The 115,343-nt window shown below is 64.4% G+C and carries 75 protein-coding genes and 2 tRNA genes (1 of these 77 running past the window's edge); 54 read left to right on the forward strand and 23 right to left on the reverse strand.

Annotation, left to right across the window (positions count from 1 at the left end; genetic code table 11):
- Nucleotides 1–169 precede the first annotated feature (169 nt).
- On the forward strand, nucleotides 170–481 hold the full coding sequence (locus tag DSM100688_RS03775; RefSeq protein WP_420837473.1) for a DUF3039 domain-containing protein: 312 nt from the start codon (nucleotides 170–172) through the stop codon (nucleotides 479–481).
- 230 nt (nucleotides 482–711) lie between these two features.
- Here DSM100688_RS03775 and DSM100688_RS03780 read toward each other — a convergent pair whose 3' ends face one another.
- A complete protein-coding gene (locus DSM100688_RS03780; protein ID WP_152357825.1) occupies nucleotides 712–2,031 on the reverse strand; it encodes a nicotinate phosphoribosyltransferase in 1,320 nt (439 codons plus the stop codon).
- Nucleotides 2,032–2,193: 162 nt separating this feature from the next.
- On the opposite strand from DSM100688_RS03780, the gene DSM100688_RS03785 reads away from it, so the two are divergent.
- The 5 genes from DSM100688_RS03785 (at nucleotide 2,194) to DSM100688_RS03805 (ending at nucleotide 7,434) form a co-directional block, all read left to right on the forward strand.
- Entirely contained in the window at nucleotides 2,194–2,820 is a 627-nt protein-coding gene (locus DSM100688_RS03785) for a Pr6Pr family membrane protein (RefSeq protein ID WP_152357826.1), read from the forward strand.
- 101 nt (nucleotides 2,821–2,921) lie between these two features.
- Nucleotides 2,922–3,686, forward strand: coding sequence for a ribonuclease PH (gene rph / locus DSM100688_RS03790; RefSeq protein WP_152357827.1), 765 nt, complete (start codon nucleotides 2,922–2,924; stop codon nucleotides 3,684–3,686).
- 106 nt (nucleotides 3,687–3,792) lie between these two features.
- Nucleotides 3,793–4,518 carry a non-canonical purine NTP pyrophosphatase gene (locus DSM100688_RS03795; protein WP_152357828.1) on the forward strand — a complete coding sequence of 242 codons (726 nt, stop codon included), beginning with the start codon at nucleotides 3,793–3,795 and terminating at the stop codon, nucleotides 4,516–4,518.
- Nucleotides 4,519–4,826: 308 nt separating this feature from the next.
- Nucleotides 4,827–6,098 carry an aminoacyltransferase gene (locus DSM100688_RS03800; protein WP_152357829.1) on the forward strand — a complete coding sequence of 424 codons (1,272 nt, stop codon included), beginning with the start codon at nucleotides 4,827–4,829 and terminating at the stop codon, nucleotides 6,096–6,098.
- A gap of 64 nt (nucleotides 6,099–6,162) precedes the next feature.
- A complete protein-coding gene (locus DSM100688_RS03805) occupies nucleotides 6,163–7,434 on the forward strand; it encodes an aminoacyltransferase (RefSeq protein WP_152357830.1) in 1,272 nt (423 codons plus the stop codon).
- Between the two features lie 94 nt (nucleotides 7,435–7,528).
- Here the strand turns inward: DSM100688_RS03805 and DSM100688_RS03810 are convergent, their stop codons facing one another.
- The 3 genes from DSM100688_RS03810 to DSM100688_RS03820 all read right to left on the reverse strand — a co-directional run bounded on the left by DSM100688_RS03810 (nucleotide 7,529) and on the right by DSM100688_RS03820 (nucleotide 8,913).
- On the reverse strand, nucleotides 7,529–8,530 hold the full coding sequence (locus tag DSM100688_RS03810) for an AEC family transporter (protein WP_152357831.1): 1,002 nt from the start codon (nucleotides 8,528–8,530) through the stop codon (nucleotides 7,529–7,531).
- An 80-nt stretch (nucleotides 8,531–8,610) separates the two neighbouring features.
- Nucleotides 8,611–8,691 (reverse strand) — tRNA-Leu (locus DSM100688_RS03815).
- Nucleotides 8,692–8,837: 146 nt separating this feature from the next.
- A tRNA-Thr gene (locus DSM100688_RS03820) sits at nucleotides 8,838–8,913 on the reverse strand.
- Between the two features lie 328 nt (nucleotides 8,914–9,241).
- On the opposite strand from DSM100688_RS03820, the gene pgi reads away from it, so the two are divergent.
- From pgi to DSM100688_RS12045, 13 genes are all read left to right on the forward strand, one after another.
- Nucleotides 9,242–10,942: a glucose-6-phosphate isomerase gene (pgi, locus tag DSM100688_RS03825; protein ID WP_152357832.1), complete on the forward strand. Its 1,701-nt coding sequence runs from the start codon at nucleotides 9,242–9,244 to the stop codon at nucleotides 10,940–10,942.
- 510 nt (nucleotides 10,943–11,452) lie between these two features.
- Nucleotides 11,453–12,355 (forward strand): DUF362 domain-containing protein, encoded by a 903-nt coding sequence (locus DSM100688_RS03830; RefSeq protein WP_152357833.1) that lies wholly within the window; start codon nucleotides 11,453–11,455, stop codon nucleotides 12,353–12,355.
- A gap of 93 nt (nucleotides 12,356–12,448) precedes the next feature.
- The gene (locus DSM100688_RS03835; RefSeq protein WP_152357834.1) at nucleotides 12,449–13,051 is read left to right on the forward strand and encodes an ECF transporter S component; all 603 of its coding nucleotides are present in this window, start codon (nucleotides 12,449–12,451) and stop codon (nucleotides 13,049–13,051) included.
- A 68-nt stretch (nucleotides 13,052–13,119) separates the two neighbouring features.
- Nucleotides 13,120–13,581, forward strand: coding sequence for a DUF1893 domain-containing protein (locus DSM100688_RS03840; RefSeq protein WP_163146807.1), 462 nt, complete (start codon nucleotides 13,120–13,122; stop codon nucleotides 13,579–13,581).
- Between the two features lie 375 nt (nucleotides 13,582–13,956).
- Nucleotides 13,957–14,322: a 50S ribosomal protein L19 gene (gene rplS / locus DSM100688_RS03845; protein WP_152357836.1), complete on the forward strand. Its 366-nt coding sequence runs from the start codon at nucleotides 13,957–13,959 to the stop codon at nucleotides 14,320–14,322.
- Nucleotides 14,323–14,572: 250 nt separating this feature from the next.
- The gene (lepB, locus tag DSM100688_RS03850; RefSeq protein ID WP_420837474.1) at nucleotides 14,573–15,328 is read left to right on the forward strand and encodes a signal peptidase I; all 756 of its coding nucleotides are present in this window, start codon (nucleotides 14,573–14,575) and stop codon (nucleotides 15,326–15,328) included.
- 195 nt (nucleotides 15,329–15,523) lie between these two features.
- Nucleotides 15,524–16,216, forward strand: a complete 693-nt coding sequence (locus tag DSM100688_RS03855) for a ribonuclease HII (protein ID WP_152357838.1) — start codon at nucleotides 15,524–15,526, stop codon at nucleotides 16,214–16,216.
- Nucleotides 16,217–16,540: 324 nt separating this feature from the next.
- Complete coding sequence (locus tag DSM100688_RS03860; protein WP_420837475.1) at nucleotides 16,541–17,620, forward strand: LacI family DNA-binding transcriptional regulator; 1,080 nt, start codon at nucleotides 16,541–16,543, stop codon at nucleotides 17,618–17,620.
- Between the two features lie 956 nt (nucleotides 17,621–18,576).
- The gene (locus DSM100688_RS03865) at nucleotides 18,577–20,214 is read left to right on the forward strand and encodes a xylulokinase (protein ID WP_152357840.1); all 1,638 of its coding nucleotides are present in this window, start codon (nucleotides 18,577–18,579) and stop codon (nucleotides 20,212–20,214) included.
- 60 nt (nucleotides 20,215–20,274) lie between these two features.
- Nucleotides 20,275–20,967 (forward strand): L-ribulose-5-phosphate 4-epimerase, encoded by a 693-nt coding sequence (locus tag DSM100688_RS03870; RefSeq protein ID WP_033494540.1) that lies wholly within the window; start codon nucleotides 20,275–20,277, stop codon nucleotides 20,965–20,967.
- Between the two features lie 153 nt (nucleotides 20,968–21,120).
- Nucleotides 21,121–22,638, forward strand: a complete 1,518-nt coding sequence (gene araA, locus DSM100688_RS03875; protein ID WP_152357841.1) for an L-arabinose isomerase — start codon at nucleotides 21,121–21,123, stop codon at nucleotides 22,636–22,638.
- Between the two features lie 324 nt (nucleotides 22,639–22,962).
- Complete coding sequence (locus DSM100688_RS03880) at nucleotides 22,963–23,625, forward strand: TetR/AcrR family transcriptional regulator (protein WP_152357842.1); 663 nt, start codon at nucleotides 22,963–22,965, stop codon at nucleotides 23,623–23,625.
- 226 nt (nucleotides 23,626–23,851) lie between these two features.
- On the forward strand, nucleotides 23,852–26,317 hold the full coding sequence (locus tag DSM100688_RS12045) for a beta-galactosidase (RefSeq protein ID WP_276607805.1): 2,466 nt from the start codon (nucleotides 23,852–23,854) through the stop codon (nucleotides 26,315–26,317).
- 167 nt (nucleotides 26,318–26,484) lie between these two features.
- On the opposite strand, the gene DSM100688_RS03895 is transcribed toward DSM100688_RS12045, so the two are convergent.
- Complete coding sequence (locus DSM100688_RS03895; RefSeq protein WP_152357843.1) at nucleotides 26,485–27,720, reverse strand: sensor histidine kinase; 1,236 nt, start codon at nucleotides 27,718–27,720, stop codon at nucleotides 26,485–26,487.
- Between the two features lie 5 nt (nucleotides 27,721–27,725).
- Nucleotides 27,726–28,496 carry a response regulator transcription factor gene (locus DSM100688_RS03900; RefSeq protein ID WP_152357844.1) on the reverse strand — a complete coding sequence of 257 codons (771 nt, stop codon included), beginning with the start codon at nucleotides 28,494–28,496 and terminating at the stop codon, nucleotides 27,726–27,728.
- Nucleotides 28,497–28,689: 193 nt separating this feature from the next.
- Here DSM100688_RS03900 and DSM100688_RS03905 point away from each other — a divergent pair, with 193 nt between their 5' ends.
- Together DSM100688_RS03905 and DSM100688_RS03910 are read left to right on the forward strand one after the other, a co-directional pair.
- Entirely contained in the window at nucleotides 28,690–29,568 is an 879-nt protein-coding gene (locus DSM100688_RS03905) for an FxLYD domain-containing protein (protein WP_152357845.1), read from the forward strand.
- Between the two features lie 168 nt (nucleotides 29,569–29,736).
- A complete protein-coding gene (locus DSM100688_RS03910) occupies nucleotides 29,737–30,621 on the forward strand; it encodes a hypothetical protein (protein WP_152357846.1) in 885 nt (294 codons plus the stop codon).
- 247 nt (nucleotides 30,622–30,868) lie between these two features.
- On the opposite strand, the gene DSM100688_RS03915 is transcribed toward DSM100688_RS03910, so the two are convergent.
- Both DSM100688_RS03915 and DSM100688_RS03920 read right to left on the reverse strand, forming a co-directional pair.
- Entirely contained in the window at nucleotides 30,869–32,689 is a 1,821-nt protein-coding gene (locus DSM100688_RS03915; RefSeq protein ID WP_152357847.1) for an AMP-dependent synthetase/ligase, read from the reverse strand.
- Nucleotides 32,690–33,033: 344 nt separating this feature from the next.
- Nucleotides 33,034–33,300 (reverse strand): hypothetical protein, encoded by a 267-nt coding sequence (locus DSM100688_RS03920; protein ID WP_152357848.1) that lies wholly within the window; start codon nucleotides 33,298–33,300, stop codon nucleotides 33,034–33,036.
- A gap of 221 nt (nucleotides 33,301–33,521) precedes the next feature.
- On the opposite strand from DSM100688_RS03920, the gene DSM100688_RS03925 reads away from it, so the two are divergent.
- Nucleotides 33,522–35,123 carry a sugar porter family MFS transporter gene (locus DSM100688_RS03925; RefSeq protein WP_152357849.1) on the forward strand — a complete coding sequence of 534 codons (1,602 nt, stop codon included), beginning with the start codon at nucleotides 33,522–33,524 and terminating at the stop codon, nucleotides 35,121–35,123.
- Nucleotides 35,124–35,591: 468 nt separating this feature from the next.
- On the opposite strand, the gene DSM100688_RS03930 is transcribed toward DSM100688_RS03925, so the two are convergent.
- A complete protein-coding gene (locus DSM100688_RS03930; protein ID WP_152357850.1) occupies nucleotides 35,592–39,383 on the reverse strand; it encodes a thiol reductant ABC exporter subunit CydD/CydC in 3,792 nt (1,263 codons plus the stop codon).
- Between the two features lie 839 nt (nucleotides 39,384–40,222).
- Nucleotides 40,223–41,401: an AraC family transcriptional regulator gene (locus DSM100688_RS03935; RefSeq protein WP_152357851.1), complete on the reverse strand. Its 1,179-nt coding sequence runs from the start codon at nucleotides 41,399–41,401 to the stop codon at nucleotides 40,223–40,225.
- Nucleotides 41,402–41,418: 17 nt separating this feature from the next.
- On the opposite strand from DSM100688_RS03935, the gene DSM100688_RS03940 reads away from it, so the two are divergent.
- The 5 genes from DSM100688_RS03940 (at nucleotide 41,419) to DSM100688_RS03960 (ending at nucleotide 48,392) form a co-directional block, all read left to right on the forward strand.
- Entirely contained in the window at nucleotides 41,419–42,741 is a 1,323-nt protein-coding gene (locus DSM100688_RS03940) for an ABC transporter substrate-binding protein (RefSeq protein WP_152357852.1), read from the forward strand.
- A gap of 137 nt (nucleotides 42,742–42,878) precedes the next feature.
- Nucleotides 42,879–43,811, forward strand: a complete 933-nt coding sequence (locus DSM100688_RS03945) for a carbohydrate ABC transporter permease (protein WP_152357853.1) — start codon at nucleotides 42,879–42,881, stop codon at nucleotides 43,809–43,811.
- Nucleotides 43,808–44,797: a carbohydrate ABC transporter permease gene (locus DSM100688_RS03950; RefSeq protein WP_152357854.1), complete on the forward strand. Its 990-nt coding sequence runs from the start codon at nucleotides 43,808–43,810 to the stop codon at nucleotides 44,795–44,797. Before DSM100688_RS03945 ends, DSM100688_RS03950 begins: the two co-directional genes overlap by 4 nt.
- 360 nt (nucleotides 44,798–45,157) lie before the next feature.
- A complete protein-coding gene (locus tag DSM100688_RS03955) occupies nucleotides 45,158–47,311 on the forward strand; it encodes a beta-galactosidase (protein WP_152357855.1) in 2,154 nt (717 codons plus the stop codon).
- A gap of 28 nt (nucleotides 47,312–47,339) precedes the next feature.
- Entirely contained in the window at nucleotides 47,340–48,392 is a 1,053-nt protein-coding gene (locus DSM100688_RS03960; protein WP_152357856.1) for a LacI family DNA-binding transcriptional regulator, read from the forward strand.
- A gap of 335 nt (nucleotides 48,393–48,727) precedes the next feature.
- Here the strand turns inward: DSM100688_RS03960 and purD are convergent, their stop codons facing one another.
- The 4 genes from purD to DSM100688_RS03980 form a co-directional block, all read right to left on the reverse strand.
- A complete protein-coding gene (gene purD, locus DSM100688_RS03965) occupies nucleotides 48,728–49,999 on the reverse strand; it encodes a phosphoribosylamine--glycine ligase (RefSeq protein WP_152357857.1) in 1,272 nt (423 codons plus the stop codon).
- A 171-nt stretch (nucleotides 50,000–50,170) separates the two neighbouring features.
- A complete protein-coding gene (gene purM, locus DSM100688_RS03970; protein ID WP_152357858.1) occupies nucleotides 50,171–51,208 on the reverse strand; it encodes a phosphoribosylformylglycinamidine cyclo-ligase in 1,038 nt (345 codons plus the stop codon).
- 63 nt (nucleotides 51,209–51,271) lie between these two features.
- Nucleotides 51,272–52,786, reverse strand: coding sequence for an amidophosphoribosyltransferase (purF, locus tag DSM100688_RS03975; protein ID WP_152357859.1), 1,515 nt, complete (start codon nucleotides 52,784–52,786; stop codon nucleotides 51,272–51,274).
- Nucleotides 52,787–52,885: 99 nt separating this feature from the next.
- Nucleotides 52,886–54,154, reverse strand: coding sequence for a substrate-binding domain-containing protein (locus DSM100688_RS03980; RefSeq protein ID WP_163146806.1), 1,269 nt, complete (start codon nucleotides 54,152–54,154; stop codon nucleotides 52,886–52,888).
- 217 nt (nucleotides 54,155–54,371) lie between these two features.
- On the opposite strand from DSM100688_RS03980, the gene DSM100688_RS03985 reads away from it, so the two are divergent.
- From DSM100688_RS03985 to DSM100688_RS04005, 5 genes are all read left to right on the forward strand, one after another.
- On the forward strand, nucleotides 54,372–55,364 hold the full coding sequence (locus DSM100688_RS03985) for a LacI family DNA-binding transcriptional regulator (protein WP_163146805.1): 993 nt from the start codon (nucleotides 54,372–54,374) through the stop codon (nucleotides 55,362–55,364).
- Between the two features lie 270 nt (nucleotides 55,365–55,634).
- A complete protein-coding gene (locus tag DSM100688_RS03990; protein WP_152357862.1) occupies nucleotides 55,635–56,987 on the forward strand; it encodes an ABC transporter substrate-binding protein in 1,353 nt (450 codons plus the stop codon).
- 164 nt (nucleotides 56,988–57,151) lie between these two features.
- A complete protein-coding gene (locus DSM100688_RS03995; protein ID WP_152357863.1) occupies nucleotides 57,152–58,093 on the forward strand; it encodes a carbohydrate ABC transporter permease in 942 nt (313 codons plus the stop codon).
- Between the two features lies 1 nt (nucleotide 58,094).
- Nucleotides 58,095–58,997 carry a carbohydrate ABC transporter permease gene (locus DSM100688_RS04000; protein WP_152357864.1) on the forward strand — a complete coding sequence of 301 codons (903 nt, stop codon included), beginning with the start codon at nucleotides 58,095–58,097 and terminating at the stop codon, nucleotides 58,995–58,997.
- A 357-nt stretch (nucleotides 58,998–59,354) separates the two neighbouring features.
- Nucleotides 59,355–60,347 (forward strand): hypothetical protein, encoded by a 993-nt coding sequence (locus tag DSM100688_RS04005; RefSeq protein ID WP_152357865.1) that lies wholly within the window; start codon nucleotides 59,355–59,357, stop codon nucleotides 60,345–60,347.
- Nucleotides 60,348–60,406: 59 nt separating this feature from the next.
- Here the strand turns inward: DSM100688_RS04005 and DSM100688_RS04010 are convergent, their stop codons facing one another.
- Both DSM100688_RS04010 and DSM100688_RS04015 read right to left on the reverse strand, forming a co-directional pair.
- Entirely contained in the window at nucleotides 60,407–61,633 is a 1,227-nt protein-coding gene (locus DSM100688_RS04010) for a glycosyltransferase family 2 protein (RefSeq protein WP_152357866.1), read from the reverse strand.
- Nucleotides 61,633–63,183 carry an AI-2E family transporter gene (locus tag DSM100688_RS04015; protein WP_152357867.1) on the reverse strand — a complete coding sequence of 517 codons (1,551 nt, stop codon included), beginning with the start codon at nucleotides 63,181–63,183 and terminating at the stop codon, nucleotides 61,633–61,635. Before DSM100688_RS04015 ends, DSM100688_RS04010 begins: the two co-directional genes overlap by 1 nt.
- A 115-nt stretch (nucleotides 63,184–63,298) precedes the next feature.
- Here DSM100688_RS04015 and DSM100688_RS04020 point away from each other — a divergent pair, with 115 nt between their 5' ends.
- The 11 genes from DSM100688_RS04020 (at nucleotide 63,299) to DSM100688_RS04070 (ending at nucleotide 76,488) form a co-directional block, all read left to right on the forward strand.
- Entirely contained in the window at nucleotides 63,299–64,222 is a 924-nt protein-coding gene (locus DSM100688_RS04020; protein WP_152357868.1) for a glycosyltransferase family 2 protein, read from the forward strand.
- Nucleotides 64,223–64,681: 459 nt separating this feature from the next.
- Nucleotides 64,682–65,596, forward strand: coding sequence for an ABC transporter ATP-binding protein (locus DSM100688_RS04025; RefSeq protein ID WP_152357869.1), 915 nt, complete (start codon nucleotides 64,682–64,684; stop codon nucleotides 65,594–65,596).
- Nucleotides 65,593–67,263 (forward strand): ABC transporter permease, encoded by a 1,671-nt coding sequence (locus DSM100688_RS04030; protein ID WP_152357870.1) that lies wholly within the window; start codon nucleotides 65,593–65,595, stop codon nucleotides 67,261–67,263. The genes DSM100688_RS04025 and DSM100688_RS04030 overlap by 4 nt, the downstream gene beginning before the upstream one ends.
- A 170-nt stretch (nucleotides 67,264–67,433) precedes the next feature.
- The gene (locus DSM100688_RS04035) at nucleotides 67,434–68,885 is read left to right on the forward strand and encodes a D-alanyl-D-alanine carboxypeptidase/D-alanyl-D-alanine-endopeptidase (protein WP_152357871.1); all 1,452 of its coding nucleotides are present in this window, start codon (nucleotides 67,434–67,436) and stop codon (nucleotides 68,883–68,885) included.
- 25 nt (nucleotides 68,886–68,910) lie between these two features.
- On the forward strand, nucleotides 68,911–70,008 hold the full coding sequence (gene tilS, locus DSM100688_RS04040; protein WP_152357872.1) for a tRNA lysidine(34) synthetase TilS: 1,098 nt from the start codon (nucleotides 68,911–68,913) through the stop codon (nucleotides 70,006–70,008).
- Nucleotides 69,983–70,546, forward strand: a complete 564-nt coding sequence (hpt, locus tag DSM100688_RS04045) for a hypoxanthine phosphoribosyltransferase (protein ID WP_152357873.1) — start codon at nucleotides 69,983–69,985, stop codon at nucleotides 70,544–70,546. The genes tilS and hpt overlap by 26 nt, the downstream gene beginning before the upstream one ends.
- Complete coding sequence (gene ftsH, locus DSM100688_RS04050; RefSeq protein WP_152357874.1) at nucleotides 70,543–72,606, forward strand: ATP-dependent zinc metalloprotease FtsH; 2,064 nt, start codon at nucleotides 70,543–70,545, stop codon at nucleotides 72,604–72,606. The genes hpt and ftsH overlap by 4 nt, the downstream gene beginning before the upstream one ends.
- 94 nt (nucleotides 72,607–72,700) lie before the next feature.
- Nucleotides 72,701–73,270: a GTP cyclohydrolase I FolE gene (gene folE, locus DSM100688_RS04055; protein WP_152357875.1), complete on the forward strand. Its 570-nt coding sequence runs from the start codon at nucleotides 72,701–72,703 to the stop codon at nucleotides 73,268–73,270.
- Nucleotides 73,271–73,322: 52 nt separating this feature from the next.
- Nucleotides 73,323–74,207 carry a dihydropteroate synthase gene (gene folP, locus DSM100688_RS04060; RefSeq protein ID WP_152357876.1) on the forward strand — a complete coding sequence of 295 codons (885 nt, stop codon included), beginning with the start codon at nucleotides 73,323–73,325 and terminating at the stop codon, nucleotides 74,205–74,207.
- Nucleotides 74,208–74,275: 68 nt separating this feature from the next.
- Nucleotides 74,276–75,952: a 2-amino-4-hydroxy-6-hydroxymethyldihydropteridine diphosphokinase gene (folK, locus tag DSM100688_RS04065; protein WP_152357917.1), complete on the forward strand. Its 1,677-nt coding sequence runs from the start codon at nucleotides 74,276–74,278 to the stop codon at nucleotides 75,950–75,952.
- Nucleotides 75,949–76,488, forward strand: a complete 540-nt coding sequence (locus DSM100688_RS04070; protein ID WP_152357877.1) for a DUF3180 domain-containing protein — start codon at nucleotides 75,949–75,951, stop codon at nucleotides 76,486–76,488. The genes folK and DSM100688_RS04070 overlap by 4 nt, the downstream gene beginning before the upstream one ends.
- Before the next feature lie 212 nt (nucleotides 76,489–76,700).
- Here the strand turns inward: DSM100688_RS04070 and DSM100688_RS04075 are convergent, their stop codons facing one another.
- A complete protein-coding gene (locus DSM100688_RS04075) occupies nucleotides 76,701–77,645 on the reverse strand; it encodes an acyl-CoA thioesterase (RefSeq protein WP_152357878.1) in 945 nt (314 codons plus the stop codon).
- A gap of 544 nt (nucleotides 77,646–78,189) precedes the next feature.
- Here DSM100688_RS04075 and DSM100688_RS04080 point away from each other — a divergent pair.
- The 4 genes from DSM100688_RS04080 to DSM100688_RS04095 all read left to right on the forward strand — a co-directional run bounded on the left by DSM100688_RS04080 (nucleotide 78,190) and on the right by DSM100688_RS04095 (nucleotide 83,867).
- Nucleotides 78,190–80,421 carry an LTA synthase family protein gene (locus DSM100688_RS04080; protein WP_152357879.1) on the forward strand — a complete coding sequence of 744 codons (2,232 nt, stop codon included), beginning with the start codon at nucleotides 78,190–78,192 and terminating at the stop codon, nucleotides 80,419–80,421.
- Nucleotides 80,422–80,620: 199 nt separating this feature from the next.
- Nucleotides 80,621–81,505, forward strand: coding sequence for an aldo/keto reductase (locus DSM100688_RS04085; protein ID WP_152357880.1), 885 nt, complete (start codon nucleotides 80,621–80,623; stop codon nucleotides 81,503–81,505).
- Complete coding sequence (locus DSM100688_RS04090) at nucleotides 81,498–82,301, forward strand: HNH endonuclease family protein (RefSeq protein WP_152357881.1); 804 nt, start codon at nucleotides 81,498–81,500, stop codon at nucleotides 82,299–82,301. Before DSM100688_RS04085 ends, DSM100688_RS04090 begins: the two co-directional genes overlap by 8 nt.
- Before the next feature lie 249 nt (nucleotides 82,302–82,550).
- A complete protein-coding gene (locus DSM100688_RS04095) occupies nucleotides 82,551–83,867 on the forward strand; it encodes an Nramp family divalent metal transporter (protein WP_152357918.1) in 1,317 nt (438 codons plus the stop codon).
- A 251-nt stretch (nucleotides 83,868–84,118) separates the two neighbouring features.
- Here the strand turns inward: DSM100688_RS04095 and DSM100688_RS04100 are convergent, their stop codons facing one another.
- Nucleotides 84,119–85,837, reverse strand: coding sequence for an MDR family MFS transporter (locus DSM100688_RS04100; RefSeq protein ID WP_152357882.1), 1,719 nt, complete (start codon nucleotides 85,835–85,837; stop codon nucleotides 84,119–84,121).
- A 362-nt stretch (nucleotides 85,838–86,199) separates the two neighbouring features.
- On the opposite strand from DSM100688_RS04100, the gene DSM100688_RS04105 reads away from it, so the two are divergent.
- The 3 genes from DSM100688_RS04105 (at nucleotide 86,200) to DSM100688_RS04115 (ending at nucleotide 95,792) form a co-directional block, all read left to right on the forward strand.
- A complete protein-coding gene (locus DSM100688_RS04105) occupies nucleotides 86,200–87,759 on the forward strand; it encodes a sugar transferase (protein ID WP_240811836.1) in 1,560 nt (519 codons plus the stop codon).
- A gap of 267 nt (nucleotides 87,760–88,026) precedes the next feature.
- Nucleotides 88,027–91,575, forward strand: coding sequence for a DNA-directed RNA polymerase subunit beta (gene rpoB, locus DSM100688_RS04110; RefSeq protein WP_152357919.1), 3,549 nt, complete (start codon nucleotides 88,027–88,029; stop codon nucleotides 91,573–91,575).
- 176 nt (nucleotides 91,576–91,751) lie between these two features.
- Nucleotides 91,752–95,792, forward strand: coding sequence for a DNA-directed RNA polymerase subunit beta' (locus DSM100688_RS04115; protein WP_152357884.1), 4,041 nt, complete (start codon nucleotides 91,752–91,754; stop codon nucleotides 95,790–95,792).
- 284 nt (nucleotides 95,793–96,076) lie between these two features.
- On the opposite strand, the gene DSM100688_RS11895 is transcribed toward DSM100688_RS04115, so the two are convergent.
- The 5 genes from DSM100688_RS11895 to DSM100688_RS04140 all read right to left on the reverse strand — a co-directional run bounded on the left by DSM100688_RS11895 (nucleotide 96,077) and on the right by DSM100688_RS04140 (nucleotide 108,494).
- Nucleotides 96,077–98,695: a transglutaminase-like domain-containing protein gene (locus DSM100688_RS11895; RefSeq protein ID WP_152357885.1), complete on the reverse strand. Its 2,619-nt coding sequence runs from the start codon at nucleotides 98,693–98,695 to the stop codon at nucleotides 96,077–96,079.
- A complete protein-coding gene (locus DSM100688_RS04125; protein ID WP_205730646.1) occupies nucleotides 98,686–99,555 on the reverse strand; it encodes a DUF58 domain-containing protein in 870 nt (289 codons plus the stop codon). The genes DSM100688_RS11895 and DSM100688_RS04125 overlap by 10 nt, the downstream gene beginning before the upstream one ends.
- 427 nt (nucleotides 99,556–99,982) lie before the next feature.
- Nucleotides 99,983–101,185: an AAA family ATPase gene (locus tag DSM100688_RS04130; protein WP_152357887.1), complete on the reverse strand. Its 1,203-nt coding sequence runs from the start codon at nucleotides 101,183–101,185 to the stop codon at nucleotides 99,983–99,985.
- Nucleotides 101,182–107,277, reverse strand: coding sequence for an Ig-like domain-containing protein (locus DSM100688_RS04135; protein WP_152357888.1), 6,096 nt, complete (start codon nucleotides 107,275–107,277; stop codon nucleotides 101,182–101,184). Before DSM100688_RS04135 ends, DSM100688_RS04130 begins: the two co-directional genes overlap by 4 nt.
- Nucleotides 107,278–107,354: 77 nt before the next feature.
- Nucleotides 107,355–108,494, reverse strand: a complete 1,140-nt coding sequence (locus DSM100688_RS04140) for a serine/threonine-protein kinase (protein ID WP_152357889.1) — start codon at nucleotides 108,492–108,494, stop codon at nucleotides 107,355–107,357.
- A 262-nt stretch (nucleotides 108,495–108,756) separates the two neighbouring features.
- Here DSM100688_RS04140 and DSM100688_RS04145 point away from each other — a divergent pair, with 262 nt between their 5' ends.
- From DSM100688_RS04145 to DSM100688_RS04160, 4 genes are all read left to right on the forward strand, one after another.
- Entirely contained in the window at nucleotides 108,757–111,108 is a 2,352-nt protein-coding gene (locus DSM100688_RS04145; protein ID WP_152357890.1) for a glycoside hydrolase family 3 N-terminal domain-containing protein, read from the forward strand.
- Nucleotides 111,109–111,374: 266 nt separating this feature from the next.
- Nucleotides 111,375–111,914: a MarR family winged helix-turn-helix transcriptional regulator gene (locus DSM100688_RS04150; RefSeq protein WP_152357891.1), complete on the forward strand. Its 540-nt coding sequence runs from the start codon at nucleotides 111,375–111,377 to the stop codon at nucleotides 111,912–111,914.
- Nucleotides 111,911–113,812 (forward strand): ABC transporter ATP-binding protein, encoded by a 1,902-nt coding sequence (locus DSM100688_RS04155; protein WP_152357892.1) that lies wholly within the window; start codon nucleotides 111,911–111,913, stop codon nucleotides 113,810–113,812. The genes DSM100688_RS04150 and DSM100688_RS04155 overlap by 4 nt, the downstream gene beginning before the upstream one ends.
- A protein-coding gene (locus tag DSM100688_RS04160) for an ABC transporter ATP-binding protein (RefSeq protein WP_152357893.1) crosses the window boundary here: on the forward strand, nucleotides 113,809–115,343 show its 5' portion. 484 nt of this gene lie beyond the right edge of the window; only the first 1,535 of its 2,019 coding nucleotides appear in the window; its start codon is at nucleotides 113,809–113,811; its stop codon lies off the right edge, out of view. The genes DSM100688_RS04155 and DSM100688_RS04160 overlap by 4 nt, the downstream gene beginning before the upstream one ends.

Raw genomic sequence — 115,343 nt, forward strand, 5'->3', positions numbered from 1 at the left:
GCGCGTATGGCACGTCGCGCTCCTCTTCTCCAACGGACATCCAGCCGATTTCGTTGCCCGAATCGGCTGGATGTCCGTTGGAAAAGATAAGAGGGATGTCCGTCGCGAGAGACGACGGCGATTATGATGGGTGGTGATTATTGGCTACGAGGATGGAGCTGCAATGCGTATGTTGGTGCCGACCATGACGGATGATGTGCGGGATCTGGCCGACCCGGTGTCGCCGCTGTCCACGCCGGACCCGGGTCCCGGCACGGCGGTGCTGGAGCGCCCGGAGACCAAGGAGCAGATTCAGCGTGACGACGGGGGCGACGCGGACCGGTACGCGCACTACGTGTCGAAGGACCGCATCGCCGAGTCGCGGCTGACCGGCCGGCCGGTGGTGGCGTTGTGCGGCAAGGTGTGGGTGCCGAAGCACGACCCGTCGAAGTACCCGGTCTGCCCCGACTGCAAGCGCATCTACGAGGAGATGATGCACTGACCCGCGTACCTGTCTCCCCATGGTCCTCCCCGTGATTCATGATGCGGGGCTTTCTCTCTTCTCTGACGGACATACAGCCGATTCCGGTAGGGTGATCGGCTGTATGTCCGTTGGCGTATCAGGGCCCTTCGTCGTACGAGATGCGCCCAAAACGCCGCGTGGCGGAAATCGCTTGCTGACGACTGCGTCAGCAAGCGATTTCCGCCACGCACAACGAGGACAGTGTCCTTTCAGAGCACCGTGGTCTCGGTCGGAATCACCGGCTCACCCTTCATGAGCGACTGCGCGGTGATCGGCAGCTCGGCCAATGCCTGCGCACGGTACTCGTGCGCGGCCATGATCGCGTCATGACCCTGATACTGTGGATCGATCTCGCCGTGATCGACGTAATCGACCAGCAGATCCTTCCAGCCGTCCTGCGGCACGTACTTGGCCAGCGCGTCCTCCGAACCGGAGATCACGTGTTCGCAGTCGGCGAGATTGTACTCGTACGAACGGTAAGCGAGCTTGCGTCCCGGAATCGACGCCTTGTCCTTCGACTTCTTGGCCACCGGCTGCATCGTGCCGTCCGCGTTCTCGCGTTCGGTGAGCTTGTACACCATCGCACACGTCGGCGCGCCCGAACCGGTCACGAGCATCGTGCCCACGCCGTACGAATCCACCGGCGCGGTCTGCAACGCGGCCAGCGCATACTCGTCGAGATCGTTCGTCACCGTGATCTTCGTGTTCGTCGCGCCCAGCGCGTCCAGCTGGTTGCGCACGCGCTGCGCCAGCGAGGCGAGGTCGCCCGAATCGATGCGGATGCCGCCCAGCTGAGGGCCGGCCACCTCGACCGCGGTCTTCACGGCCTCCTCGATGTTGTATGTGTCCACGAGCAGCGTCGTGTTCTTGCCGAGCGCCGCGATCTGCGAGGCGAACGCGTCGCGCTCCGAATCGTGCACGAGCGTGAAGCAGTGCGCGGCCGTGCCGATCGCCTTCAGTCCGTACATCTGCGCGGCGAGCAGGTTCGCCGTGCCCTTGAAGCCGCCGATCACCGCGGCGCGCGCGGCGGCCACCGCGGCCCACTCGTTCGTGCGTCGCCCGCCCATGTCCATGCACGGGCGGTCCTTCGCGGCCGACACCATGCGCGACGCGGCCGAGGCGACCGCCGAATCATAGTTCAGGATCGACAGCACGAGCGTCTCGAGCAGCGTGCACTCGCCGAACGTGCCTTCGACCTGCAGGATCGGCGAGTTCGGGAAGAACATCTCGCCCTCGCGGTAGCCCTTGATCGAACCGGAGAAGTGGTAGTTTTCGAGCCACTTGATGGTCTCCGGGCTCACGACCTTGCGGTCGGACAGGAATTTCAGGTCCTCGTCGTCGAGATGGAAGCGCTCGAGCGCGTCGAGGATGCGCCCGGTGCCGGCCGTCACGCCATAGCGGCGGCCTTCCGGCAGATGCCGCGTGTACACCTCGAACACGCACTTGCGGTTGGCGGTGCCGTCGCGCAGGGTCGCGTCGAGCATCGTGTATTCGTACATGTCGGTCATCAGGGCCGGTGAATAATCCATGGAATCTCCCTCGTTTCGGTTGCGTACCAGACTACTCCGCCGTACGGCGGACGGCCAACCGACGTCCAATAATAGTCTGTATGACTATATGTCATGCCGCGCGTTCCGCGACGGCCGCGGGCGACGACGTACGCGACATGACGTCCGCGTAGACTGTCGTCCATGAGATTCATCGCGGGACTATGGCGGCTGGCGATCGCCGCGCTCTGCTTCGTCGGCACGTACGAGGCCTGGCAGCGGCCGGAACTGTGGGTGTACTTCACGTTCCAGACCGGCTTCGTGCTCGGATTCACGATGCTGTGGGCCGCCGCGGCGAGCCTGGTCAAGGGCGTGCAGCCGCCGGCGTGGATCAAGGGCGCGGTCACCGTGTACGCGATCATCACCGCGCTCGTCGCGTTCCTGCTCATGCCGCCTGACGACCCGAACTACGTGCCGCAGGTGCTCGGCGTCATGACCAACACCATGCTGCACCGGATCGCGCCGATCATGGCCGTCGTCGACTTCATCCTGTTCGACGCGCACCGCCGCTACCGCTGGCACTACATCTTCAGCTGGCTGTTGTACGTGCCGCTGTGGCTCGCGTTCATCCTGATCCGAGCGACGCTGTGGCCGCATTCCGGGCCGGCCGCCGGCGGCAACCCGTACCCGTACACGTTCATCGACCCGGTCGCGCTCGGCTGGCAGCAGTTCGGCATCAACTGCGCACAGCTGGCCGGCGGATTCATCGTGCTCGCGTTCATCGTGTTCGTCATCGACCGGATCGAGCCGGCCAGGCCGCTGCTCGGGTGAGGGCGGCGTCCGGCCGTCGTGCGACCGATCGGACCGGCGGCCCAGGGCGGCGTCTGGCGGCCGAGCCAGCTTCGCCGCCGGCTAGTGCTAGGTTGGGCAGCATGGCTCAGATCAAAGATTTGCTTGGAAACAACACCGTGATCCGCGCGGACGGCCGCGCCGTCGACGAACTGCGTCCGGTGCGCATCACCCGCCACTTCACCGACGTGCCGGAAGGCTCCGTGCTCATCGAATGCGGCAACACGCGCGTCATGTGCACCGCGACGTTCACCGCCGGCGTGCCGCGCTGGCGCAAGGATTCCGGACTCGGCTGGGTGACCGCCGAATACTCGATGCTGCCGCGCGCGACGGCCGAACGCACCGACCGCGAGTCCGTCAAGGGCAAGATCGGCGGCCGTACGCACGAGATCAGCCGACTCATCGGCCGCTGCCTGCGCGGCGTGGTCGACATGAAGGCGCTCGGCGAGAACATGGTGCAGATCGACTGCGACGTGTTGCAGGCCGACGGCGGCACCCGCACCGCGTCGGTCACCGGCGCGTACGTCGCGCTCGTCGACGCGATGCACTGGGCCGAGAAGAACCAGCACATCAAGTCGGCCGACCGCGTGCTCAAGGACGTCGTGTCCGCCGTGTCCGTCGGCGTGATCAACGGCACACCGATGCTCGACCTGCCGTACATCGAGGACAGCCAGGCCATGACCGACATGAACGTCGCGATGACCGGCTCCGGCACGTTCATCGAGATCCAGGGCACCGCCGAGCACCGCCCGTTCAGCCGTACGGAGCTCAACACGCTGCTCGACCTCGCCGAAAAGGGCAACAAGGAACTGCAGGCCGCGCAGCGCGCCGCGCTCGCGCTCGACTGATCCGGCCACCCTTCCCGTATCGCCCGACCAACTGACCTCGGCCACCCGATCCTGGCCACCCGACCTTGACCACCCGACCTTGACCACCCGACCATAGAGAGGCACCATGAAGCTCATCGTCGCCACGCACAACGAAGGCAAGCTCGTCGAAATCCGCCGCATCCTTGAAGAGGGACTTGGCGAGGACGCCGCGCGTATCGACCTCGTCTCCGCCGGCAGCCTGCACCTGCCCGACCCGGTCGAAACCGGCGTCACGTTCCAGGAGAACGCGCTGCTCAAGGCGCGCGACGTGGCCAGCCGCACCGGCTGCCCGGCCATCGCCGACGACTCCGGACTCATCGTGGACGTGATGGGTAACGCGCCCGGCATCCTGTCCGCGCGCTGGGCCGGCCATCACGGCGACGACGCGGCCAACAACGCGCTGCTGCTCGCCCAGATCGCCGACATTCCGGATGACCGGCGCACCGCGCGGTTCCGTTGCGCCGCCGCGCTCGTCGTACCGGCGGCTCGTCCGGAAGGCGCTGCTGCTGCGGACTGTACCGGCGCGGATATCGCCGGTACCGACAACGCCGCCACCGCCGCGATTGCGTCGGAGACCGTCGAGATCGGCGAAATGCCGGGCGTCATCATCCGTGCGCCGCGCGGCGCCAACGGATTCGGCTACGACCCGCTGTTCGTCCCCGACGACCAGCCGGCCCGCGCCGCGACCGACGGCGAGGACGGCACGCTCACCAGCGCCGAACTCACGCCGGCCGAAAAGAACGCGATCTCGCATCGCGGCAAGGCGCTGCGCGCGCTCGTGCCGGCCATCGAACGGCTGGTGCGGGAGTAGGCGGCGGCCGCGGTGCGGCAGGCGTCGACGGAATCCGCATGCGCCGAGATGCGTGGGTTTCCCTGGGATGCCCACGCAAGGTCGTGTGCGTAGGTGGGTTTCCTTGGGATACCCACGCAAAGCCACACGCGTGAGCGCCCGTGCACCTGGAGCGCCCGTGCACCTGTGAAGAGCCTGTCGTGCTCGTGCCGTCGCCGGCCGCGCCCCGCGCCCCCGGTGCTATCATCGGCTAGGCAATTCGTGCGGACGCCGTACGCGATACCGTCGGCGCGAACATGACACAGACATTGGAAGGACAGACAGGCCCAATGCGCTCATTCACTCTCGCAACCTTGTCCGCAGATGAGTTCGATGCGTTCTCCGCGACCCACCCGCAGGGCAATTTCCAGCAGACCTCGGCCATGGGTCGTCTGCGCGCCAAGCAGGGCGTCGAGGTCGAATACCTTGCGGTCAAGGAAAACGGCGCGACCGTCGCGGCCGCGCTGTTCGAAACGCATCGCTCGCGCCTGTCCACCTTCGCCGCCGTCCACGACGGTCCGCTGGTCGACTTCCATGACAACGATCTGCTGTCGTTCTTCATGACGCAACTCAAGGCGCACGCCAAGGCGAAAGGTGCGGCGCAGCTCGAGATCACGCCGGAGACGCCGTACCGCATCCGCGATTCGTTCGGCAAGGAGCTGCCGGACGATCAGGGCGGCGCGCCCGACGACCGTTCCGTGAAGGGGCTCCAGAGCCTCGGCTTCGAGCATTCCGGATTCACCACCGGCTACACCGCGGTGCCTCGCTGGCGGTATCTCAAGGACCTGCACGGCATCGCGAACGAGAAGGCGCTGCTGGAGTCCTACGCGAAGAACACCCGCCGCAATGTGAAGATCGCCCGCAACAGCGCGGTGAGGGTCGAGAAGATCAGCCGCGAACAGCTCCCGGTGTTCCACCACATCTGCGAGCTGAGCTGCGAGAAGCAGGGATTTGCCAATCGCCCGTTGCACTATTTCGAGGACATTTACGACGCGTTCGGCGACAGCGCCGAATTCCTCGTCGCCACGATCGACATGCAGGAGTACCTCACGTCGTGGGAGACCAAGCGTGACGGCTTCCTCAAGGACATCGATAAACTGGAGCGCTCGCTGGAGACCACCAAGTACCCGGATACCGTCAACAAGAAGATCGCCACGGCACGGGCCACCTACGAGGCGTCGCTCAAACGCATCGAGAAGGCGCACGAATACATCGACCGCGACGGTACGTCGGTGCCAGTGGCGGCCGGCCTGTTCATCTGGCACCGTAGGGAGTGCGTGTACCTGTTCTCCGGCAGCGACGAGACGTACGCGAAGTTCTACGCGCCCACGGCCATCCAGCATCACGTGATGATGCAGTGCCTGGAACGCGACGTGCCCCGCTACAATTTCTACGGCATCGACGGCGTGTTCGACGATCCGGACGATCCGGGCCGCGGTGTGCTGGAGTTCAAGCAGGGTTTCGACGGCTACGTCGAGGAGATGACGGGCGAATTCATCCTGCCGGTGCGGCCGTTGGTCTACCGTCTCAAGCAGACGGTGCGTCGTATGCTGCGTCGTTGATGGCAGTGGCGATGTCGATGATAGTGATGACCGGGAGTGTGTCGGAAGTACAGGAAGGACGAGAATGACGGTTCACGAGAACGGTTCCGGACTGCGGTGGGAGCCGATCGACGGCGACGAGATGGACGCGTTCTGCGCGCGCTTCCCGCAGGGCAATTTCCAGCAGACCACGGCTATGGCGGCTTTGGTGACCGGCCGCGGTCACGAGGTCGATTACGTGGGCGTTCGCCGCGGCGACGAGATCGTCGCGGCCGCGGAGATCGTGTACACGGAAGGCAAGTTCGGTCCTGAGGGATCGATCTGGATCGGTCCGTTGTGCGATCCGCATGATACGGATGCGCTGCGTGTGCTGACCGAGGGCGTGCGTGGATCGGCGCACGCGCACAAGGCGATCAGTGTGACGGCATGGCCGTCCGACGTCTACTGCCGCCGCGATTCCGACGGCGAACCGGTGTCGGCCAACGACGATGCCGCGCTCGCGAACTATGCCGCGCTCGGATGGCGGCATGCGGGGTTCACCCGCGGCTATGGCGCCGTGGTGAACCGTTGGGTGTACGTCAAGGATCTCACCGGCATCGCCGACGAGAAGGCGCTGCTGAAGTCGTACGACAAGCGCACCCAGTGGAGCGTCAAACGTGCCGCGTCGATGGGCGTGCACGTGCGCGAACTGACCGACGACGAGCTCGGCGTGTTCGCCGCGATCGAGCGGCAGACCGCCGAACGGCGCAGTTTCGCGCCGCGTGACGAGCAGTACTTCCGCCAGTTCAAGCAGGCGTTCGGCGACAAGGCGCATTTCATGGTCGCCGAGATCCATATCGCCGAATACGTCGCCGACATGCAGGCCAAACGGGAGACGCTGCAGCGTAAGGTCGACCAGTTGCAGGCGAAGTACGACGAGCATCCGACCACGAAGACGGAGCGTCAGCTGGGGGAGGAGTCGCGTAATCTCGCGGCCGCCGACAAGCGTCTGACCGAGGCCGCGGAGTTCGCTAAGGACGGCGACGTGCTGCCCGCGGCGGCCTCGCTGTTCGTTGAACACCCGCAGGAATTCGTGTATCTGTTCTCCGGCAGCGTGGAGCGGTACAAGCCGTTCTACGCGTCGGCGCTCATCCAGCATTGGGCGATGAGCCGGTGCCTGGAGCTGGGCATCACCCGATACAACTTCTACGGCATCTCCGGCGTCTTCGATGATCCGAACGACGAGGGACGCGGCGTGCTCGAATTCAAACAGGGCTTCAATGGCTACGTCGAGGAGCTGCTCGGCGAGTTCACCCTGCCGGTCGATCCGGTGCGCTACGGCGTCAAATCCCTCGCCCACAAGCTGCTCGGTCGCTGACGGGCGTACTGGTCCCGCCTTCAACTTCAACGGACATACAGCCGATTTCGGTAGGGGAATCGGCTGTATGTCCGTCAGGAAGAGCAAGAGAAGCTCACGCCGGCAGCAGGAAGTTCGCCCCGGTCATCAGACAGATCGCGATGATCGCCGACGCGGCCAGCGTGAACCCAGCGAGCTTCGCGTTGCCGAGCACCTTGTCGGTGAACAGCGTCGAGAACACGGCGGTCGGCGCGAGCGTAAGCATCACCGCGGCCTTGCGCACCTCGGCGTCGAACGGCAGGACGAACCATGCGGCGCACGCGAACAGCAGTCCCATCGGCAACCGCCATCCGAGCACACGCAGCACGTCACGCACGTCCTTGCCGGTCTTCGGCAGATCCATCAGCATGCCCACCATGAACACCGAACAGAACGAGTTCGCGTCGGCCACCGGCTGCAGCAGCGTCGGCACCACGCCCGGAATCTTCACATCGAACAGCATGACCACGATCATGAGCATGTAGATGTCGAACGGAATCGACGTGAGGAATCCCTTGGCGATCGCGCGCAGCTTCGCGCGTCGGGCCATGCGCCGCGCGTCGCGGTCGGTCGGCCGCACGTACGGCACGGTCGGCGCGTCGCCCGCGTCCTGCTCGGTGAGCGGCCGATCCATGTCGATATGCAGCAGCGACGTGGTCATCACGTTCGTGCCGGCCGTCACCATGATCGAATTGCCGACGTCGAACATCGCCGCCGTAATCAGCGCGGACGGTCCCATGAACGCCTGCAGCACCGGGAAACAGAAGTTGCCCACGTTGAAACCGCACGCGTTGAGCATGAGAAACGCGCGGTCGGCTACCGGCTTGCGTCGCGTGGCGAGGTAGACGAGCGGCAGCGGCAGCATCGCACACAGAAAACCGAACGCGGACACCAGCAGCATGCTGATATGGTGCGGATTCGTGGCGAACGACACGATCACGGACGCGGGCAGCGTGAAGTTGAACACGACGACCTGCATGACACGGTAGTCGCGCGGCTTGAACAGGCCGGCGCGTTTGACCGCGTACGCGGCGAAGATGATGATCAGGAACGCGATGGGCTTGAGAATAGCGGACATGGCTGCGTGGTTCCTCTCCCGTGTTCGACCTGACCCGGCCCGATCGTCGGTCGGCGCACGGCCGCAAGGGAGTCGGGGAGTGCGCGCGATGGGACTCGAACCCACACGTACAAGACACAGGAACCTAAATCCTGCGCGTCTACCAATTCCGCCACGCGCGCGCAAAGTGACAATCTAGCATGAGCCCTGCCTTATGGCGCGCGCCGTGTCCGTTGGCGCTCGCTGGACGGTCGGCGGTCGGTTGTTGGTTGGCCAGCGGTTGGTTGGCGAAAAAACAAAACCCCGAACCGAGCGGGGTTCGGGGTGATGGAGCCACTTGACAGAATCGAACTGTCGACCTGCTCATTACGAGTGAGCCGCTCTACCGACTGAGCTAAAGTGGCTTGTTGCCCGGATCGCATTCGCTTTCCGCGCACAAGTAGGTTAGTGTACCGGACGATACGGACGATGGCAAATCGGCGGGTGTGTTCGTCGTGTCGCAGGTGCGTAGGGCGGCTGCGACGGACGTCGTATTGCGAACGTTTGCTTCGTGCTGTTCGCCTGTGGTTTCCATATGTTCACCGATACGTTGTCGCGACGTTATTTTGTGTAGTTATGTCTGCTTTTGTGAGTATCTTGTTCAGTGAAGTAAACGATACGGTTCCGCCGTCGGCCGACGGCCGGTGACGGCACCGTGCCGCTTCGCAAGTGATGATGAAAGGACCAATACCTATGGCCATCAATCCTCCTATCGACGCCACGAAGACCCCGGCGTGGGTCGCGCTGCAGAAGCACTACGACGAGCTGCAGGCCGAAGGCATCAGCCTCAAGAAGTGGTTCGCCGAAGACTCCGATCGTGTCAAGGAGCTGAGCTTCGACGCCGGCGACCTGCACTTCGATCTGTCCAAGAACCTCATCAAGCCGGAGACCCTGCGCCTGTTCACCTTCCTCGCCGACGAGGTCAAGCTGGGCGACCGCATCAAGGCCATGTACTCCGGCGTCCACATCAACAACACCGAGGACCGCGCCGTGCTGCACACCGCGCTGCGCCGCCCGGTCGAGGACGAGGGCAAGTACATCGTCGACGGCCAGGACACCGTCAAGGATGTGCGCGAGGTGCTCGACCGCATCTACAAGTTCGCCGATGACGTGCGTTCCGGCAAGTGGACCGGCATCACCGGCCGCAAGATCGAGACCGTCGTCAACATCGGCATCGGCGGCTCCGACCTGGGCCCCGTCATGGTGTACGAGGCGCTCAAGCCGTACGCGGACGCCGGCATCTCCGCCCGCTACATCTCCAACATCGACCCGAACGACCTGGCCGAGAAGACCAAGGGCCTCGACCCGGAGACCACCCTGTTCATCATCGTCTCCAAGACCTTCACCACGCTGGAGACCCTGACCAACGCCCGTGAGGCCCGCACCTGGCTGCTCGAGCAGCTGGTCGCCAACGGTGCCATCGCCGATGGCGACGAGGCCGCCCGCGCCGAAGCCATCAAGAAGCACTTCGTGGCCGTCTCCACCAACCTGGAGAAGGTCGAGGAGTTCGGCATCGACCCGAACAACGCGTTCGGCTTCTGGAACTGGGTCGGCGGCCGCTACTCCGTCGACTCCGCCGTCGGCACCTCTCTCGCCGTGGTCTTCGGCCCGGCCCGCTTCGAGGAGTTCCTGCACGGCTTCCACGAGATCGACGAGTACTTCGCCAACACCCCGTTCGAGAAGAACGTCGTCGTGCTGCTCGGCATGCTCAACGTCTGGTACCGCAACTTCTTCAAGGCCGCCTCGCACGCCGTGCTGCCGTACGACCAGTACCTGCACCGCTTCCCGGCGTACCTGCAGCAGCTGACCATGGAGTCCAACGGCAAGTCCGTGCGTTGGGACGGCACCCCGGTCACCACTGAGACCGGCGAGATCTTCTGGGGCGAGCCGGGCACCAACGGCCAGCATGCCTTCTACCAGCTGATCCACCAGGGCACCCAGCTCATCCCGGCCGACTTCATCGCGTTCGTGAACACCCCGAACCCGACCAAGGACGGCGACCAGGACGTGCACGAGCTGTTCCTCGGCAACTACCTCGCGCAGACCAAGGCGCTCGCGTTCGGCAAGACCGCCGACGAGGTCCGTGCCGAAGGCACCCCGGAGGAGATCGTCCCGGCCCGCGTGTTCACCGGCAACCGCCCGACCACCTCGATCTTCGGCGTCGCGCTGACCCCGTTCTCGCTCGGCGAGCTCATCGCCCTGTACGAGCACATCACCTTCGTCGAAGGCACCGTGTGGGGTCTGGACTCCTACGACCAGTGGGGCGTCGAGCTCGGCAAGCAGCTGGCCAAGCAGATCACCCCGGCGATCTCCAAGGACGACGAGGCCCTGGCCGCGCAGGACGCGTCCACTCAGGCGCTCATCAAGTTCTACCGCGCCAACCGCGAGTTCTGATTCGCCGCGCTCGGGCGGTGCTGGTCGGTTTGCGAACCGCGCGATGCTGTCCGGTGAACGGTCCGGCGACTGTTCGCTCGCGGTCGCGAGTGCTGATCCGCTGATGCGGAGCTGAGCTGAGGCTCCTCTCCATCCGGTATTCCGGTGTGGAGGGGAGCCTCAGTTTTTTCGCCCCGATTGGTCGGCTCCGGTATGCGTTCCCGAATTTCCTGCACTGACGGGGTCTCAGTGCGGGAAATTCGGGAGCATGGGGCTGATTTCCCGAAATTGTTGCACTGAGTCGTATTCAGTGCAGGAAATTCGGGACGAAGCCAGTGATTTCCCGAATTACCTGCGCTCCCGCTGCGCTGCGGCGGTATCGCTCCTCATGGTTTTGTCGCCACACGGTGATGGAGAGCGCAACGGAGGGCGCGGCGAGGAATACGACGGAGAGCGCAACGGAGCCGATCGCCGGTAACGCGGGCTGAGTATCCTTAGGTCTGGGAGTAATCAATGTAGCAAGGAGGCAGCATGGTAACGACCTACCAGACCGATTATCCGATGGCGGCCAAGGTCTACTTCACGCGCGATATCAGCCCCGCCGGACTGATGCGGGTTTACGAGGCGCTAAACGCCCGCCCGCAGGGCAAGGTCGCGGTCAAGCTCAGCTCCGGCGAAGGCGGCAACAAGCACTACCTGCAGCCGGCGCTCATCAAGGACCTCGTGCACGAGCTCGACGGCACGATCGTCGAATGCAACACCGCGTATCCGGGCACGCGCGACACGAGCGAACACCACTGGCAGACCATCCGCGAGCACGGTTTCACCGACATCGCGCCGTGCGACATCCAGGACGAGGACGGCGAGATCACGATCCCGGTCGAAGGCGGCACGCGCATCACCGGCGACATCGTCGGCTCACACTTCCCGAATTACGACTACTACGCCGTGCTCTCGCATTTCAAGGGGCATGTGATGGGCGGCTTCGGCGGCGCGCTCAAGAACATCTCGATCGGCATGGCGTCGTCGAACGGCAAGCGCCGGCTGCATTCGGGCGGCGACAAGATCCTCGCCAACCCGTTCCGCGGCGAGCAGGACGCGTTCCTTGAGGCGATGGCCGAGGCCGCGACCGCCGTGTTCAACGCGCTCAAGGGCAACATGCTGTTCATCAACGTGATGAATAACCTCTCGGTCGACTGCGACTGCGACGGCAACCCGCATGCGCCGTGCATGCACGACATCGGCATCTTCTCATCGCTTGACCCGGTGGCCGTCGACCAGGCGTGCGTCGACCGGATCTACACATCCGACGAGGACAACTCGGCCATGATCGAACGCATCGAGTCGCGCCACGGCATCCACACCATCGAACACGCGGTCGAGATGGGCCTCGGCAGTCGCGAATACCAGCTCATCGATCTGGATCAGCGCTGACGACAGCCGTCGCCGGCCGGATCGTCGCGCATCGTCTTGCATCGTCGCGCATCATTCCGCATCGTCATTCGTATCGTCAAAGGAGAAGCTGTTATGCAATCAACTCGGACTACTGAAACCGCACAAACCCGCGCCGTCGCGGCCGCACTGCCGTCGGTGAAGTTCCAGACCGCCGCCGCGATCATCGCCGTGGTCGCCGCCGTCGCCCTGCCGCAGGTGTTCCATGTCGCGGGCGCGGCGCTCGGACTCGGCACGATGGTCGGTCAGACCTTGTTGCCGATGCATCTGCCGGTGCTGTTGGTGGGTTTGTTGGCCGGTCCGTTCGCGGGGCTGGCGACCGGTGCGCTCGCGCCGATCGTGAGTTTCCTGCTGACCGGCATGCCGATGGCTCCGATGGTGCCGTTCATGGTGATCGAACTCGCGTCCTACGGCCTGTTCGCGGGACTTCTGCGTGGCGTGCGTCTGCCGGCTGCCGTGCCGTCGCCGCTCGGCTGGCTCGTTCGGTTGGTCGGCGCGCAGGTCGCGGGGCGCGTGATCGATGCGCTCGCGATCGCCGTGGCGGTGTCGCTGCTCGGCAACACGACGATGACCGTCGCGTCGGTGGGCGCCGCGGTGGTGACCGGTCTGCCCGGACTCGTGTTGCAGTGGGTGCTTGTACCGGTGATCATGACCGTGGTGGATCGTCGTCGCGACTGACAGCCGTATGACGGATGTCGTGATGGCCCCTCGTTTCCGCGAGGGGCCATCGCATGAAAGGAGACGTGATGACCGATTCGTCTGCTGCCACCGATCTCGACCGTGCGAAGGCCGTGCTGCTGGATGATGACTCGCTTGGCTGCGTGGCCTGCCGTACCGATGATGAGGACGGGCGAACGACGACGCTGACCGGTACGGGACGCGGTGTGCGTCCGCTGCTGCAATGGCTGGCAGCCGGGCGGTCACTTGCCGGATCCTCGGCCGCCGACCGTGTGGTCGGCAAGGGTGCGGCGCTGCTGTACGCGCGGCTCGGGGCGCGTACCGTCTACGCGCAGACCATGAGCGAGGCCGGATTGGCGGCGCTGCGGGCAAACGGTATCGCGGCGAGCTATGGCACGCTGGTGCCGCGTATCCTCAACCGTGCCCGCACCGGCCTGTGCCCGATCGAGCGGTCCGTCGCCACCATCGACGATCCGACCGCCGCGGAATCCGCTATCCGCGCCGCCGTCGCCGAACTCATGCGCCGCTGAATCGGATCGTGCCGGTATCGGTGGTCGGTTATTCGCCGGTTATCCACGCTGAGATGGCTCTCAGCGTGGATAACCGGCGAATAGTGCGTCCTCGACCATGCTGTCGGGATGCTGCGGTACATTGAGTGATTGCTGTGTCGAGAGGCAGGTCGCCGCATAAGCCGGTCTCTCCGAGGGTCCAGCCGGACGGCCGCGCGTCAAGCGCCGAGGCCAGTCTTCCGGCGGATTGACAGGCTTCCCGAGGGCAAACCCGAAGGAGAAACGATTCGGTCGCCGATCGCTGGCGGACAGGCGCGCAACAGCGCCCGCAACCGCGCAACACGCGAGGGCAGACCCTGATTGTGGCTGATATGCGGCAGCGACTAAGGAATGAACATGGCTAACGCTATTGACGCTTTCGACGCCAAGCACATGAAGCCGGCCGAGGAGATCCCGGCCTTCCGTCCCGGCGACACCGTCGACGTGAACGTGAAGATCAAGGAAGGCAACAACTCCCGTATCCAGACCTTCACCGGCGTGGTGATCGCCCGTCACGGTGCTGGTGTGCACGAGACCTTCATCGTCCGCAAGATCAGCTTCGGCACTGGTGTGGAGCGCCGTTTCCCGGTGCACTCCCCGTCCATCGACTCCATCAAGCTGGTGCGTCGTGGCCGCGTGCGTCGCGCGAAGCTGTACTACCTGCGCGCCCTGCGTGGTAAGGCCGCTCGTATCGCCGAGCGTCGCGACAACTCCGCCAAGTGAGCGTGGTGAGTTTCGCCTAACGCGTACTGCAGCCCGGACCGTACGGTTCCGGGCTGTTTGCGTATTCGTCCCGTATGATGGGACCTCAGAGCATTGATGTCCGTCGCCGGCATGGCGTGTCGCCGGGGCCACCGGGACTCGCCGAGGTGAGACTCGCCGAGGCGAGACCGGCGCTATGGACGGATGACCGGAAACCGGACCGGGCAAGGAGTGGCATATGCAGTCGAATGACGAGGACCGGCACACGCTGATGGTGGCCGACCATGGGATCAACCCCGATCCGTTGCCGGCGCAGTCCGGCGGTTTCGCGGATGCCGGCGGTTTCGCGGACGCCGGCGGTTTCGCGGACGCCGGCGGTTCCGCGGCGAAGCGTCGCCGGCCGGCGCAGTCCGAACAGTCCGGTGGCTGGCGCGACTTCCTGATCTGGTGCGGCGTGCCGGTGATCGTCATCCTGCTGGTGCGCGTCCTGCTCATCGGCTGCTACGTCATCCCCACCGGTTCGATGAAAAGCACGATCGAACCCGGCGACCGTGTCGTCACCACGAAACTCACGCCGAAGATCTTCGACCTCCAGCGTGGCGACATCATCGTCTTCCACGATCCCGCGAACTGGCTGTCGGCCGAAAGCAGCAGCGGTCTCGGCGGCGACTATCTCATCAAACGACTGATCGGCCTGCCGGGCGATGTCGTCGAATGCGACGGCGCCGGCCAGCCGATCAAGGTCAACGGCGTGGCGATCGACGAAAGCGCGTATCTCAACGATGGCGTCGCGCCGAGCTCGTTCCCGTTCCGCGTCGAGGTCACCGAGGGGCACCTGTTCGTGATGGGCGACAACCGCGACCGTTCCGCCGATTCCCGATATCATCCCGACGACGGCGCGCACGGCCTTGTGCCGGTGAGTGACGTGGTCGGCGTGGCGTTCGCGCGCTATTGGCCGCTCAGCCGCATCGCACCGCTCAGCGGGCATCACGAGGTGTTCGCCGCGGTGCCGGACGCGGACCGGTGATCGTTGCGGCCGGCCTGATGCTGTGTCGGCCGGCGTACTGGCTGATGTCGACTGTTGACGGTGACATTGACTGTTGACGGTGACGTACTGACTACAGCGTATTGACTGTTGACATGGTGACCGTGACATAGTGACTGACTGGTGCGACGCGCCGGTGTGCGATTCGCGGTACTGGCTGACGGGACGGAGTGACCGATGGCGATTCAGGAGATTCCCACGCTCACGGTGGAACGTGATCTGGCCGCACAGGGCTACGATCTGATCGTCGGATTCGACGAGGTGGGCCGCGGATCGCTCGCCGGTCCGGTGATGGTCGGCGCGGCGGCGGTATGGTCGCGTGATCTGGACGATCTGACCGTGCCGGACGGCGTGGCCGATTCCAAAATGCTCACCGGACATCGTCGCGAGGCGATCTTCGAGCCGCTCAAGGCGTGGTGCGCGGCGTGGGCCGTCGGCGCGGCCAGCAACACGGAGATCGACGACTGGGGCATCTCGTATGCGCTGGGCGTCGCGGCCCTGCGCGCGCTCGACGACGTCGAACGGTCGCTGGATCTGCGGGGCACGGCGATGTCCGTCGGCGGTATCCTCGACGGTCCCAACGACTACATCACCAAGGCGCTCGGCACGTTCGACGCGCCGGCCGTCCCTGCACCCGCGCACATCGTCACCAAAGTCAAGGGCGACCGTCACTGCGCCACGGTCGCGACCGCCGCCGTCATCGCGAAGGTCACGCGTGACCGGCTCATGACCGAGATCGCCGAGTCGGATCCGCGATACGCGCCGTACGAATGGGCGCATAACAAGGGCTACGGTTCCGCCGCGCACCGCGCCGCCATTGTCGAATACGGCCCGTCCGACCTGCATCGCGTCAGCTGGAAGCTCACCTGACGCGACCGTCCGGCCATCTCCCGCGTCGGTGATCGTGTCAGTGACCGACACGGTGACCGTTCCGGATCTTTGTCGTCCTTATTCCTATCTTCTTAACGGACATACAGCCGATTTTGCCCCGGTAATCGGCTGTATGTCCGTTAAGGGGGCGAAAAGCGACCGTTCATGTATTCCGTAACACAAGAAAAATCAAGATTGTTAGCGCTCTCACCGTGTTGCGCCCGGTAACACGGTATGCTGAACAACAGCAATGCGGCACAGCGGCACATCATGCGGGAGGTTTGACGTATGGGAAGCAATCGGAGCGCCGGCAAACGACCGTCCATGTTCGAAGTGGCCAAACTGGCCGGCGTCAGTCACCAGACCGTCTCGCGCGTCATCAACAACTCGCCGGACGTGTCCGACGCGACGCGCGCCAAGGTGCAGGCCGCCATCAAGCAGCTCGACTACCACCCGAGCAACTCCGCGCGCGCCCTCGCCTCGCGCCGGTCGCGCACCATTGGCCTGATCGCCGGCGGCATGCGCTTCTTCGGCCCGATCTCGGCCATCTCGTCCATCGAGACGGTCGCGCGCCAGCACGGCCTGTTCATGTCGGTGATGATGGTGCATGAGGCGCTGTGCACGCAGCGCGAATTCGAGGAACTATGCGGCACGTTCAACGAGCAGAACGTCGACGCGTTCATCTTCCTGACCCCGACCGACGTAATGTTCGAGGCGGCGTGCCGCACGCAGGTCAGCCAGCCGCGCGTGTTCGTCACGTCCACGCACGGCGCGCTCGGCATGAGCGAGGGGCTGCGGCTGATCCGTTCGCGCAACCACGGCAGGGTGTCGATGGTCGGCATCGACCAGTGGGGTGCGATGGCGGAGATCGTGCGACTACTGGGGGAGTACGGGCATCGCCGCGCGCTGTATTTCGCGGGACCGTCCGAATGGCGGGACGCCTCGACGCGACTGGATGCGTGGGTGAAGCTGACGCGCGCGAAGGCGATCAGCTCGGTCACGGTGCGGTGCGAGACGTGGGATTCGGCCGAGGCGTACGGGCGGATGAACCATCTGTTGGATTCGATCGGCCAGTCGGGCGGCGCGCTGCCGTCCGTGGTGGTGTGCGCGAACGACAGTCAGGCGGTCGGCGTGGCGCGTGCGTTGCACGAACATGACGTGCGGATTCCTCAGGACGTGAGTCTGGTCGGTTTCGATGACATGCCGGCGATGGACAATATGTATCCGCCACTGACGACCGTGCGGCCCGATTTTGAACAGCTGGGCTCCGTGGCCATGCGCGAGGTGCTGCATCTGCTGGGGGAGGGTGACGAGGTCGCGTTCGCCGCGTCGTCGCACGGCGTCGGGCTGATCCCGGCGAAGGTGATCAACCGGTCCTCGCTCGGGCCGACCACGCGCCGGTAGCGCGTGCGGCCGGCGGGATTGCGGTGCTGTATTGCGTGTCCGCCGTCGTGCTGTGTATCCGCCGTGGTGCTGTGTATCCGTCGTCGTGCCGCTTGATGATTTCGGTGGTTGCACCGTGTGTCCCCCGCCGTGACGTATTCCCCTCAACGGGCATCCAGCCGATTCGGGGTATCTGATCGGCTGTATGTCCGTTAAGAAGTGGGACTTGTCTGTTACTCGTTTGCATGCTCTGCTGTGCTTGTTCGACGGACATCCAGCCGATGTACACGGCTGTATCGGCTGTATGTCCGTTGGGGGATACGGAAACTGGCGTTTGATCGGTCATGTGTTGGTGTCTACGCTTGTCACGTCTGCGCTGTGGTCATCTTTTCTCACGGACATCCAGCCGATTGAGGTAGTCATATCGACTGTATGTCCGTTGAGGTGGGGCGAAGCTTGTGGTGGGGTGGATTCCCATTTCCCTTTACGTACATACAGCCGATTGGGCAGTGGTTTTCGGCTGTATGTCCGTTGGAGAGAGGGTGACCTTGTTCTTGGGAATTGGATGATGTCTCATTAGGTCAACGGACATACAGTCGATTGGTGTGGTCATATCGGCTGTATGTCCGTGAGGGATGGGGTGGTCTTGTTCCTGGAAGTTGGATGATGTTTCGTTTTCCCAACGTACATACAGCCGATCGGAAGGTGGTTTTCGGCTGTATGTACGTTGGGGGAGAAGAGCGTCCGTTGGGGGAGAAGGACGTCTATTGATGGGGAGTGGGATGTTTGCTGAGGGTAGGACGTCTGTTGGGGGGGGGCTAAGGCGCTATAGACGGCGGTTATGGCGGGGTATCGATTTGAGACACGACGGGGTTGTGGTTTGTCGCGACTCACGATACAATCGTGAGCGTTAACAGTGAGCGCTAACAATTCCCCGATGAGGCGGATTCGGCGCTGGGTACAAGGAGATCGAAAGTATGGCAATTAACGACACAGACCAGGTCGCGACCATCGCCGAAAAGATCCGTGCGGGCAAGACCTCGCTGGGCATCGAATTCGGCTCCACGCGCATCAAGGCCGTGCTGATCGACGACACGTACGCCACCATCGCATCCGGCGACTACAGCTGGGCCAGCCATCTGGAAAACGGCCTGTGGAGCTACTCGCTCGAGGAGATCTGGAAGGGCCTGCAGAGCGCCTACGCCGCCATGGCCAACGACGTGCACACCGCCTACGGCGAACAGCTCACCAAGGTCGGCCACATCGGCTTCTCCGCGATGATGCACGGCTACCTCGCCTTCGACAAGGACGGCGAACTGCTCGTGCCGTTCCGCACCTGGCAGAACACCAACACGCACGAGGCCCACGAAAAGCTGTCCGAGCTGTTCCAGTACAACATCCCCGAACGCTGGTCCATCGCGCACCTGTATCAGGCCGTGCTCAACAAGGAGGAGCACGTCTCCAAGGTCGCGTACTTCACCACCCTGGCCGGCTACGTCCACTGGAAGCTCACCGGCAAGAAGGTCCTCGGCGTCGGCGACGCCTCCGGCATGTTCCCGATCGACCCGACCACCCACACCTACGAGACCGCGTTCATCAAGCAGTTCGACGCGCTGCCCGAAGTCGCCGCCCAGCCGTGGAAGCTCGAGGACCTGCTGCCGACCCCGCTCGTCGCGGGCACCCCGGCCGGCGAACTCACCGAGGCCGGCGCGCTGCTGCTCGACCCGACCGGCACCCTCAAGCCCGGCATCGTGCTCGCCCCGCCGGAAGGCGACGCGGGCACCGGCATGGTCGCCACCAACTCCGTGCGCGTGCGCACCGGCAATGTCTCCGCCGGCACCTCGATCTTCGCGATGGTCGTCCTCGAACACAAGCTCGAGCGCCTGCACCCGGAAGTCGACCTCGTCACCACTCCGGCCGGCGACCTCGCTGGCATGAGCCACGCCAACAACTTCACCTCCGACCTCAACGCATGGGTCGGCCTGTTCGGTCAGTTCGCCGAGGCGCTCGGCACGCCGGTCGACGCGGGCACGCTGTACGGCACCCTGTTCCGCACCGCGATCTCCGACGACGCCGACCGTAACTGCGGCGGCCTCATCAACTACCCGTTCCGTTCAGGCGAGTTCCTCGCCGGCCTCGAAGAGGGCCGTCCGCTGTTCGCCCGCAACCCGGAAGCCCACATGAACCTCGCGAACTTCATGCGCGCCCAGCTGTTCAGCGCGTTCAGCCCGGTCAAGATCGGCATGGACGTGATGACCAAGGACGAGCACGTGCAGATCGACTCGCTCGTCGGCCACGGCGGCATCTTCGCCACCCCGCAGGTTGCGCAGAAGATCCTCGCCGCCGCGTTCAACACGCCGATCAAGGTCATGACCACCGCCGCGGAAGGCGGTGCCTGGGGCATGGCCGTGCTCGCCGACTACCTGTGGCACGCGAACGACGACCGTACCAACCTCGCCGACTATCTCGACGGCCGCGTGTTCAAGGACGCGACGTCCGTCACCGAAGTCCCGGACGCCCGCGACGTCGTCGGCTTCGAGGACTTCTTCGCCCGCTTCACCAAGGGACTGCCGATCGAGCACGCCGCCGTCGCCGCGATCCCGCTGGAAGACTAGCCCGCGTCGTCCCTCCAGATTTCATCACGTCAATCAAGCAATACCGAAAGGAACAAACCAATGGCAACTCTCGCTGATTACGGTCCGGAAGTCCGCGCCGAAGTCAAGCAGGTGCGCGAAGTCGTCGCCACCCTGCACGAGCAGCTCATCAAGTGGAACCTCGTCGTGTGGACCGCCGGCAACGTCTCCCAGCGTCTGCACACCGCCGACCTCATGGTCATCAAGCCGTCCGGCGTGCGTTACGAATACCTGACCCCGGGCTCCATGGTCGTGTGCGACCTCGACGGCAACGTCGTCGACGGCACCGAGGCCCCGTCCTCCGACACCGCGTCCCACGCGTACATCTACCGCCACATGCCGAACGTCTACGGCGTCGTGCACACCCACTCCACCTACGCCACCGCGTGGGCCGCCACCGGTCAGAACATCCCGTGCGGCCTGACCATGATGGGCGACGAGTTCGGCGGCCCGGTGCCGGTCGGCCCGTTCCGCCTCATCGGCTCCGAGGCCATCGGCGAGGGCGTCGTCGAGACGCTCAAGAAGTACCCGAAGTCCCCGGCCGTCCTCATGCAGAACCACGGTCCGTTCACCATCGGCAAGGACGCGGAGGCCGCCGTCAAGGCCGCCGCCATGACCGAGGAAGTCGCGCACACCATGTGGGCCGCCAAGCAGCTCGGCGACATCATCGAGATCCCGCAGGCCGACATCGACAAGCTGAACGACCGCTACCAGAACGTCTACGGTCAGCACTGACGTGATGGAGTGTCCGCTGCGTTACGGAAGACTCGACGTACCTTCGTACGCCTTCGCCTTCCGCGTCTTGCGGACACACGCATCACGTCACCGCTGACTTCGCCAGCACTGATCAAGTAATTTTTTTCACAAAGAAGTACAAAGGAGCCTGATATGGCATTCGAAAACCCCTTCGAGGGCAAGGAAATCTGGTTCGGCGTCGGCTCGCAGGACCTCTACGGTGAGGAGGCGCTCCGTCAGGTCGCCATCCACTCCGCCGAAATGGTCGACTACCTGAACAACACCGGCAAGATCCCGGCGAAGATCGTCCTCAAGCCGACCCTGAAGTCCTCCGACGGCGTCAAGCAGTTCATGGTCGAGGCCTCCGCCAACCCGAACGTCATCGGCGTCATCACCTGGTGCCACACCTTCTCCCCGGCCAAGATGTGGATCCGCGGCCTCGAAGTGCTGACCAAGCCGCTGCTGCAGCTGGCCACCCAGCACCACAAGGAGATCCCGTGGGAGACCATCGACATGGACTTCATGAACCTGAACCAGGCCGCCCACGGCGACCGTGAGTTCGGCTACATCGTCTCCCGTCTCGGCATCAAGCGCAAGATCGTCGTCGGCCACTACACCGACCCGGAGGTCGCCGAGAAGGTCGGCACCTGGGCCCGCGCCTGCGCCGGCTGGGACGCCTCCAACAACATGAAGGTCATGCGCTGGGGCGACAACATGCGCAACGTCGCCGTCACCGAAGGCGACAAGACCGAAGCCGAGCGCGTGTTCGGCGCCTCCATCAACACCTGGGCCGTCAACGAGCTCGTCGCCGCGTACGACAAGGTCAAGGACGATCAGGTCAAGGCCATCATCGAGGACTACAAGGCCAAGTACGACGTCGATCCGGCCCTGCTCGACGCCAAGTACGACTCCCTGTACATCGCCGCCAAGGAAGAGGCCGCGATGGTCAACATGATGCGCGAGAACGGCTGCACCGCCGGCGTCGACAACTTCGAGGACCTCGGCGCCCTGCCGCAGCTGCCGGGCGTCGGCCCGCAGCGCTTCCCGTCCGAGTATGGCTGGGGCTTCTCCGCCGAAGGCGATTGGAAGACCGCCGTGCTCGTGCGCATCGGCGCCGTGATGGGCTACGGCCTGCCCGGTGGCGCCTCCCTCATGGAGGACTACTCCTACAACTTCACCGAGGGCGACGAGCTTGACATGGGCTCCCACATGCTCGAGGTCTCCCCGTCCATCGGCACCATCGCCAAGCCGAAGCTGGAGATCCACCCGCTCGGCATCGGCGGCAAGGCCGATCCGGTGCGTCTGGTCTTCTCCGGCGCCCCGAAGAAGGACGCGGTCGTCGTCTCCATGTCCGACGTGCGCGAGCGCTTCCGCCTGCTCATGGACGTGGTCGACGTCGTCGAGCCGCAGGGCTCCCTCAAGGAGCTGCCGTGCGCCCGCGCCGTCTGGAAGCCGCAGCCGAGTCTGAAGACCGCCGTCCAGTGCTGGATCACCGCCGGCGGCTCGCACCACACCTGCATGACCACCTCCGTCGGTCGTGAGGCGTGGGAGGACTTCGCCCGCATCGCCGGCGTCGAACTCGCCGTCATCGACGAGAACACCAACGCCCGCCAGTTTGAGAAGGAACTGGAGCTGAGCGAGATGGTCCATCGTCTCGACAACCGTCATTAATGACTCCGTCACTGATTCATAATCGGTGCTTGATAAGGCCGTTCGACACGTATGTGCCGGGCGGCCTTTCTTCATACTGAGAGGCAGATTGTGCGTTGCGCAGAGGTCTTTCTCCACACTGAGAGGCAGTGTCTTATGCCGATCCGATGGATTCACACCCCCTTTCGTATCGTTTCCGGCGCATTCTGGCTGACGTTTCGTCGAGAGCTGCCTCTCAGTGTGGAGAAAGACCCTTGTACGGGACGAAATCTGCCTCTCGGTTTGTGAAAAGCGCGATGATGTCGGACCACGCGGAAAGGATGAGTCCTCGTTACACTGGCGGATATGACGAACACGGCAGCGACACGGACGGCAGGAAACGGCGGCGGGACCAAGCGGGTGCGCAAGACGCCCGACGAGCGACGGCGCGAGATCGTCAATGCGGCGGTGCGGTTGATCGGCGAGAAGGGATACTACGGTACGTCGCTGCGTGAGATCGCGGATGCGGTGGGCATGAGCCAGCCCGGTCTGCTGCACTATGTCGGCACCAAGGAGGGGTTGCTGTCGATGCTCGTCACCGATGCGTATGACGCGACCGGCACCCCCGACGACTTCATGAAGACCGGGCTGCCCGGCAGCGATCCGCACGGCATGCTGTTCCCCGCGTACCTGCGCTATCTCGTGCGCCATAACGCGCAACGCGTCGAGCTCATGCGCCTGTACATGGTGCTGGAGACCGAGGCGTTCAGCCCCGATCACCCGCTGCATGACTATTTCGAACGCCGGCCGGATTCGACGTGGGAATACTACAGCGGATATACGTGGCGGATTCCGCCGCAGATGGGGGAGTGGCACGAGTCGATGCGACCGGTGGTACGCCAGTGCATCGAGGCGATGGACGGCGTGCAGCTGCGGTTCATGCGCCGCCCGCCGATCGATCTGTATGACGAGTGGCTGGTGTTCGAGCGGATGATCTTCCCATCTCCGATCTGGGACCGGTATCGCTGAGCGTTCGCGGTTCGTCGGGCGCGTTCGTTGGCTATTCGGTGAGCGTTTGATGGCGTGTGTTGCGCGGTGTCGCGCGTGTTCCGGTTGCGTATGGTTGCGTTATCGATATACTGGATGTTATCTAATGATTATTAGATATGATAATTGATGTACTTGCAGAGTTGATGAACATCGTGGTTCGGCGGCGTGGAGGAACGCCTGCCGGACGCATCGCAAAGGAGCAGACGTGGGCAAGCGGACCGTGGATCGTTTCCTGTTCGGGGCGGCCTATTACGACGAATACATGCCGAAGGACCTCGATCGCATCGACACCGACATGGCGATGATGAACCATATCGGCATCAACGTCATCCGCATCGCGGAGTCGACGTGGAGCACCTGCGAGCCGCAGCCGGGCGTCTTCGACTTCTCACATGTCGACCGTGCGTTAGATAGCGCGCATCGCCACGGCATCAATGTCATCGTCGGCACGCCCACCTACGCCGTGCCGACCTGGCTCGTGCGGATGCACCCCGACGTGCTCGCCGTCACCCCGGACGGCCCCGGCAAATACGGCCCGCGGCAGATCATGGACATCGTCAACGGATCGTACCGCTACTACGCCGAGCGCGTCATTCGCAGGCTCATCGCGCACGTCGCCGACTATCCGGCCGTCATCGGCTATCAGGTCGACAACGAAACCAAGTACTACGACTGCGTCAGCCAGGACATGCAGACGCTGTTCGTCAAGTACCTGCGCGGCAAATTCCACGGCGATCTCGACATGCTCAACGCGCACTTCGGCCTCGACTACTGGTCGAACCGCATCAACGCGTGGGAGGATTTCCCCGACGTCGCCAACACGATCAACCAGTCGCTGCGCGGCGAATTCGACCGCTTCCGCCGCGCGCAGGTCACCGAATTCCTCGACTGGCAGGCGTCGATCGTACGCGAATACGCGCGCGACGACCAGTTCGTCACACAGAACTTCGACTTCGGCTGGAAGGACGGTTCGTATGGCGTCCAGCCGGCCGTCGACCATTTCACGGCCGCGCGCACGCTCGACATCGCCGGCTGCGATATCTACCATCCGACCCAGGACGACCTGACCGGCAAGGAGATCGCGTTCGGCGGCGACCTCACTCGTTCACTCAAGGACGGCGCTAACTACCTGGTGTTAGAAACCGAGGCGCAGGGCAACCACGGCTGGCTGCCGTTCCCCGGGCAGATGCGGCTGCAGGCCTACTCGCACCTCGCGTCCGGCGCGGACATGGTCGAATACTGGCACTGGCATTCGATCCACAACTCGTTCGAAACGTATTGGAAGGGCCTGCTTTCGCATGATCTCGAGCCGAACCCGACCTACGAGGAGGCGGGCGTGTTCGGTCGCGAGATCGCGCGGCCCGAGATCGGCGAACGTTTGCTGCATCTGCGCAAACGCAACCGCGTCGCGATCATGGTGTCGAACGAGGCGCTGAGCGCGCTTGAGGGATTCCATATCGGCACCGGCAACAAGTGGGGCAACGGCACCGCCGACTACAACGACGTGGTGCGGCGCATCTACGACGCGCTGTTCGAGCTCAACGTCGAATGCGATGTCCTGCCGGCCGACGCGCCGGCCGAACGGCTGGCATCGTATGCGGTGATCGTGACGCCCGCGCTGTACTGCGCGTCCGACGAGACGATCACGCGACTGCGCGAGTACGTGGCGAACGGTGGCCACCTGATCTCGACGCTGCGTTCGTTCGTCGCCGACGAGGAGACGACCGTATGGCACGATCGCGCGCCGCACCGGCTGACCGACGTATTCGGCATGAGCTACAACCAGTTCACGCCGCCGAAGGGACGCGTGCCGGTCGTGTTCGGTGGCGGCACGGGCGTTGTCGGTGCGGATGGTGCCGGTGTTGCGGGTGCGCTCGCCGGGGTGCCGGACGCACCGGCCGATACGCTGATCGAACTGCTCAAGCCGAATGACGACGCGCGGTTTGCGGCCGGTGACGGATTCGGCGGGGTTGCCGGCGGGACGATTGACGGTGGCGCTGGTTGCGAGACCGCGGTTGATGGGATGGCCGCTGCGATCTCGACGGATCCTGGGACGGTCGACGGAACGGACGGTGACGACGCTGCCGGTTCGTCGGCCACGCAGGTGCTGGCGCACTACGGCCACTACGCGTGGGCCGAGTGCGCGGCGATCACCCGTCACGCGTTCGGCAAGGGCACCGCCGAGTGGATCGGCACCGTGCTCGACCCGGACACGACGCGTGCCGTGATGCGCGAGGCGTTGGACGTGGCGGGCGTCGCGACGCTGTGCGTGACGGCGGTTGTCGGTACTACTGCCGGCGATGCGGATGCTGACGCCGAGGATGCCGGTGCGGAGGATGTCGTTCCCGCCGATGCATGCGGATGCACGACCGCCAGCGGGGACGCTGCTGTGGAACCTTCGGGCACCGTGGCTCCTGCCGCGATCACGGTGCGGCAGGGTGTGAACGCCCGCGGCGAGACGGTGACCTACCTGCTCAACTACTCCGCCGACCCGGTGACGTTCGCCAGTCCGGTCGCCGGCGAGGTGGTCGTCGCGCCGAAGATTATCGCCGTCAACGGCCTCGTGGACGAACCCGCCACCGCGGCGCTGACCCTGCACGAGGGCGATGCCGTGGCCGCCGGCGACGCCCTCACCATGCCCCGTTGGAACCTCACCGTCATCGCCGGCTGACGTTCACCGGTTTGCGTGCGGTCCGTGCCGGCTTCCCTCACTGAGGATCACCGTCGATTCGATCGGCCAGCCAGTCCGGCGCATGGTTTGGCTCCCCTCGCTGAGGGGAGCTGTCCGCGCAGCGGACTGAGGGGAGCCGCGCGACCAGCCTCAGCACCTCTCCGCCATCACGCCAGCGGCAGCTTCAGCAACGTGCTCCACGACGCCTCGTCATGCTCCGTGGTGAACTCGCCGCCGAGTCCCGCCGCAATCCGGCGGCATCGGTCGAGACCGGTCCCGCCGCTGAGCGCATCGTCGGGCATCGTCGTCGCGACGGCCGCCTGCCGCACCCCGTTGGACGCGGACAGCGTCGTCAGTCCGGGCGTGAGCGTGACCGCGATGCAGTAGCCGGCCGCCGGATCGGCGTACTTCATCATGTTGCCGACGATCTCGCGCAGGATGTCAAGCAGCGCGGCCTTGCGTTCGGCGGTGCATGCGGCGGAGGCCTCGCCGCTGATGATGGTCGCGCCGTCCAGCCCGTTCGCATGCAGCCGGGCGTCGTGCGACGCCGCGACCGACCGCAGTTCGTCCGCGGTGATCATGGTCAGCTGGCCGTTCGGCGTTGTCGCCGTCGGGGATGCCGGCTGCCGGTCGGGCGGCTGGTGCCCGGCGAAGCGTTCGGCGGCGTTCGGCTGCGTCGCCGGTTGCCGGTCCAGTCCGGCGATCAGCGTGCGTACCTTGGCAAGGGACTCCTGCGCGGTCTGTTCAATCAATGTGATGGTATCGTGATCGTTCGCGATGCGTTGATCGGAACCGTCCGTATCTGATTGCAGTTGCTTGGACAGCAGCAGGATCGTGGTCAGATCGTTGGCGACCGAATGGTGCAGCTGCGTGGCGAGCTGCTGATCGGCGACGCGCCGCACCAGCTCGGCATGCTCCCGTTCCTCGATCTCCTGCCGCTCCCGCCAGCCCATCATCGAGCCGAGCCACAGCGCGACCATGAGGAACGCGGCCGTGGCGCACACGATCACGAACACCGACGAATCCCACGGATACAGCCAGATGCGCGCGGCGGTCGCGGCCTCTGCCACGACCGCCGCCGCCAATGCCATGCCGATATTGAGATACGCCATGATCGTGACGGCCATGAGCAGGCAGAACAACGGCGAGAACGGCGTCGTCGCCGGTACGACGCACCGTGCGGTCCACAGGGCGACGACCGCCCATCCGCCGATGCGCGGCAGCAGGGCCATGAGCAGGCATCCGACGATCGCCAGCAGCATGAACAGCATCGTCGTATCGTCGCCGTCGCCGATGCCATACAGATACGCGGTCTCGATCATCACCGGAATCGATGCGCACGCCAGCAGCACGCGGGTGCGGGCATCCCAGAGGAGTTGTTTGCTGGTACTCATCTTCGGCATGCGGGTCACATCCTGAGGTAGCGGCGGCACAGGGCTACGGCCTCGTCGCGGTCGCGGGCGTGCAGTTTCTCACGTACGCGCGCGACCTGTGAGAAGATCGTGCCTTTCGAGATGCCGAGCGCGACGGCGATCTCGTCGGTTGACCGGCCGTCGGCGTACATGCGCATGATCGCGGTCTGTTGTGTGGATAATGCGAAGGACCGCTGGGGTGGTGAAGGTTGCGTGGAGACGGGGCGATCCGATGGGGATGTTGTGGAGACGGGATGACGTTGTGAAGGATCGGTGTGCGGATCGGATGCCTGAGTGGGGGATTCGTGGAGGCCGGCCGATGATGTGGAGGTTCGGTGCGACTCGCTTGCGGTGTGATCGGCAATGATCGCGGATTGCCGGCGTGTGAAGAACCTGCGAACGGCGGCGGCGATGGCGGAGATATCGTCCTTGCTGATCACCGCGGCCGCACCGGCGGCGACCGCCGCGTCACGATAGACGTCCGGATCGTAGGCGGTCACGCCGATCATCGGCAGGTCCGGCGCCCACCGGCGCACCGCCTGACACACATCGATGCCGGTCATATCGGACAGCGCCATATCCACCAACAGCACGTCCGGCCGGTCCTGCGCACGAATGCACCGTTGGATCGCGGCCGCGCCCAACTGCGCCGTCCACATCACCGTGAACCCGGCGCGCGTCAGCAGCGACGACAACGCCATCAACGCCATACGGTCGTTGTCCACCATCGCGATCGAAACCGATCGATGCTGCGCATACTGCTCCATGCCGTCCAGTCTAGACAGATGCGGCACGGAAACGACGAACCCATGTCATGCACCGCATGTCGCATCGCACGCCATGCCCCACCGCCGAAAGAAGTTGGCCAAACGGCAAACAACCGCGGAAATCCGCCGGATGCATCGATGCATACGAACCATGCGCGGGTAAACTGGAAACGGATGACCAGAGGGGACTGTCATGAACGACGAGACGACATCATCGACGATGGGCAACGAGAGCGCGGCGAACGAACGATCCGCCGCGGACTCGGCAACCACTGCGGACGCGACGGATACGGCTGTCTCAACAGGCGCGACCGACGCGCGGCCGGCCGATGACGCTCATGATCATACGGTCACTGGCCGGGCTGCTGCGGCCAACGTCCCCGCCGCCGGCAACGATCCGCTCGCCGCCCGTAGCATCCCCGCGCGTACGGCAGCGATCGTCGTGATGATCGCGCTGGCGCTGGGACTGTGCATCGGCTGGCTCGGCCGTGCCGGGGACGTCCACCGGCTGGAATCGCAGGCCCAGACGGCCGAGACGCAACTCAAACAGTACAAGGCCACGAGCGCCGACGAGCAGGGGTCGCTGAAGTCCGAGAACGACGACCTCACCAAACACAACGACGAACTGGTGGCGACCAACGACAAGCTGGCCGCGACGAACAAGGAGCTCACCAAGGAGAACGAACGTCTGAAGGCCGCCTCGACGTCGACGGACACGGCCGACGGCGCGATGATCCAGGTCGCCGGCTTCTCCGAGGAAACCCCGCATGAGGGATCGCACGAGGTGCACTTCGTCGTGCGCAACGACACGCAGGTCTCGTTCGATCAGGCGACGGTGACATACGTGCTGCGCGACGCGTCGGGCAAACAGGTGGGAGACAACCATTATTCAGTCGGCATGGGAACGCTTGCGCCGGGCGGGCTGATGGACACCTATGAGATCCTCCTCGACGGGACGAACACGTCGGGGCTGACCGTGGTGCCGGTGCAGTGGGCGGCGTCCGACTCGCAGCGGAAGACCTACGTCAACGGCACGTACGGGAACGACGTCAAGACTTACGCCATGCAGTGACGGCAGCCGTGAGTCGTGTGTGTGGCCGCCGGACGGCGCCGACCATGTCATGCATCGCATGTCGTACGGTGGCATGCGGCAACGGGCGCGTCGTATCGTGACATCATCGTCACATAAGCCGCTCGTCCGGAACGTCCCGGCATACGGCATGATCTCAGGGAGGTCATCATGAATCCCACGTCGATGAACAACATGCAGCGGATCGACCAGTCACCGGCATCGCATGCCGGCGGCCAGTCATATGCGGATGATCGAAATGCCTGCGATCAGAACGATCTGCGGTGTTCGCAAGGCGGATCGTATGCAGATTCCGCCCTGTACGCCGGTGTGAATAATGGTGCGGTGAAGGGTACGGCCAACCAGTCGCGTTCCGTCCGCCGGCCGATGTGGTGGTGGCTGCTCGCCGCGTTCCTCGCGTTCGCGGTGATCGTCACCGGCGCGTTCGTCTGGCAGCGCACCACGAGCGTCAGCGCGCAGAAGATCTACGACGAACTCGTCTCGCTCGACCCGAACGTCACCGAAGACCAGCTGACCGCGCGGGGCTACGTGTACGGCGGCCAGGCCGCGTATGACTGGCATGGCGTCGACGACGAGGAATTTCCGGCCTATGAGACGGCGGATGACGCGAGCATCGACCGATTCATGAGCGACGTGCGCGCCGGCCGCGAGTCCGTGCTGCGACTGGTCGTCCGTGGTGTCGGACCGTCCCGCACGAGCGGCAGCGGTGCCGTCGGCGGCGTGTCGGTGCGTGTGCTGTGGTTCGATCCGAGCGCCGCCGCCGACTGGGCCGAGAAGGACGATTCCGGCCGGCCCGCCACGATCCATCACGACGGCAAAGGTCAGATCCGCGAGTGGTGGTGGCGTGACGGCGCGGTCGTCATCTCCGACAAGCGGTTCGCGCGTGGCATTCAGAAGGACGAGGATTCGTTTGGATCTGGATTCACCGGTTACGTGCTCAAGCACCAGCCTGCGATCCCGTCCGACCCCGATTCGCCCGACACTGTCATCACGCGCTACGACGAAAACCTCTGTATGTCCGACAACGGCTTGTGACGGCTGTTCCCGCGTGGCAGAAAACGCTCGCATGGACATCCGTGAGCGAGCGAAAACCGCCACTGCATCATCCTGCGTGGCAGAAAACGCTCGCCAAGGTCTCTCTTAGCGAGCGTTTTCTGCCACGCACGGATCATACTGGCGGAAAAGGCTCGCTGAGCACCGTCTCAGCGAGCCTTTTCCGCCATGAGGGAGAGGGGACGATGCCCTCTCCTCATGAACCCGTGTCGCGGCCGTGCCGCGTGCCTTATCGCTTGCCGGCGTAGATGCGCTGGTCGATCACGTCCGCGAAGACGCGGTTGACTGCCGGGCGCACCACCTTCAGGCTCGGCGTCAGGCATTTGTTGTCCTGCGTGAACCGCTGGTCGAGCACCACGAACTTGCGTACCGACTCGGCGCGCGACACGGTCGCGTTCGCCTTGTCGACGTACTGCTGGATCTCGTCGTGCACATCCGGCAGTTGCGCGGCGTCCGTGATCGGCAGATCGGCCGCGAACCCGTGCGCCGGCAGCCACGCGGCCAGACCGTCCGGGTCGAGTGTCACGAGCGCGCCGATGAACGGCCGCTGGTCGCCCACCACCACCGCATGCTCCACGATCGGGCACTTGACGATCTCCTGCTCGAGCGGGATCGGCGACACGTTCTTGCCGCCGGCCGTGATGATGATGTCCTTCTTGCGTCCGGTGATCGTCACGCGGCCCTCGTCGTCAATGCTCGCCAAGTCGCCCGTGCGCAGCCAGCCGTCCTCGGTGAACGCCTCCGCGGTCTTCTCCGGCAGGTTGTGGTAGCCGCGGAACACGTTCTCGCCGCGCACCTGCAGCTCGCCGTCGTCCGCGATGCGCACCGACGAGCCGGGCGCGGGCTGGCCGACCGTGCCGATCACGTTGTCGCTCACGCGGGTCACGGTGAACGGCGCGGCCGTTTCGGTCATGCCGTAGCCCTGGATCATTGGCAGGCCGATGCCGTTGTAGAAGTGCGCGAGATCCGGGTCGAGCGGGGCGCCGCCGCACGCGACGTACCGGATGCGCGGGCCGAGCGCGCCGCGGATCGTGCGGTAGACGAGCGCCTCGTACGTCGCCCGCTCGGCGATCGCCTTCGCCGAATGCGGCACGCCCGCCTGCTCATCGCGCGACCACTGGCGCGCCGCGGCCACGGCCTTCGCGAACAGACGTCCCTTGAAGCCCATGCCGGCCTTCTGCGAGGCTGCGTTGTACACCTTCTCGAACACGCGTGGCACGCCGAGCAGATACGTCGGCTGGAACGAACGCAGGTCCGGCAGCAGCGAGCGCGTGTCCGGCAGGTAGCCGACCACGCCGTCGTCGGAGCCGATCGAGCAGTACTGAATATACCGTGCAAAGCAGTGCGCGAGCGGCAGGAACAGCAGCAGACGCGGATGATCGTCGCAGATCACCTCGGACAGGCACTCGTAGCCCGCGCGCACGATCGACAGGAAGTTGCGGTGCGTGAGCTCCGCGCCCTTCGGAGCGCCGGTCGAACCGGACGTGTAGACGATCGTCGCGAGGTCGTCGGCGCGCACCGAGGCGATGCGTTCGTCGAGCTCCTCGTCGGAGACGGTGACGCCGAAGCCTTGCAGGGCGCCGAGCGCGTTGCCGTCCATCATGAGGATCTGCTGCAAAGCGGGGCAGTGGTCCTTGACCGAGTCGAGCCGGTCGAAGCGCTCGCGGTCGTCGGCGATGGCGAGCTTGACGGCGGAGTCGTTGAGGATGCGTTCGGCCTGCGCGGCGGAATCGGTGTCGTAGATCGGTACGTTCACCGCGCCGATCGCGGCGAGCGCGAAGTCGAGTATGCCCCACTCGTAGCGGGTGGCGGAGAACAGGGTGACCGCGTCGCCTTTGCCGATGCCGAACGCGATGAGGCCCTTGGCGGCGGCGAGGACGAGCTGGTGGAACTCGCCGGTGGTGATGTCGTCCCAGCGGCCCGGGCCGAGTTTGCGCGAGGCGATGACGGTGTCCTCTCCGGTGCGCGCGATGCGGTCGGTGAGGAGTGAGTACAGGGTCTCGTCGTCGCGTACGACGATCGAACCGGGGGTGGTGTATTCGGTGCGCATGATGTGCTGTGGTTCCGTTTCTGCGATGGATGATCGCTGGTGGGTGCGTGCGGTTGCCGGCGGTTGCCGGCTACGTAGGCTGATATTGGCGGCTTGTTGACGTTTTCCTCTGTTTCGTCATATAACTTACGACGGCGTAGGTTATGCCGCGTTGTATGTGCGTACGAATCGCGGCGGCGTGGTTTGTGCGGAGATACAAAAGACGGTTGCCGGGCTGGGCTTGGGTTGCCCAGCGCTCTCTGTTTCTCAACGGACAACCAGCCGTTTTCATCGTTGGAATCGGCTGGTTGTCCGTTGGGTATCAGGACGTGTCTGTGCCGGCTACATGCAGTTTCGTTATTTCCTCACGTACATACAGCCGATTTGGGTACCGGAATCGGCTGGTTGTCCGTTGGGGAGGGGCGAGTGTCGTCGTATGCGGAACTTGCCGTTGTGTTCCCGCTTCTCTTTCTTCTTCTTTCTCTTCTTCTTTTCTTCTTTTCTTCTTTTCTTCTTTCTTCTTTCTTCTTTTCTTCAACGGACAACCAGCCGTTTTTGATACTTGGATCGGCTGTATGTCCGTAGAAGAAATAAGGGGTGGGGTGGAGCCGCGATACAGTGCGTTCGGTCACGCTGATCGGCGATGTTCGGTTGTGTTATGGTCCGTGTCGCTCGCGGTTGGTGTTGTGCGGAAAATGTACTACGATAACCTTTCGGATTCCGAATGTTAGCGCTAACGTAAGCCGTCCGACGACAGACGACAGGGCGACGGTCGCGACGGACAGTCGGACGAGCAGAGAGCAGCGACGCGACGCCAGTCGCGCCGTATCAAGGGTGAACGAGGTATTTCGTCATGAGCAATCCCACATCATCAACCAACGGCGATCCCGCCGTCGCATACGAATCATACGGATCGGACGACCGCAACCAACGCGGCTCCGGCCGCTACATCGTCGGCCTCGCGCTGAGCGCGGGCCTCGCCGGTCTGCTGTACGGCTACGACACCGTCTCCATCTCCGGCGCGATCGACTTCCTGCAGACCAAGTACTCTCTCAGCCCCGCGCTGCAGGGCATGGTCATTTCGTCCATCATGATCGGCGGCGTGATCGGCGCCGGCTTCTCCGGCTTCCTGTCCGACCGCTACGGCCGCCGCAAGCTGCTCATGTTCGGCGCCGCGTTCTTCTTCGTCGCCGCGCTGTGGTCGGCGTTCACGTTCAGCCCGGTCACGCTGATCCTCGCCCGCATCATCGGCGGCGTCGGCATCGGCCTGGCCGCGGCGCTGGCCGTCACGTACATCACCGAATCCGCGCCGACCAACATCCGCGGCGCACTGACCAGCGCGTACCAGCTGCTCACGATCTCCGGCATCTTCCTGACCAACGTCATCAACTACTTCATCGCGTCCTCCGGCTCGCACGACTGGGGCGTGAACATCGGCTGGCGCTGGATGCTCGGCATCGGCGCGATCCCCGCCGCGATCTTCTTCGGCGCGCTGTGGTTCAGCCCCGAATCGCCGCGATTCCTCGTGCAGGCCGGCAAGGTCGGCGAGGGCTTCAAGGTGCTCGAACGCATCAACGGCACTGAGAAGGCGCGCCGCGACGTCGAGGAGATCCAGAACCAGATCGCCGAGGAGCAGAAGGCCAACGCCCAGTTCTCCGACCTGTTCAAGCCGGGCCTGCGCAAGGCGCTGCTCATCGGCATCTTCCTCGCCATTTTCAACCAGGCCATCGGCATGAACGCCATCAGCTACTACGGCCCGGTCATGTTCAAGGACATGGGCTTCGGCGGCAATACCGAATTTCTTGCATCCTCCTGCGTGGGCGGCATCGAGCTCGTGTTCACCGTCGTCGGCATGTACCTGATCGACACCGCCGGCCGCAAGAAGCTCATGGCCGTCGGCTCGGGACTCATGGTCGTGTTCGCGCTCGGCATCAGCTTCGCGTACGCCAACAACTACCAGCTGCTCATGCTCATCTTCGTGATGTGCTTCACCTCCGCGTTTGCGTTCTCGATGGGTCCGATCCCGTGGATCATGATCCCGGAGCTGTTCCCGACCTACCTGCGCGGCCGCGCCACCGGCATTTGCACCGTGTTCCTGTGGGCCACGAACTGGGCGATCGGCCAGTTCACGCCGGTCATGATCAGCTCGATCGGCGGCATGGGCACGTTCCTCGTGTTCGCCGGCACCAACCTGCTGTGCTTCCTCGGCGTCGTGACGTTCGTGCCCGAGACCAAGGACAAGACGCTCGAGGAGATCGCCGAGCTGTGGAAGCCGAAGTCCGAGCAGTCGAGCGCGCAGCTTGAGGTGGTGCGCGCCACCGCCGACCTGCGTCAGGCCGAGGCCGACATCAAGGCCGCCGAGGCCGAGCTGGCCCGCGCCCGTCGTGCCAAGGAGCACGCGATCGCGACGAAGGCCGCCGCCGAGGCGCTCGTCGCCGCGCAGAAGCAGCGCTGAGCTTGGGTCGCGCGGGGTTCTCCCCTTACCCTCTAACGGACATACAGCCGATTTTGGCACCCTTATCGGCTGTATGTCCGTTAGAGGGGGAAGGTCATGTCGTGTTGGAGCGGATTGATGTCGTTTGATCATGTCGTTTGATCATGTCTTTTGATCATGTCGTCAATCTATGTCGTTCTTTGCGCTTCCGTTCTTTCTCGTATCTTTAGCGGACATACAGCCGATTTTCATGGTCATATCGGCTGTATGTCCGTTGGGGGAGAGGGGCAGAGACGGAGGTGAGTACAGCCGTTGCGTAGTTTCCAGACTCATCATTTTTTACGGGCATACAGCCGATTCGGATGCCTTTATCGGCTGCATGCCCGTTGAGAAGAGGTAGTGGATCTATGAAGTTGTGGGACGGCCATGCTCAGCAGAGGCGGGATGGACTGCTGAGCATGGCCGTTCATGGGAGGAACAGCCGAGACGTCAGACGGCGACGACGCGGTCGGCGATGCGCATGGCGGACTCGCGGTGGGAGACGAGGACGATGGCGGCGTCATGTTCCGTGGCGAGCGTGTTGATCGACTGGAGGATCACCGCCTCGTTGAGCGCATCGAGCCGGCTGGTCGGCTCGTCGAACAGCACGAGATCGGCATTGCGCAGGAAGATGCGGGCCAGACCGATGCGCTGGCGTTCGCCTTCGGACAGGCGGTCGCCCAGTTCACCGACCGGCGTGTCGAATCCCTGCGGCAGCGAGTCGATCAACTCGAGTACCGACGCCTTGCGGCATGCGTCGCGCAACAGTGCGTCCGTGTCCGCGCCGGTCTGGTGCGTCGTGCTGTCCGCTGGGTCGCCGTCGTGCCCTGTCGATGCTTCCGTTACGTGCCGTGCATCATCCATATCGTTCGAGCCGACCGGCAGCGCGATGAGCAGGTTGTCGCGGATCGTCCCATCGAACAGCGCGGTTTCCTGACTCATCATGGTCTGGATCGTGCGACGGTGATGCATGTCGACGGTCGGCAGCGACGTGCCGGACATCGTGACCGTGCCCGACTGCGGATCCCAGTAGCGCATGAGCAGTTTGAGCATGGTGGATTTGCCGCGGCCGGACGGTCCCTGCACGCCGAGGATGCCGGTGCGGGGGATGACTAGGGAATAGTCGTCGAGGATCGCGGATGCGGCGGCGTTCTCGGTCCGACCGGAACGGGCGGTCTTTGCCGAGGTGGGATCGGCGACGCCGGTCGTCGCGGGATAGGCGAAGGTGACATGATCGAGTGCCATGCCGTTGTACGCCGGCGCTGCGGTGCCGGTTTCCGTCACGACCGGCGTCTCGTCCATCAGTGCGAACAGACGACGTGCCGCGGCGAACGTATTCGTCAGGTTCGCCGGCAGGGCGCTCAATGCCAGCGTCGGACCGAATGAACTGGCGATCAGTATGACGGCGACGATCAACGACGGTGCGGCCGCTGACGAGATCGTGGCACCGCCGTCGACGGCGGTCAGAGCGGCAATCGTGGTGAATGCCAGCACCAGCACACCGCCGACGCCGGCGTAATGGCCGTTGACACGACTGAGCTTCGCCCGTTTCGCCCACAAGTCACGCGTCCGCGAGACGATGTCGGCGACGCGCGCCTCGCCGGCACCGAACCGGATGATCTCGCCGATGCCGCGCATACCGTCGAGCACACGGTCGTCCAACGCCGAGGACTCCCGACGCAGGTCATCGCCGATGCCGCGCACCGCACGAGCGAACAGGAACGGCAGCAGTACGCCGATCGTCAGATGTGCAACGATGAGCACCAGCGCCATCCACGGGGACAGCGTGAGCAGTGCAACGATGTATACCACCGTGGTGGCCGCGGCGATGACCACCGGGGAGATTGTGTGCGCGAAGAAGATCTCCAGCATCTCCACGTCGGTGGTGATCAGCGCGATGAGATCGCCCTTGCCCTTGCCGTCCAGTTTGGCCGGGGCAAGACGGCGCAGCACGGCGAACGCCTTCGACCGGAACAGCGCCAGCAGGCGGAATGCCACGTTATGGTTCATGAACTGCTCGGTGTAGCGCATCAGACCGCGGATCAGCGCGCATACCGCCATGCCGGCGACCGACGCCGCCACGCCCAGCCCCCATACCGGATGGCCGAGCGCGGCGAGCAGCGCCATCGCGCCGAACACCGGCAGGAACGTGGCGGCGAGATGACCGAGCGTGCCGAAGACGCAGGCCATGACCATGAACCGGGCCAACGGCCGGGCCTCGCGCAGGAGACGGGGGATCAGTGCGGTGAGCGGCAGCGAGGTCGGCGAAGCAGCGGATTCGGATGCGGCGGCGGTGGATGTCGGTGCCGTCATGGCAGGCGTGGCGGATGCGGTTGCGGACGAATCCTTGGCCCGCGGCCGGATCGCCTTCTCTGCCGGTGCAGGAGAGACGGGATCGTTTTCCGTGCGAGGTACGGGAGCGGTCGCGTCGGCACGGCGACCGACCTGTTCGATGGATTGCTGCGCGCGATACAGCCGGGCGTATGTGCCGTCCGTGGCGATCAGCCCGCGGTGCAGACCGCTTTCGATGACGTCGCCGTGATCGAACACGATGATCATGTCGGCGTCGGCCGCGTTCGCCATGCGATGCGTGATCATGATGACCGTCTTGCCGGCCTTCGCCAGATCACGGATCGACGCGAGAATCAGCGCCTCGCTTTCCGCGTCGACGCTGCTGGTCGCCTCGTCGAACACCATCACCGAACCGCCGTGCAGCAGCGCGCGGGCGATCGCGAGTCGCTGCCGCTGGCCGCCGGACAGATTCGCCGAGTCCGGTTCGATCGTCATGTCAAGGCCGTCCGGCTGCGACCGTACGAAATCATCGATGCGCGCGCGACGCAACGCATCCCACAGCACGTCGTCGGCCACCGCGTCGCCATCGTCGCCGTTGCCGACGTCATGGCAGGCCATCAGCAGATTCTCGCGCAACGTGCCGGCGAACAGATGACTGCGCGCGCCGACCAACGTGACCGTACGCGTCAGCGACCGCGCCGACAGATCGCGGATCTCATGCTTGCCGTGCATGTCCAGCAACGCGATCGAACCGTCGTATCCGGTCAACGTGCCGGCCAGCAGTGCCGCCGCCGTTGACTTGCCGGAACCGCTCACGCCCACGATCGCCGTGACCTGACCGGGGTTCGCGAGGAACGTGACATCATGCAACGCCGGCTCAGTCGCACCTCCGTACGTGAACCCAGCCTGTTCGAACGCGACGGCCGGCGCGAACCTGCTGTCGGCCAGTTCGACGTCGCCATGCCGCGGTTCGGGCGCATCCAGCAACGCGAAAATACGCTTGGTCGACGTCATGCCGTTCATCGCGACATGGAAATACGAGCCGAGCTGACGCAGCGGAATGAAGAAATCCGCCGACAGCAGCACGATCATCAGCGCTCCCGGCAGCCCGAGCGAGCCGGTCGTCAGCTGCCAGATCGCCACACCGATGCCGGCCGCCGAACCGCCGTACGCCACCAGATCCATCGCCGTGAGCGAGCGCAGCTGAATCTGCAGTACGTTCATCGTCATCACACGGAACTCCTCCGCCTTGCGATCCATCTCGCGTGCGGCGCGCCCGTCGGCGTCGAAGATCTTCAACGTGGCGAGTCCCTGCAGATTGTCGAGGAACGCGGCACCCATGTCGGTGTACTTGCCCCAGTACTTTTTGAACACGCGTGCGGCGCTCATCGCGACGAGGCCCACGATCACCACGATGAGCGGCGCGCACACGAGCAGCGTCACGGCGGCGGACACGTTGACCGGCAGCAGCACGGCGAACAGGGTGAGCGGGGCGAGCACCGCGTAGCACAGTTGCGGCAGGAACAGTTCGAAGAAGCTCTGGATCTGCTCGATGCCCTCACCGGCGGACTGCACCACGTCGGCGGTCTTCACACGGGCGGAATACGACGGGCCGAGCGCGAGCATCTTGCGGTACAGTCGTTCGCGCAGGGACAGTTTGACGCGTTCGGCGGCCTCGAAGCCAAGGCGTGTCGCGCCGCGCGTGGTGAGGTATCGTACGGCGGCGATGATGGCGAATACGAGAAGATACCACGGCAGACGTGTGGGGGAGACGATCGTCGCGGCGGCTGCGGCGTGCGGGTCGAACCATCGCAGCAGATCGCCGAGCAGCGCCAGCAACGTTACGACGAACGCGACGTTGGCCAGCAGCCCAAGCCACATCAGCGCCACCTTGCCGGCGACGAGCCGGCCGATGCCGGGAGCCAGTGTGAAGAGCCGTTTGTCGAACATTCCCCCTCCTTGTTGCGTGCGGTGTGCGACGTGTTGTACATCGCTCTGCGTTGTGGTGCGGCGCCGCGCGTCGTGTGCTGTGCCGTGCGTGCGGTTGCGTACGGTGCCGTGCGGATGCCGCGCGGCGCGGTTCGAGTCCACACTAACAATCCTGGGCGGATTTGACTAGGGTTTCGCGCTCGGCGGCACGTTACGGCCGGTCCTTCCTCAACGGACAACCAGCCGATTTGGGAAGCCGATCGGCTGCATGTCCGTTGGGTGGTGGGTTTGGTTGTTTGGGAACGGCGCTGTTTGTTTCCGGCGTCGCTTGCTCGACGGACATACGGCCGATATGGCTGTGCGGATCGGCTGCATGTCCGTTGGGTGGAAGCTGATGATGAGGATCTCGATGGGATACGCGACGATGTGCGTCTTCTTGGCGCAAGGATTTCGGGGAATGAGTCCGTTCGTCCCGAATTTCTTGCGCGGGGGATCGGTAAGCGCAGGAAATTCGGGAAATTGGGGCTGATGTCCCGAAATCCTTGCACTGACGGCGGCTCAATGCAAGGATTTCGGGACGAGTGGGTTGTCTTCCCGAAATTCTTGCGCCGGTTGGGGTGGTGGGAGGCTGCGGCGCTGCTGAGTCCTAACCTTCAACGGACAACCGGCCGATTGACCATGCGGATCGGCTGGTTGTCCGTTGAAGATGGTGGATTTGGCCGGTTTGAAACGGCGCTGTTTGTTTCCGGTTCTGCTGCCTCAGCGGACGGTGAGGCAGCAGAATGGGATGCGGGGGCTCATACCGCCTTCAGCGGGTTGCCGCGTCCGACGGCATGGTGGTGCGGCATGGTGCGGCGCGATCACGGTCGGGCGACGGCGCGGAAGCCGTTCGGGGTCATGCCCGTCCGGCGCTTGAATGCCGCGGTGAACGCGTTCGCATTGGGATATCCCACGGTGCGGGCCACGTCCCGAACCGGCATGTCCGTTGACGACAGCAGTCGTTTCGCTTCGTCCATTCTGCGCGTGGTGAGATATTCGTGCGGCGTGACCCCGGTCAGTGCCTTGAATTTGCGCAGATACTGACGTTCGCTCATCATCGCGCGCCGGCTCAGCATGGCAAGGGTAAGGCGGTCGGCGAAATGCCCGTCGATGAACCCGATGGTTTCGCGGATCGCCGGCAGATCGTCGTCGCGGGCGTCGGAACGAAGTGCCAGCTCGGTCAGCAGGTCGGTGAGTATTCTGGCGCCAATGATGTCCGCCTGGGGATGGTCTTGCGTATAGGTGTCCAGCAGCAGGTCGATGGAGTTTTCCATGAGCGCGGTGTTGCCGATGGGGAACACATTGCCCGCAACGGCGGTGATGCGTTCGTAGTAGATGCGCGCCGAGACGCCGTCGAAGTGAATCATGCTGGTTCTGGTGAGACTGTCCGTGCTTCCCTCGTGATGACGGTACGTGTCGAACAGGAAGACGTCGCCCGGATGCACGTCATGCCGCAGCGTTCCCGTGTCGTCCCAGATCGTTGCGTGGAGCGTCCCCTCCGTCACGACCCCCAACAGGAAACTGTCAAACCGTTGCCGTTCAAGCCTGAACTCCGGCGCATAGGCGAATCGTCCCACTCGCAGCGGGTAGAGCAGCCCACGTTGCGCCTCGCCCGACGGCACGGTGATGAGCAACGTCGATTCCGAGGAGATGACGCCCTTTTCGACCGGGTGGATGATGGCGGGAACCGTGTGCCGGTTGCGCTGTGCTGTGCGCTGCATGGCCGATGCCTTCCGAATGACGCAGGTGTTCGCGGGCCGGTGCGAGGTGACTGGCCTTGCTTTCAGGATACAACACTCATTGTCGTTTTTTATGTGGTTCTTGGCGATTTTTTGAAGTGTTGATTTTGGTGAGAATATACCGAAAAACGTTGGAATATCAGTCTTTTGCGACTCTTTTCCGTTCTGTGGTGTACCTGTGTATCGTGTGGGGTGTTGGTACGGCGGTGTACCAAAAGGTACGCACTCGGACAAACCGCAAAGAACGGTCTTTGCGGACAATGCAAAGGAGACGCATCATGCGCAATACGAAGAAGTTCATTGCCTCGGCGGCCGCGATCGCCACGCTCATCGGACTCGCCGCGTGTGGCAACGGGGGCGGGTTGTCCGCCACGGTCGACACCGATACGGCGAACGCCAAGGGCGAGGTCGTGTTCTGGGGATGGGGCAACGGCATCAAGGAGACCATCGCCGCATTCGAGAAGGCGAATCCGAACATTACGGTCAAGTACTCCAGCACCGGCACCGGCGCCGATACCGCCACGGCCCTGCAGAACGCCATCGCCGCCGGCAAGGGCGCTCCGGACGTGGTGATGCTCGAGGACGCCACCGTGCCGCAGTTCGTGGTCGACGGCAGCGTCGTGGATCTTTCCCAGTTCGGCGCGGACAAGCTCAAGGATGATTTCGCCGCCGGCCCGTGGGCCAAGATGCTGCAGGAAGGCAAGCCGTACGCCCTGCCCATCGATTCCAGCCCCGAGGTCTTCTTCTACAACAAGGCCGTCTTCGACAAGGCCGGCGTGGACGGCGAGGCCATCAAGACTTGGGACGACTATTACGAGGCCGCCAAGAAGGTCCGTGCGCTCGGCGGCGACTACTACATCGCCAATAGCATCGACTACCAGCCGTTCCTCGCCCAAGTGTGGCAGGCCGGTTCCCAGCCGTTCAAGGTCAATGGCGAGAACATCACCATCGACATGAACGACGAAGGCATCCAGAAGTACATCGCCCTCCAGCAGAAGCTCATCGACGAGGATCTGATCAACCCCAAGATCACCAATTGGACCGACGACTGGTACCGTTCGCTCGGCGACGGCACCACCGCGTCGCTGACCATCGGCGCATGGATGCCCACGGATCTCGAGACCGGCGCGGCCGCGGGCAAGGGCAACTGGCGCGTCGCGCAGCTGCCGCAGTGGAACGAGGGCGATGAGGCGTCCTCCGAGGACGGCGGCTCGGCGCTGGCCATCACCTCGCAGTCCAAGAACACCGCAGCGGCCTATAAGTTCGCGGAGTTCCTGACCCACGGCGACGGCGCGAAGGTCATGGCCGACCACGGCACGTTCCCCGCGACGACGAAGCTGCTCGAGGACAAGGACTTCCAGTCCAAGAAGAACGAGTACTTCGGCGGCCAGCAGGTCAACAAGGTGCTCGTCGAAGCCGCCGAACGCAAGGTGAGCGCATTCCAGTACCTGCCGTACAACCCGTACGCCCAGTCCAAGTACGGCGATGACGTCGTCCCGGCGTTCCAAGGCAAGAAGACCCTGAAGGACGCGATCGCGGCATATGCCAAGACCCTGGCCGACTACGGCACCGATCAGGGCTACACGGTCACGGTCAAGTAATCCCGCGAGGACATCGTCCGATCGCATCGCCCAATCGTATAGCACAATAACGGCAAGGCGGGGATGCTCCCGGTGTCCCCGCCTCGTCATGTCCGGAAACCATCATCCCGTTCATTCCTTGAAGGAAAGCAGTGATCATGTCTGATCAAACCATACACGCGCCGGCCGGGACCGCCCATTCGCCCGAGGTCCGCGTGAACAAGCACAAGGCCGACTGGCGTGGCTGGAAGTTCATGTGGCCGTTCGCCGTGGTCTTCGTATTCGTCTTCATCGTTCCGATCCTGTACACGATCTATATCAGCTTCTTCCAGAAGAAGATGATCGGCGGCACGAAGTTCGTGGGCGTCGCCAACTACGTGCGGCTGTTCCATGACCCGAACTTCTGGTCATCGGTCGGCCGTGTGGCCATGTTCACGGTCGTGCAGGTGCCGATCATGCTGTTCCTCGCCGCCGCGATGGCGCTCGCGCTCGACTCGATGAAGCTGCACGGCACGAGGTTCTTCCGCATCTCCACGTTCCTGCCGTACGCGGTGCCCGCCGTCGTCTCCACGATGATCTGGAGCTTCATGTACGGCGCGAAATACGGTCTGGTCGCCAGCATCAACGACCTGTTCGGCACGAACTTCGACGTGCTGGTGCCCTCGGTGCTGCTCGCCAGCATCGGCAACATCGTGACCTGGGAGTTCACCGGCTACAACATGCTGATCTTCTACAGCTCCCTGTCCACGATCCCGCACTCGCTGTACGAGGCCGCATCGATCGATGGCGCGAGCGAATGGGACATCGTCAGGAAGATCAAGCTGCCCGAGCTCAAGGGCAGTCTTGCGATCACGGTGATCTTCTCGATCATCGGCTCGTTCCAGCTGTTCAACGAACCGTCGATCATGCAGGACATGGTCCCCGGCAACGCGATCACCACGTATTACACGCCGAACATGTACGCCTATAACCTGAGCTTCACCGGCAGCCAGTCGAACTACGCGGCCGCACTGGCGATCACGATGGCCGTGATCACCATGGTCATCGCATACATCGTGCAGCTCAAGAGCATGAAGGAGCAGATGAAATGAGCAGCGCAACCACCGCATCCCTGTCGTACGAAGCACGAGAGAAAGCCGCGAAACGCGCCGAACGCGCGCGTCAGAAGCGCATCGCACGCGACGAGGCGGCCGAACGCAAACGCGCGGCGAAGTCCGGGTTCGCGAACGTCAACAACCCACGCCGCTCGATGCTGCTGACCATCGTGAGCGCGATCTTCGCGGTGTACTGCCTGTTCCCGTTCGTCTACCTGATTATCAACGCGACGAAGACGCAGGCCGACTTCACGTCCACGTTCGGCCTCGGCTTCGGCAAGACGTTCGCGCTGTGGGACAACATCGTGACCGTGTTCACGTATCAGGACGGCATCTTCGGCCGATGGCTCCTGAACACGCTGCTCTACGTGGTGGCCGGCGCCGGCGGCGCGACGCTGCTCGCGATCATGGGCGGCTACGCGCTCGCCAAATTCCGCTTCCCCGGCCGCAAGCTGGTGTTCGCCGTCATCATCGGCGCGATTTCGGTGCCGGGCATTGCTCTCGCCGTCCCGCAGTTCCTGTTGTTCGCCAAATTGAACCTGACGAACACGCCGTGGGCCATGATCGTCCCGTCGCTGATCAGCCCGTTCGGCCTGTATCTGATGTGGATCTTCTCCGAGCAGGCCGTGCCGCAGGAACTGCTGGAGGCCGCGCGCGTGGACGGCGCGTCGGAGCTGCGTACGTTCTGGCAGATCAGCCTGCCGCTGCTGGCGCCGGGCATCGTGACGACGGCCCTGTTCACGATCGTGGCGACGTGGAACAACTACTTCCTGCCGTTGATCATGCTCAAGGAGGATTCGTGGTATCCGTTGACGATCGGTCTGAACCAGTGGAAGGACCAGGCGTCGACGGCGGGCGGCACCGCGATCCAGAACCTGGTGATCACGGGTTCGCTGATCACGATCATCCCGCTGGTGATCGCGTTCCTGTGCCTGCAGAAGTACTGGCAGTCCGGTTTGGCAGCCGGCGCGGTCAAGGAGTAACCGGCCCGGCGACGGCCGTCTCGTGGCCGGTAACGGCCGTGACTCAACAATAGCGAGCGTCTGTTGTTGAGCTACGGTCGTCAACCGCCTCCGAAACGACCGTAACTCAACAGTAGGGATCGGATAACGTTGAGTTACGGTCGGGAATCGTGCCTGGAACGACCGTAACTCAACAACAGGGATCGGTTGTTGTTGAGATACGGTCGCGAACGGCGTCCGAAACGGCCGTAACTCAATGTTGGGGACCGGATGTTGCTGAGTTACGGCCGTCCGCGGTCCGGGGAAGGGTCGCGTCGCTATGACGGCGTCCCCGCAGTATGGATGACATGCGCAACGCGCATCGGAAAAGGAGCGTTCATCATGACAACGTCACGCGCAACGGCATCCGCCGCAGATCGGGGCCGACGGCCGTTCCGCTGGCCGGCGCTGCTCACGCCGGACGGCCGCGGCATCGCCTACGGCGGCGACTACAACCCCGACCAATGGCCGGAGGGCGTGTGGGACGACGACATCCGGCTCATGCACAAGGCCGGCGTCAACACCGTCGCGCTCGGCATCTTCAGCTGGGCGCGCATCCAGCCGGCCGAGGACACGTGGGATTTCGACTGGCTCGATCGCGTCATCGGCAAGCTCGGGGCGGCCGGCATCGCCGTCGACCTCGCCTCGGCCACCGCGTCCGCGCCGATGTGGCTGTATGAGAAACACCCGGAGGTTCTGCCGCGCGACAAGTACGGGCACGTCGTCCATCCCGGCTCGCGCCAGTCGTGGCGGCCGACCAGCCCGGTGTTCCGCGGCTACGCGCTCGAATTGTGCCGCCGGCTCGCGCGTCGCTACGGCGACAATCCGACCGTGACCGCATGGCATATGGGCAACGAGTACGGCTGGAACAACCGCTACGACTACTCCGACGACGCGCTCGCCGCGTTCCGCGCGTGGTGTGAGGCCCGCTACGGTACCGTCGACGCGCTCAACGAGGCGTGGGGCACCGCGTTCTGGTCGCAGCACGTCAACTCGTTCGACGAGGTGCTGCTGCCGTGTCACATGGGCGGCGACGCGATGGTCAATCCCGCGCAGCAGCTCGACTTCGAACGGTTCGGCAACGACATGCTGCTCGACTTCTACAAGGCGGAGCGCGACGCGATCGCCGCGATCTGCCCCGGCAAGCCGTTCACCACGAACTTCATGGTCTCCACCGACCAGTGCTGCATGGACTACGCCAAGTGGGCCGGCGAGGTCGACTTCGTGTCCAACGACCACTACTTTCACGAGGGCGAATCGCATCTCGACGAACTCGTCTGCTCGGACGCGCTCGTGAGCGCGCTTGCGCTCGGCAAACCGTGGTATCTCATGGAACACTCCACGTCGGCCGTGCAGTGGAAGCCGGTCAACGCGCGCAAGCGGCACGGCGAGCTCGTGCGCGACGCGTTGGCGCATGTGGCGATGGGCGCGGACGCGATCAACTTCTTCCAATGGCGGCAGTCGGCGAGCGGCGCGGAGGCGTTCCACTCCGCGATGGTGCCGCACGCGGGGGAGGATTCGAAGATCTTCCGCGAGGTGTGCGAGTTGGGCGCGATGCTGCGCGCGCTGTCGGACGCCGGTCTGCAGGGCAGCGAATTGGAGCGTGCGGACACGGCGATCCTGTTCAGCGCGGAATCCGAGTGGGCCACGCGCAGCAAGACCTTGCCGAGCATGAAGCTCAATCACTGGCACGACGTGCGCGACTGGTATCGCGGTCTGCTCGACGCGAGGGAGCGGGCCGACGTGGTGCCGCTCGCGTACGACTGGAGCGGGTACCGTACGGTCGTGCTGCCGAGCGTGCTCGTACTGTCCGACGAGGACACGCGGCGCATCGCGGCTTTCGTGCGCGGCGGCGGCCGAGTGGTCGTGGGCTATGCGACCGGACTGGTCGACGAGCGGTTCCGTACGGGGCTTGGTGGCTATCCGGGTGCGGACGGCGGGCTGCTGCGCGACATACTCGGCGTGCGGTCAGAGGAGTGCAACATCCTCGGCTCCAGTGTGGTCGGCGAGCCGGATACGATCGCATTGTCGAATGCCGCCGTGACCAGGCTGTGGCAGAACGACGTGACGTCGATTGCGACCGATACGCAAGTGCTGGCGACATATGCGGGGCGGGCGGCCGCGGAATGGGAGCTGGATGGCGTGCCGGCGGTCACCCGGCATCCGTACGGCGACGGCGAAGCGTACTACGTTGGCTGCGACTTGGACCGCACCGATATCACGCGGCTCGCACCGCAGTTGGGATTCGGCGTATCGTCGCATGACGGCGACCCGCGCATCATCCACACCGTGCGCCGCGGCGACGGCATTCGGTTCGACTGCTATCTCAACCGTGCGAACGAGCCGGTCCCGTGCACGTACGATCCGTCCAGCTCCCCGGTCGTCGCGTACCGCTGCGAATCCAACGGTTCCGGCGCGGCGACCATCGGCCGCAACGGGGTGCTCATTGTTTCCACGGTGCTATCGTCGTCTTGCGGACAATCGCGTCGTGGATGAGATGACGATGTATCGACAAGGAGCCGGCATGACCAACAATGCTGAGAAACGACGGGTGACGCTGCGTGACGTGGCGCAGGCGGCCGGCGTGTCGCTGAAAACCGCGTCGAACGTGATCAACGGGTCCGGCCGCATGTCCGCGGCCACGCGCAGGCGCGTTGAATCCGTCATCGAACGGCTCGGCTATCAGGTCAACGTGGCGGCGCGCAACATGAGCCGCGGGCGTACGGGATTCATCACGCTCGCCGTGCCTTCGCTCACCCCGCCGTACTTGGCCGAACTCGCCAACCGCACGATCGACGCGGCACGCCAGCGCGGCTGCTCGGTCTACGTCACCACGTACGCGGAAGGATCGGCGAAAGGCGCGCGCGACCTGCTGCGCAACTTCAACTCCACTGTGTCGGACGGCATGATCCTGTCCATGTCCGAGATCGAGGATATCACGCCGGACGATTTGCGCGTCGGTTTCCCGCTCGTCGTCGTCGGCGCGCGCACGACATGGGGCATCGTCGACCATGTTACGCCGGACGACGTGCACGCCGCGGCGCGGGCCTCCGCGTACCTGTATGACCGTGGGGCCACGCGGCTGGCCGTGGTCGGCATGCGCGGCGAGTATGACGAGGCCGCGTTGACGCGGGCCGTCGAGGGCAACTACCGGCTGCGTATGCGGGGCGTCATCGAGGAGACACGGCGGCGCGGGCTGATGATCGATCCGCGGCTGGTGGGCAACACCGACCAGGATTGGACGATCGGCGCGGGTGCGCGCGTGACGCAGCGGTTGCTGGATTCCGGCGTGCCGTTTGACGGCGTGGTGGCGTTGAACGACCAGCTGGCGATCGGTGCGATCTCGGTGCTGCGCGCGCACGGCGTGGATATTCCGGGCGATGTGCAGGTGATCGGCTTCGACAATACGGAAGAGGCGGAGTACTTGCAGATTCCGCTGACCAGCATGGATTCGCGACTCGACTGGACTGCTCCCACCGCCGTCGATCGCATCCTCGGTCGCATCGACGGCAGCGTCACCACGCCCGAACTACTCACTACCGAATCGCACGTGGTAGCCCGTGCCTCCACGCGCTGAGCCTTGTCCCTACTGTTTCCTCTAACGTTCCCTTCCCCCCTCAACGGACATACAGCCGATTCACCACCCCGAATCGGCTGTATGTCCGCTGAGGAAGCAGAGCCGGGAATGAAGGATGAGGAACGCCTGCGAAGAAGGAGGGGAAACATTCCCCAACCCGGGCTGAACGCGTGATGATGCGTGCGGTAGCAAGGCGTGGAGTACGAAGGCGTACGAGGGTACGTCGAGTGCTGAGCCGTGCTACCGTAAGGCCTTCGCCGCAAGCGGCTCACTTCGCCTACGGACAGTCCACTGGACTGTCCGTTTCACGGCTCAGCGCGGCTAACGCTCCATCATCACGCGTTCAGCGCTTTGGAACCGATGTCGTGACGATAGAACATGCCGGTGGTGTCGAGCTTGTCGATGATCGCGTAGACCTTGTCCTGCGCAGCCTTGATGGTGTCGGCGGAGGTCTCGACGAGCAGCACGCGGCCGGAGTTGGCGACGAGGCCGTGGGTCGCGTCGGAGGCGACGCCCGCGTAATACACGTGCGAGTCGGCGTCGACGGTGATCTCGGGGATCGGTGCGCCCTTGATGACGTTGGTCGGGTAGCCCTTGGAAGCGAGCACGACGCCGAGCGTCGCGCCGTCGGTCTTCCACTCGAACGTCGGGGTTTCGCCGTCCAGGATCGCGCTGATGCCGGCGCCGAGGTCGGAGGTCAGGCGCGGCAGCACGACCTCGGTCTCCGGGTCGCCGAAGCGGGCGTTGAACTCGATGACCTTCGGGCCGTCCGCGGTGGCGATGAGACCCGCGTACAGGATGCCGGTGAAGGGCGCGCCTTCGGCGGCCATCGCCTCGACGGTGGGACGCACGATCGTCTCGATCGCGGTGTCCACGACGGACTGCGGGATCTGCGGCACCGGGCTGTACGCGCCCATGCCGCCCGTGTTCGGACCCTCGTCGTTGTCGTACGCGCGCTTGTGATCCTGCGAGATCGGCATCGGCCAGAACTCGGTGCCGTTCACGAAGCTCATGAGTGAGAACTCCTGGCCCTCGAGGAAGTCTTCGATGACGACCTTGGCGCCGGCGTTGCCGAAGCGGTGATCGATGAAGATGTCGTCGAGCGCGTGCACGGCGGTGTCTTCGTCCATCGCGACGGTCACGCCCTTGCCGGCGGCCAGACCGTCGGCCTTGATGACGATCGGCGCGCCATGCTCGCGCACATAGGCGACGGCCGGTTCAAGCTCGTGGAACGTCGCGTACTTGGCGGTCGGGATGCCGTGGCGGACCATGAGCTGCTTGGCGAAGTCCTTGGAGCCTTCGATCTGCGCGGCGGCCTTGGACGGGCCAAACGCCTTGATGCCGGCCGCGGCGAACGCGTCGACGATGCCTTCGATGAGCGGGACCTCCGGGCCGACGAACACCCAGTCGTAGCCGTTGTCCTTCACGAAGTCGATGAGCGCGGCGTGGTTGGAGGAGCCGAGCGAGACGACGCGGATGCCGTCGAGTGCCATGCCCGGGTTGCCCGGGGCGACGGTGACCTCGTCGACGCTGCCGCCGCGCAGCAGGGCGTGCGCGATCGCGTGCTCGCGGGCGCCGGAGCCGATGACCAGAACCTTCTGTCCCATTGTTGTTGTCCTTTCACACATATCTGGCTCCCCTCGGCGAGGGAAGCTGGCTCGCGTAGCGAGACTGAGGGGAGCGGCGCGAACCACTGCGCTCCCCTCAGTCAGCTACGCTGACAGCTCCCCTCGCCGAGGGGAGCCACGGTTGCGGGAAGGGGAGCGGGATAAGAGAAGTTACTTGAGCGTGATCTGCGTGCCGTCGGCGTCGGGAGTGATGCGGCCGATCACATAGCCGGTTTCATCATTGGCCTTGAGCAGCTCGATCGTCTCGTCGGCGCGTTCGGCCGGAACGGCCAGCACCATGCCGATGCCCATGTTGAAGATGTTGTACATCTCCATGTGATCGATCTCGCCGGCCTTTTCGAGTACGTCGAAGATCGGCAGCACCGGCCACGAGCCGAGGTTGATCTCGGCCGCGAGGCCGTCGGGGATCATGCGCGGCACGTTCTCGATGAAGCCGCCGCCGGTGATGTGCGCGACGCCCTTGACCACGCCGGCCTTGAACAGGGGAGCGAGGGCCTTCACGTAGATCTTGGTCGGGGTGAGCAGCACGTCGCCGAGCTTCGCGCCGCCGAGCTCATCCAGCTCGGTGTCGACGGTATAGCCGGCCTGCTCGAACAGGGCCTTGCGCACGAGGGAGAAGCCGTTGGAGTGCACGCCGGTGGACGGCAGGCCGATGAGCACATCGCCGTCGGTGATGGTCGAACCGTCGACGATGGCGGACTTCTCGGCCACGCCGACCGCAAAGCCGGCCAGATCGTACTCGTCCTCGGCGTACATGCCCGGCATCTCGGCAGTCTCGCCGCCGATCAGGCCCGCACCGGCCTGCACGCAGCCGTCCGCGACGCCCGCGACGACCTGCTCGAGCAGCGCCGGATCGTTCTTGCCGCACGCGATGTAGTCGAGGAAGAACAGCGGTTCGGCGCCCTGCGCGGCGATGTCGTTGACGCACATGGCCACACAGTCGATGCCGATGGTGTTGTGCTTGTTCGCCAACTTGGCGACGACGAGCTTGGTGCCGACGCCGTCGGTGCCGGAGATCAGCACCGGCTCCTTGTAGCCGAGCGATGCGAGGTCGAACAGGCCGCCGAAGCCGCCGATGCCGCCCACCACGCCCGGACGGTTGGTGCGGGCGACGTGCGACTTGATGCGCTTGACGACCTCGTAGCCGGCTTCGACGCTCACTCCGGCGTTCTCATAGGCTTTGGGCATGACGAACCTTTCTGTACTGCTTGTCTTGTGGAAATCTGGATGGGTGGCTGATGGGAAGGTCTGCTACTTGGTCGTATCGGCGGGCTTGACCGCGTACTCGTTGCCTTCGTACTTGCTCTTGTAGAGCGCGAACTCGGGCAGACGCACGCGGTCCTCGGGGGTGAGCGACTTGAGGAAATCATCCTCGTAATCGTCCAGCGCGGTCGGATAGTCGCCGTTGAAGTACGCGACGCACAGGCCGCCGTACGGGGCGTCCGCGCCCAGGCCGATCGACTCGACGAGGCCGTCGAGCGACAGGAACGCGAGCGAGTCGGCGCCGATGTAGTCGCGGATCTCCTCGACGGACTTCTTCGCGGCGATGAGCTCCTTCGTCGTCGAGATGTCGATGCCGTAGAAGCACGGGTACTTGAGCGGCGGCGAGCTGATGCGCATGTGCACCTCGGCCGCGCCGGCCTCCTTCAGGAGCTGCACGATGCGCTTCGAGGTGGTGCCGCGCACGATCGAATCGTCGATGACGATGACGCGTTTGCCCTTGACGACGCCGCGCACGGCGGACAGCTTCATGCGCACGCCCTGCTCACGCAGCTCCTGCGTCGGCTGGATGAATGTGCGGGCGACGTACTGGTTCTTGATCAGACCCATTTCGTTCGGCAGATGCGCGGCCTCCGCGTAGCCGGACGCGGCCGACAGCGATGAGTTCGGCACGCCGATGACCATGTCCGCGTCGACCGGCGATTCGGCGGCGAGGCGCGCGCCCATGCGCTTGCGTGCGGAGTGCACGTTGACGCCGTAGATGTCGGAGTCGGGGCGGGCGAAGTAGATGAACTCCATCGAGCAGATCGCCAGCTGCGTCTTGTTGGTGTACTGGACGATCTTGTAGCCGTGGTCGGAGACGACGATGATCTCGCCGGGGCGGATGTTGCGTACGAGCTCCGCGCCGACGACGTCGAGCGCGCAGGTCTCGGACGCGAGCACGTACGCGCCGTTCTTCATGCGGCCGAGCGACAGCGGGCGGAAGCCGTTCGGGTCGAGCGCGCCGATCATCGCGTTCTCGGTCATGAGCAGGTACGCGAAGCCGCCGTGCACGGTGTTGAGCGCCTCCTTGAGCTTGTCCATGAAGGTCGGCTTGTCGGAGCGGCGGATGAGGTGCATGAGCACTTCGGTGTCGGAGTTCGAGTGGAAGATCGCGCCCTCGTCCTCGAGATGGCGGCGCAGCGACGGGCAGTTGGTGAGGTTGCCGTTGTGGCACAGCGCCATGTCGCCGTCGTGGAAGCGGAAGATGAACGGCTGGATGTTGTCGGTGGTGCCGGAGCCGGCGGTGGCGTAGCGCACGTGGCCGATGGCCTTGTCGCCCTTGAGGCGCTCGATCTCGCGTTCGTCGCCGAAGACCTGGGTTAAGAGGCCCAGTCCGCGGTGGCCGATGAGATGGCCGTTGTCGTTCGAGACGATGCCGGCGCCTTCCTGGCCGCGATGCTGCAGGGCGTGGAGTCCGAAATAGGTGAGACGGGCGGCGTCGGGGTGGCCCCACACGCCGAAAATGCCGCATTCTTCGTGGATATCTTCGAGTTCAGCCGACAAGCCAAGCTCCTTCCGAACCATAGGAGACAGGGGATTTCACTAGCAATCCAGCTTACCAATTGCCGGCTACATACCCTTGGCGGCGGCGTCCCGGAAAGCCTACTTGGCCGGGGCCACCGACCCGCGTTCGATGAACTCGGGGGCGACCATCATGCGCTGCGCCGGCCGTTCCGGGTGAAGGTAGCGCGCGATGAGCATGTCCACACTTGCGCGGCCCAGCTCCTTGTGCGCTGAGCGCAGTGCGGTCAGCGGTCGTGAGTTCGGCGTGATGTAGCCGTCGACGGAGATCATCGACAGGTCGCCGGGCATGGACACGCCGTGCCGTTCGAGCGTCTGCGCGAGCGACATCGCCAGCCAGTCGGAGTGCACGAGCATCGCCGTGGTGCCCTCGTCGATCGCCTGTTTGGCCACGGATTCGACGCCGACCGAGTCGTACGGCGCGACGTTGGTGCGCACGAACGCGCTGTCCACCGCGTCCAGCCGTCCGGTCACCGACCGCCAGCAGTCTTCGATGTATTCGGAGACCGGCGTGTGCGTGAGCGCGAGTCCGAGCCTGCGGTGGCCGAGCGCGAGGAAACGGTCCACCACCTGCCGTACGCCGGTGCGGTAGTCGGTCATCACGATGTCCAGTCCGTCCACGCCGAACGGCGGTTCGCGTTCGGCCAGCACCACCGGCACCGGCGCGTCCTCCAGCCAGTTCCAGATGTCCGCGCCCTGCATACGCACGCTCGGCGCGAGGATCAGGCCGATCACCGACGAGTCGGACAGCAGGTCCTCGACGATCGCGATCTCGTCGCCGTTGTCGTAGGTGGTCGACCGCACGTCCACGCCGAGGTCGTGCGCGGCGGCCTCCCGTTCGATGGCCTGCGACGTGACCGGCCAGTTGAAGCTCGGTTCGGGGAACATCACGCCGATCGTACCCGACAGCGTGGGGGTGAGGCCGGGGGAGTCGGAGCCGGCGAACCGTGCGCCGCGTGCGGCGGCGTGCGGCGACGTTGCGGGGACCGGCTGGGCGATGGTCGATGCGGAGGCGAGCGGCTGCATACCGGTGCGCGCGCTTCGCTGGACGGATGATTGACGGGCCGTTGACGGCTGTGCGGCGATCTGCGTCGTCTCGTCGCCCAGCGCTGTCGCGCCGCCGCGCACGCGGCGGATGAGACCGGCGTCGGCCAGCGTGTTGAGATCGCGGCGCACGGTGATCGGCGTGGTGTCGAGCGTGCGGGCGAGTTCGTCGACGCGTACGACGATGCCGCGCGAGAGCATGCCGAGAATGATGTCCTGCCGCTCGGCCGGCAAATACTTCTTCTCGTCGGCGCCGGTCGTGTCGGCCGCCGACGTGCCTGTGGCTGATTCGGTGAGAACGGTCATTGCCTCTTCGCTTTCCTGCTTCGCTCGCGGTCGGGTCCCGTGCGACGTAGCACGCGCCCCGGCGGCATGGTCCCGCGCCTTCGTCGGCGTGCGGCCATGAGTTACGGCACACCATATCACGATCATGTTCGATCATGATCGTTGTTGCACTTTTTTGCACTAGACTGGGTGCACGAGAGATCACCATATGATCGCAACGGAGCAAGGAGGTTCCGGCATGGCGCAAGGACGGGTAACGATCAGCGATGTCGCGCTCGCGGCCGGCGTGTCGGTGTCGACCGTGTCGAGGGCGCTGTCGCGTCCCGGCCGGGTGAACGCCGAGACAGCCAAACGCATCCGGCTCATCGCCGACGAGCTGGGATACCGCAGCGAGACGGTCGAATCGTTCTCGCGCGACCAGCCGAGCGGCCTGATCGCCGCGTTCATCGCCGATCTGCGCAACCCGCTGTTCTCCGACCTCGCGCACAGCATCCAGCACGAATGTCTGCGCAGCGGCTACGGCCTGATGATCGTGGACACCGAAGAGGGCAATGTATTGGAGCGCAAGCTCGCCAGCCTCACCCTGCCGCATGCGGACGGGTTCGTGTTCCTATCCTCGCGAGTTTCGGATGCGACGATCCGCAAGGTCGCGCAGACCAAGCCGGTGGTGATGGTCAACCGTACCGTGCGCGGGCTGCAGTCGGTGATCGCTGACTGCACCGGCGGCATCGGCGAGGCCGTCGACCTGCTGGCGGGCCTCGGGCACCGGGAGATCACGTATCTGGCCGGCCCGGAGGCGTCGTGGAGCGAAAGCACGCGATGGCAGGCGCTGTACGCCAAATGCGCCGCGGCGAGAATCCGGCTGCGCCGCATCAACGCAACGGCGCCGACCGGCAAGGGCGGTGCGCTCGCGGTCGAGCCGTTCCTCGCGAACCCGACCACGGCTGTGTTCGCTTACAACGACCTCATGGCGATCGGCTTCGTCAACGAGCTGCGCGAACGCGGCGTGGACGTGCCGGGCTCGGTGTCGGTGGTCGGTTTCGACGGCATCGAACTGGGCTCGTTGATCTCGCCTTCGCTGACGTCGGTGGCGACGCCGTGGCGCGAGATGGGCCGGCAGTCGGCCAAGCTGCTCATCGATCAGGTGCGGCACCGCAGCGTCGGCATCTCGCGACCGGTCGTGCTGCCCACGCGTCTGCTGGCGCGCGAGACCACTGCGGCGGCGAAATGATCATCGCACGCCGTCGTCGTCTTGGATATCTGTACCGGTATAGTCATACCGTCGTCCCGATGTGAACGATAACGTAGCTGCCATGCGCCATCGCCGCCGATGATCGCACGGATGGAAAAATTTGGCAAACGGCTATCAGTAACGATCAATCAGTGAATAATCAAAACCAAGCGCAGGGTGCAGCGGCGATCACTACGAGGTGATCGCAACGAACGCTCACCGATGCACGTTTCGGCAACGTTGTCGGAATGGAAGGAAAGGAAACACACCATGAGGAAAGTCTCTCCGCTCTTCAAGGCCGCCGCGTTCGCAGGCGCAGCAGTGATGCTGCTCGCCGGCTGCGGCTCGAGCAACAACGCCAGCGGCGGCAAGACCGAGGCGCTGGACGAGAACGCCAAGACCACGATCACGTTCGCCGGCTGGTCGCTCGACACCACCCCGGAGTTCCAGACCCTGGCCGACGGCTTCATGAAGGACCACCCGAACATCACCGTCAAGATCAAGCAGTACTCCGCCGACGACTACGACACGCAGCTGACCTCCGACATCTCCGGCAAGAGCCAGCCCGACGTCTTCCCGATCAAGAACCTGCAGAAGTACTACACGTACGCTGCCGAATCCGGCGGTCTCGCGGACCTGTCGGACATCGCGGCCAGCTACGACGGCGACAAGAACATCGACGTCTCCCAATACAAGCTCGAGGACGGCAAGTACTACGCGATGCCGTACCGCCAGGATTCCTGGGTGCTCTTCTACAACAAGGACATGTTCGAGAAGGCCGGCGTGAGCGCCCCTGATGGCACTTGGACGTGGGACGACTACACCAAGGCCGCCGAGGAACTCAAGGAGAAGCTGCCCGCGGCCGGCTACGACGCCAAGTCCGTCTACCCGATGTACCAGCACGGCTGGCAGTCCGTCGTCCAGGGCTTCGCGCTCTCGCAGACCGACGGTGCCTACGACGACTACTTCAAGGGCGACTACAGCTACCTCAAGCCCTACTATGAGCGTGCGCTCAAGTGGCAGAAGGAAGGCCTGACCATCGACTGGAACACCGTGAATTCCACCAAGGTCCAGTATCAGGCCCAGTTCGGCACCCAGAAGGCCGCCATGCTGCCGATGGGTACCTGGTACGCCGCCACGCTCGTCAGCCAGCAGAAGTCCGGCGACGCCGACACCTTCAACTGGGGCATGGCGCCGATCCCGCAGAACCCGGATGCCGCCACCTCCGACACCCCGGTGACCTTCGCCGATCCGACCGGCCTCGCGGTCTCCTCCAACATCTCCGGCCAGCAGCTCGCCGCCGCCAAGGAATTCGTCAAGTGGGCCTCCGGCGAGAAGGGCTCCGAGGCGCTCGCCAAGATCGCCACCACCCCGGCCTACTTCTCCGACTCCGTCGCCGACACCTACTTCGGCACTGACGGCATGGCCAACGACGACCTGTCCAAGAAGGCTTGGACCGACCACAAGACCAACCCGGAGAACCCGGTCGGCGCCGGCACCAACACCATCCAGGACGTGCTCAACACCGTCGTCCACTCGGGCATCATGTCCGGCACCAGCTCCATCGACGACGCGATCGCCAAGGGCACGCAGGACATCAAGGATCAGGGCGTCCTCCAGTGAGTCTCGACTGAGACCCGCGGTACAGACAACCTGATCTGACCCCTCCGCCAAACAACGCAACGGGGGCGGACCGTGCCCTTCGGGAGAGCGGCCACCGTCCCCGTTTCCCATGCCCACCATCAACACAACCATCCAACTCTCTATATAAAAGGAGTGCTGCAGCTATGACACAGGCTACTTCAGCTGCACGGACGTCCCACGTCGCGGCGCCGGACCACAGCAAGGCCAACAAGGCCATCGGTCGTCGCAATCTGCGCAACGGACTGATCTTCATCGCGCCGAACTTCATCGGCTTCCTTATTCTTATCCTCATCCCGGTCGTCCAGCTGTTCTACATCGGCTTCTCCAAGTGGAGCGCCTTCGGCGATCCGAAGTTCAACGGACTGACCAACTGGGTGCGACTCACCCACGACTCGAACTTCCAGGCGGCGTTCGTCAACACCATCGTCTACTCGGTCGTTCACATCCCGCTCACCCTTGCCATCGCCTTCGGCCTGGCCGTGCTGCTCAACACCAACCTCAAGGGCCGCGCGTTCTTCCGCACCGTCGCCTTCTTCCCGTACATCACCTCGATCGTCGCCGCCGCGCAGGTGTGGAACATGCTGTTCGACGCCAAGAGCGGCGTGATCAACCAGATCATCCGCTTCTTCACCGGTGGTGCATGGGCTCCCGGCTGGATGGGCGACACCAAGTGGGCCATGGTCGCGGTCATCATCGTGGCCACCTGGCGTGAGGTCGGCTACTTCATGATCCTCATTCTCGCCGGCCTGCAGACCATCCCGGGCGAACTGTACGAGGCCGCTTCCATCGACGGCGCGAACGGCTGGCAGCAGTTCTGGAAGATCACCGTGCCGTGCATGCGCCCGACCCTGTTCTTCGTGCTCGTCACCCTCACCATTCAGTCCTTCAAGATCCTCGACCTGACGCTCGTCATGACCAACGGCGGCCCGGGCACCTCCACGTTGATGCTCGCCCAGTACATTTACCAGGTCGCGTTCAACCGTCAGGACTTCGGCTACTCGGGCACCGTCTCGCTCGTGCTGTTCGCACTGTGCATGATCGTGACCCTCATCCAGTTCTGGTACAACAACAAGAAGGAGAAGTAAGATGACTGCCGCAAGCATCACCCCGGTCGCGGGAGCCAAGTCTCCTTCCGCGGACATCCCGTTCAACAAGAAGCCCGTCAGCCCGGTCAAGGTCGTCGGCACCGTCATCGGCTACGTGGCCATGATCGCCGTCGCCGCGTTCACGCTGCTGCCGTTCGTCTGGATGCTCCTCGCCTCGGTCAAGCCGAACAACGAAGTGTTCATGGTGCCGTTCAAGTGGCTGCCGAGCGTGTGGCACTTCGAGAACTACATCAACATTTGGACCAAATCCGACATGCTGCTGTGGGTCGGCAACACCGTGTTCTTCGCGATCTGCGTGACCTTCCTGCAGGTGTTCACAGGCTCGTTCGCCGCCTACGGCTTCTCCCGCATCAAGTTCGCCGGCCGCAACACGCTGTTCCTCGTCTACATCGCCACCATGGCCGTGCCGTGGCAGTCCTACATGATCCCGCAGTTCAAGATGCTCTCCTCGTGGGGTCTGGTCGACACCCGCTGGTCGATCATCCTGCTGCAGGCGTTCGGCGCGTTCGGCGTGTTCATGATGAAGCAGTTCTACGACACGATCCCCGAAGAGCTCTCCGAAGCCGCCCGCCTCGACGGCCTGAGCGAATTCGGCATCTACTCGCGCATCGTGCTGCCGCTGTCCGGCCCGTCCATCGCCGCCCTCGGCATCATCACGTTCACCAACACGTGGAACGACTACATGGGCCCGTTGATCTACCTGCGCGCCACGAACCTGCAGACCATCCAGCTTGGTCTGAAGACGTTCATCAGCCAGTTCAACGCGGACTACGCGATGATCATGACCGGTTCCGTGCTTTCCATCCTGCCGATCCTGGTCGTGTTCCTCATCGGCCAGAAGCAGTTCATCGAGGGCATCGCCACCTCCGGCATGAAGGGCTGATCCCTCCTTCCGATCGGCGCTTCGGCCCCCGATCGGCCGGCCCCGGCGGCGTTGACCTCCTTGCGCCGCAGGGCCGGCCGCAACCACACGGTCTGCATGGTGTGCCTGTAACCATGCAGACCTTTTTCTGTATCGGGACGGTCGGGGTTGAGCTGGTCGGGTTGCTCCCCTCAGTCTCGCTTCGCTCGACAGCTCCCCTCACGGAGGGGAGCCAAGGTTATGGGAATCTGGCTCCCCTCCCCGAGGGGAGCTGTCAGCGTAGCTGACTGAGGGGAGCGCACCCGACCAGCCGCACCAGCCCGCATCCCGCAAACCGCCACGCGCCACCACCGTCCGCAACGCAGTAAGGTAGCAATCATGAGCAACGAAGACCGCAGCAACAACAACGCCTCGCCCGACGCGACCAACAAGTGGTTCCAGGCCGACGCGTTCATGCACATCGTCAACTCGGTGGTGGTAATGATCCTGGCCGGCGTCTGCTGCCTCGTCGCCGCACTGCCGCTCGTGATCGTCATGCTCGTGGTCAACGACCTCAACTACTGGCCGCTGTACTTCGCGGCCGCCGCGCTGTCCTCGCCATCCGTCGCCGCGCTGTACGCGATGTTCCGCGACCATCCCGCGTTGCTCGCGCGCGGTTCGCGGGTGCGCGTCAAGCGCATGATGGACGCGGAGACCGAGCGCGCGGCGGCCGGCACGTCAGGATCGACCGGCGACGGCACGTCAGGATCGACCGCCGACACGGCCGCGACGTTCCCTCCCGATTGGATCGCCGGACTGTACGTCCGCCAAGACGTCGCCGTCGCCATGTTCCGCCCGTACTTCCGCGCCTACGCGCGACTGTTCCCGCGCGCTCTTGCGGTCGGCGCGACGTTCGCGCTCATCGGCTTCGCGTTCGTGTATAACATCGCGCTGTTCGCGCAGTTCCCGTGGGGCGCGGCCGTCACCCCCGCGCTGGCCGTGTGCCTCGTGTTCCTGTTCGCCGCGTTCTCGATCGCGATGGTGCTCGTCGTCGAGTACCCGAAGGCGCGGTATCTGTCGGTGATGAAGAACGCTGCGATCCTGTGCATCCGCCGCGCATACATCCTACTCATCACCGCCGTGGCGTTCGTCGCGTACGGCTACGGTCTGTTCCACTGGGCGCTGCTCATGATGGTCTTCGGCACCGGCGTGCTCTGGTATTTGATCTGGGGCGCGTCGCGCTGGCAGGCGCAACGGCTGTTCATGCAGATGGCCGCCGAATCGCACGACCCGCGCGTCGTCGAGATGTACGAGATCGCGCCGGCGACCGGGTCGTCGAACGGCTCCGGCATCGGCGGGCTCCTGTCCGGCCTCACCGACTGGCGGCAGTGATCACGCGGCGTTCGTCACGCGTAGCACATCGGCCCACGCGCGACGAACAACCGCGCCTATCATGCGCCCTTATGCGCGATCGGCTTCCACTGCGCCTTCGCGAAGATCGCCTGGAACGAGATCGGCACATAGCTGAGCATGTAGATCGGGAAACTCAGCACATACGCGAACAGCTCCTTGTTCGTCGCACCGATATGATCGCGTTCCACGATGATCGTCAACGCGGCAAGCGCCATCATCGTAAGCACCGCCATCACGATGCCGTTCGACCAGCCCAGCAACGACTGCACCTGCGACTGCCACGTCACGAATCCGCACGCCGCGAACAGCCATCCCAACAGGATGCGGACGATCGTCAGCACGGTGAACGGACACAGCAGCAGCGTGAAATCGACCGCCGAAAAGTCGCGCTCGCGCACGGCGCGTTTGATTAGCGCCGGGCCGTAATACCGGAACACCTGCAGGAAGCCCTTGCTCCACCGCAGCCGCTGCCGCCAGCTCTGCTGGAACGTGACCGGCTGCTCATCGTACAGGATCGCCGTGCCGCAGTAGCCGATGCGGTCGCCGTGCAGCACCGAGTCCATCGTGAACTCGAGATCCTCGGTAAGCAGATGGAACTTCCAGCCGTTGTTGCGTTTCATCACCTCGCGCGAGAACATGAACCCGGTGCCGCCCACATGGCAGCTCGTGCCGAGGCGCATGCGCGAGGCGCTCAGGAAGCGCGATTCGCGGATGAACCACAGCGCCGAACCGCTCGACACCCAGTTGTCGGACAGGTTCACCGAGTTGCGGTAGCTCGTGAGGATGCGGAAGCCGGCCTGGAACGCCTTGTTCATCTCCTCGAAGTAGTGGTGGTCGAGCCGGTTGTCGGCGTCGAACACGAAGAACGCGTCGTAGGCGTCGCTGGCGCCCGACTCGTTCATCCGGTCGAGCAGATAGGTGAGCGCGTAGCCCTTGCCGACGAGCTCCTTGTTGAATCGTTCGATGACGTGGCAGCCCTTGGAACGCGCCAGATCGGCGGTGTGGTCGTCGCAGTTGTCGGCGACGAGCCAGATGTCGACGAGCCGGCTCGGGTACGTCTGCGACTGGATATCGCCGATGAGGTTGCCGATGACCTGCTCCTCGTTGCGTGCGGAGATGAGCACGGCGTAGCGTTTGTCCATCGGCGCGTCGGGGAAGGTGATCGGTTTCGACACCAGCGAGATCACGACGCAGAACGCCTGATACACGATGCCGACGGTGCCGACGATGTACATGAGGACGTCGAGAACGGACAGCAGTACCATCAGCGCCACCTGCTTCGCGGATTGTCGTCGGACGGCGTGCGGCCGGTCGTACGGCTATCGTTTGCACGGCCGGTCGTATTGTCGTCGTTCGTATCGTCATGCGTGTCGTTCGTACTGGTCGTGTCGGTCGTATCGTGCGTACCGTCACCGTCATCGGCGACGCCGGACAGACCGGACAGACCGCCGTGCCGCGTCTCGTCCCACTTGCCGAGCACGCCCTTCGGAATCGCCATCGTCGCGGAATCGTCCATCTGCCGCGAGGTCGGCGTCTGATACACCTGTTCGGTCAGATGGCGCAGCTCCTCGTCGATCGGCACGCGCGCCGTCGAGCCCTTGGCCGCGCGCGGGATATGCTCGGTGACCGGGCGCACCACGTGCGCGCCGAACGCCTCCGCGCCCTCCACGACCTTCGACTTCTTCACCGTATCCGGATCGTACAGCAGCGGCGAATCGACCAGCTCGTACCGCTTCGTATACACCTTAAAGATCGCCTGCAGACTCGCCGTGATCGGCAGCGCGAGGAACGCGCCGAGCGCGCCGAACACCGAACCGAACACGAGCACCGCGAGAAACGCGATCGCCGGATTGAGATCCATCGTGCGCTGCGAGATCTTCGGCGACAGGATCAGGTTCTCGAACTGCTGGTAGACCGTGATGAACACGAGCACGCCCACCGCATACAGCACGCCGTTCGACCCCCAGGCGAACACGACCGGCAGCGCGCCGCCGATATACGTGCCGACCGTCGGGATGAACTGCGAGACGATGCCGCAGAACAGCGCGAGCGGCAGCCAGTACGGCACGTGGATGATCTCGAGGAAGATCGCCGTGCACGTCGCGTTGATGAGCGCGAGAATCGAACGGGAGAACAGGAAGCCGGAGATCTGGTCCTGCACGATCGTCCACGCGAGCAGGAACCGGCGCTGCTGGCTGCCGCCGAGCCACTGGCACAGGCTGCGGCGCATCTTCGGGCCGGCCGCGGAAATGTAGTACGTGACCATGATCACGGTCATCAGGTCAAGCAGCGCGCCGAACAGCCCCATCGTGGTGCTCACGGCCTGGCCGGCGAAGTTCGCCACCCACGACGTCTGCAGGTTCTTGAAGATCTCGCCGCCGAGCGTGTCGATCTCGGGCATCTTGAACGACGAGTAGCGGTTCACCAGTTCGACGATCTGGTCGTACAACGTCGGCAGTCCCTTGACCATCGAGATCACCTGCTGCACGAACATCGAGCCGAACAGCGCGAACAACGCGCAGATGATCACCGCGAGCCCGATCAGACTCACCGCGGACGCGACGCCGCGCTTCCAGCCGTGACGGATCATGATGAGCACCATCGGCTCGATCGCGAGCGCGATGAACACGGAGATCACGAGATCAAGCACGATGTAGTCGATCTTCGCCCACGAATTCCATACGAAATACGCGAGGAACACCGCGATTACCGCGTACAGCAGACCCCGGCCCCACCAATCCGGCGGCCTGCGCGAGTCGCCCTTCGCCGGAAACACCGACGCGAAATCGATTCTCTGATCATCCTGTCCAGTCATGGCTCCCTATTCTAACGACGGGCGGTCATTTCGGGCGGTCGCCGCGATGGGCTTGCCGGCGATGTCGTTCGTGCGGATGATGCGGCTGTTCGCGTGCGGTTTGTATGCTGAAGACATGCTGAATGTTTCGATCGTCATCCCCGCGTGGAACGAAGCCGAGCGTATCGCCGACTGCTTGCTCAACACGATTCGGCAGACCGTGATGCCGTACGAGGTGATCGTCGTCGACAACCGGTCGACCGACGACACGTGCGCGATCGTGGAACGGTTCATGAAGGAACATCCCGAAGCGCCGATCAAGCTGCTGCACCAGAACGACGAGCAGGGGTTGATCCCGACGCGCAACTTCGGCCTGAACGCCGCCACCGGCGACGTGCTCGGCCGGTTCGACGCGGACTGCATGATCAAGCCCGACTGGGTGGAGGTCGTCTCGGGCATCTTCACCGAGGACCCGGAGGCGATGGGCGCGACCGGGCCGGTGATGTACTACGACATGCCGTCGCGGCATTTCGGACTGAAAAGCGACAATTCGATCCGCAAGCGCATCTACCGGGCCGACGGCGGGCAGCCGCTGCTGTTCGGGTCGAACATGGCCGTGCGGGCGAGCGCGTGGCGGCAGATCGCGGGCGAGGTGTGCCGCGACAAGTCCGACGTGATGCACGAGGACATCGACCTGTCGCTGCACCTGATCGGCAAGGGCCTGAAGACCGTGTACTCGCCGCGCATGATCGCCGGCATGAGCGCGCGGCGCATGGACACATCGCTGCCGAGCTTCCTCAACTACATGCGCCGGTTCCGCAACACGTTCGACGCGCACCCGCAGCACTGGCGCAAGCACAAGCCGGAGATCCTGTTCACCGCCATGTATCCGGCGATGCACCTGTTCTACCCGGTGTGGCAGAAGGTGCTCACCACGGCGGACATCAACCCGGCCGAGGCGGCGTGGATCAACGAGCAGATGAAAATCGCCGAGAAGCAGGGGCACGAGCTTTACGACGAGACTCCCACCGACGAGGAGTACGACGAGAAGCACGAGTAGGGTGCCGTGCCGTCTCGTTCCTTCCTTTCTCTACGTTCCTTCCTCCCTCTAATGGACATGCACCTTCCTTAACGGACATACGGCCGATCCGGGTGGTCGGATCGGCCGTATGTCCGTTGCGGGGCGCAAGAAATTCGGGGAATGAGCCCACTCGTCCCGAAAAAGTTGCACTGAGTCATCGTCAGCGCAAGAAATTCGGGAGATTAGGGCTGGTTTCCCGAAATAGTTGCGTTGACGATGGCTCAGTGCGGCTTTTTCGGGACGAGTGGGTTGTTTTCCCGAATTTCCCGCGCTGGCGGGTGGGGTGTGGTTGTGTACGATGTTGAATGGCCGTGGCCTGTTCCGTGGTGTCTTTTCGGCGTATTGGGCTGGCTTCTTCGACGGACATCCAGCCGATCTACCCGCTCAAATCGGCTGGATGTCCGTTGTGGGGGAAGGGATGACTGGTAGAGTGGGGGTATGAGTTTGGACAATATGCAGGGGAATGTTGGATTTTCGCAACCGGACGATACGTCGCAGCCGACGATGTCGCAGTCCCCATTGCCGCCGCAACCGGTGCCGCCGAATCCGTCAGCGGCCGTGTCCATCCGCGGCCTGTACAAACGCTTCGACGACAAGATCGCCGTCAACGGTCTGTCCCTCGACATTCCGGTCGGCTCGTTCTACGGCCTCGTCGGCCCGAACGGCGCCGGCAAGACCACCACGCTCAACATGGTCACCGGTCTGCTCACGCCCGACGCAGGCCTTACGCTCATCCTCGGCCATGACGTGTGGCGCGATGTGAACACGGCCAAACGCATGATCGGCGTGATGCCGCAGCCCGACCAGATCTTCGACCGTCTCACCGGCATGCAGTTGCTCGTCTATTCCGGCATGCTGTGCGGCATGCCCCGCGCGGAATCGATCGCCCGCGCGAACGACCTGCTCGCCGCGTTCGATCTCACCCAGGCCGCGAACACGATGGTCGCCGATTATTCGGCCGGCATGACCAAGAAGATCTGCCTCGCCTCCGCGATGATCCACAGCCCGCGCATCCTGGTGCTCGACGAGCCGTTCGAATCGGTCGATCCGGTGTCCAGTGCGAATCTCAAGGACATCCTCATCGAATACGCGAAGACCGGCGGCACGGTGATCATCTCGTCGCACGTGATGGCGTTGGTGGAGCGTATGTGCACGCATGTGGCCGTGGTCAACAACGGTCAGGTGTGCGCGGCCGGCACCGTCGACGAGGTCGCGGCCGGCGAGGATCTGGAGGACCGGTTCCTGCAGTTGGTCGGCGGCCGCCATGAGGCCGCGCATCTGAGCTGGCTCGACGGTGGCGCGGAGGGATCCGACGGGCTGAACGGCCCCACCGACGCAGGAGTCGTACGATGACCGCCGCCCTCACCCTCGTCCGCATGCGTTGGGCGCTCACGTGGGCCACGCTGCGCAAATCCGTCTGGCAGACCGTCGGCTACGCGATCGCCCTGGTCTTCGCGGTCGGCACGGTCATCGGCGTCGCCGCGCTCGCATGGCTGGTCGGCACCCTCCCGCCGTTCGTGCCGCCCGAAGCCCCGGGCCTTCCACCGGTCAACCTCCTCGGCCCGCATGGCGTCATCAATACCGTCGTCGTCCTGTTCGGCGCGTTCCTCACGCTGGCGGTCGGCCTGTTCCAGATCATGCTGCTCGGCGAAGGCTCTACGATGAGCCCGCGCAAGTTCGCGCTCTACGGCATCCCCGACCGCGAGCTTCAGTTCGGCCTGCTCCTGTCCGGTCTGACCGGCATCCCCGCGATCACCGGCGTGCTCTCGCTCCTGTGTTGGTCGCTCGCCTATCGTGCGATGGGGCCGGCCGTGGTCGTCACGGCGGTCGTTGCCGCGCCGCTCGCCGTCGTCACCATGATGAGCGTGTCGAAGATGCTGCTGTCGTTGTCGACCACGCTGGTCACGTCGCGACGAGGCCAGGGTGTCTTCTATATCATCGTCGTCCTGCTGTTCGTCGGCGTCATGCAGGTGCCGAACATCCTCGTCAATTCCGGTGTGGCGGAGGGACTCGACGTTGCAGGCATCGCGCTGATCGCCGCGGCCGTGGCATGGACGCCGTTCGGCGCGGCGTTTCAGCTGCCGTACGACGCGCTGCTCGGCGACTGGCCGGCGTTGCTCGCCCGCGTCGCGATCCTCGCGGTCGCGTGGATGCTGTGCTTCATGGTGTGCACGTGGTGTCTGCGCCGCGAGCGTCTTGTGGCCGGCAAGTCGTCCGAGGCCGTGAAGGCCAAGGGCATCGGTGCATTCGGCTGGATGCCCGATTCGCCGTCCGGCGCGGTGTCGGCCCGGCTGCTGACCTACCTGAGACGTGACCCTCGCCAGCTCATGATGTTCATCATGCCGGTGTTCTTCATCATCATCTTCTCGCTGCAGGCACACGGCGAAAGCGGCATGGTCTGGCAGTCGTTGATCTGGGCAGGATGGATCTTCGCGATCGCCGAAAGCAACGGCCTGGCCTACGACGGCCGTGGATTCACCATGCAGGTGATCGCCGGCGTATCGGGATTCACCGACCGCATCGGCCGCGTGCGCGTGTACGCCGCGATCATCGTCGCCTACGAACTGCTCATGTTCGTCGCAGTTGCGATCATCACCGGCGACTGGACACGGCCGGGCGGGTTGCTGTTCGGCGCGACGTTCGCGGCCGTCGGCATCGGCATGGGCCTGAGCGGACTCGGATTGGCCGAGATCACGTCGTGCGTGCTCATGTATCCGGTCGCGTCGATGGACAAGCCGTTCTCCTCGCCGCAGGGCCGTATGGTCGCACAGGGGTTCTTCCCGCTCGCGTATCTGATCGGCAGCTTCGTCGCCATGCTGCCGACCGGCATCGTCACGATCGTGATGATCGCCGTCTTTCCGATCGAATTCGGGATGATTTACTGGCTGCTGATTCCGGTCGCGCTCGCGAACGGCGCTGGTGCGCTCGCGTTGGGTTCGTGGCTCGGCGGTAAGCTGTTAGATGCGCGAATGCTGTCGGTGGTGCGTACGCTGGATTCGTTCGCGTCGTTGCAGCAGTGACGGCGGCGGACGCGGTGTGGTTCCCTCGGTCGGCTGCGCTGACAGCTCCCCTTGGAATAGGGGAGTCGGATGCTCGGTGGTGATCTGCATAGGATCAGGTGGCTGATGTCTTCTCCTAGGAGGAGACGTCAGCGCTACCGTTAAGTCGAAACACAACAGGATATGGAGGCATGATGGGCGGGCGGATACGGCATCGGCGTGCGATCGTGGTCGCGGCGTCCGCGGTGACGACCGTCGCGCTGTTCGTCGGCTATCTGATCGCCGACGTCATGGACGTCGCGCCCGGCGTGCTTACCATGCGGCAGGTCACGCGTCGCACGATCCCCGACGCTCCGACCGCGCGCGCCGCCGGTACGATCGCGAGCGACGTCGATCTCGGCAAGGCCATCGACGCGTCCGCCGCACGGCAGCTCATCGACGAGTTCGCCAAAACCGACGGCGTCGGCTCCGACTATTCCGTTGCGATCGCCGCCGCTGACGGCACCATCGTCGCGCAGCACGCCGCGACCACGCCGCGCGAACCCGCATCCACTCTGAAAACGTTGACGGCCCTCGCCGCATCCGCCACGCTCGACATGGGATCCACACTCGCCACGAACGTCTACCTGACCGACGTGACGGACGGCCACGGCACGCTGATCCTGCAAGGCAACGGCGACATGCTGCTGTCCGCCGGCGACAGCGACCCCGATCACGTCAACGGCCGCGCCGGACTCGGCACGCTCGCCGCCCGTACGGCGAAGGCCCTGCACCAGCGGGGCGTCGACTCGGTGACCCTGATGGTCGACGACAGTCTGTTCGGTGCCGACCGCTACCCGGACGACATCGCCGAAAACAACGGCGACAACCTGTACTACACGGGCGTGAGCTCCATGGCCGTCGACGGCGGCCGGCAATGGGACGGCGCCGCGCCCGAGAACCCCGACGTCTTCAGCGCGTACCCCGAACTCAGCCAGACCACGGCCGCCGACGCCGCCTCGGTGTTCGCCGAACGGCTCACCGAGGAAGGCGTCGCCGTCGCCAACGCGGACTCCATCGACGTATCCGCGAAGGAACCGGCCACGGCGATCGACGGCCGCACACCGATCGCCGCCGTGCGTTCCGCCACGCTCGCCGAGATCCTCGCCTTCGCGCTGCGCCACTCCGACAACACGCTCGCCGAGGAATTCGGGCGGCTCACCGCGCTCGCCACCGGCGACGACAACACGCCGGCCGGTGCGACCGCCGCCGTGCGCGCTGCGCTCAAACGCCTCGGCATCGACACCGACGGCCTGACCATGGCCGACTGCTCCGGCCTGTCGCCGGGCTCGCGCGTGAGTGTCGCCACGCTCGTGGCCGTGCAGGCGCACAATCTCACCGCATCCGGCGGGGCAGCCGCGGCCGAAGGCCTGTCGATCCCCGGACTCGTCGGCACCGCGCTCAACCGGGCGGTCAGCGCCGACACCGTCGGCCTGCTGCGCGTCAAAACCGGCAGCCTCGGCGAGGTCACGTCCATGGCCGGCAACGTGTCGCGTCTGCACGGCGGCGTGCTCGCGTTCGCGGTGATCGTCAACAAGCCGGACGACTGGGCGGCGGCGCGCGACGCCATCGACGTGTTCGCCGACGGGCTGGCGCGACTGTAGCCGGCGGGAATGTCATAGGAATGTCATGGTGTATTCGAAACGACTGAAGGCCGGCGTCGGCGCGGTGCGGTCGGCGCTGCTCGGCATCGGGCTCGACCGGCAGGACGACCGGTTCGCCGAGCACGGCGACCATGAGACGGCGGCGGACGCGCCGCTCGTGCTCGTCGCCTGTTCGGGCGGTCGCGATTCGATGGCGCTGGCCGCATTGGCCGGCACGGTGTGCCCGACGCTCGGCGTGCGCTGCGGTGCGGTGATCGTCGATCACGGTATGCAGGACGGCTCGGCCGACGTGGCCCGCGCCGCCGCCGCGCGATGCCGCGCGCTCGACTTGGATCCGGTGACCGTGCGACGGGTCGCCGTCGCCGACGACGGCAGGGGAGCGGAGGCCGCCGCGCGCGACGCCCGGTACGCGGCGCTGTGCGACGCGGCGCGTGGGACGGGCGCGACGGCCGTGCTGCTCGCGCACACCCGCGACGACCAGGCCGAAACCGTGCTGCTCGGACTGCTGCGATCCGCCGGCGTCGATGCGCTCGCCGGCATGCCGGCGACATTCCTGCGCGACGGCGTGCGCTTCGCCCGGCCGCTGCTGGACCTGACCCGCGACGACACCACCGGCGTCTGTGAGGACCTCGGGCTGGTCTGGTGGGACGATCCGACCAACGGCGACGGCGATCATGCCGCGGCAGTGTCGTCGCTGCCGCTGCGGTCGCGGATTCGCCACGAGCTGATTCCGTTCATGGCGCAATTCACCGGCGGCGACATCACGACCCATCTGGCCGACGGCGCGCGGCTCATGCAACGCGACAAGGACTACCTCGACCGGCAGGCCGACACGGCGGCGGCCTCGGCAAGACTCGACCCGAACGGCGACATGCTGCGGCTGTCGGCCACCGCATTGGCCGGGCACCACGCCGCCATCCGTCTGCGTGTCATCGCCCACGCGCTTGCCGGCGCGGACATCGCGGCCACGGCCAAACAGGTCGAGGCGATCGACCGCCTCGCCGTCGACTGGCATGGTCAGGGACCTGTGAGTCTTCCCAGAGGATATTCAGCTTTTCGCCAGAAACACGTCATTCGTGTGTGCCAAGATGGTGGGCATGCGAATCGCCGACGTTCAGAATGATATCGACCACGAGCTGGTCAGCAAAGAACAGATAGACAGCAAGATCCACGAGATCGCGGCCCAGGTGAGCGAGGAGTACCGCGGCAAGGACCTGCTGCTCGTCGCCGTGCTCAAGGGCGCGGTGAACACGCTCGCCGCGTTCTCGCAGGCATTGAGCATCCCCGTCCAGCTCGACTTCATGAGCCTGTCCAGCTACGGTTCGGGCACCGAGTCGAGCGGTACCGTGACGATCCGGCAGGATCTGTCCACCGATGTTCGCGGCCGGCACATTCTGATCGTCGAGGATATCATCGACTCCGGGCGCACGCTCGCATGGCTCGTCGACGAACTCAAGCGGCGCGGCGCGGCGTCCGTCGAGATCTTCGCGCTGCTCGAGAAGCCGGCGCGGCGCGAGGTCGACGTCGACGTGAAATACCGCGGCTATGAGATTCCCGACGAATTCGTCGTCGGATTCGGTCTCGACTACGACGAGCGCTACCGCAACCTCGATTCGATCGCGGTGCTCAAGCCCGAAGTCTACCAAGGAGTGAACGCATGAGTTATCCCCAGGGGCCTCAACAGGGACCGGGCAACAATAATCCGTTCGGCAACCCGTTCAACCGCAACGGCAACAACGGCAATGGCAACAACGGCGGCAAGAAGCCGTTCTGGCAGTCGCCGTGGCTGTGGGGCGTGCTGCTCGTCGTGCTCGCCGTCGTCTCGTTCCAGATCTTCGCCGGCACCGGCTCCCAGACCATCGACACGAAGGACGGCATCTCGCTGCTGCAGTCCGGCGAGATCAAGTACGCCGAGATCGTCGACAACACGCAGCAGGTCAAGCTGCAGCTGAACAGCGACTTCACCAAGCGCGACCCCGACACCGGCCGCACGCGCAACTACGGCAAGAACGTCCAGTTCTACTACGCGTACGCGCAGAGCGCGCAGGTCGTCCAGCTCATCAACAAGGCGAACCCGACGAACGGCTGGACCACCAGCATGCAGCAGAGCGGCATCATCAGCTATCTGCTCAACATGCTGTTCCCGATCGTGCTGCTCGTGGCCCTGTGGTGGCTGCTCATGCGTAACATGGGCGGCGCCGGCGGCATGCTCGGCATGGGCGGCAAGAAGAACAACGGCAAGCTGCTCGACGGCCAGACCCCGACCACCAAGTTCGCCGACGTGGCCGGTGAGGACTCGGCCGTGCAGGAGGTCGAGGAGATCAAGGACTTCCTCAAGGACCCGTCCAAGTACAAGGCGCTCGGCGCGCGCATCCCGCGCGGCGTGCTGCTGTACGGCCCTCCGGGCACCGGCAAGACGCTGCTCGCGCGCGCCATCGCCGGCGAGGCGGGCGTGCCGTTCTACTCGATGGCCGGCTCCGACTTCGTCGAGATGTTCGTCGGCCTCGGTGCCTCCCGCGTGCGTGACCTGTTCGACGAGGCGAAGAAGAACGCTCCCGCGATCATCTTCATCGACGAGATCGACGCCGTCGGTCGCAAGCGTGGCTCCGGCATGTCCGGCGGCCACGACGAGCGCGAACAGACGCTGAACCAGCTGCTCGTCGAGATGGACGGCTTCGACAACGACACCAACCTCATCATCATCGCCGCGACCAACCGTCCCGACGTGCTCGACCCCGCGCTGCTGCGCCCGGGCCGTTTCGACCGTCAGGTCGCCGTCGAGGCCCCGGACCTCGAAGGCCGCGAGGCGATCCTCAAGGTGCACGCCAAGGGCAAGCCGTTCGTGCCGGACGTCGATCTGCACATGGTCGCCGTGCGCACGCCGGGCTTCACCGGCGCCGATCTGGCCAACGTGCTCAACGAGGCTGCGCTGCTGTGCGCCCGCGCCGGCGCTCAGCTCATCGACAACCGCGCCATCGACGAGGCCATCGACCGCGTGCAGGCCGGTCCGAAGCGCCGCACCAAGGGCATGGCGCTCGACGAGCTGCGCAACACCGCGTACCACGAAGGCGGCCACGCGCTCGTCGCCGCCGCGCTGCACAACACCGACCCGGTCACCAAGGTCACGATCCTGCCGCGAGGCCGCGCGCTCGGCTACACGGCCGTCATGCCGACCTCCGACCGTTACTCGCAGACCCGCAACCAGCTGCTCGACCAGATGGCGTACGCGATGGGCGGCCGCACCGCCGAAGAGATCGTATTCCACGACCCGACCACCGGCGCGTCCAACGACATCGAGAAGGCCACGGCCATCGCCCGCACGATGGTGCTCGAATACGGCTTCTCGAAGCGTCTCGGCGCGATCAAGTGGGGCAGCGAGGACACCAACGGCGCGGACTACGACGCGCTCGCCCCGCACAAGTACTCCGATCAGACCGCCGAGATCATCGACGACGAGGTGCTCAAGCTGGTGGAGACCGCGCACAACGAGGCGTGGACCATCATCAACGAGAACCGCGACGTGCTCGACGAACTCGTGCGCCAGCTGCTTGTCAAGGAAACGCTGAACGAGAAGGAGCTGGCCGCGATCTTCGCGAACATCCGCAAGGCGCCGGAACGTCCGGTGTGGCTGTCGAACGATCGTCGGCCGGACTCCGACCAGCCTCCGGTCGAAATCCCCGAGTCGCTCAAGCGTTCGGTCGGCATGCAGCCCGGCGAGTGAGCGGACCGCCCGGCGGATCGACGGAACATGAATGATGGAAGTTGCGGCGTGCTGCATCGACGGCACGCCGCAACTTGTATGTAGAGGAGAAGACATGACGACGTATGACGAAGAGGGCGTGAAGCAGGCCGTGCGGCTGTTCCTGCGGTCGATCGGCGAGGATCCCGACCGCGAGGGGCTGCTCGAGACGCCCGACCGCATCGCGCGGGCCTGCCGTGAGATCTTCGCGGGGTTGGGCAAAAGCCCACAGGAGGTGCTCGCCAAGCGCTTCCCGGTCCAGACCGACGAGATGGTGCTCGTGCGCGACATCGAACTGTTTTCGGTGTGCGAACATCACCTGCTGCCGTTCCACGGCGTCGCGCACGTGGGCTACATCCCATCCAACGGCCAGGTCGTGGGGCTGAGCAAGCTGGCTCGGCTCGTGGAACTGTACGCGCGCCGGCCGCAGGTGCAGGAGCGCATCACCCAGCAGGTGGCCGACGCGCTCATGGACTATGCGGACGCGAAGGGCGTGATCGTCGTGACCGAATGCGAGCACATGTGCATGGCGATGCGCGGCGTGAACAAGCCGGCTTCGCGCACCGTGACCTCGGCCGTGCGTGGCGTGATGCGCAACCCCGCCACGCGCGCCGAGGCCATGAGCCTGATCATGGCCCAGCACTGATGTATCAAGGCATATGTATCGAGGCATGTCGATTCGGAAGGGGATATGACCTATGACTGATCTGAGAGTCTTGCATGATACCGACCGCACGCTCGTGATGGGCGTGCTCAACATCACCGAGGACTCGTTCTCGGACGGCGGGCTGTGGCTCGACCCGGCCAAGGCACGCGAGCACGGCCTCGCGATGCTCGACGCCGGCGCCGACATCATCGACATCGGTGCAGAATCCACGCGGCCCGGAGCCAAACGCGTGTCCGAAGCCGACGAGCTGAACCGCGTCACCGGCGCGGTCAAGGCGCTGCTCGGCGGCGAACTCGGCCATCACGACGCGATCCTGTCGATCGACACGACCCGCGCGCTCGTCGCCGCGGCCGCGCTCGAGGACGGCGCGCAGATCATCAACGACGTCTCCGGCGGTACGCTCGACAAGGAGCTGCCGCACGTCGTCGCCGACCACGACTGCCTGTACATCGTGCAGCACTGGCGTGGCTGGCTCGCCGGCGCCAAAGGCGCGACGCCCGACGCCGACACCTCGCACTACGAGCACGGCGTGTTGAAGGACGTCAAGGACGAGCTCATGCGTCAGGTCGATGCGGTGCTCGAGGCCGGCGTCAAGCCCGAGCGCATCGTCATCGATCCTGGTCTGGGCTTCTCCAAGCCCGGCATCGAGCATAACTTGCCGCTGCTGGCCGGTATTCAGGCGTTCGAGGACACCGGCTATCCGGTGCTGATCGGCGCGTCGCGCAAGCGGTTCGTGTCGGCGGTATTGGCCGAGGCCGGATTCGCCGAGCCGACCATGGACGACCGCGACAACGCGACCGCCGCGATCTCGGCCCTGAGCGCCGAACACGGGGTATGGGCCGTGCGCGTGCACGACGTGGCCCGCAGCCGCGCCGCCGTCGCCGTCGGCCTCGAGTGGCGCGCGGCACTGGCGTAAAACGGCGGAGGCCGGTGGCTTCCCCATACGGAGAGACCGGGAACATGGCAATGACAAGGAGCCTGATGATGGACACGATACGACTCACCGGTGTGCGAGCCGAGGGCACGCACGGCGTACTCGACTTCGAACACGAACAGCCCCAGCCATTCGTCGTGGACGTGACGCTGCACGTCGACCTGACGCGCGCCGGCCACACCGACGATCTCGACGACACCGTCAACTACGGGCTGGTCGCCGAACGCATCGCCGCCATCATCCAAGGCCCCCACGTCGATCTCATCGAACGGCTCGCCGCGCGCATCGCCGACGCGATCCTCACCGAACATCCACTCGTCGTCGCCGTCGACGTCACCGTGCACAAGCCGCAGGCGCCGATCACCGTACCGTTCGCCGACGTGGCCGTTACGATCAACCGCAGCCGCGACGACGCCGACCACGGCATGGTCGCCGGCCGTAACGATGCCGAGGAAGCCTCCATCGCGGACATCGCCGGCGCCACGGACGCCGACGACACCCGGCCGATCGCGAAACCCGCCGCCACCGCAGCCGTCCCCTCCGACACATCGGCATCCGTTCATCACGCCGTCGTCGCGCTCGGCGGCAACATCGGCGACGTGGCCGCCACGCTGCGCGCCGCCGTCGCCGCACTCGACGGCCTCGCCGGCACGCAGGTCACCGGCGTCTCCCCGCTGTACCGCACCGCCGCATGGGGCATGGCCGACGACACCCCGGATTTCCTCAACGCCGTCGTCGAACTCGACACCACGCTGCCGGCCGCCGACCTGCTCGCCGGACTGCAGACCATCGAAACCGCGCACGGCCGCACCCGCGAATCCCACTGGTCATCGCGCACGCTCGACCTCGACATCATCGACTACGACGGCATCGTCAGCAACGATCCGGAGCTCACGCTGCCGCATCCGCGCGCATGGCAGCGGGCGTTCGTGCTCGCGCCGTGGCATGCGCTCGACCCGAAGGCCATGCTCGGCGGACGGCATGGCGGCGCGGTCGCCGATCTGCTCGCCATCGCGGCCGACCGCAACGACGTGCGTCGCGTGGCCGATGATTGGATGACCGGTGCGGCCGGACGACGTGCGGCCAGCGCGATCGACACGGCTGGTGCGGTTACCGTGACTGACGGTGCTGAGACATCGCGCGACGGTGCGATGGATACGTCGGCGACGTCGGCATCAGCGGCTGCGAGCGAATCCGCGTCGCGTGGCCGTCACGCATCGTCGACGTCGGAGCACACGGCCACGGCGGCCCCCGCGTTCCGCACTGCGATCATCTCCATGGACAGCACGTCGACCGACGCCGAACAGCGGTTCCGCGCCGCGATCGTCGCCCTCGACGGCATCCCGGGCAATCAGGTCGACGGCATCTCGCCGCTCTACCACGTGAGCAATCTCGACGGGCCGGACGCGATGGCCGCGGTCGTGCAGCTGACCACGAAGCACGACGCGCGGTCGCTCATCGCCATGCTTGGCAGCATCGAAACGTCGGTGGGCGGCGCGCTCGACCTTGATCTGGTCGATATGGCCGGCGTGACCGTGGACGAGCCCGACTGCCGTGTACCATGGCCGAGCGCGCGCAGCCATGCGGCCGTGCTCGCCCCGTGGATGGACATGGATCCGGATGCCCGGCTTGGCGGCGAACCGGTGTCGTTCCTGCTCGCGATGGCGCCCGACGTCGGGCGTGTGGGGCAGCTGTCGGACAACTGGATCATCGGAGGGACGCTATGAAGGCGCGCAGAACACCGTGGTGGTACTACCTCGTGGCGTTGGTGCTCGGAACGGTCGGCGGCATGCTGCTCGCCAAATACGACGAGGTCACCGGACTGGCGCTGCTCGGCGTGCCGTGGTTCGTGTCCGCGCTGCTGCTGCTTATCGGCGTGAGCGTGCTCGTGATGGCCGTGCAGGTGCACCAGTACGCCACCACGGATCCGCGCAAGCGTGCCGGCATGAAACCGCTCGACCCGCAGAAGGCCGTGTCCACGCTGGTGCTCGCCAAGGCGTTGGGACTGGTCGGCGCGGGCTTGACCGGCTGGTACGGCGGGCAGATCCTGCTGAGTATGGCGCATATGGAGGCCGCGTATTACGAGCAGGCGGTCATCGAATGCGGGATCGCGTGCGCGGTGTGCGTGGTCGACATGGTCATCGGCATCGTGGGGGAGTGGCTGTGCCAGCTGCCGCCGATGGATGGACCGGAAAGCGCGAAGGCGAAGGAGGCGCAACGGCAGCGCAACATCGCGCCCGCCGCCGCCAAAACCCGGCACTAGCTCTTTCCTCTAACGGACATACAGCCGATTTCGGTGGGTGAATCGGCTGTATGTCCGTTGAAGAAAAGGGCGATTGCGGGGAAGAGCCGGTGAGTGTAGCATTCCCGTATTCTTAACGGACATCCAGCCGATTTTGGTACGGGAATCGGCTGGATGTACGTTAAGAAGGAAAGGAGCTCGCGTATGAAGAGGAGTTCGGCTGAAAGCCGGACTCAGTCGACGGGGTCGCGCTGATCGGCTTCGTCGACCGGCGGCTTGGGCTGCGGGACGCGGATCATCGCCTCCTGCGCGATCGCGGCGACCAGCTCGCCGTCCTGCGAGTACACCTTCGCCACGCCCAGACCGCGGCCATGCGCGGCGGTCGGTGTGTCCTGCACATACAGATGCCACTGGTTGATGTCCACGTCGCGATACCACCACATCGAATGATCCAGCGACGCGTACGAGATTCCCGGCGTCGCGATACTCAGACCCGCGCGGCGCAGCACCGGCTCCATCATCACCTGATCGCAGCCGAGCGCGAGCATCGCCCGGTGCATCACCTGCGGCACGTCCACCGTGCCGTCCGCCTTCATCCACACCATCTGCGCGCCGGAATCATGCTTCGCGCTCTCGCGATCCGCGCCGAGCATGATCGTCGGCGTGACGTGACGGATGTCGAACGGCGACTTCTTCGCATAGAACTTCGCGAACGGCGACATGTCGGCGTACGGGGTCATGAGTTCCTTCGCACTGGTGAGCGACTCGGGGTCGGGCACGTCGTCGGGCATCGGATCGGCGAACTCGACGCCGGTCTGGCCGCTCTGCTGGAAGCTCGCGATCGCGGTGAGGATCGGCCCCTGCGACTGCGTGACGTTCACGCGGCGCGCCGAGAACGAGCGCCCGTCGCGCAGCGTCTCCACGTCGAACAGCAGATCCTGCCGGATGTCGCCCGCCGAGATGAAGTACCCGTGGATCGAGTTCGGCAGCCGCGCCGGGTCGACGGTTTTCGACGCGGCGACCAGCGACTGGGCGATCACCTGGCCGCCGTAGACGCGTCCGGTCGGGAAGTACAGGCTTTCACCGTTGATGTATGCGTGGCCGCGGTATGCGGAAGGTTCCCCCAACCGCAGCACCTTCACCAGATGGTCCAATGGTGTAAGCGTGTCCGACGTCATCGTTGCAGCTCCTCAATGTATGTCGTTCGGTTATGTACGGTGATGCGATGCAGTCTATCCGGTGCAGGTAAAGGCGACAAGCCGTTTTGTAACGAGCGTAAGTCGCGCGTAAGTCCCACGTGAACGTCCGGTGACGTTATCCTCCAACAGACATACAGCCGATTTCGATAGGCAAATCGGCTGTATGTCCGTTGGAGGAGAAGGGTTGTTTTGGGGGAGGGGATGAGACGAGAGGACGGAAGATGACGGTTGTCGGGCGTTGGTCCTTCTCCCGCCTCTCTTCTCCAACGGACATACAGCCGATACGTTCGCATAGCCGGCTGGATGTCCGTTGAGGGGAAGGGCGTGGAATGGTACGGAAGGGAAGACGGAAGGGCGCAATCGTGAAAATCTTGGGCCGTATCGTGCGGCCGTCGCGTGGTTGTCAGGAACGGTGTGGACAATAAGGAAGATATGCCCGGACGGCGTCGCCGCACGGATGGCTCACGTCAGCATCCGTCGACGGTACGGCCGACAGTGACCAACCATCGTGAAGTGCAGGTTTATGACGAACGACAACACCCAGCCATCGGCGAACGACGAGATCGAGGAGCTCGAGATCGCACGCAAGGACGTCCGCTCGCGCGGTCCGTTCCGCTTCGGCCGCGCCCGGACGACGATCGACGCGACAGCCGACGCAACGACGGACGCGACCGATTCCATTGACGATACCGACGCCGACGCTGCCGACGACGAGGAGACGGCCGCCGATCGCGACGAACGCCGCTGGTTCAAGTTCCGCAGCAAACCGTTCCCCGGCTGGCTGTACGCCGTGTTCTTCATCCTCTTCGACCTCGCCGCCGTGGCCGTCCTGCAGTGGGGCGTGTCGCAGAAAAGCACGCGCGTGAAGCTCTCCAGCCCCACCGTCGGCTGGGGATTCGTCACCAAGATGTGGACGGAGTTCAACTTCGTGCTCGTGCTCAACCTCATCCTGTGGGGCGCGATCTACCTGATCCTGCTCATGCTCGTCAACCGGTTCTGGATCGCCACGCCGATCTTCCTCGCGGCCGCGATCATCGTCGCCGTCATCGAACACTTCAAGGTGCAGATCCGCTACGAGGCCGTGCTGCCCAGCGACCTCAACTTCCTCAAGGCCGACAAAGGCAACCTGCTGAGCTTCATGCCGCCGGGGGCGCACTGGACCATCATCGCCGCCAGCGCGATCTTCGTCGGCATCGTGGTCATCTGCTATCTGCTGTACCGCATGGACGGCCGCAACGGACGGCTCATCCGCTTCGACAACCGCGGTCTGGGATTCACGGTGCGGCTGCTGCTCATCCTGCTGCCTGGCCTGTTCTTCACGCTGTACGCGATGCAGGTGAGCACCGTCGGCTCGTGGGCGAAGTCGTTCGCCACGGTGATGGGCGACAAACCGAGCATGTGGGACTCCGTCTACGATGCGCAGCGCAACGGCCCGCTCGTCTCGTTCACCCGCCAGCTCAACCCGCGCATCATGGAGAAGCCCGCGAACTACAGCGAGGAGACCCTGCAGGCGCTCGCCAAGAAGTACGCGGCCGAAGCCGACACGATCAACGAGAACCGGTCCGCGAACATGACCGACTCGACCGTGATCTACGTGCTCAGCGAATCGTTCTCCGACCCGTCGCGCGTACCCGGCCTCAAGGTCAACAAGGACTCCATCCCGAACATCCGCGCGATCAAAAGCGGCACCACGTCCGGCCTCATGCTGTCGTCCGGCTACGGCGGCGGCACCGCGAACCTCGAATACATGGGCCTGACCGGCATGAGCATGGCCAACTTCGACTCGTCCCTGACCAGCCCGTACCAGCAGCTCGTGCCGAGCGAGCACTGGACGCCCACCATCAACCAGATGTGGGGCGCGGCGAAGTTCTCCGAGGCGTTCCATCCGTACGAGTCGTCCATGTACTCGCGCGCGACGAACTACGAGAAGTTCGGATTCTCGCACTTCTACACGCTCACGGGCAAGGCCGACGGCAGCGACATCATCAAATACCAGGACAAGATCGACGAGTCGCCATACGTGTCCGACGCGGCGACGTACAAGAGCGCGCTCGAGGAGATCGCGAAGACCGACTCCAACCAGTTCATCCAGATCATCACCATGCAGAACCACATGCCGTACAACGAATGGTATGCGAACAACGACTTCACGGCCGAATCCACGGATCCGTCGCAGCCGTTGGAGAAGGACGAGACCGATTCGATCGAAACGTACCAGAAGGGCGCCAGCCTGACCGACGAGGCGACCGCGCAGTTCCTGGAGGAGCTGGACAAACTCGACAAGCCGATCACGGTCGTGTTCTACGGCGACCACCTGCCCGGCATCTACGAGACGGCCAGCGCCGACACGGACAACTCGCTCGCGCTGCATCTGACCGACTACTTCATCTGGTCGAACGAGGCGAGTGGATCGCAGGGCGTGCAGATCGACAACTCGGCGTACTCGTCGCCGAACTTCTTCGTGGCGCAGGCGGCCGAGCACATGGACGCGAAGGTGTCGCCGTACCTCGCGTTCCTGACCGAGATGCACGAGAAGATCTCCGCGATGGAGCCGCCGGTGGTCAATTCGATCCAGGGATGGGACCGGATTCCGGAAGGACAGAACATCTACCTCGACGCGGACGGCAAGCCGATGGCCGAGTCCGATTTCGACGAGGAGACCAAGCAGCTGCTGGAGGACTACCGGCTGATCCAGTACGACATCACGGCGGGGAAGAACTACCTGAAGAACAGCGGGTTCATGGATCTGCCGTAGCGTGCGGGCGTGTTCCGCGGGCACACGGCGGGGTGTTCCTGCCTTTTCTTAACGGACATACAGCCGATTCCATCGTTGAAAACGACTGTATGTCCGTCAAGAGGGGAGGATATGTCCGCCATGCCGGCGACGGGGGATACGAGGTCGCCGCACACCGTGTATCCTGAAACTCGGAGAACCCAAGTTTCTGGAGGCTGTCATGATAGAAACCAGTGATCTCGCCGCCGCGGCCGCCGCCGCGACCGTGCCGCACATCAAGCTCAACGACGGCAACGCCATCCCGCAGATCGGACTCGGCGTGCTGCGCATCGACGACGAAGGCGTCGTCCCGGTCGTCGAATCGGCGCTGGCCGCCGGATACCGTCATATCGACGGCGCGGCCGGCTACAACAACGAGGCCGGCGTGGGCCGCGCGCTCGCCGCGACCGGCTTCAACACCGGCGACCAGCGCAAGTCCTTGTGGCTCACCACCAAACTGCGCGACTCCGAACAGGGCTACGACTCCGCGCTCAAGGCGTTCGACAATTCGCTCAAGCTGCTGCAGGTCGACTACGTCGACATGTACATGATCCACTGGCCCACCCCGTTCAACTGGCGCAGCGGCGACACGTGGAAGGCGTTCGCCAAACTGCGCGAGGACGGCCGTGTCAGGACCCTCGGCGTGTGCAACTTCCTGCCCGAACACCTCGAACGGCTGCACGAGGAGACCGGCGAATGGCCGGCCGTCGACCAGATCGAACTGCACCCCACCTGGCAGCAGCGTGACGTCGTCGCTTTCTGCCAGGAGCACGGCATCGCCGTCGAAGCCTACTCGCCGATGGCCCGCGGCGCCGACCTCAACGCCGGCGACGGCACCATCGCGCGCATCGCCGCCGCGCATAACGTCACCCCCGCACAGGTGATCCTGCGCTGGCACATCGAAAACGGCACGATCATCATCCCCAAATCCGTGCACGCGGAACGCCAGAAGCAGAACCTCGACGTGTTCGGCTTCGCGCTCAGCCTCGAGGAGCACAAGGCCATCGACGCGCTCGATGGCCCGCAGCGTGCCGGCCACGATCCGATGACCTTCACCTATGCCTGACCGGTTCGACCGCCGCCGAAACCGCGGTGGCCGGCGGACGTCGTCACGCGGCGGCTACCGCGGCCGACGGGCTACGCACTTCCGCCGTCGCCGTTTCGACACCACCGGACCCGTCGAACGCATCCTCATCCTGCTGGTCATCGCCGCGGCGATCGGCATCACCGTCGGCATTGGCCTGCCCAAGGTCAGCCCGACCGTCGGGCAGATCACCGGCGAATACGCCGCCAGCGGCCCGGCGGCCGATGCACTCGCCACACTCGCCGTCGACGACCAGCCCGACAAATCCGGCTACGACCGCGACCTGTTCGGCTATCGTCAGACCGACGACGACGGCAACGGATGCGACGTACGCGACGACGTGCTCGCCCGCGACCTGACCGACGTGACCTACGTGTCCGCCGTCAGTTGCAAGGTCAAATCGGGTACGCTCGACGACCCGTACACCGGCCGGACCATCCACTTCATGCGCGGACGCACCACCAGCAGCGCCGTGCAGATCGACCACGTCGTCGCGCTCGAAAACGCGTGGCAGTCCGGCGCGCGCGACTGGGACACCGCGAAACGCTACCGGTTCGGCAACGACCTCGACAACCTGCTCGCCGTCGACGGACCGGCCAACCAGGAGAAGGGTTCGGCGTCCGCCGCCTATTGGCTGCCCACGAACGGCGACTACCGCTGCGCGTACGTGGCGCGGCAAATCGGCATCAAGACCAAGTACCGGCTCACCGTCACCACCGCCGAACGGCGCGCCATGCAGTCGGTGCTGCGCGCCTGCCCGAACCAGCAGTTGCCGTAGGCGGACGTGGTGGCGTCGTGCGGTCCGTGCGGTCCGTGCGATGAACGACTTCCGCGTGGCGGAAAACGCTCACTGAGCGTCCCCTCAGCGAGCGAAAACCGCCACTACTGATATCGCGTGGCGGAAAACGCTCGATCAGAGTTCTCTGAGCGAGCGAAAACCGCCATGAGCATGCGCTTGTAACATGCCGGCGCTATAACGGTGCGCGGTATGGAAGAGAATAACGTTAACGACAAATATCAGACCACCATGTCGACGGCCGACCAACCGGCCGCCGAACTCGACATCGAACGCACCCGCGCCGCACAGGCGCAGGCGCTCCAAAACCCGCACAACGGCCACCAACGCGAGCATCACGGCCACGCGCTCGCCGGCATCCTCGGCCCGGCGTTCGTCGCCGCCGTCGCCTACGTCGACCCGGGCAACGTCGCCGCGAACATCACCTCCGGCGCACGCTACGGCTACCTGCTCGTGTGGGTGCTCGTGCTCGCGAACGCGATGAGCGTGCTCATCCAGTACCAGTCCGCGAAACTCGGCATCGTCACCGGCAAATCATTGCCGGAACTGCTCGGCGAGCGCATGCACGACGCCGGCCGGTTCATGTTCTTCATGCAAGCTGAGGTCATCGCCATCGCGACCGATCTGGCCGAGGTGATTGGTGGCGCGATCGCGCTCAACCTGCTGTTCGGACTGCCGCTGTTCGTCGGCGGACTGGTGATCGGTGCGGTGTCCACCGTGTTGCTGTGGTTCCAGGGCGGGCGCACGCACCGGCTGTTCGAGAAGATCGTGATCGCGCTGCTGCTCGTCATCACGTTCGGCTTCATCTTCGGTTTGTTCATCGCGCCGCCGAATCCCGTGGACGTACTCGGCGGGCTCGTGCCGCGCTTCACCACCACGGACTCGGTGCTTATGGCGTCGTCGATGCTGGGCGCGACCGTGATGCCGCACGCGATCTACCTGCATTCGACGCTCGTCAACGACCACTACGCGCCGGGTGAGAAGAAGCCGACCGTGCGCCAGCTCCTGCACGGCTCGAAGATCGACGTGGCGTGGGCGCTGCTGCTGGCCGGATCGGTGAACGTGTCGCTGCTCATCATCGCCGCGAACTCGCTGCATGGCATGGCCGGCACCGATTCGATCGAAGGCGCGCAGCACGCCATCGTCTCGGTGCTGGGGCCGGTGGTCGGCACGATCTTCTCGATCGGCCTGCTTGCGTCGTCGTTGAGCTCCACGTCGGTCGGCACGTACGCCGGCTCGGAGATCATGCACGGACTGCTGCGTATCAAGGCGCCGATGTGGGCGTGCCGCGTGGTGACGCTGGTGCCGGCGCTGGTGGTGCTGTGGTTCGCGCCGAACCCCACGCAGGCGCTGGTGGTCGGGCAGGTGATCCTGTCGATTGGCATCCCGTTCGCGATTATTCCGCTGATGCGGTACACGCACGATCGGAAGCTGATGGGAGAGTATGTCGACGGCACGGCCAAGCACATGGTGTTCATGCTGGTGACGGCGCTGATCGTGGCGTTGAACGTGCTGCTGATCGTGCTGACGGTGCTCGGCAAGGCGTGATGTGGGGTCGGCACTGATGTTGGTGGGGTCGCCGGGGCTTTCTGCAAACTGAGAGGCGGTTTGCGCGACGTTGCAGAGGTCTTTCTCGAAACTGAGAGGCAGTGTCCTTCGCTCAATTCGATGTCGATGCACCACTTATCGCGTATTAATCGGACATCGGATCTTTGAATAGGCGGAGATCTGCCTCTCAGTTTGCAAAAAGACCCCTGAACGGCGGTGAAAACTGCCTCTGAGTTTGCAGAAAAGTTTCGTCAATGAACGATGCGCGTGGAGGAACGTGCCGCGTGCGCCTCACGGAAATGCGCTACGGCCTTCTGCGCGGCCTCATGTGAGGAACCCGCGCCGGCGCCCTTGACGCCGAAGATCACGATGAGCATCTGGACGAACACGAGGAACGCGCTCACGCGCAGCGTCCACTGCGTGCCGAAGATGCTGGCGTCGATTTTGTTTCCGCCGTGCAGCTGCATAAGCGTTTCCATGAGGATGACGAGCACTGGGGCGCCGATCGCGCCGGCGATCTGACGCACCGTGTTGGTGACGGCCGAGCCGGCGGACACCTCGCTGTGGTCGAGACAGTTGAGCGACCATGTGGTGATCGGCATGATGATGAAGCCCATGCCGATCTGCCGCACGAACTGCCAGATCGACACCCACCAGATCCATGTATCGCGGTCGATCAGGCTCATCATGATGGTGCCGAACAGCAGGATGCCGGTGCCGGTGATCGCCACAGGTCGCGCGCCGAGCCGGTCAAGCAGCTTGCCGCCGAAGAACTGCGAGATGCACATGCCGAACGCGCCGGGCATCATCACCAGACCGCTGATCGTGGCGGAGTAGCCGCGGTCGTTCTGGATGTACAGCGGCATGATGACCATGATCGAGCTGAACGCGAAAAAGCTCAGCGCCGCGCAGATCGTGCCGACGGTGAAGCTGCGGTTGCGCAGCACGCCGAGGTCGAGCAGCGGGGGGTTGACGGGCTTGCGGTCGGTTCGCGCGGGATCGGCGGCTATGGCCGTTGCGTCCGTGTTGGCTGTGTTGGCCGTGTTGGCTGCCTTGGCCGCGTTGAACGCCCGCGCGCCGTGCGCCTGCCGCATCACGAACCACACGATGCCGACCAGTCCGATCAACACCGCGCCCCACACCATCGGATGCGTGAACGGATACGCCTCGATGTTCGTGAACCCGAACATCAGTCCGCCGAATCCGATCACCGACAGGCCGACGGAGAAGAAGTCGGCACGCGCGTCCGGATCATGCTCGCCGAAGTTGCGCAGGCCGAACACCGCAAGCAGCAGCGAGACCACGCCGATCGCCGTCAGGGTCAGGAAGATCGATCGCCAGCCGTTCGCATCGGTCTGCCATCCGCCGATGGTCGGACCGATCGCCGGCGCCACGCTCATGGCCATGCCGACCGTGCCCATCGCCATGCCACGCCGTGACAGCGGGTAGATCGAGAACACGGTGATCTGCAGCACCGGCCACATCACGCCGGTACCGATGGCCTCGAGCAGGCGGCCGAGCAGCACCACGAGGAACGACGAGCCGACCCAGGCGAGCAGCGAGCCGACGGTGAACACGAGCATCGACGTGATGACGATCTGGCGTGTGGAGAACCGGCGGGTCAGGAATGCGGTGAGCGGCACCATCACACCCATGACGAGCTGGAAGATCGAGGTGAGCCACTGGCCGGTGGTCACGGAGATGCCGAACTCCGACACGATGGTCGGCAGCGCGGCGCTGAGCTGCAGCTGCGTGAAGTTGCCGACGAATGTGATGAAGGTGAGGATCGCGATCGACATGAACGCGGTGCGGGTGAGATGTCCGTCGACGTAGGACTCCTCACGGGTCAGTGACCGGCCGAGTGCTCCGGTGCGCGTCTGCCTCGTCCCACCGTATGCCGGTTCCGCGCGTTTCGCCGTCGTCTCGTTCCCGTGTTCCGCCATCGGTTCCGTTTCCCCACGTTCAGCCATGCACCACTTCTTCCCCGCACACGTTGCCGGCGTCGAACCACCCGCCGGTGTGCCCGGTCGTGTTCGACGTCTGGAAAATAACCTCAATAGCCTACGCCCATGGGTGGTCATTGGCCGCGTTGGTCACGGCGCGCCGTGACGTCTCGTCGTCTTGCGACGGGCAGCGTCTTGCCCCCCGTGTTTCCCTCGTTCGATGGGGAAATGACGGAACCGTTACGTTGCGATGGCATGATGTTGACGCAAACGTTGGCATACGCACCATGCGAAACGCGGAGTCGATAGGGGGTACCCGTTTCGTTATAGTGGGGGACAGCAACGTCCGGCGAGCGGTACGGCCGGGAACGAGAAGAGGAGGAACACGCGTGGCAGGGGTCGATTCGTATGCCGGCAACGGCGGTGTCGATGCTGCGCGTCAGCTGGACGACCTGCGTCAGGCCCAGCTGTCGCGTGTGCTGTATTGGCGTTTTTTCGTGAATCTTGCGTTGACGTTCTGCGATATCGCTATGTTCATCGTCGCCGGCGTCACGGTACTGAACCTGCGTCAGGAGACCGGCCCCTTCTACTCGTACCGATTCCATTTTTCGATGGACGTGTCGTGGTATCTGCTGGTCGCCGGCTGCATCTGGGTGTGGTGCCTGTACCGCGTCGGCATCTACCATCGTCATGTGATGGGCGACGGCTACCAGCTCAACGCCAAGCTGTGCAGCGGCGCCGTGCGCTGCTGGATCGGCATGTGCGCGTTCGACTATGCGTTGAATTTGAGCGTCACCCTGACTGGTCTGACGCTGATCGTGATCGCCGGCGCGCTGCTGACGATGGTGGAACGCGTGATATCCCGCGCCTATATCACCCGGACTCGTCGGCAGGGCGCCTATTCGTATAAGACGGTGGTGGTCGGTTCGGTGGACGGCATCGCCCGCACGATGCAGTTCCTGATGCAGCGCCGGCAGCTCAACTACCGTGCGGTGGCCGTGTGCCCGATCCGCGTCAATGCCGAGACCGGACAGATCGAGGCGGATGACGATGTCATGACGCTGCGCCGGCTGGTGCTCGACCGGTACGACGGCATCGTGCCGATCGCATACCGTGAGCACGGCTTGGCCGAGGAATTCGTACGCAACCAGATCCAGACCGTGATGGTGTCGGACGTGCTGGGCCGGTTCTCCGACAATTTCAACATCTTCTCCGTGCGCATGGAATCGCTCGGATTGGAGATCGCCTTGATCTCGTCCGCGGCGGATGCGGCCGGCCATGAAACGCAGGTCCGTTCGATCCAAGGGACGACGATCGTCACGTTGCGGCTGCCGCAGTATTCGCCGCTGAACAAACTGGTCAAGCGCGCGTTCGACTTGATTGTTTCGTCGTTGGCGATTCTGCTGTCGCTGTTCGTGACGGTGCCGGTGGCGATCGCCATCAAACTGACGGACGGCGGCCCGGTGTTCTATACGCAGGAACGCATTGGTCTGCGCGGCAAGCCGTTCCGCATGATCAAGTTCCGTTCGATGGTGGTGAACGCGGATGCGCTCAAGGCCAAGCTGGCCGCGCAGACGGGTCAGCAGGACCGGTTCATCTTCAAGATGAAGGACGATCCGCGCATCACCAAGGTCGGCCATTTCATCCGTCGGTTCTCGATCGACGAACTGCCGCAGTTCCTGAACGTGTTCGTCGGCGACATGTCGGTGGTGGGGCCGCGCCCGCCACTGCCGGAGGAATACGCGCGTTACAACAAGGTGTATGCCACCCGTATGCTGGTCAAGCCGGGCATCACCGGTCCGTGGCAGGTGTCGGGCCGCAGCGACCTGTCCGCAGAGGAGAGCGAGCAGCTGGATGTCGCCTATGTGCAGAACTGGTCGATCGGCGGTGACGTCATTATCATGTTCCGCACGGTGAGCGCCGTGCTCGGACACAAGGGCGCGTACTGATACCGTCTCGATGTGTTGTTGTTGCCGGGCGGTGCGTTCGAATCGTCGTGTTCCGGTGGCGTTCCGATCGACACGCATGTTGCGACACGCTTGGGGTTGTGCTATACTCAAGAATTTGCGTATACGCGTGTCATATTGCGGGCATGCTGACAATGACGAAGCGCCCGCGAATCTAGGCATATGGCGGCCACAGCGGCGCTTGTCGGGAACCATTGAGTATCGAACGAACAAGCGAGCGATAAGGAACGTCCATTGGCTACTGAGGCTATGACGAACACCACCACCATGATCGCACGCGCCGACCAGCACGACATTGATCTGCACAAGGCGTCGGACCGTGTGAACTTCGGCTCCATCCGCGAGCCCATCGATGTACCCTACCTGCTGGGCGTGCAGACCGACAGCTTCGACTGGCTCATCGGCTCGGAGCGTTGGAAGAGGCGCGTCGAAGAGGACGAGAAGAACGGCACCAACACCGTGCCGCACATGTCCGGCCTCGACGAGGTCTTCAACGAGATCTCCCCGATCGAGAACTTCGCCCAGACCATGTCGCTGACCTTCTCGGATCCGTACTTCGAGGAGCCGCGCCACACCGTGCAGGAGTGCAAGGAGAAGGACTACACCTACTCCGCGCCGCTGTACGTCAACGCCGAATTCGAGAACGAGGACACCGGCGAAATCAAGTCCCAGACCGTGTTCATGGGCGACTTCCCGCTGCAGACCCCGCACGGCACCTTCATCATCGGCGGCACCGAGCGCGTCATCGTCTCGCAGCTCGTGCGCTCCCCGGGCGTCTACTTCGACCGTTCCACCGATCGTGCGTCCGGCAAGGACGTCTTCGGCGCGAAGATCATCCCGTCGCGTGGCGCGTGGCTCGAGTTCGAGATCGACAAGCGCGACGTGCTCGGCGTGCGCGTCGACCGCAAGCGCAAGCAGTCCGCGATCGTCTTCCTCATGGCCATCGGCATGACCAAGCCGGAGATCCGCGAGGCGTTCGAAGGCTACCCGCTGGTCCTCGACGCGCTCGACAAGGAGACCATCGACACGCAGGACGAGGCCCTCACCGACCTCTACCGCAAGATCCGTCCGTCCGACACCGCCACGCCGGAGGCCGGCCGCAACCTGCTCGACTCCTTCTACTTCAACACCAAGCGCTACGACCTCGCCCGCGTCGGCCGCTACAAGATCGACCGTAAGCTCGGCCTCGAGCACGAGATCAACGACCGTTCGCTCAAGCGCGAGGACATCATCGCCACCATCAAGTACCTGGTGACCCTCCACGCCGGCGACGCGACGTTCCCGGGCAAGCGCAAGGGCCAGGACGTCGACCTGCGCGTCGAGACCGACGACATCGACCACTTCGGCAACCGCCGCATCCGTCAGGTCGGCGAGCTGATCCAGAACCAGCTGCGCACCGGCCTGTCCCGCATGGAGCGCGTCGTGCGCGAACGCATGACCACGCAGGACGCCGACGCGATCACCCCGCAGTCGCTGATCAACATCCGCCCGGTGAACGCCACCATCAAGGAGTTCTTCGGCACCTCGCAGCTGTCGCAGTTCATGGACCAGAACAACCCACTGGCCGGCGTGACCAACAAGCGCCGTCTGTCGGCCCTCGGCCCCGGCGGCCTGTCGCGCGACCGCGCCTCCATGGAGGTCCGCGACGTGCACCCGTCCCACTTCGGCCGTATGTGCCCGATCGAGTCCCCTGAAGGTCCGAACATCGGTCTGATCGGCTCGCTCGCGACCTTCGGCCGCGTCAACCCGTTCGGCTTCATCGAGACCCCGTACCGCCGCGTCATCGACGGTCAGGTGACCAACGAGGTCGAGTACATGACCGCCGATCAGGAAAACGACCACGTCATCGCGCAGGTCAACCAGAAGCTCGACAAGAACGGCAAGTTCGCCACCGACATGGCCCTCGCCCGAGCCGACGAGGAAGAGGCGGTCGACGTCCCGGTGAGCTCCGTCGACTACATGGACGTCTCGCCGCGCCAGATGGTGTCGATCGGCGCTTCGCTGATCCCGTTCCTCGAGCACGACGAAGGCCACCGAGCGCTGATGGGTACCAACATGCAGCGTCAGGCCGTGCCGCTGGTCGAATCCGAGCGCCCGCTCGTGGGCACCGGTTCCGAATGGCGCGTCGCGTACGATTCCGGCGACGTGATCATCGCCGACAAGCCGGGCGTGGCCACCTACGTGTCCGCCGACCTGATCCGCGTGATGAACGACGACGGCACCCAGTCCAGCTACAAGCTGGCCAAGTTCCAGCGCTCCAACCAGACCACCTGCTACAACCAGCGCCCGATCGTCAATAGCGGCGAACGCGTCGAGGCCGGCACCGTGCTGGCCGACGGCCCGGCCATCGAGAAGGGCGAGATCGCGCTCGGCAAGAACCTGCTGGTCGCGTTCATGCCGTGGAACGGCTACAACTACGAGGACGCCGTGATCATCTCGCAGCGCCTCGTGCAGGATGACACGCTCTCCTCCATCCACATCGAGGAGTACGAGATCGACGCCCGCGAGACCAAGCTGGGCGCCGAGGAGATCACCCGCGACCTGCCGAACGTCGGCGAGGACGCGGTGGCCAACCTCGACGAGCGCGGCATCATCCGCATCGGCGCCGAGGTCGAGGCTGGCGACATCCTCGTCGGCAAGGTCACGCCGAAGGGCGAGACCGAGCTGACCCCGGAGGAGCGTCTGCTGCGCGCCATCTTCGGCGAGAAGTCCCGCGAGGTGCGCGACACCTCGCTGCGCGTGCCGCACGGCGAGACCGGCACCGTGATCGCGGTCAAGGAGATCACCCGCGAGGACGCCGAGGAGGACGGCGACGAGCTGCCGAACGGCGTCAACCAGATGATCCGTGTGTACATCGCGCAGCATCGCAAGATCACCGTCGGCGACAAGATGTCCGGCCGTCACGGCAACAAGGGCTGCATCTCTCGCATCCTGCCGGAAGAGGACATGCCGTTCCTCGCGGACGGCACCCCGGTCGACATCATGCTCAACCCGCTGGGCGTGCCGTCGCGAATGAACCTCGGCCAGGTGCTCGAACTGCACCTCGGCTGGATCGCGCACTCCGGCTGGGACATCTCGCTCGACCCGGACCTCGAGGCCGAATGGAAGAAGTACGTGCCGGCCGGCGCCGAAAAGGGAGAGCCGGGCACGCCGATCGCCACCCCGGTGTTCGACGGCGTCAAGCCGGAGGTCATCAAGGGCCTCATGAAGTCGACCCTGCCGAACCGCGACGGCGACCAGATGGTCGGCGAGGACGGCAAGGCGTGGCTGTTCGACGGCCGCACCGGCGAGCGCTTCGGCAAGCCGATCTCCGTGGGCTACATGTACATGCTCAAGCTCCACCACCTGGTCGACGACAAGATCCACGCGCGCTCCACCGGCCCGTACTCGATGATCACGCAGCAGCCGCTGGGCGGCAAGGCCCAGTTCGGCGGCCAGCGCTTCGGCGAGATGGAGGTGTGGGCCCTCGAGGCCTACGGCGCCGCCTACACGCTGCACGAGATGATGACCACCAAGTCCGACGACGTGGACGGCCGCGTGCGCGTCTACGGCGCGATCGTCAAGGGCGATAACCTGCCGCCGGCGGGCATCCCCGAGTCGTTCAAGGTGCTGCTCAAGGAAATGCAGTCCCTGTCGCTGAACGTCGAGGTGCTCAACGCCGAAGGCGTGGCCATCGACATGAAGGACGAGGACGACGATCCGAGCTCCGCGAGCGACGATCTGGGCTTCAACATCGGCGCGCGTCCGGACGCGGCCGCGAAGGAAGACCAGAAGGCCGAAGAGCCGGAGTACCAGTGAGCCACATGGTCGCCGGTCCCCAACGGACGGTCGGTACGGTCATCTGATCGACCGACCGTCCTGACCGGCGGCCATCCCACGCGCCCCGCGTGAGTCCACGCGACGATCACGCGACGACTGTACGTATCACTACGTAACGAAACACATATCGACAGCTTTACAGACAGGACAATAGAGTGCTGGACGTCAACGCATTTGACAAGCTTCGCATCGGCCTGGCCACCGCCGACGACATCCGCGGCTGGAGCCACGGCGAGGTCAAGAAGCCCGAAACCATCAACTACCGTACCCTCAAGCCCGAAAAGGACGGTCTGTTCGGCGAACAGATCTTCGGCCCGACCCGCGACTGGGAGTGCGCCTGCGGCAAGTACAAGCGCGTGCGCTTCAAGGGCATCGTGTGCGAGCGATGCGGCGTGGAGGTCACCAAGTCCCGCGTGCGCCGCGAGCGCATGGGCCACATCGAGCTGGCCGCCCCGGTGACGCACATCTGGTTCTTCAAGGGCGTGCCGTCGCGACTGGGCTACCTGCTCGACATTGCGCCGAAGGACCTTGAGAAGGTCATCTACTTCGCCGCGTACATGGTCACCAGCGTGGATGAGGAAGCCCGCCACGAGAACCTGCCCGACCTGCAGGCCGAATTCGACACCCAGATCCATGCCATGGCCAAGCGCCGCGACGCCGAGATCGAGGAGCGCGCCAAGAAGGTCGAGGCCGATCTGCACGAGCTTGAGGACGCCGGCGAAGCCACCGGCGCCGCCAAGGCCAAGCTGCGCAACAGCGCCGAGCGCGAGATGGCGGCCATCCGTCAGCGTTACGACGACCAAATCCAGCGTCAGAGCGCCGTGTTCGATCGTTTCAAGAACCTCAAGCCCGGCGACCTCGAGCCCGACGTCGACCTGTGGCGCGGCATGCAGGACGCCTACGGCGACTTCTTCGACGGCTGCATGGGTGCCGAGGCGATCAAGAAGCGTCTGCAGGACTTCGACCTCGAAGGCGCCGCCAAGCAGCTGCGCGAGGAGATCGACACCGGCTCCGGCCAGCGCAAGGCCCGCGCGCTCAAGCGCCTCAAGGTCGTCAACTCCTTCCTGACCACCGGCAACAAGCCGGAGGCCATGGTGCTCGACGTGATCCCGGTTATCCCGCCGGATCTGCGCCCGATGGTCCAGCTCGACGGCGGCCGTTTCGCGACCTCCGACCTTAACGACCTGTACCGTCGTGTCATCAACCGCAACAACCGACTCAAGCGACTCATCGAGCTCGGCGCCCCCGAGATCATGCTCAACAACGAGAAGCGCATGCTGCAGGAGGCCGTCGACTCGCTGTTCGACAACGGCCGCCGCGGCCGCCCGGTTACCGGCGCGTCCAACCGTCCGCTCAAGTCGCTGTCCGACATGCTCAAGGGCAAGCAGGGCCGTTTCCGTCAGAACCTGCTCGGCAAGCGCGTCGACTACTCGGGCCGTTCCGTGATCGTCATCGGCCCGTCGCTGCGCATGCACCAGTGTGGTCTGCCGAAGCCGATGGCCCTCGAGCTGTTCAAGCCGTTCGTCATCAAGCGTCTCGTCGACATGAACTACGCGCAGAACATGAAGAGCGCCAAGCGCATGGTCGACCGCGGCGACACCGAGGTGTGGGGCGTGCTCGAAGAGGTCATCTCCGAGCATCCCGTGCTCCTCAACCGCGCGCCTACGCTGCACCGTCTGGGCATCCAGGCGTTCGAGCCGATCCTCGTCGAGGGCAAGGCCATCCACCTGCCGCCGCTCGCCTGCGCCGCGTTCAACGCCGACTTCGACGGCGACCAGATGGCCGTGCACCTTCCGCTGAGCGCGGAGGCGCAGGCCGAGGCCCGTTCGCTGATGCTCGCGTCCGACAACATCTTGAAGCCGGCCGACGGCCACACCGTGACCATGCCGTCCCAGGACATGATCCTGGGTCTGTACTGGCTGTCCACCGTGATCGACGGCGCCAAGGGCCAGGGCCGTGTGTTCTCGTCCATCGCCGAGATGCAGATGGCGCTCGACCTGCACGAGATCGACATGCAGGCCAAGGTGCTCGTGCGTCTGCCCGCCGACTTCGTGCTGCCGACCGACTGGGAGCCGGGCGAGATCCAGGTCGTCGACCCGGAGCCGGGCAGCCCCGAGGTCGTGCGCGAGGAGCGCTTCACCGACGGTACCGTGCTGTTCGGCACCTCGATGGGCCGTCTCCTGTTCAACGAGACGCTGCCGACCGACTATCCGTTCGTCAACGAGCAGGCCCCGAAGAAGGTCCTGTCGCGCATCGTCGACGACATCGCGACCCGCTACTCGACCGCCCAGGTGGCCGCCACGCTGGACGCGCTCAAGGATCTCGGCTTCACCCGCGCCCCGTGGTCCGGCGTGACCTTCGCGTTCTCCGACGTCACCGAGCCGCCGGAGCGTGAGGCGCTCGTCGCCGAGTCCGAGGCCCAGGTCGCCAAGATCAACCAGCAGTACGACCTCGGCTTCTTCACCGAAGAGGAGCGTCGTCAGGCGATCATCGACGAGTGGACCAAGTGCACCGAAAAGGTGTCGGACGCGGTCGTCAAGCACTTCGACCCGAAGAACAACCTGGCCATCATCGTCCAGTCCGGCGCACGAGGCAACATGACCCAGATCAACCAGATCGCGGGCATCCGAGGCCTCGTGAACAACCCGAAGGGCGAGGTCATTCCGCGACCGGTCGAGTCGAACTACCGTCAGGGCCTGTCCGTCCTGGAGTACTTCATCTCCGAGCACGGCGCACGTAAGGGTCTGGCCGATACCGCACTGCGTACCGCCGAGTCTGGCTACCTGACCCGTCGTCTGGTTGACGTCTCGCAGGACGTGATCGTGCGCGAGGAGGACTGCGGCACCAAGCGCGGTCTGCCGATGCAGGTCGGCGAACGTGACGCCGACGGCATGCTGCACCTCGTCAAGGCCGCCGACGGCGGTCCGTACTCGCGTCTGCTCGCCGCCGACGTGGTCGATCCGGCCGACGGCACCACTGTGCTGTACCAGCGCGGCGACGCGCTGAGCATGGACGTGCTCAAGGACCTCGTGGCGCACGGCGTCGAAGAGGTCAAGGCCCGTTCCGTGCTGACCTGCGAGTCCAAGCGCGGCGTGTGCGCGAAGTGCTATGGCTGGTCGCTGGCCACCAACAAGCTGGTGGACGTCGGTGAGGCCGTCGGCATCGTCGCGGCCCAGTCCATCGGCGAGCCTGGTACCCAGCTGACGCTGCGTTCCTTCCACTCCGGTGGCGTCGCGGCGGCTTCCGATATCACGCAGGGTCTTCCTCGTGTCACCGAGCTTTTCGAAGCCCGTACCCCGAAGGGCGAGGCGCCGATCGCCGAGTTCCCGGGTGTGATCAAGACCGATGTGGAAGCCGATCACGTCTACCAGATGACGCTGACCCCGGACGACCAGACCGTCGAGCCGATCGTCTACACCGTGACCCGTCGTGCGCCGCTCCTCGTCAAGGACGGCCAGCACGTCGAGGCCGGCCAGCAGCTGACCGAGGGTTCCGTGGATCCGAAGAAGATCCTGCGCATCCTCGGCCCGCGCGCCGCCCAGGTCAACATCGTGAACGAAGTGCACACCGTGTACCGTTCGCAGGGCGTCGACATCCACGACAAGCACATCGAGGTCATCGTGCGCCAGATGCTGCGCCGCATCACCATCATCGACTCCGGCGACACGTCGCTGCTGCCGGGCGAGCTGGTCGATCAGGCGCGCTTCAAGGAGGCGAACATGGAGGCCGTGAAGAACGGCGGCAAGCCGGCCGCCGGTCGTCCGGAGCTCATGGGCATCACCAAGGCTTCGCTGGCCACCGACTCCTGGCTGTCCGCCGCCTCCTTCCAGGAGACGACGCGCGTGCTCACCGAAGCCGCCCTGAGCCAGAAGGTCGACGACCTCAAGGGTCTCAAGGAGAACGTCATCATCGGTAAGCTCATCCCGGCCGGTACGGGCCTCGCCCGCTACCGCAACGCCGTGGTCGAGCCCGACAAGGCGATCCGCGACACCATCTACCCGAACTTCGGTCTGGGCAGCGGTACCGACGCGGACACCGACTTCTCCGACGCCGACCTGTCCGATGTGGACTTCGCGAACATCGACTTCGGCGATCTGAAGCTCGGCGACGACTTCAACCCGGACGACTTCCTGGACGACCAGGGTGGTCAGGGCGACCTCGGCAACAACGGCGCCAACGGTCCTGAGACCGTCTGAGCGCGGTTGACGCCAAGGTGACCGGGGCGAGAGCCTTTGGACCTGCGTCTTGGTCACGGCGCGTAGCCGTGACCAAGCGTTTGACGGGTCTTCCTGAGCGCTCTCTGGTCGTTTCTGGCGTGACCGCGTTTGACTACTGACCGTGGTTGACCGGCTGTGGTTGATCGACCGGTTATCGGAGTCTGATTGCGGCTCGTATCGTACGCGACAACGCGTGTGATACGAGCCGCTTTTTCGTGTCTGCTTTGTAGTGGTGGCCTATAATAACCCTGTTATTCGGTTCCTTATTCGGTTGTGAACGCGATCGTTGTCTTGACCTTGAGCGGCGCCTTGGACGGCGAGACGTGTATCGATCGTAATGACAGACGGGTGCGCAAACGACGCAGCGGAGGTTGCCCGACAAGCATCCGCCGGCGCACGGCCATCACGTCGTTCCAGAACGATTCCGCATGGCGGTCCGGCAGTACTTCTCCCGAAAACGCCGCGTGATCGGTCCGAGCGGCCAACGTCTGCAGCAGATCGGCATCGATATGAAACGATCGTGCGATCCGCGATGCTTGTTCGCGATGGGTGCCGTTGAGCGCAACACCGCTCTGCGCGGACAGGACACGGAGTGCATGCCAGCCGGCGGTGATGCGCTGACGCACATCGCCGGTACGTCGCCATCGAGCTAAGGTCAACGCCTTGATCAGCAATACCAGCGCACTGATCGTGATGACCACCCATACCGGACTGCCAGCGACCGCTACGATGCGTGCCATCCGTCCGGCCACGGCCAGGGCTGATGATCCGTCATCCGATGACGATGCCTCGGCATCCTGACCGGTCACGGAAGAACCTCCCTGCAACCGCGTGTCATCCCGTGGCTGGTCGACGAGTGGTGCCGGCGGCTGACGAACGACCGGCGTGGATTGCTCCGACGCCGCCTGCTGTGCCGCATCGGGCTGTTTGGCGCGATCCGGCGTGGGATGAAACGCCACCCACCCATACTGTTCCAGCAGGATTTCCACCCACGCTTCGACGTCATTGCCCGTGAACGTCATTGGTTGTGATGCTGATGTAGATGCTGGTATATCGGTCCGAAATCCAAACACCACCCGGGACGCCATGCCGAGCTCACGTGCCATCAACGCCATGGCCGACGCGTACTGTTCGCTGTCGCCGACCATCATCGATGAGGACAACAATTCGTCGATACGATGACTGCCATGCCCAGGAGGCGATGGATATTCGCTCTCCGACCCTTGGGAAAACCAACCTCGATCCCGCAAAGCATCAGCCAGCGCCTGTGCCGCCGCGCCACCTGCCGGTACGCCTCCCGCGACGGTGGAGGCGAAGGCGGAGACGGACTTTGGCACTTCCTGCGCGACCGGTTGCGGCGTGTAGGCCGCCTTCGCATCGTTGATCTGTGCATCGGTGGGCGTCGCCGTCATCACACCATGCTGCGTATAGGACATCGCCGCGGGCACGCCCGACGGCAATATCGCGGTGCGATAGGACGCGTGATAGTACGCGGTCATGCCGGTTGCAGTGGCGGTATTGTCGGTATCGCTGGTACCGACCGTAGCGTCGTCCGTGATATCGAACGAGCGATCCGCCGGCGCCGCATGCCCGTCGGCAATGGATACGACGGTGCAATGCGGACCGGCTGCGCTGTCCGGCGTGCCGATCAACGGCAGCCAGATGCCCGACCACCGTTCGCCGATGGTCAAGGTCGCGGACCATGCTGCATCCGTTTCGTCGGATGCCTTGCCGTTGTGCCGGTTGCCGACATCGCATGCGCCGAACGCCGCCGGCGCGGATGCCGCAATGGACCATGGACGATACCGTTGCACGGTGGACGCGGTATTGCCGGTGGATGCGGCCCCGGCAGCGGATGCGGCATCGCCGTCGGAGATGGACCATATATTGCCGTCGAATGCATCCATGACGGCGATCCGTATGTGCGCCCCTGACGGCATGTGATCCACGGTCAGCAATACGTCGTCCCGATATCGTTTGACGTACGCGCGCATGCCGCTCAACGGACTGGTTCGTTCAACCACGCTGACCGGCGGCACATGACGGTCACGAAGTACCAATCGGTGTGGCGTCGTCATCAGGGCACCGGACGTCGCGAGACCGACCGCGACGACTATCACGACACTGGCGGCAAGTGGTCGGCGTCTGACGATGTCGTATCGATGGATCGTCTGCCGGGACAGCCAGATGACGGCGATGAGCGCATACGCCACACCTGTGGCGATACGCCGTGTGGATGATGCCGTGCCAAGCAAAGCGCATACGATGAGTACTGCAAGAGGAACGATGATCCCGAACGGCATAAGGATCCGATGTCTTGCACAGGCCAGTGTTCCGGCAAGGAATGAACCCCACAAACAGATCATCCACACCGCCATCAGGGAGCCGGATGCGACATCGACCGGAGGCGTGGTCGCGATCAGATACGCAAAGGCATTGCACATGGCCCGCCATCCCGACCGCACCGTATCCCAAGTCGGCAGCACATGGACGATCGTGGTGTCATTACAGGCGATGACCGGACCGACCAGACATTGGCAGAGCATCAGCAGTATGACCTGCCATATATGACGTATGCCGCCGTTGTGCCCGACGTGGGCGATCGTAATGCCGCATGCCGTCGCCGGCACGGCACCCAACGCCCATATCGGGACGGTGCCATACACGTCGATCAGACCGGAAGACCCCACCAACGTCAACAGTGCCATGCCTATCAAGGACGGCATCGTGCCGTTGTCGTTTCGGCGTATGGCATGCTGCTGCCGTCCACCCGTACGGTGGGGCCGATACACCGCGGCGATCGGACGATGGACGTCATGGTCCCATCCATTGTCGTTGTGCAAGGTGGCGGCAGGCCGATTGGAAGAATGAGTCATCGCCATGAGATCACCTCCCACACCAACGGCAGATCATCAAGAGCGCCCATCGTGACCGACACCATGCGTCCGATCCTGCGCACGTTCCAAGCCGCACCATCCTCCACCCGTATCGCGATGAGAACGCCATCATGGGCGGTCGACTGCGTCAGCGGAGACGCTCCTGCAATATCCCACGCCGATCCCACTATGAAGATACGGCATGAACACTGCACTCGAGACAATGCATGAATCGCGTACGACATGCCGTCACCGGACGGAGCCAACGGTTCGATGGCACTGCAGGCGTTCAGCAGAGCCGTCGTATGCGGGGCATCGATACGTCGGTCGCCCGCATAGGCGACCAGTGATTGCCGAATGCGCAGACAGTGCGCGCCGATCGACGCATAGCACGATATCGCCAGTTCGAACTCTTGGCGCCCGGCATACCCTTGCGGATCAAGGTCGATCGCCAGCCCGGTATGCATATGCCGAACCGCCTCATATTGCCGGATCATCAAGGTGCCGGTCCTGGACGAACTGGGCCAATGCACCTGGCGCAGATCATCGCCCGGCACGTAATCACGCAACCCGTGGAAATCAAAATCGTCATCGGCCATGGTGCCGTCCGCCACACCCTCGGTACCGTATGATGCGCCGCATCGTCGCGATCGCAACGGCACGACAGACGGATGAACGTATACGGGTTGCGGTTCGGCCAATACATGTTCGTGCGTGCAGAATCCCAGCGGGTCTCCGGTGCCGATCATGACCGGCCCGATCATCAACACGGTCCGCGCCGATGCGACGCAGGACAGTGCGAAAGTCGCGGCACCACCGGCCTGCATCGACGGTAGGGTCAGGGCTTCCCGCGAATCGTCGATCATGATCGCGCATGTGGTCCCGCCGATGGTCGACCGTCCACGAGGGGAGACCGTGACCGTGATGTCGATGCGCTCGCCGATATTCGCCTGACGACGCGAGATCGCCACGGATGCCGTGCCCCGTGGGCGGCTCCGTGAGCAGACCATCGCCATGATCGCCACAGCCAGCGCGCATATGCCACTCGAAAGCGTTTCCCGCCAACCGGTGATCGGATAGCATGCGGTGCCAGCCAGTCCAATGCATGCCAGCAGCCATCCTGCCGGTCGCATGCCGTCAACGATGTCCGCGGCAAGACGGGCCGCGGACATGCGAGCTCGAACAATGCCGGAACATGGTCGTGGTCTTGGCATCGGCCCTGTTGCCATGATTACTCCTTTCTGCATCATACGGTTAACGGTTGCGGCTGGCAGATGACGATGTGTCGGGTTGTTAGGGACCCAGTGTGGGCGGCGGTACGTCCTCCACGATCCGTTCGATGACGCGAAGGCCGGTCATGCCGCGGAACGAGGCTTCGGACGTGAGCACGATGCGATGGGCCAACGTCGCCGGTGACAGCGTTTTGACATCGTCGGGCACCACATACGAACGCCCTTCCGCGGCGGCCCACACCTGCGCGCACCGGGCCAGTGCAAGCGCTCCACGCATCGATGCCCCGAACGCCACGGCATCATCGACCCGCGTCGCCTCGACGATGCGCATGACGTATTCGGCGACCATGTCATCCATACGTATGTGCGCAGCGACGCCACGCAAAGACAATATGTCGTCGCCGTGGCATACCGGCCGTACCGCATCGGACCGGCATGCGGTTCCGGGATGTTTGAGTATGGCGAGACCGGCCTGACGTCCCGGGTGACCGATCGAAGTCGCGATGATAAACCGGTCCAGCTGTGCTTCGGGCAGCCGATAGGTGCCGGTCTGTTCGATCGGGTTCTGCGTGGCGATCACCATGAACGGTTTCGGCACCTCATAAGTGACGCCGGCCGCGGTGACGGTACCTTCTTCCATGACCTCCAGCAATGCCGACTGGGTTTTCGGGGACGCCCTGTTGATTTCGTCCGCCAGCACGATGGAGGAGAACACCGGCCCCTGACGGAACGAGAACGTACCCTGATGTTGGTCGTATACGGTCGTGCCCGTCACATCGGACGGCAGCAGATCGGGGGTGAACTGGATGCGGCGGCATGGCGCGTGCACCGACCTGGCCAGGCTCCGGGCCAGTTGCGTCTTGCCGGTGCCGGGAACGTCTTCGATCAGCAAATGGCCACCGGCGATGAGCGCGGTGACGCACAGACGGATCGCCATCGTCTTGTCCAACACCGCATTGGCGATGTTCGTCGTCAATGCGGCGAACGACCGTTGGAACCAGCTGATGTCGTTATCCGGCGGTGGCGTTGAGACCGATGAGAGCGTGATGACGGAATCATCGTCTTCGAGTTGCGGCAACGGCGACTCGGCCGGCGCCGACATCGGCGTATACGCCGGCGTCAGCGTGGCGTCCGATGTCTGCCGGATCGACATGAAACGACGATCTGACGGTATTCTGGTCGCATCATCGAACGGATGCGCGGCATCCGGCAGACGAGTCGCATCATCACTGCCGTATTGGTCGTGGCGCAGGGTGGTGGTCATGATCGCTCCTTGCTGGTTGCCTCGCCAGTCATCTGCTGGCTGATCGACTGGATGACGGTTCTGCTGAAGGAAAGGGTGTGCATGGGGAACGGGCTGACCCAACCATTGGCATGCAAGGCGAGGGGAACGGCAGGTTCGATGCGTATGCCGTCGATCGTCCCGCCGTCCATACTGCGATCCAATGCCGGTTCGCCCGCGGTGGAGGCGACCATGACGGACCAGGTGTAGGACTGTGCTCGACTGCAGTGCGAGGTATCAAGTTTGGCGTTGCCGCCGCTCCAAGGCAGCATGCATGAGATGCCGGCATCCGGCGTGATGACGAGCATGGCCTCGGCGGCACGCCCCCACGTATCGATGGTGCCGCCGATGACATCGATGATGTCGGGATCGTCGACGCTCCAGGAGACGGATTGCGGCAACTCGATATGGGCGGGAACCTGATAGGTATACGGTTCGCCGGTTCCCGAAACCTTTGGCCCGTCGTGGCCGTTCAGCGTCTGACGCACCGAGAGCCCACTGAAGGTCTGCCAAGGCTCCAAGGTGAATACGGCGTGCGGCTCGGTGACGGTTCGTACGACGCCGTTGCCGGTCTCCACGATGAAGGCGTCGACCATGCCCGACGCCTCCCACACGGCTTCGCAGACCTGTTCCGCACAGGTATACCGCACATCGGACGGCTGACCGATCGTGTAGCCGGGCGTACTCGCGTTGCTGACGATGGTGACGGGCTGTGCGCCGTCACGTTGCGGATGAACCGCGATGGTGACGGTCATGGGGATACGCAGCTGACCTTTCGCTGCGGTGAACGTATGCTCGGTCGTGTCGCAGGTGAGCTGTCCGACGGTGCCACCGGAGAGCGATACACGTGCACAGCCGGCGTTACGCATGTCGCCGAGGAGGATGGCCAGCCGCATGCCGCCGTGATCGTCGATATTGGACAACGATGCTTCCGACATGGCGGGATCGCCCCACGGCCGCACCGGCTGGCTGGTCTGGCTGGTCTCCCCGAAGCCGACGTGATTGCCGGCGGCGACCGTCGCCGAAACCGTCATCCCATCGGTGATGGCCGTATCGGGAATCTCGAATTCGGCATAGGGCTCTGTAACGGTCACGGTACTGCGATAGCTGCCGGTGGAGCTGGACAACGTCACAAGGTACCGATCGGGGGCGGTGCCGGAAGAGGTCGGCTGACGCCAGCGCACCACAGCGGAACGGTACCCGGGCGTAACCGTCACGGATGTCGGCGACGGCGGCGCAATATCCGGTCTGGCCGTGACCTCTGCAGACGGTTCCGACCATCCGACCTCGTTGCGCGCCCGCACCGTGAAGGTATAGGTCGTGCCGTTGCGCAGTCCCTCAATACGGCAACTGGTCATAACGCCGCAGGAGCGGGTGCCGTCGTTCCAGGCCACCAGATATTCGAGGATCGGCTTGCCGTTGGCGGCTCCGGCGATCCACTCCAATCGGACCATGCCGTCGGACGGGGTGCCGGATACGGGGGACAGCAATGGCGGTGCAGGGCGATCGGCTACGGAGATGACGATCGTGGCGCTCACCTGCCGTTCCGCAGCCGCAGTGCCGTCGCGTACGGTGACGGTGATACGGCTCGTGAACGCTCCGGTATCCGATGATGCCGAGATCGTCAATGGGCCGGTGCCGGCACAACCGGAGACCGTCAGCTTGGACACGGCGGCATCGGAGCAGCCGACGATGGAGAGAGGAACGTCAGGGAACGGGTTGTAGGCGTCGGCCAGCACGTCTACACGTTCCGATGCGCCGGCTCGCATCGTCAGCGTCCGATCCTGCAACCGCGACAGTGGACGCCCGGATGCGACCACTCGTACGGTGACGCCGGCGGCGAGACTACCGTGCCCGTATCGGATGACGATGGGGATGCTCATCGTTGTGCCGGGGATCGCCGTCGCGGCCGCGGCTACGGTCAGCCGGCCGGAATCCGACAATGACGCCGTGACCGGATGCGTGGATGACGTCTCCTGCAATGCGTAGCCGTAGTGATGCGTCCCGGTGCGTGTGACGGATGCGGATCGGGTGAACGAGGCAAGGTCAATGGTCGTCGGAGTTTCTCCGGCCGCCACCTCGATCGTCGGTGACACGAATATGGGGGAGGATGCCGTGCCGCCGACGATGGTGATCGGCAACGTGATAACCGCCGTATTGATGATATGGGTGTCTTGGCCTTGCCGTTGCCCGTCAATGGCGGTGAACGTGACCGACGCCGGACCGTCATAGTCGCCGGCTGCGGCAAAGATCAGGGAACGGGCGTCGTTGTCGACCGCGACATCGGCTGCTTTCGTGGCATGCACTGATTCCGGTTCGGCGTACACAGTCTTTCCCGCACCCACACGCACATGATCGGCAAGTTCGATGATGATCGTCTCTCCGGCGTTTACGGTCAGAGGTGGCGCTTTCGGCCGAGGTATCGGCGGGAACACACCGTAGGCGGGCACGTGGATGAACGCGATGGACGTCAGACCGTGGGTAACGTTCGTCACCGTATAAGGGATGGATCTGGCCGTGTCGGTGAGTTCCACGCGAATCACGGTCGGCTGCCCGTCCACCATGTAGGCGTCGGATGCCGACGGATCGACACCGATCGCAAGCTCATCCATGGTACCGGCCGGATTCGTGATCCATGCGGACACATCCACGTCGACGGATCGCTTGTCGATGGTGGACGTTGCGGGAACCCGATAATCATGGGCCTCCGGTGGATTGATCGGCGCATCCGGATCGACGGTCACGGTCAGCGTCGCGGTGTCGGATAGCCCCGTCTCGTCGCGCACGGTGTACGTGACATAAGCGACGCATCGTTCGCGCGGGGCGATCAGTATGATCATGCCCTCCGACACGAAGGCGTCGTCAATCCACTGCGTTTCAAGTTCGTGGTCCAGAGACAACGCAGCATCATCATCGGCGATGTCGTTCTGCACGACCGGTACGGCTGCCGTCGTTCCCGGGCGCAGCGTGATATGGTCGTCCCGGGCCCATACGCCGGAAGCGGTTCGGTCATGTACGATGCCGACACGAACGGTGGCCTGCGCGCGTTGCCCGGTCCAATCCTCAACGGCATAGGTGAAGGTGTCGGTGCCGGATGGATCGGCATATGCCTCATACACCATATGATCGGCCCCCACCGCGGTGATGCGCCCCAACGTGGGAGCCGTGCCGCCCAATCCAAGCAGGGTGACGTCATCGCCATCCGGGTCGATACCGGAGAGCGGTATGGGGATACGCGTCGTGCGTCCCGCTGCCACCTGCGCCTGCACGTCGCGTGGCGTCGGAGCTGTTTTGGACGTCGCATCGCTTTCGTGCACCGTCACGGCAATCGTCCCGGAACTCGCATTGCCAAGATCGTCCGTGACCGTATACCTCGCGTGAAAGGTGCCTGTCTCGGTACCCGCCTGATAACGGATCGTGGTGCCGGAGACGAACAACAGGCCACGGAACGCATCGTCCCGATGACCGGACACGTCGGTCAGGGTGATGACCGAGATATCGGGATGGGTGACATGGTCGAGCACATCCGACGATACGATGCCGCCGGTGCGCACACTCATGGTGATGTCTCCGGCCACCGGCGCGGCCTGCGACGACATTGCCGGAGGGAGCACCGTGATCGTTCCGGTCGAGGATCCCGCGGCATTCTCGACCGTATATCTGATCGCCTGTGGTCGTACGGGTGCCGTACGTGCCATGACATGGATCCGTCGATGGGATTCCACATGGATATCAATGCCGCTGTCGGAATCGACGGACGCTGAGGTGACGCCCATTATGCCTCCGGTCGGATCCATGTCATTGTGCAGCGGTTCGACGATCGCCGTTCCGTCGCCATTGAATATCGCCGTATCGTTGACGGCGATCGGCGCAGCGGCTTCACCGGATGCCGGCGTCACTTCGATACGAGCCAGACCGATGCCGGGCACCTCGTTCTGCATGATCGTGAACGGCACGTAATAGGTCCCCGGTGCCGCAGCCATGAAGGAGAAGGACATGGCATCGGCCCTCATGGCCACGGTCGCATGTTCGGGAGCGTCCACTGCGGCAAGCTGTGCCGGCTGCGCCGACGTGCCATGCACATACGGTCGCAGGCTGATGTCGACACGCGTCTGCGGCATCGTCTGCACGCTGACCGCATCGATGACGGCGGCAAGCGTTCGTGCCGGGCGGATCGAAAAATACGTGATGCCGGTTACTGTGAGATCGCCGTCCGATACCGTGAGCTCCACGCCGACGCGACCGGCCGTCATCGCCCCCGCTTGAAAGGTCAGTCGTCCGTCGGCGCGTGAGGACACAGCCACCGTTTCGGCGTCCTGCGGCGTGGCGGACAGAAGCATCAATGCATCGCCATCCGGATCGACGAACCCCGCCAACGCGTTCGTCACATACGATGTCCCCTGTTCGACCTCGTGCTCGATGGGATCGCCAAGCTGCATCGGGGCCGTGTTGACATCGCCATCATGCAACGTGACCGTGATGGAGGCTGAGGCCGTCTGCCCCCGTCCATCGCTGATGTCGTAGGTCGCAGTCACCGTGCCCGTCCGGGCGTTCGTGGCGTCCAGTTGCAGATACCGAGCACCATGCACCGGCGTCAGGGACACGTTTGCGCCGTTCGGCGCGCTGACCCGTGTGATGCGCAATACTGCGCAGTCGGTCTGTCTGTCGTTGCGCAGCACATCGAGAACGCTTGTCTTGCCGGCGCGTGCGCCGAACGCATCGTCTTCGGCCTCGACGGTTCCCGACCCCTCACTGCATGTCTTCGTGAAAGAGCGGCGGGTGCTGGTCGAAGTTTGAGCCGCATTGGCTTGGTTTGCGGTCGATGTCTCCGATCGATTCCATGACAGTGCGACCGTCGTGCCGGATTCGTCAGCGGTGTTCCACACGGTACCGGTGGCTATATCGTTCAGCACCACAAGACGATGATTGACTCGAAACACCAAATCCGATGTGGCGTGCACGGACCGAAGCGTACGCAAAACGCTCGTTTTGCCATGTCCATCATCGCCCTGCGCCGAACAGATGCGCAGATAGTTTTCGGATCGCTTCGCCCATGCTGCATGCACACAACCGCCGGACGCCACGGGGCGCGCCGCAGCGCTGGCCGGCCAGCCGCCTGTCTGATGCTGATCGCCGACGGCCGAGCCGGTACTGGATGAATCGTTGTTCCGCGATACCGATCCGAATGCGACGACGGTCTGCGCGCCGCGCAGCAGCCGCACCGCATACAGTCCCGACCTGCCGGCAACAGTGACCCACCCTGATTGCACGCCTTCGGCATCGACCGATTGCAACTGCAAATGCTCGTCGCCCTCGACTTCCGCAGCACCGTGCCTCCAACGAATCGTGGTGCCGGCAAGCACGACCGGTTCCCCGTCGACCACCGTAAAATCGTCGACCTCCAGACGTTCATCATCACTGAGCGATCCCACCTCGATGGAATCACTTGTCTCCGCGCCCCGAATCAGTCGAATCACCATGCCATCCTGCGGACGATACCCATATACGGCACCGTCATGGGTGACCGCGACACGGCCTCCCGCCCCGAGCCGCAGTGCAGGCGTGCTCCTGAGCGGTGACACCGCCTCGAGATCATCACTCCTGCCAGCCCAAACCCGTCCCTGATCATCCATCAACGCCACCGTGCCGCCACCCGTCATGACGGTGGTTCCGGAGGCGATGCTCACACGGACGTCAAGGGCGGCGGTGGAGGCACGAATGCCGGTCAACTGCTGGTGATCGATCAGCAAGGTGTCGGTCCCGTGCTGCACGACATCGAATCCGGTCGACGAAGCGTGCACCATGGCGTCAGGTTCTCCGGCACGTACATGAAGCCGGGCTGCTTGACGATCGTTCGCCGAAGTCACCCACACCGTGCCGTCATCGAACTGCAGCCGCGGCTGCACCACCGAGCCGTAGGCCCATGAGCCGGCGATGATGATCAATGCCGCTGCCGCCGTGCAGCACAGAGCGAATCGGACGCCGGCCAGCGGCGCATCGTGCGCGTGACTGACTTCGACCGCGTGCCGGCGTTGAGCGAGCATGTGACGGATGATGGCGGTAAGGGGTGCCATGATGGGCTCCTTTGCGTCATGACGGTGATGGATTGCGGCGCGGATGCCGGGCGTGTCGGAATGCGTGGAAACATGGGCTATGGGGTGGTGGCGGTGCCATCCGGTTGCAGACGAAGTGCGTCATCATCCATGGCCGGTATTTCATCGGCGTTGACGATCGTCGTGACTTTCGGCAGCGCGGGCGGAGAACGGCCATGCCACAGCGTTGGACATGCCAGCATGATCGTTGCGCCGACGACGGCCAACGGGACGATGGCGTGCGCCATGACGCCGCGGCGCCGGGCCGATCGCCCGCCGGGCATCCCGGCACGGGCCATACGTTTCGGGATTCGCACCACAACGGTACCGGTCGATGGCGCAACGGTCGGCACCCTCGTTCTCATACGGGAACGTTCGGACGATACGCCGTGTCGACGCAGTACGTCTTCCATTGCTGCGGCGAAGACCTTCGCCGATCGACGGAAACGGTCATCGGGATTCTCCGCCATGGCCTGATCCAGTACGTGCATCAGATCACGCGACATATCGTCCGCTGGCGCAACATGTTCGACGAATGGCGGCAGCATACCGGTGTGCAGGGCGAACAGCGTCGCTCCCAACGCGTACAGGTCGGAGGATTCGTCGCCGCCGCTCCGGTGGGCGGCCACTTCCGGCGCAGCCCACAGCGGCGAATATCCCGTCATGGTATCGGCGCGGTACAGATTGGAGGCGATGCCGAAATCCGCGAGCAGCGGCGTTCCGTGCCGGTCAAGCAGTATGTTCGCCGGTTTGACGTCACGATGGATGATCCCGACGCGATGGGCCGCGTACAGGGCCTGCGCCATCGCGATTCCCAAGGTCAACGTGCGGGCGGCGGCCAATGGGCGGCATCGACCATGCTTCGGCCAGACGAGTTCCTTGCAGGACCCATGTTCGGCGTATGCCAGCATCAGATAGCCACGGCCGTCGTCGGTGACGCCGGCTCCGTACATCGTGAGGATGTTCGGGTGCGAGGACAGACGCCGCAGGCATGCGGCCTCGACGCGGAACCGTTCGGCGGCCGCGCTGTCGAGGATGGCATGCGAGTGTTTGACCGCGACGACGCGTGCGGTTCGACGGTCGCGATACAGCAGCAACTCGGATGTGGCGCCTTGCCCGATCCGGCGCACGAATGTGTGACCGGGCAATGCAGGTACGTCGAACGTGGTCGCGAATGAGGACGGATGCGGCTTCGTCATCGTTGCCTCCTTTCTGGCGGCGGTGCGGTTTCGTCGTCGCTGACGAGCGGTGGTCGTGCCATTGTGAGGATCGTCCGCGACAAAAACGAGGGTGCGACTGGTTGTCCGTCGAGGTTACGCAACGCGCACGTACATGCAGCCGATCGCAACGCTACGATCGGCTGCATGTACGTTTGACTAAACGCACGCCGCGCGGTAAACTACCGATTGGTAACTAAAGAAAACGCCGTCGTTCGATTTCATCGAGGAAAGCGAAGCCATCATGAATGCAACCGCCACAACCGCGCCATACAAAAACCCTGACCTGTCTGATACCGAACGCATCGTCGACCTGATCGGCCGCATGACGCTCGAAGAAAAAGTCGGCCAAATGATGCAGCTCGACGCGCGCAGTGCCGACCTGGAGGACCTCATCGTCAACAAGCACGTCGGCTCCATCCTGCACACCAGTCCCGCCGACCTGTCGAAAGCCGTCGACCTCGTCAACACGAAGACGCGACTCGGCATCCCGCTGGTCATCGGTGACGACTGCATCCATGGCTACTCGTTCTGGCCGGGCGCGACGATCTTCCCCGAACAGCTTGGCATGGCCGTCAGCTGGGATCCGGACAAGATCGAGGCCGCCGGTCGCGCCACCGCCGAGGAAGTGTCCTGCACCGGCGTGCACTGGACGTTTTCCCCGGTGCTGTGCATCGGCCGTGACACGCGTTGGGGGCGTGTGGGCGAGACGTTCGGCGAAGACCCGACGCTGATCGGCGAGCTCGCCTCCGCGATCGTACGTGGCTATCAGGGCGGCGCCAAAGCCGGCGAGCCCCTGCCCAAGGATGCGATCCTCGCCTGCGCCAAGCACTTCGCCGGCTATTCGGAGACGCAGGGCGGTCGCGACGCGTCCGAAGCCGACCTGAGCCACCGCAAGCTCGAATCATGGTTCCTGCCGCCGTTCGAACGCGTCGCGCGCGAAGGCTGCGGCACGTTCATGCTCGGCTACGAATCGATCGACGGCGTTCCGGTCACATTCAACAAATGGCTGCTCACCGACAAGCTGCGCGGGCAGTGGGACTACCGCGGTATGCTCATCACCGACTGGGACAACGTCGGCCGTTCCGTCTGGGAGCAGAAGGTCAAGCCGGACTACGTACATGCGGCCGCCGACGCGGTCAAGGCCGGCAACGACCTCATCATGACCACGCCGCAGTTCTACGACGGCGCGATCGAAGCCGTCCGCACCGGGCTGCTTGACGAATCGCTCATCGACGCGGCCGTGTCGCGTATCCTCGCCGTCAAATTCCGCCTCGGCCTGTTCGAGGATCCGCGCCTGCCCGACAAGGCGCGTATCGCATCCGTGATCGGTTCGGCCGAACACCGCAGGCTCAACCTCGATCTCGCCCGCGAATCCGTTGCATTGTTGCGCAATGACGGCGGTTTACCGTTCGATGCGGCCGCGACGCATGCGAAGCGCATCGCCGTGGCCGGCCCGCTCGCCGACGACGCGCAGACCCAGCTCGGCGACTGGGCCGGCGACTCCGGCCAGGTCAACTGGATGCCCGACGGCCAGCCGCGCGACATGATCACGACCGTACTCGACGGCATGCGTGAACTCGTGGGCGACACCTGCGAGGTCGTATACTCGCGCGGCGCGAACATCGTCGACCTCGTGCCCGACCCGGACGGCGAATACTATCCTGACGGCCAACCGAGGCCGAAGGTCGCCGTCAATGCGGCCGTCGACCAGGCGTTGATCGACGAGGCCGTGGCCAACGCGCGTCGGTCCGACCTCATCGTCGCCGTGGTGGGCGACGTGGTGCAGCTCATCGGCGAATGCTGCTCGACCGCGACGCTCGATCTGCTCGGCGGACAGAACGCGTTGCTCGACGCGCTCGCCAACGTCTCCCGCGAGACCGGCACGCCGATGGTGACCGTGCTCATCAGTTCCAAGCCGCAGATACTGCCGGCGAGCATCGTCGGCGCAAACGACGTGTTCGCCAAGCGGTGCAACGATCCCGCGGTCGGCGCCGGCTCGATCCTGTGGGCGCCGAGTCCCGGCATGGAAGGCGGCCGCGCGATCGCCGAGATCATCCTCGGCCTGACTAATCCTTCCGGCCGTCTGCCGATCACGTTCCCGCGCCACGCCGGCCAGCTACCGGTCTACTACAACCAGATCCGCGGCCAGCACGGCAACCGCTACGCCGACCTCACGCAGGATCCGGCGTTCGCGTTCGGCGAGGGAGGGGGCTACACGACGTTCGCATACGGTGATCCGACGATCGTGGGTGGCGCGTCCAACGCCGACGGCACGTTCGCGGTCGGCGACACCGTGCATGCCGAGATCACGTTGACCAACACCGGCGACCGCGCCGGTACCGAGGTCGTGCAGGCGTACATCAGCGATGTCGTGACCTCCTACAGCTGGACCGATCGCGAACTCAAGGCGTTCCGACGGGTCTCCCTGAAGCCGGGGGAGCGCGCGACCGTCGCGTTCGACATCCCCGTCGCCGACTGCACGATCGTCGGTCCCGATGCCGAACGGTTCGTGGAGCCGGGTGACTTCGAGCTGCTAATCGGCCATTCGTCGCGTCTGGAGGATCTTAAGGCGGTCTCGTTTACCGTGGCGTGAGCTGCGGCGTGTGCGACACGCCGGCGAGGTGATCACGACACGCATGATGTGTTTTCGGGTTGGGCTGAACATGGCCGATCGATGATGTACATCATGCGTGTCGTGATCGCTTCGCCGGCGTGTCGCAATTTGTGGGCGCCAGATAGCACGACACGCCGATTGTTGTATGTGCAACTGTTGTATGCGGTACGCATTATGCTTGTATGTTGCATATACAACAGTTTCATATGGGATTGTTGCAGGTACAACATCATGATGGGAGGCATATGGATCAGCATGTCCTCAGCATCGAAATGCGCTCGCTGAGCAAGGCGGTGGATCGCTATCTGGGCGAAAGCATGCCGGAATCGGCGCGCGTGGCGACCGGGGGCAACGCGCATATCATCGTGTTCCTTGCCCGCAACCGCGACAAGGACATCTACCAGCACACCATCGAGCAAAAATTCTGCATCACCCGTTCCACCGCATCGCGCGTGCTCGCTCTGATGGAGAAGAAAGGGCTCATCGTACGTGAGCCGGTGCCGCATGACGCACGGCTCAAGCGCATCGTGCTGACGTCCAAGGCCGACGACATCGTCGCGGATCTCAGAGCGAACGCCGAGCGGACGGAACGCTTGCTGATCGACGGATTGAGTCCGCTGGAACAGGAAACGATGCGGTACTGCATCCGACGCATGCGAGAGAACATCAACGAGGCGCAGCACGAATTCGAACAGCATGAGGTTCCCCGTACGCCCGCGGCGACATCGCCGGAAGGGAAACCGGACTCGCAGGACCACGATCATATGAAGGAGGAACACGCATGAGCGATAACGCAGCCGCCACCGAAGCGGCCATCGAGCGGTCGCGCAAGGCCGTCGAACCGGCCAGGCCGAAACACATCATCCGCACGCTTGGCGGATCGATGCGCCAGTACACGAAGGAAAGCCTGCTGGCGCCGTTGTTCGTGTTCATCGAGAGCATCCTGGAGATCGTGATCCCTACGGTCATGGCTTCGCTCATCGATCAGGGCATCACCGGCAGCAGTATGCCCGCCATCGTCAAGTTCGGCCTGATCCTGCTCGTCTGCTCGCTGGTCTCGCTTTCCTGCGGCTTCCTCGCCGGCAAGTTCGCGGCTATCGCCGCCGCGGGCTTCGCGAAGAACCTGCGCCGTGACCAGTTCGAGAAGGTGCAGGCGTTCAGTTTTACCAATATCGACCGGTTCTCCACCGGATCGATCATCACCAGGCTCACCACCGACGTGACGAACCTGCAGATGGCGTACGGCATGATGATCCGTATGGGCGTGCGCGCCCCGATCATGGTCGTCGTCGCATGGATCTTCTCGTTCCGCATCTCGCCGTCGATCTCGATGGTGTTCCTCGCCTGCGTGCCGATCCTGGCCATCGGCCTGTGCGGCCTCGCGGTGCTCGTACACCCGGTGTTCGAGCGCGTGTTCCACACGTACGACGCGCTCAACAACGTCGTCGACGAGAACCTGCAGGGCATCCGCGTCGTCAAGTCCTACAACCGCGAATCCTTCGAGATCTCCAAGTTCGACCGCATCTCGCAGCGCATTTTCAAGGATTTCACCAAGGCCGAACGCATCATGAGCTTCAACAGCCCGATCATGATGTTCTGCATCTACGCGTCGATGATTCTCATCTCGTGGATGGGCGCGCAGCAGATCGTCGCCTCCGGCAACAACGCCGCGCTGGGACTCACCACCGGCGACCTGACCGCGCTGGTCACCTACGCGATGCAGATCCTCATGGCCATGATGATGCTGTCGATGATCTTCGTCATGATCATCATCTCGCAGGCCTCCGCCGAACGCATCTGCCAGGTGCTGCAGGAGGAAAGCACCGTCACCGACCCGGCCAAGCCGGTCATGGACGTCAAGGACGGTTCGATTTCCTTCGACCATGTCATGTTCCGATATTCCGACACGTCCGAAAAGCCGGTGCTCGACGACGTCAACCTCGAGATTCGCTCCGGCATGACCGTCGGCGTCGTCGGCGGCACCGGTTCGGCCAAATCGTCGCTTGTGCAGCTCATCCCACGCCTGTATGACGTGAGCGCAGGCTCGCTCAAGGTCGGTGGCGTGGACGTGCGCGACTACGATCTCGAGGTGCTACGCGACCAGGTAGCGATGGTCCTGCAGAAGAACGTGCTGTTCTCCGGCACCATCGCCGAGAACCTGCGCTGGGGCAACCCGGACGCCACGGACGAGGAGATCCGCCACGCCTGCCAGCTCGCGCAGGCAGACGGCTTCATCCAGGAATTCCCCGACAAATACGACACGTACATCGAACAGGGTGGCACCAACGTCTCCGGCGGCCAGCGGCAGCGTCTGTGCATCGCGCGTGCGCTGCTCAAGAAGCCGAAGATCCTGATCCTCGACGACTCGACCTCCGCCGTCGACACCAAGACCGACAAGTTGATCCGCGCCGCGTTCCACAACGAGATCCCGGACACGACCAAGATCATCATCGCCCAGCGCGTCGCCTCTGTGCAGGAATCCGACATGATCCTCGTCATGGACAACGGTCGCATCATGGCCCGCGGCACGCACGACGAGCTGCTAAAGACCTGCGACGAATACCGGTCCATCTACGAATCCCAGACCAAGAACACCGCCGAAGGCCAGGCCGCGCTCGATGCTGCAGCCGCCAAGGAGGCTGCAGCGGTGCGCGCCAACGAGCAGGAAGGAGCGGCGCGATGAGCGACAAGAAGCAGAACTTCAACAATCGCAAGCCGGGCATGGGCAAGCCGGCCCCCGGCACCACGAAGCGCATCTTCGGCTACATCATGCAATACCGGTGGCGCGTCGTTGTCATCGTAATCTGCATCCTCGTCGGCGCGGCCGCACAGGCCGGCTCCGCGCTGTTCCTCCAGTCGCTCATCGACACGTACATTCTGCCGATGGTGGGTGCGGCGAACCCCGACTGGGGGCCGCTGCTGCGTGCCGTCACCCTGATGGGATGCCTGTACGTCGCCGGCATCGTGGCGAGCTGGCTGTGGCAGTGGCTTATCGTCACCGTCGAACAGGGCACGCTGAAGAAGATTCGCGACGACATGTTCGCTCACCAGCAGTACCTGCCGATCCGTTACTTCGACACCAACGAGCATGGCGATATCATGAGCCGCTACACGAACGACACCGACACCCTGCGTCAGGCCATCAGCCAGTCGTTCCCACAGATGTTCGCTTCGATGATCTCCGCGATCGCCGCCGTCATCTCCATGCTGTGGCTATCCATCCCGATCACCGTGTTCGTGCTGCTGTTCACCGTACTGCTGTTCTTCATCGTGCGCGTCATCGTCTCACGTGCCGGCCGCTACTTCGTCAAGCAGCAGCAGTGGCTCGGCGATGTGAACGCGTTCGTCGAGGAATCCGTCAACGGGCAGAAGGTCATCAAGGTCTTCAACCACGAGGACGCCACGCAGAAGACCTTCGATGAGAAGAACGAGGAGCTTTTCGAGGCGGCGGCCGAAGCGAACACGTGGGGCAACGTCACCATGCCGGTCGTCGGCAACATGGGCTATGTGCTCTACATCCTGCTCGCCATCGTCGGCGGCGCGATGGCGCTCGGCGGCGTCGGCAACGTCGGTTTGTCGGGCTTCGGCACGTTGACGCTCGGCACGCTCATCTCCCTGCTCACCCTATCCCGCTCGTTCATCAACCCGCTCGGCCAGGTGTCCATGCAGCTCAACATGGTGATGATGGCGCTCGCCGGCGCGTCGCGCATCTTCGCGCTCATGGACGAACCGGTGGAGGCGGACAACGGCACCGTGACGCTCGTCAACGTCGAACTGGGCGAGGACGGCCGCACCATGAAGGAAGTCGACCGTGAGACCGGCCACTGGGCATGGAAACGCGAGGAGGGCGACGACGGCACCCGTTCGCTCAAAGCTGCTGAAAAGCTGCGCGGCTCCGCCCGCGAGGTGGCGCTCAAGGCCAAGGAGCAGGCGATCACCTCGCCGGACGGGCGGTATACGTTGCTGCGCGGCGACGTGCGTTTCACCAATGTGACCTTTGGCTACAATCCCGACAAACCGGTGCTGCACGACATCACCTGGTTCGCCAAGCCCGGCCAAAAGGTCGCGCTCGTCGGCGCGACCGGCGCCGGCAAAACCACCGTGACCAACCTCATCAACCGCTTCTACGACATTCAGGAAGGCCAGATCCTCTACGACGGCATTTCGGTCGCCGGCATCAAAAAGCCCGACCTGCGCCGTTCGCTCGGCATCGT

Origin of the sequence: Bifidobacterium ramosum (assembly GCF_009299505.1) — a bacterium.
Lineage (GTDB): Bacteria > Actinomycetota > Actinomycetes > Actinomycetales > Bifidobacteriaceae > Bifidobacterium > Bifidobacterium ramosum.

Coding starts and splice junctions, on each gene's coding strand:
- DSM100688_RS03775 (WP_420837473.1), top strand. CDS start 170: ATGTTGGTGCCGACCATGACGGATGATGTGCGGGATCTGGCCGACCCG.
- DSM100688_RS03780 (WP_152357825.1), bottom strand. CDS start 2,031: ATGGATTATTCACCGGCCCTGATGACCGACATGTACGAATACACGATG.
- DSM100688_RS03785 (WP_152357826.1), top strand. CDS start 2,194: ATGAGATTCATCGCGGGACTATGGCGGCTGGCGATCGCCGCGCTCTGC.
- rph (WP_152357827.1), top strand. CDS start 2,922: ATGGCTCAGATCAAAGATTTGCTTGGAAACAACACCGTGATCCGCGCG.
- DSM100688_RS03795 (WP_152357828.1), top strand. CDS start 3,793: ATGAAGCTCATCGTCGCCACGCACAACGAAGGCAAGCTCGTCGAAATC.
- DSM100688_RS03800 (WP_152357829.1), top strand. CDS start 4,827: ATGCGCTCATTCACTCTCGCAACCTTGTCCGCAGATGAGTTCGATGCG.
- DSM100688_RS03805 (WP_152357830.1), top strand. CDS start 6,163: ATGACGGTTCACGAGAACGGTTCCGGACTGCGGTGGGAGCCGATCGAC.
- DSM100688_RS03810 (WP_152357831.1), bottom strand. CDS start 8,530: ATGTCCGCTATTCTCAAGCCCATCGCGTTCCTGATCATCATCTTCGCC.
- pgi (WP_152357832.1), top strand. CDS start 9,242: ATGGCCATCAATCCTCCTATCGACGCCACGAAGACCCCGGCGTGGGTC.
- DSM100688_RS03830 (WP_152357833.1), top strand. CDS start 11,453: ATGGTAACGACCTACCAGACCGATTATCCGATGGCGGCCAAGGTCTAC.
- DSM100688_RS03835 (WP_152357834.1), top strand. CDS start 12,449: ATGCAATCAACTCGGACTACTGAAACCGCACAAACCCGCGCCGTCGCG.
- DSM100688_RS03840 (WP_163146807.1), top strand. CDS start 13,120: ATGACCGATTCGTCTGCTGCCACCGATCTCGACCGTGCGAAGGCCGTG.
- rplS (WP_152357836.1), top strand. CDS start 13,957: ATGGCTAACGCTATTGACGCTTTCGACGCCAAGCACATGAAGCCGGCC.
- lepB (WP_420837474.1), top strand. CDS start 14,573: ATGGTGGCCGACCATGGGATCAACCCCGATCCGTTGCCGGCGCAGTCC.
- DSM100688_RS03855 (WP_152357838.1), top strand. CDS start 15,524: ATGGCGATTCAGGAGATTCCCACGCTCACGGTGGAACGTGATCTGGCC.
- DSM100688_RS03860 (WP_420837475.1), top strand. CDS start 16,541: ATGTTCGAAGTGGCCAAACTGGCCGGCGTCAGTCACCAGACCGTCTCG.
- DSM100688_RS03865 (WP_152357840.1), top strand. CDS start 18,577: ATGGCAATTAACGACACAGACCAGGTCGCGACCATCGCCGAAAAGATC.
- DSM100688_RS03870 (WP_033494540.1), top strand. CDS start 20,275: ATGGCAACTCTCGCTGATTACGGTCCGGAAGTCCGCGCCGAAGTCAAG.
- araA (WP_152357841.1), top strand. CDS start 21,121: ATGGCATTCGAAAACCCCTTCGAGGGCAAGGAAATCTGGTTCGGCGTC.
- DSM100688_RS03880 (WP_152357842.1), top strand. CDS start 22,963: ATGACGAACACGGCAGCGACACGGACGGCAGGAAACGGCGGCGGGACC.
- DSM100688_RS03895 (WP_152357843.1), bottom strand. CDS start 27,720: ATGCCGAAGATGAGTACCAGCAAACAACTCCTCTGGGATGCCCGCACC.
- DSM100688_RS03900 (WP_152357844.1), bottom strand. CDS start 28,496: ATGGAGCAGTATGCGCAGCATCGATCGGTTTCGATCGCGATGGTGGAC.
- DSM100688_RS03905 (WP_152357845.1), top strand. CDS start 28,690: ATGAACGACGAGACGACATCATCGACGATGGGCAACGAGAGCGCGGCG.
- DSM100688_RS03910 (WP_152357846.1), top strand. CDS start 29,737: ATGAATCCCACGTCGATGAACAACATGCAGCGGATCGACCAGTCACCG.
- DSM100688_RS03915 (WP_152357847.1), bottom strand. CDS start 32,689: ATGCGCACCGAATACACCACCCCCGGTTCGATCGTCGTACGCGACGAC.
- DSM100688_RS03925 (WP_152357849.1), top strand. CDS start 33,522: ATGAGCAATCCCACATCATCAACCAACGGCGATCCCGCCGTCGCATAC.
- DSM100688_RS03930 (WP_152357850.1), bottom strand. CDS start 39,383: ATGTTCGACAAACGGCTCTTCACACTGGCTCCCGGCATCGGCCGGCTC.
- DSM100688_RS03940 (WP_152357852.1), top strand. CDS start 41,419: ATGCGCAATACGAAGAAGTTCATTGCCTCGGCGGCCGCGATCGCCACG.
- DSM100688_RS03945 (WP_152357853.1), top strand. CDS start 42,879: ATGTCTGATCAAACCATACACGCGCCGGCCGGGACCGCCCATTCGCCC.
- DSM100688_RS03950 (WP_152357854.1), top strand. CDS start 43,808: ATGAGCAGCGCAACCACCGCATCCCTGTCGTACGAAGCACGAGAGAAA.
- DSM100688_RS03955 (WP_152357855.1), top strand. CDS start 45,158: ATGACAACGTCACGCGCAACGGCATCCGCCGCAGATCGGGGCCGACGG.
- DSM100688_RS03960 (WP_152357856.1), top strand. CDS start 47,340: ATGACCAACAATGCTGAGAAACGACGGGTGACGCTGCGTGACGTGGCG.
- purD (WP_152357857.1), bottom strand. CDS start 49,999: ATGGGACAGAAGGTTCTGGTCATCGGCTCCGGCGCCCGCGAGCACGCG.
- purM (WP_152357858.1), bottom strand. CDS start 51,208: ATGCCCAAAGCCTATGAGAACGCCGGAGTGAGCGTCGAAGCCGGCTAC.
- DSM100688_RS03980 (WP_163146806.1), bottom strand. CDS start 54,154: ATGACCGTTCTCACCGAATCAGCCACAGGCACGTCGGCGGCCGACACG.
- DSM100688_RS03985 (WP_163146805.1), top strand. CDS start 54,372: ATGGCGCAAGGACGGGTAACGATCAGCGATGTCGCGCTCGCGGCCGGC.
- DSM100688_RS03990 (WP_152357862.1), top strand. CDS start 55,635: ATGAGGAAAGTCTCTCCGCTCTTCAAGGCCGCCGCGTTCGCAGGCGCA.
- DSM100688_RS03995 (WP_152357863.1), top strand. CDS start 57,152: ATGACACAGGCTACTTCAGCTGCACGGACGTCCCACGTCGCGGCGCCG.
- DSM100688_RS04000 (WP_152357864.1), top strand. CDS start 58,095: ATGACTGCCGCAAGCATCACCCCGGTCGCGGGAGCCAAGTCTCCTTCC.
- DSM100688_RS04005 (WP_152357865.1), top strand. CDS start 59,355: ATGAGCAACGAAGACCGCAGCAACAACAACGCCTCGCCCGACGCGACC.
- DSM100688_RS04010 (WP_152357866.1), bottom strand. CDS start 61,633: ATGGTACTGCTGTCCGTTCTCGACGTCCTCATGTACATCGTCGGCACC.
- DSM100688_RS04015 (WP_152357867.1), bottom strand. CDS start 63,183: ATGACTGGACAGGATGATCAGAGAATCGATTTCGCGTCGGTGTTTCCG.
- DSM100688_RS04020 (WP_152357868.1), top strand. CDS start 63,299: ATGCTGAATGTTTCGATCGTCATCCCCGCGTGGAACGAAGCCGAGCGT.
- DSM100688_RS04025 (WP_152357869.1), top strand. CDS start 64,682: ATGAGTTTGGACAATATGCAGGGGAATGTTGGATTTTCGCAACCGGAC.
- DSM100688_RS04030 (WP_152357870.1), top strand. CDS start 65,593: ATGACCGCCGCCCTCACCCTCGTCCGCATGCGTTGGGCGCTCACGTGG.
- DSM100688_RS04035 (WP_152357871.1), top strand. CDS start 67,434: ATGATGGGCGGGCGGATACGGCATCGGCGTGCGATCGTGGTCGCGGCG.
- tilS (WP_152357872.1), top strand. CDS start 68,911: ATGGTGTATTCGAAACGACTGAAGGCCGGCGTCGGCGCGGTGCGGTCG.
- hpt (WP_152357873.1), top strand. CDS start 69,983: ATGCGAATCGCCGACGTTCAGAATGATATCGACCACGAGCTGGTCAGC.
- ftsH (WP_152357874.1), top strand. CDS start 70,543: ATGAGTTATCCCCAGGGGCCTCAACAGGGACCGGGCAACAATAATCCG.
- folE (WP_152357875.1), top strand. CDS start 72,701: ATGACGACGTATGACGAAGAGGGCGTGAAGCAGGCCGTGCGGCTGTTC.
- folP (WP_152357876.1), top strand. CDS start 73,323: ATGACTGATCTGAGAGTCTTGCATGATACCGACCGCACGCTCGTGATG.
- folK (WP_152357917.1), top strand. CDS start 74,276: ATGGACACGATACGACTCACCGGTGTGCGAGCCGAGGGCACGCACGGC.
- DSM100688_RS04070 (WP_152357877.1), top strand. CDS start 75,949: ATGAAGGCGCGCAGAACACCGTGGTGGTACTACCTCGTGGCGTTGGTG.
- DSM100688_RS04075 (WP_152357878.1), bottom strand. CDS start 77,645: ATGACGTCGGACACGCTTACACCATTGGACCATCTGGTGAAGGTGCTG.
- DSM100688_RS04080 (WP_152357879.1), top strand. CDS start 78,190: ATGACGAACGACAACACCCAGCCATCGGCGAACGACGAGATCGAGGAG.
- DSM100688_RS04085 (WP_152357880.1), top strand. CDS start 80,621: ATGATAGAAACCAGTGATCTCGCCGCCGCGGCCGCCGCCGCGACCGTG.
- DSM100688_RS04090 (WP_152357881.1), top strand. CDS start 81,498: ATGCCTGACCGGTTCGACCGCCGCCGAAACCGCGGTGGCCGGCGGACG.
- DSM100688_RS04095 (WP_152357918.1), top strand. CDS start 82,551: ATGTCGACGGCCGACCAACCGGCCGCCGAACTCGACATCGAACGCACC.
- DSM100688_RS04100 (WP_152357882.1), bottom strand. CDS start 85,837: ATGGCTGAACGTGGGGAAACGGAACCGATGGCGGAACACGGGAACGAG.
- rpoB (WP_152357919.1), top strand. CDS start 88,027: ATGACGAACACCACCACCATGATCGCACGCGCCGACCAGCACGACATT.
- DSM100688_RS11895 (WP_152357885.1), bottom strand. CDS start 98,695: ATGGCGATGACTCATTCTTCCAATCGGCCTGCCGCCACCTTGCACAAC.
- DSM100688_RS04125 (WP_205730646.1), bottom strand. CDS start 99,555: ATGATCGACGATTCGCGGGAAGCCCTGACCCTACCGTCGATGCAGGCC.
- DSM100688_RS04130 (WP_152357887.1), bottom strand. CDS start 101,185: ATGACCACCACCCTGCGCCACGACCAATACGGCAGTGATGATGCGACT.
- DSM100688_RS04135 (WP_152357888.1), bottom strand. CDS start 107,277: ATGGCACCCCTTACCGCCATCATCCGTCACATGCTCGCTCAACGCCGG.
- DSM100688_RS04140 (WP_152357889.1), bottom strand. CDS start 108,494: ATGACGAAGCCGCATCCGTCCTCATTCGCGACCACGTTCGACGTACCT.
- DSM100688_RS04145 (WP_152357890.1), top strand. CDS start 108,757: ATGAATGCAACCGCCACAACCGCGCCATACAAAAACCCTGACCTGTCT.
- DSM100688_RS04150 (WP_152357891.1), top strand. CDS start 111,375: ATGGATCAGCATGTCCTCAGCATCGAAATGCGCTCGCTGAGCAAGGCG.
- DSM100688_RS04155 (WP_152357892.1), top strand. CDS start 111,911: ATGAGCGATAACGCAGCCGCCACCGAAGCGGCCATCGAGCGGTCGCGC.